This window comes from Lysinibacillus sp. GW247-5R2A (assembly GCF_059424475.1).
The window spans coordinates 57,672-173,014 of record NZ_JBWKZL010000012.1 but is presented as its reverse complement, the minus strand read 5'-3'; the positions used below and the strand labels follow the sequence as shown (position 1 = coordinate 173,014).

Here is a 115,343-nt window from a genome sequence, read left to right as displayed (position 1 = left end):
AACTTATTATGGTATAGAAGCACAAACAACGGATCAATTAAAGCTTACTTGGCAGGATCGAAATGGTAATAGCCGAAGCTTTGATAAAGAAAAAATAGAAACATTAGTGAGAAAGCTCGGGAATAGCAATGCTACCGTAGCAGACATTGAAAAAAAACCTAAAAAATCATATGCACCAAGCCTTTATGATTTAACAGAGTTGCAGCGTGATGCCAATAAAATCTTTGGCTATTCCGCGAAGGAAACATTAAATATTATGCAAAAGCTTTACGAACAACATAAAGTGTTAACTTATCCACGTACGGATTCCCGCTTTATTTCTCAGGATATCGTCGCTACTATACCTGAACGTTTAAAGGCATGTGGTATTGGTGAGTATCGCCCAATCGCTAATAAATTATTAGCTAAGCCGATAAAACCAACAAAGGCCTTTGTTGATGATAGTAAGGTTTCTGATCACCATGCAATCATTCCAACAGAGAGCTATGTGAATCTTTCTGCGTTCTCAGATAAGGAACGTAAAATTTATGACCTTGTCGTGAAACGCTTCCTAGCTGTGTTACTTCCTGCTTTCGAATATGAGCAACTAACGCTGCGTGCAAAGATTGGTGATGAAAGCTTTATTGCTCGTGGGAAAACAATTTTATCCGCTGGTTGGAAGGAAGTATACGAGCATCGCTTTGAGGATGAGGACACAGCAGATGATGTGAAGGAGCAAATTCTTCCACGCATCGATAAGGGAGATATGTTAAAAGTTAAACTACTTGCTGAAACATCCGGTCAAACAAAACCACCAGCTCGTTTTAATGAAGCAACATTGTTATCAGCTATGGAAAATCCGACAAAATATATGGCGACTAATGATAAAAAACTAGCAGATACATTAAAATCTACAGGTGGGCTTGGTACAGTGGCTACACGAGCTGACATTATTGACAAGCTTTTCAATTCATTCTTAATTGAGAAGCGCGGTGGCAAGGATATTTATATTACTTCTAAAGGCCGTCAATTATTGGATTTAGTGCCAGAGGAATTAAAATCCCCTGCCCTTACAGCAGAGTGGGAGCAAAAGCTTGAACTTATTGCAAAGGGCAAGCTCAATAAAGATGTATTTATTAATGAAATGAAAAACTATACAAAAGAAATTGTCACGGAAATTAAGGGCAGTGATAAAAAATATAAACATGACAATATTTCTACTAAGTCTTGTCCAGATTGCGGTAAACCAATGCTTGAGGTTAATGGCAAAAAAGGTAAAATGCTTGTCTGCCAGGATCGCGAATGTGGTCATCGTAAAAATGTGTCACGTACTACTAATGCACGCTGTCCTCAATGTAAGAAGAAATTAGAATTACGTGGTGAAGGGGATGGCCAAATTTTTGTGTGTAAATGTGGCTATCGTGAAAAGCTTTCTGCCTTTGAAGCAAGACGGAAAAAAGAAGGCGGTGGCAAGGTTGATAAGCGTTCCGTACAAAAATACTTAAAGCAGCAAAATAATGAGGAACCTGTAAACAATGCACTTGCGGAGGCCTTAAAAGGTTTAAAGTTAGATTAACGATAAAGAGCAAATTCACACCGAATGTGAATTTGCTCTTTTATTATGCATACTCAAATCCACTAAACATATCTTGAATTAACTGAATATTCTATATATAAAAGGAGGTTTTTAATGGAAGCAAAAAATTTTAGGCCTCGTAATGTGATTTTTATGACGATTGTTGTTGGTGTATCTGTGTTCATTGGTCAAGCTATTTATGTTTTGTTTATTGATGTACCATTCCCTTAATAGAGATTTATATCTTTAAGCGACTGAGTAGATATTTTTCATTTTCTTTGATTTCCGAATGATTCGGTTTCCATTTTTGTGCCTCTAGGTTATGTTGATAGGCATTTTCGAATAATCGTAACTCCCTATATAACAAACTTAGCTGTAAATGAGGTAGCCATGTTGAGTAAGCTCGTTTTTGAATAGTCATTGAATCGACGGAAGCTTGTTGCAAAGCTTGGGAGTACCAATAGATAGCCTCTTTATGTTTCGATTGCTCCATAAAAAATAGGCCCATTCGGCAACATGCTTCTGGCTTTGGTCGATCATACAAAAAAGATTGTAAAATAGCTTGTTGAGCGTGATGATCATCCTGTAACAATCGATAGCATTCCCCTATATGCAAACATGCTTCAATACGATCATCTGTAGCGCCTAATTCGCCATCTAGAAATTTATTGTATTGATTTATGGCTTCTAAATAACGTTTATGCAGCTTTAATTCATTTGCATAATGAAACGAATCCCTTGCTGAAAGAGCATGCCCCTTTTGAATTAAACCTTCATAGATACATAAGTTGCGATGAATATCCTTTGTTAACGGTAAATGTGTGACAGCTATATCACTGTGAAGGTGATGACCAGATACCTTTAAATATTCATGGACGGCGCCCTGCCATTGAAAGTGATTGCCTCTTTTTACTAGACGATACTTTCGCTCACTGCACTCCACTACCCCATCGTCATCGAGTACTAGGTAATGATCCATAGTGACTGTATCAACAGTTGGATACAATGATTGCTTTAATAGTAATAATTTATGTTGGTTTTCCTTTGTCATAATATCGTCTGCATCTAGCCATAAAATATAATCTTTTGTTGCCTGCTGAAAGGAAAAATTGCGTGCATTTGCAAAATGATCACACCATGGAAAATCAAAAATGCGAGAGGTATAATTTTGGACAATATCTTTTGTACGATCAGTTGACCCTGTATCAATAATATTTATCTCATCCACTATTTGCCGAACCGAATCTAAGCATCTTTCAATCGTACATTGTGCATTTTTAACAATCATACATAAACTAATCGATACCATCTGTCCCCTCCTTATCATGTAGTAATATACTATGCTAGTTCATCCATTTATCAAAACATTTTTTCGATATCACCTCACTTTTAGGGCTGACCTCGGGAAATAAAAAAACTACACCTCCATTGTTAGATGTGTCTAACAATGGGGGTGCAGTTTATCCACGCTCGTTTTTTCGTTCTATAAATATTGCTCACGCCACATCAATTGTTCTTTATCAGTAAGTTGTTGTTCTAGACGATGGTCCCATTGATTTAACAACATATTCCACACACGAACAAATAGTATATCTTGCTCCTTATCATAAAGGATAAATTCTAGGCATGGACTATCATTAATTTGTTGGGCCTCTACTTCAACAACTCTTGCGATCATTCTTTGTGAGTTGCCTGTTTCCTCTTTATCCGCTTCTTGTAAGGAAGCTATAATGAGTGATTCATCAAATTGCTCCTGTTGTTCAGCTTCCTTATCTACATAACGATAAAGCTCTGGTAACTCATCATATTCATCATTATTTACATCACTAGTCAAAAATGATTGATGACAAGGACTAAAGTAAAGAGTGGATGCTTCTACCTCAAGCTCCTCTTCAAAGATACCTTGTTCAAGCTGTTGCTGCCCTTTTTCTGTTAGCTTAAAGAAGCCTTCCTCATTTTTCATAAGACCTACGCGAATCATTAAAGACATCAGGTCTTCGATAAATAATGGATCTACAAGCAATAATTCGCTCAATTCTTCCACATTTCCAAAATCCGCCTCTTGAATGCTTAGTAGCAGCATTGTCATTAAGACATCCATTGTGGAACGGCGAACTGGCTCGTACGTTACATCCACTGTACGAATTGGAATACACCATTCAGCCGTTTTGACAATTTTAATATTGCGATTTTGTTGCAGCTCACGCATTAATCTTTGCTGTAATTTTGACACTCTACATCACCAAACCTTCATGATTACGCAAGCCTTCGTAGGATTTTACAGTATTTAATAACTGGGTATACATATCTCTTGTATCTTGATGTTTTGCACGTTTCGCAAACATGTCTGCACTTCCTACAAGTAGTAGTAACTCCCGAGCACGGGATAGAGCGACATTTAAGCGACGATAATCTCTTGCAAAGCCAATATCCCCACCCTTTGGTGTATTACGAACCATACTGACGAGAATTACGTCCATCTCCATACCTTGGAATTTATCAACTGTCCCCGTTCTAAATTGTAAATGCGGTAACTGTAGCTCCTGCTGAAGGAGACGATTTATTTTCTTCACTTGCTCACCGTAGAAGCTAATGACTCCAACGCTTTTCAAGGCATCCTGTGGCATACGCCCTGCTTCTTTTGCTGCTCTCACTGCATCATTTAGGTCTAGCAAAATACGACGAATTGTTTGTAATTCCCCTTCATTATAACGGCTTGTGCCACCCTTTACCTGTTCCTCTAAATAAGGTTTTTCGGTTGGAATATCAATCCATAATAAATGGTCATCACGTTTGACAAATTGCCCCTCTAAGCCATGATCTCTCGCCGAATCTGAGTCTGGCAAACCACATTGCAAGCCATTTTCTTCTTGCGCGTAAAATGGGGTAATACTTTGCATAATTTTTTCATGCATGCGGTATTGAAGAGCTAGCATTTGCTTATGGGTTTGAGGCAGATTATTGAATAGGCGCTCAAATAGTGATTCACGTAGTAAACTTTTCAATTCCTGTGCGCCTTCAAAATTTGGATTTTCTTCTAGCATCGCCTTCAATGTTTCCTCCAATGTATCGTCACCTAGTAGGGGTGGTAGCTGGTGATGATCCCCTACCAAAATAACCTTTTTCCCCTTCAGCATCGGTAATAATAATTCTGGCGGTGTTGCCTTTGAGACTTCATCAATAATGACAACATCAAAGGTTGGGTAATTTTCCATAAACTCTTTACTCGCCGAAGCTACACATGTGGTACCAATAACATTTGCATGTCGTACATACAATTTTCTAATTTCATCTAAATCATATTCAGTAGCATTTTGTAGTTTTTCTCGCCATTGCTCTTGCAATTTTTTTCGAAGTGGTAGTTGCTTTTCCTGACGCTGTAAATCATCAATAGCTTGCTTTGAAGTTTGAATAGCTTCCCTAACCTCTTCTGCTGTTCGCTCTGGCGTCGACTGCAATAGCTTCGTATATGTGGCCAATTGCTTTTCCTTTTTCAATCCCGCAACATTGATCTCCTTTAACCGCTCTTCCATTTGAGATAGCAGTAGGTCTACTTCCTCCAAGCTAGCTTGTACGGTTTGCAGTGAAGCTTGTTTTGGTACTAATTGAACGCTAGCCTGTTCAACTCGTTCTAGTTGCTGATTGGCTTCCTGAAGAGATTCTCGTAATTGTCCCATAAGAATTTTTAAATAATCAACGGATTCCTCTGGCACTTCTTCCAATAGGAAGTTGCTTGCTAGCTGTTGTAATCGCTCTGTATGCTGTATAAATGGCTGCAATTGACGCTGAATGCTTTGTACATCAAAGCTTGTAATGGCACACTCTTGATGCAGTAAGCTAACAAGATTTTTTCGGAATGACTCGTATTCTTCGTCTTTATGGTCTTGTTGCTGCTTAAGTGCCATTCCTTTTTGCCATACAAAATCACGACGCATATAGAGTCCCAGTAAATAGCTTTCAATTTCATGAAGGGCAGGCGTTTGATCGTCTTGAAATGCCTTGTTTAATTGAGCAAATACACCCGTAAGGTTTTGTAAAGAAAAGGATTGCACAGGCTGTAATCTACTTTTTGCTTGCGCTTGCTCCTTCACCTCATCCATCACTAACTCCTCTAGCTTTGCAATGGCCTTTTGGAGACGACTATTAATGGTAGACCATGCCTCTAAATCTTTTGCATCCTCTAGATGTTGTATTCGATTCATTTGCTGCGAAAGGACATGAGAAAGACGAATTTGGTAATGCTGTAAATATCGTTGGATACGCTCATAGGACGTCAATGTATGGACATACTTTTGCGCTTCCTTCATGATGATGAGACGATTATTTTCTGTTTCATATTTTTCTTGTATATCTTGGAATTGAACTGTTAATTGCTGTTTTTGCTCCAGCAATTCTTTATATTGAGCAGCTGCCTCTAATTGCTCCACTTTTTGTGAAGTCTCTTGAATGGTAAGCTGTAGATTTTCAATTGAAGGATGATCAGCAAGTGTCTGTTCAAGCTGCTGTATAATGGGCTTTATTTGGGCGAGCTGCTTCTCATAATGTTCTTTTTGAGCTTCATATGTCTGTTGCTCTGTTTTGGCAGCTTTTAAGTCTTTTTTTAACGCTTGAATTTCCTGCTGTATAATGGGCTCTTCAATAACAGCCTGCTCTTTAGCGGCCATTTCCTCCATCAATTCCTCAAGCCATAACTCTAATTTTTCAAGCTCAGCTTTTGCTTTGGTCAAATTGTCCTTGTACGTCTGCTCACGTTCAGGAAAGACCAAGATTGCCTCTTCAATTGCTGCCAATGTTTGCTCGCGCCACTGCAGAGCTACATTTTCTTCAATAAATTTTTTTCCCTCTTCCTCAATACTTTCCGTTCTACCATAGCGTAAAATTCGAATTTCTTGATTGGAAAGAAGCCGTCCTAAAGCATTATCTACCGCTAGATTTGACTGAGAAGCAACAAGAGTTTTTAAACCCGCTTTCACATTTTGCTGACAAATCTCTGAAATGACAGTTGTTTTCCCTGTACCTGGTGGACCTTGTATGACAAATAAATCTTCAACAGATAAAGCGCCTAAAACCGCTCGTCTCTGATATCCATTTAAATTATTATGCAATTCAATATCTTCTGGAAGCTTCGATGCTCGTACAGAAGGACGTTTTTCAAATAGGATCGTCTCTAAATTAGGATTAACAGCCTCACCCTTTTCTAGCTTGGTAAAGCCATTACGTAATCTTCTAATTTGACTTAATGTTGCAAAGTTGCTGAAGCTCGCTTGTTTCGAACGAAGATTAAGCTGATCCTTGCGAGCCAATTCTTGTGTAAAAGGTTTTAAATCAATTTCAACTGTTTGCTTTCCAGCATGAGTCTTCAACACTTGCCCTATTTCACCACGAACACCTTGAATACTAACACTCAAGCCTTCTAATTGCTTCCATTCCTTATTCTTTATGTAGGGACATACAAGCGTTAAGCGTGTAAAGTCTTCATTGAAATAGCTTTGCTTAAATTCACTATGAATATCGTCAATAGTTGCATCGCGCTCTTGTATTTTTAAATAACCTTCCCAGCTAGCAATACGTTTTTTTACATATTCTGTCCGTTCTTCCGCAATCGGTAGCTGTCTAATCTTCGTATGAAGCTCCAGTGGAACGCCTGCTCCGTTATTAGGCTTTGTAACAAATTGCAATGCTGCTGCTAAACGGCGATTTGTATTAATCGGACCACGCATATGCACAAAACGAATATTTGTCGCTAGTAACCCTTCTAGCTTTAATACACAGTCCATAATCACCGTTTTCCCGGAAATACTATCACTTAATTTTTCATTGTCTTCAGCATTAAAATAGATAGATAAAAATATTTCACCCACTGTTTTTGCTTTGCGTTTTTCAATGTAGACCGTAAAAGATCTTTGTAACGCAAAAAAGGCATGCTCGTTTGCTGAGCATTCCTCTACCGCTTCCTTTGCCTTATTAGTCAAAATAAGACAACAGCGTTGTTTTTCTAGTAAAGCGATGTCCTGCATGAGCAGCCCTCCTTCCAGTGTCACTAAAGTTTTATTTTATCACATACTAAAAGAATACTTACAAAGAAAAATCCCCTGCACAGTGATTTCTTACCACCGTGCAAGGGTACTATTACTATTAATGTTGATCGATTGTTTCCTTCGGCAAGTTCTTGCTCATCTCACAGTATTGAACAAATACACGCGCTAATTCACGTAAACGGCTATGAACATCCTCATCCACAATATGATTATCTGCATCAAAATGGGATGTATGTGTATACACATAGTTCGGTGTAACAAGAGCACGGAAGTAGTCTAAAATAGGTTTTAATTGATTTTCAACAACAAGATGGTGTTGATATGTGCCGCCATTTGCAACGATAGATACAGGTTTATAGCGCATTGTTTTAGGGTGTAGGAAGTCAAATGCATTCTTCAAAACGCCCGGAATGGATGCTTGGAAAATGGGCGTTGCAATAATATAAGCATCCGCTTCCTCAAATTGTTGGATCATTTTCTTCATATCATCATTTAATGGTGAGCCATCAACAATTTGATGTTTATATTCACTAAAATGCATCATTTCTAAATCGAAACTAGCATCTAATTCTTTAATATATTGTTCCACTTGCTCTAAAATAGCACCAGTTTTTCGACCAAACATTGTGCCATCAACGAGTAAAATTTTCATCTTCACTTTGCCTCCACATTCATCTTCTACAATAATATTGTAACAAATGAAAAGTGGCTCGGAAAGAATAGGAATGAGGAAAGCAAGAAATTCAGTCTTTAGGCGGAAAACAAGAAAAATTACTCTTTATCATTTGGTCTAAAACGAACTTCTTTATCGACAACCTTATCGTGGATAGTATATTTCTCACGGTCAATCACTACATCGCGATTAACTTTGTCCTCTTCATGAAGTGAATCTGCTTTTTTAATTTTATCCCAATTAAATAATGTCTCCCTCGAAACATCTTCTTCTGCCGTTTCTGGAAATGTCAATCTTGCTAATTCATAAGAAGGATATATCGTCACTGGTTGTTGCTTACCGTGTAGCGCAATAATCATCATTGCCTTTGCAACTTGAGTGGCTTCAATGGCTCTAGAGCGCTTTAGTGGTCCTATTAACAAAGGCTTGGCCAGTTTTAATACCTTTTCTCCTATCTTTTCCCCTAAACGAAATTCGTTTCGTTCTCCTACTAAGAGTGAAGGTCGAATAATAGAAAGCTGCTGTAATCCCAACTCCATTAAATCATGTTCTAGCTTTCCTTTAACTCGGTTATAGTAAAATGGAGAACTCTCATTAGCACCCATTGCAGTGATGACAAGAAAATGAGGAATCCCACGCTTTTTCGCCAATGAAGCAATCGCTAAAGGATATTCAAAATCTACCTTTTCGAACACCTTTCGAGAACCTGCCTTTTTTATAGTTGTGCCTAAACAGCAATATAGCTCATGTGCAAATGCTATATCTTGTTCCTCTAACCTATCAAAGTCACGAATTTTCACTTCTAGCTTGGGATGCTTAAAAGTTGGTTTTCTTCTCGCGATTACTGTCACGGATACATATTCATCATTTTCACATAATTGCTCTACTAGAGAGGAGCCCGTTAATCCTGTTGCTCCAACTACAATTGCAGCACGCATACCCATACTTCTTCCCTCCTTTCATCATCACCATCTTTGTCATGCATTTTAATAAACTCACTATATATATCGACCACTTTTTAAATGATTAAAAGTTATTTACCGTACCTATAAGATAGCTATTTGAAAGATTTATTTCAAAAGATCATTGATCAAATCCTAAATTTTACACATACTTGCTCTTTCTTCGCCATAATTTAAAGAGACAGAGAAAGGGTGGGATACATTTGCAAAAAGAAACGCAAGCAATAGTACCGAAAAAAACGATTGTTTTCATTATTGAAAGCTGTATTGATAAAGGGCTGTATCCTTTTGAACGGGTTTCAACATTAGCTAAGCTACTGACGAATGAGAAGGTTTTTATATTTGTCAAAACTCCTTCAAATGACGGGATTCAAATTTTAATGAATGAGGGTCTAACCCCCGTTTTATTTGATCATTTTAATGAACTGCCTAAGCAAATGAAGGGCATTCAGCCAGATTTAATTGTCAGAGATGGCCGCAATTCCGAGGCTTTGCAAGTACAGGATTTACGACCTTTCTGCAAAACAATTATTCACTTTGATGATTTTGGTGAAGGTGGTCAAGCCTGTGACTGTGTACTACTAGCACTCTATCACGAGGTAAAAGATTATTTACCGTCGCATTATATTGGCGGGAGCTTTGTTTTTGCACTACCCGAAGACTATCAAAACTTTAGCGATAGACCTGAAAGCAAAACACCTGAAAATCCTCCCCATATCGTTGTAGCTTTTGAAGATGGGGACGAGCATAATTTAACCTATCGTACACTTCGACACTTAACACAGCTCCAAATTCCACTACAAATTACAGTTATGATTGACGACAGCTACCGCCATGCTATAGACGACTTGCAAATGATGGTTTTAAGTCGTCGCAACACAGCCATCCTTCGTGATAAAAACGCGCTTCTCAAACTTTTACCAAAAGCAGATGTTATTATTTGCAATGCCAATTATACGCCTTACAAAATTGCCTCTTATGGTGTGCCATGCATTACGCTTGCACAATCGGAGGCAGAGCTATTACATGCTTTCCCAAGAGAACAGAACGGTTTTATTCATCTAGGGCTAGGTCGTAAAATGAAACAATCACAAATACAAAATGCTGTTATGGAGTTTCTTTTACATGAAGCACGCAGTGAACGTGCCGTAAAAAAACAACGCCAGCTCAATCTCGTTAGCAATAATGAAACACTCTTAGAACTACTTTTAGACTTTGCTTATGATCGTCATAATATCGCTTCTACTTAGTGCTACTTCAAAGACGATTATGATACAATATATAAGAAATTTTCACTTTAGCATCTCATCTTATAAAAGTTGGGACTTATGTAAGTTCAAAGTTTTTCAGTTCCCGATTGATTTTAATGACTAAGCGGTGGGGGATCAATAAAGCCCCCATCGCTTTTTACACGCATTCGCTATACAAATATTCTTAAAAAAGGAGCAACTATCATGCCAACCAAAAATGATTTAGAATATCAAATTAAAGAATTAAAAATGGACTATATCAATTTACAAGGCGATATTGAAAAACTTGAGTCTACAGGACACAACGATCAAGTAGCACAGGCAGAGCAACGTCTTGCAAATATGGAATTGAAGCTTGCAGAGCTGAATAAGCAACTTGCAGAACTATAAAATGTAAACTTGAAAGACAGTTGGAGGAACATATATGGCAATTTTAACAGTAGAAAATTTAGGTCATTCATTCGGAGATCGTACACTTTTTAAAGATGTATCGTTTCGTTTAGTAGAGGGTGATCATATTGGACTCGTTGGGGCAAATGGTGTAGGTAAATCAACTTTAATGGGCATTATCACTGGTCAAACAATTCATGATGAGGGAAAAGTGGAATGGCTCCCTGGTACACATTATGGTTATTTAGACCAACATACCGTACTCACAGCTGGTAGAACGATGCGCGATGTATTGCGTGACGCTTTTCTACCCTTGTATAAAAAAGAAGAGGAACTCAATGAAATTACAGGTAAGATGGCTGAAGCTACACCTGAAGAATTAGAAGTTCTATTAGAGCAAATGGCTGAGGTTCAAGATGCGTTAGATGCAGGTGACTTCTATTCACTCGATATGAAAATTGAAGAAGTTGCGCGCGGGCTTGGGCTCGATGCTATCGGCTTGGAGCGAGATGTGGCTGCTCTTTCTGGTGGTCAACGTACAAAGGTTTTACTAGCTAAGCTGTTATTAGAAAAACCGAAAGTTCTATTATTAGACGAGCCTACAAACTATCTTGATGAAGAACATATTACATGGCTAAAAAACTATTTGAAGAACTATCCATATGCCTTCTTATTAATTTCGCATGATACAGAATTTATGAACGAGACGGTGGATGTCATCTTCCAACTCGAATTTTCAAAGCTAACTCGTTATACAGCAACATACGAAAAATTCTTAGAGCTTGCTGAAATCAATAAGCGTCAGCATATTGACGCGTATGAAAAACAACAAGAATTCATCAAGAAGCAAGAGGATTTTATTGCCAAAAATAAAGCGCGATACTCTACTACTGGCCGTGCCAAATCTCGTGCCAAGCAGCTTGACCGTTTAGAGCGAATTGATCGCCCAGAAACTGCTGTAAAGCCTGAGTTCGGTTTTAAAGAAGCACGCTCATCAGGTCGCTATGTTGTAGAGGCTGAAAATTTGGTGATTGGTTATGATAAAGACAAGCCATTACTTCCCCCACTCACTTTTGCGATTGAACGAGGAGAGAAGATCGCTTTAGTCGGCATGAATGGTGTAGGTAAATCAACATTATTGAAAACAATGCTTGGTAAAATTAATCCTCTAAATGGCAAAGTGATCCGAGGAGATTACCTTTATCCCTCTTACTTCGAACAAGAAGTAAAAGCGGAAAAGATCACACCAATTGATGATGTTTGGAATGCCTTCCCTTCAATGGAGCAGGCACAAGTACGTGCTGCCTTAGCGAAGGCTGGCTTAAAGACTGATCACATTACACGTCCACTGAATTCATTATCAGGTGGAGAGCAAGCGAAAGTTCGTTTATGTAAATTAATGATGGAAGAGGCAAACTGGCTTCTTTTTGACGAACCAACGAACCATTTAGATGTGGATGCAAAAAATGAATTAAAACGTGCGATGAAAGAATTTAAAGGCACTATTGTACTTGTAAGTCACGAACCTGATTTCTATGATGGTCTCGCTACGAAGGTCTGGGATGTTCAAGATTGGTTTACTTCTGGACAACAAGGCTAAATATAAAAGGGTAGTCTCAAATATCATTTGGGACCACCCTTTTTTTCATTTGCGAAATTCCACAAATAATTTTAAGTTTTTATGTATACTTCTCGTCATTTAATCATACTATAATCAGTGGACTGATATTTTTTAGCTTGTCATTTCTCTCCTCTTGGACAAGCCTATGTTTCATGTAGTCCCTATTCAATTTCCCTAAACTTACATCATTGTAAGCTGTGAAAATGAAACTTTTTATGATGATCTTCGTATATGTTAATATACCTGAAAAAAATCATGGTGTTCTAGATATTTTTTTTAAATAGCTATTGATTTATATATAGCTTACTAGTAAGATATATATATAAACAAATTACCTTACTAATAAGATATTTATAAAATATAATCTAAAAAAGAAAGCGAGGAATGAAGAATGACAGTTACAATTTACTCACAAGCGAGCTGTTCTTCATCCAGAAAAGCACTTAAATGGTTAAAAGATCACAATATTGAATATAAAGAAAAACGTATCACTTCTCATCCACTTACACTTGCAGAGTTTAAAGAAATTTTAAGCATGACTGAAGATGGAACAGATGAAATTATCGCAACAAATTCGAATGATTTTAAAAACTTAAATATCGATATCGACCAACTTTCTATTCAGGAGCTATTTGCTATTATTCAAGCACATCCAAGAATGTTACGTAGCCCTATTTTAATAGATGAAAAACGTATTCAAGTTGGTTACAATGAGATGGACATCCGCCGTTTTATCCCACGCAAAGTACGTGCTTACGAATTAAATGCGATGACAAGATTGGCACAAGAAAGTTAAAACAGTTTTGGAGATGACCTTCTATGGATCAAGAAAAACAAAAAGCCATTACCTCGTTGTTTGAAGTTGTTTCATCTATTGAGCGTAAGTGGGCGAACGAGTGGAATAATCATAATGCGCTCGGCTTTTCAAAATCCCATATTTTAATTTTAGACTACTTATCGCAGGAGGGCCCGAAACGCCCTTCTGCTATTGCTGAGCGGTTAAAGGTAACGACAGGTGGCGTCACCGTTTTAACAACGAAGCTTATCAATGCTGGCTTTATTGAAAAAACACAGCACGCTACAGATCGACGAGCATCACAGCTCGTTATTACTTCTGAGGGCGAGAGCATCTTAAAAGAGTCTCGCCAACAAGTGAGTGAAATTATCAACAATATGTTTGGAATGCTCACTGCTGAAGAACTGCAAACATTGCGCACTATTTTTTCAAAATGTCTATTGGATGTTGAATCCAATCGTCCAGAATAAAGTCTTAATAATAAAAAGATGCATCGCAATTATATGCGAATGCATCTTTTTTTAGATTAGTCGACTGAATACTTCCGTCTAAGTACGTATGGTGTGCGACCAATCAGCTTTAATCATGCTGGTAGCACAGATTCCACAATGGCCGTATCAGACATAAGCATTTCTTTTAATCGAGCCTTTGCACGGAATAAACGAGATTTCACAGTACCAATGGAAACTTTCATAATTGTAGAAATTTCTGCAAGTGAATATTGGTCTATGTAGAAATACCATAAAGTCTTTCTATAAATGCCATCTAATTGCTCCATTTTATCTTGTACGAGTTTTGTGACAATATCCTTTTCAACCTTTTCTTCTGTTGAAATTTCATTATTGGGAACCAAATCTAATATCGGTACGTCTAATGTTTCAGGTTGGTTCATCATATATTTACTGCGACGAACCTTTTTACGATAGCGATCTCTGAAAGTATTCATTGTAATAGTTGTAAGCCAAGCCTTAATATGCTCTACTTCAGCTACGCTGTCTTCATAGCGCACGACCTTTACCCAAACTTCTTGCATTAAATCTTCAGCCTCTACATTATTGCGAGTTAGTTTTAAACATAAGTGATATATATAACGATTGTATTCCTCGTATACGCCTTCTAATTTTTCATTCATTGTGTATGCCTCCGCTTCTTGTTCTTGCTTCTATACACATTCTCGCAAAATAATGTATTACACTCTATCGTATTGGCTTTCAATTTCATTACAATCGTGTAAGCTTAATCGCTTTTGCTTGTAATATTCGTAAAAAATGTTTTACTACTAAATTACTCAGCCTGTAAAACACGTCTCTATAACATTAAACCCCTATTTTGATTGCTATATTTTTAATAATAATTATTATCTGAAAATTAAAAATATGCCCCTTTAACAATGACTTGTAAAGTAAGCAGATGTATTTTATAAAATAGATTACATATTTATTTCCCCTTGGCTAACTTAATAGCCCTAAACGAAAGGCGGAAGCAACGACCTGTGTTCGATTTTTAGCTTTTAGCTTTGTCATTAAACTACTTACATAATCTCTTACCGTATGCTCACTTAGAAATAGTAATCCCCCAATTTTTTTATTGTCATATCCCTCTGCAAGTAAACCTAAAATCATGGACTCCCTTTCTGTTAAGTGCAGTTCTGTATTCTTTTCAGCCTTCTCACCCTTACGTGATAAAAATAAACCCAACCGCTTCCCTACTTCTTCAAGTAACAATAACTCATCCTTTGTACAATCAAATTCTTCACCTAGCTGATCAAATGTCAGCCAACCAAATAATTGATCCTGTTGAATAATTGGGATAAATATAATCGACGATAAATTAAATAATTGTATATGTTCTTCCTTCACATAATTTTTGGGGTTTTTTAAATAAATAGGTTTTCTTGAGCCAAGAACTGTATTTTCACCGGTCAGCTCCCCTTTCATGCTCTGAACCTTTGGAAGCTCAGCACCAATAACCCCGTAAAATTGATTGGACCATGGCACATAGGCATAAAATACACATCTTTTATAACTAAAATACTCTTCACATTTCTTTAAGATATAAGCTAAATCCTGATAACCAGAGGAACTGATAAGCAATTTATCAAGTTTATCCAACAATTGCAGCCGTCCCAACTCCTTATTTTCAGGGGTAGTTCTACGACTATTTTTATGCTCTACTTCGGCATCACAGTAAAGCTGTACTAAAAATGTAAAAATCGATAATACATACATGAGTATGGCATTCATTCGACTAATTTTCTGCTGAATCATAAAAGTGATCAATGATTTCTCTAAAATCAATTGGAATAGAAGAAAGCTTCTCGTATCGATAATGGATAACTGTGATTGAAGCCATGTCTTAAAAAAGCTCCTAAAATCATCATGAAGCTCTTCGATATTCGTATGCGTCATTAAGCGTAGAAACGAATCCAGTAGCATTGCCACTCTTTCTCGATCGGCTTCAGCAATAGAAGGTTCTAGATTGAGGTAAATATTCGTATTCTCTTCAATTTGTTTATTATGAATTTTGATGAATAACACAAATTCCTGAAGTGTCATTTCTTCAAAGGATTGAAATGAGTGTGTCATAGGAAATTCCTCTCCTTCATACTAAAAATACCCCTATAAATGGAGGATACTCACTCACTATATTATACAGCATCTTATAGGATAGTATTTCAAATTGAAAGGAGTAAGATGAAGGTATCGCTAAAATAAAGCGAATACTTTTAAATCCTAAGGTAACCATATAACCAGAAATAATGGAAGGTGCGTGCTTGAAATGAGATTGGAAAATAAAGTAGCCGTTATTACAGGCGGAGGTACAGGCATCGGGAAAGAAACTGCACTATTATTTGCGAAAGAAGGAGCAAAAATAGTCATTACTGATATAAATGAACAATCTGGGAACGAAACTGTTAGCGATATCCAAGCAATTGGAGGCGAAGCATTATTTATACGTCATGATGTAAGCAATGAAGATGATTGGAAAAAAGTTGCAGATGAAGCGATTCATACATTTAATAAAGTTGATATCCTTTTCAATAATGCAGGCATTTATATAATTAAACCACTTGCGGAAATTGAACTTTCTGACTGGAATCGGTTAATGTCCATCAATGTAACTGGTGTTTTCCTTGGTATGAAACATATCATGCCGCTTATGGCTAAACAAAATAAAGGCTCTGTCATTAATGCATCTTCTATTGCAGGCTTAACAGGTGCTGCTGGACACGTTTTATATGGTGCTAGTAAAGGTGCTGTGCGCATTATGACAAAGGATGCAGCAATGGAATATGCCCCATATGGCGTACGTGTAAACTCTATTCACCCTGGCTATATCGATACAGGAATGGCCGATTATGCATCTGCAACAACTGGAAGCTCTAAAGATGAATTAGGAAAAAACTTATTCCCATTAGGACGTTTAGGTTCTGTAAAAGAAGTGGCTCAAACAGTGCTGTTCTTAGCTTCTGATGAATCCTCCTTCTCAACAGGTGCCGAATTTGTTATTGATGGTGGAGCAACAGCAAAATAAATATTAAGGTGGTCATTGACATGAAATTAACAGATAAAGTAGCAATCGTCACTGGTGGAGCTAGCGGTATCGGTGAGGCAACAGTTCGCCTCTTCGCCCAAGAAGGTGCACAAGTAGTCATTGCCGATTTTTCAGAGCGCGGACAAAACATCTCTGAACAATTAAATAACGATGGTTATGATACGCTCTTCGTAAAAACAGATGTAACAAGCGAAGAAGATATTAAAAACATGATAAAGGAAACTATTAATAAATACGGAAAACTTGATATTATGTATGCGAATGCAGGTGTAGCTGACGATGCACCCGCTCACGAGTTATCTTTTGAAAAATGGAAAAGAACCATTGATATTAATTTATCCGGAGTATTTCTTTCTGATAAATATGCTATCGAACAATTCCTTGCGCAAGGAACAGGTGGTGTCATTGTTAATGCTGGCTCTATCCATAGTTTTGTTGCCTTACCAAATCCAACAGCCTATTCATCTGCAAAAGGTGGTGTAAAACTATTAACACAAAACCTTTGCACAGCTTATGCAAAACAAGGCATTCGCGTTAATGCTGTATGTCCTGGCTATATCGACACACCTTTATTGGCTGAAGTAGACGCTCAAAAGAAAGAATATTTAGCTTCCCTTCATCCACAAGGTCGACTTGGTAAACCAGAAGAGATTGCCAAAGCTGTTTTATTCTTAGCAAGCGATGATGCAAGCTTTGTTAATGGTACAACACTCCTTGTTGATGGCGGCTATACTGCTCACTAATTAAAAGTTTACGGGTCTGAATTCGGTATTGTTCCGGATTCAGACTCTTTTTATTTGATTAAAATTCTCCCAGTGCTAATCGGTCTAGATCATAACAAGAAGCAGTAAGCTTTAAAAGCAGTCGTATTTTATGGTAAAACAATAGAAGATTATTTAATTGCAACTCCACATGCAGGTATTTTTTCTATAATATAAATATTAATATATTTTAAAGCTAAAAGAGTTGCTATTACATGAAATGCTTTGTACCTTTATTACATCAGTTATTATGAAATTGAGGGGTGTTTTACAATGAGTTTAAATGATTGGCTAAATGAAAAGGTCCCAGAAATTACAAGTTCATTAAGTGATATTAACCGACAGTATGTTGATATTGAAAATTCAATTGGCTTTGTTGGGCGCAATCAAATTTATAAAATCTTAGATAATTTTCATGAAGTACTGTTCCCAGGTATCCATACTGCTCCGCCCATCGATACTACACGCGTCAATATTGTAAGTAGTAATAAATTGCGTGAAACGGCATTGGATTTACGTGATATGATCGAAAAAGTTTTAATTTACAATTTGGAGTACAACAGCAATCTTGAAAACTGTACTTGTCAAGCGGATGCAGATCGTATTGTGATGGATTTAATTTCACAATTCCCAAAAATTCGTAAAACCTTGCAAACAGATATTCAGGCAGCGTACAACGGAGATCCTGCTGCCCTTTCTACAGAAGAAATTTTACTAAGTTATCCATCGATTGTTGCGGTATACATTCACCGTATAGCACATGAATTATATGAAGTGGGCGTACCCATTGTCCCACGTATTATGTCTGAGTATGCACATAGTTTAACAGGAATCGATATTCACCCAGGAGCGACAATTGGTGAATCCTTCTTTATCGATCACGGCACAGGTGTCGTAATCGGTGAGACATGTATAATCGGCAATAATGTTAAAATATATCAAAGTGTAACATTAGGGGCATTAAGCTTCCCTCTTGATGAAAATGGTAATCCAATTAAAGGAATTAAACGTCATCCGAATATTGAAGATAATGTTGTTATTTATGCAGGAGCAACCATTTTAGGTGGCGAAACGACCATTGGTCACGATTCGGTGCTAGGCAGTAACATTTGGCTAATGAATTCAATACCACCCTATTCCCGTGTGTACAACTCACCACCAACACCTAACATCAGTAGTAGTAAATCGAAAAATGTTTAATTCTTTCTTTAAGTAAATAAAAATTGCCCTCACTTATAGACACCTATTGAAAGACACTGTAAAGAATTTTTGCTACAGTGTCTTTCATTTTTCCCTACATCTATTCGTCCGTTACATAGCTAAAGACATTCAAAAACAACCATTGGCCTTGTTATAAAATGGTTGATGTCCCCCTATTAGAGCTTATTTATTTATGAACCCATGTTAATACTTTCTAGTTTTGATATGCTATACTATTTCTATTATCGAAATATATTAGAAAGAGGGATGCTAGATGACAAATTTACAGCAAATTGATGCTTATTTTGCTGAACATCGTGAGGCTCATTTAAGCGAATTGAAAGAATTTTTACAAATTCCAAGTATTAGTTCTTTATCTGAGCATAAGGAAGATATCCAGCATGCTGCACAATGGCTTGCTAATGCATTTGAAAAATTAAATCTTGAGAATATCTCAATTACACAAACTGCAGGTCATCCAGTTGTCTATGCCGATTGGTTACATGCAGAAGGCAAACCAACTGTATTATTTTATGGTCACTACGATGTACAACCTGTTGACCCATTAAATTTATGGGAGAGCGAACCGTTCAATCCTACCATTCGTGACAATAAATTATTCGCTCGTGGTGCTAGTGATGATAAAGGGCAAGTATTTATGCACTTAAAAATGATTGAAGCTTTATTTGCAACAACAGGAACTTTACCTGTAAACGTTAAATTTATTTATGAAGGTGAAGAAGAAATCGGTAGTCCGCATCTACCTTCCTTTGTTGAGCAATATAAGGAAAAATTAGCTTCGGATCTTATTTTAATTTCTGATACTGGACTTTATGGTCCTGGTAAACCTGCAGTATGCTATGGCTTACGTGGTTTAGCAGGCATTCAAATTGATGTGCGTGGAGCTAAAGGAGATTTACACTCAGGTCTCTATGGTGGAGGCGTGCAAAATGCTATCCACGCATTAGCTGAAATATTAGCATCCTTCCGTGACGAGCATGGCACCATTCAAGTGGAAGGTTTCTACGATAATGTATTACCTTTAACAGAGGAAGAACGTGAAGCTTATCGTGCACTTGGTTTTGATGAGGAGTCAGTAAAACAAGAGGTTGGTGTAAAAGAACTATTTGGTGAGCAAGGGTTTACCTACCTAGAACGTACTTGGGCTCGTCCAACATTAGAGGTTAATGGGGTCTTTGGTGGTTTCTCGGGAGAAGGCATCAAAACGGTATTACCTGCTGAAGCAGGCGCTAAAATTACATGCCGTCTCGTTCCAAATCAAGAGCCGGACGAAATCGTTGCGCTATTAAAAGCCCACGTTGAAAAGCATAAGCCTGCTGGAGTGGAAATTAACATTTCGGAATTCGATAAAGGCCCTGCATTCTTAACACCATTTGATCATCCGTTCATTCAGGCAGCTGGACGTTCTTATGAAAAGGTCTACCATGTACCTACTGCTTACACACGTGGTGGCGGTTCTATCCCTATCGTCGCTGCATTTGATGAAATTTTAGAAATCCCTGTAGTATTAATGGGCTTCGGTTTATCTAGTGAAAACTTCCATGCACCTAATGAGCATTTCCATTTAGAAAACTTTGATAAAGGTTTACGCGTTTTAAGTGATTATTTATATGAAGTTTCGGAATTACAAAAATAATTTTCTATTCCAAAACAAATCCCCTCACCTACTTCAGTGAGGGGACTTTCTTTGCTTTTTAGGCGATTACTCGCCAAAAACTGTCACTATTTCAGCCGATTTTTTACGATCTTTCCCTTTTGGTACTTCATCAAAATAACCGACCTGTAGCATTGCAATCACACGTTCACCAGGCTGTACCTTTAAAGCTTCTCGGAACTTTGGATGATCTAAAAAGCCTGGTGTTTTCCAGCAAGAGCCTATCCCTCTATCCCATGCTAATAGTTGCATATTTTGAATAAAGATACTCGCTGCTCCATAATCCTCTAAACGTTCTTTTTGACGCGCATCCTCCGGTACGATAACAAAGGCATAGCCACCAGGTAACGTAAATTTCAACATCTGCTTCGCCAAGTCTTCACTTAAAAGCTCTTGCCATTTTGGAATCGTCAGGTCGCGTAATAAATGATGTAGATTTTCTAATTCCTTACCACAGGCTACTACTAAACGCCAAGGCTCACGGTTACCGTGGTTGGGTGCCCAAACTGCATCGTCGATAATGGCCAATAAATCATCACGATCTACAGGCTGACCATTAAATTTTTTAATGGAACGACGTTGAATAATTGCATCTCTAACCGATAAAAATTGTTCGCTCATATATCCATTCTCCTTCTACCACAAGACAACTTTTAAGTTTATCTCTTCTACCTTCACATTATCATAAAATGATATGCTTTAAAACTACCTCATCTTAAGCAAAGCTATCCTCAATATGATAGAAAAAGTAAGTCATGCTCGGCGTAAAAGCAGTGGAGTCTTCATACAAATACGGTCGATTAATACTATCTGATGTATGAGCATTTACATAAGGAATGCCGTTTTGAATACTTGTAACAATAACAGAGTGATCGATTCTCCCATTTCCTTGAAAATCATAAAAAATAACATCACCCAGCTCTAACTCTTCGGCGGTTTGCACACGTGTACCCTTCAACCCTGTCGTTGAGCCTTCTAAATACCATCTTAAAGAATGTGCAACAGACCAGCTAAAGCTCCAATTTCCTTGCTGAATCCACCAGCCCTTATCTCTACTTGGTGCCCCTCGCATTGGTGCCCCACCAGCTAATAAACATTGCGATATATAGTTTGTACAGTCTACATCAAAGTTAGGAAAAGCTGGATTGCGTCTATTCCACCATAAATTGGCATACTGTACAGCAGCTTGCCTATTATACATCTTTGCCATACATCCCCTCCTCATGCCATCATATGTCTCTTCAAGTATTTCTATTAGTTAGGTCCATACTCATATTATTGTCGAAAATAGGTATAATTAGTATGTTCCTTTCCATTTTTAAGATCATTTTTGCTACAATAAGATTAAAAGAAATGCATGATTTTATTTTATGACCAGAAGGGATGTTAAATGTGAAGCAGCATGCTGAGAAAGAAATTTTACAGCCTACTCTTTTATGCGATAAAAAGGGGAATTTAAATCCAGCAGCCATCGGATTTGCACGTAAACCACTTATCAACAGCAATTTAAGCGGCCATCTCATGCGCAAAAAGAAATGGAACTATTGGTGTGTCTACGGTGATGAAATCTTATTTTCCGCTACGATTAGTCATCTAGATTATGCAGCAGTCTGCTTCGTCTATTTCCTTGAATATGAAACGCAGCGCTATTTCGAAAAAACGATTACCATTCCCTTAGGCGGCAAATTGAAAATGCCTACACAGGTTTTAGAGTCTGTATCGTTTAAAAATAGTGAAATGATGATTGATATACTATATGTACAAAATGAAACACATCTATCCGTTTCTATTCCAAATTTTGATGGCGATATTTTACGTGCAAAGCTCATCATTCAGCATCCCGCTACAGACGAAACCTTAAATGTTGTCATCCCTTGGAATCGTAAAACATTTCAATTTACAGGTAAGCATCATACACTCCCTACTTCAGGTGTGGTCGCAATTGGTACTCGTCGTTATAATTTCTCGGCAGAAGAAAATTTTGCTGTCTTAGATTATGGTCGAGGTGTATGGCCGCGTGAAGCCGTATGGAATTGGGGAATGGCCTCTCAGCGGGTCCGTGGAAGAAGAATTGGACTTAATTTAGGAGGAAAATGGACAGATGGCACAGGTATGACCGAAAATGCTGTTTTCGTTGACGGTAAAATGACAAAAATACATGAGGATTTATTGTTTGATTATGATTCCGAAGATTATATGCAACGCTGGAAAGTAAAATCAAAATTCTCTCATCAAGTGTCACTAACCTTCTCTCCGTTTTTTGAACGTGTAGCCTATACAAATGCAAAACTAGTAAAATCAGAAGTACATCAATTATTTGGTTATTATGATGGTTCTATTTTGCTCGACAATGGTGAAACATTAGTTATTCGACAAATGCTTGGATGTATTGAGGAGCATCAGGCAAAGTGGTAACGAATCTTAAAAAAGACGCCGCGTTCCGTGGGCATTACTTCATAATCATTCCACGGAATTCGAGCGCCACCCCCTCACATTGCTCTAAGTAAGGGCTTTTAATATTTTCTCTGGGTCATCAGTAAATATTGCTTGTATTCCAAGCTGCTGTAAATATCGAGCATCCCGCTCCTCGTTGACTGTATACACACGTACAGTTGCCCCTTCAGCGAGCGCTAGTTTTACTGATTTGCGATACGCTGTAGGCAAACTAACATGCAAGCCTTTAGCAGGAATAAGCGCAACATAAGTCGTAAAGTCTACTAAAACTTCAGCAAACAATGCAGCACTTTCAATATAAGGTGCGATTTGTGCGACTGTTTGCAAAGATTCATGATTAAAAGAAGAGATAATAACTCTCTCTGTCATTTGTTGGGCAGCTACTTCCTTTAGAACTAATGCCTCGATCCCTTCATAGGCAAACACATCTGTTTTAAGCTCAATGTTAATGCGATGGTTTGTACCTGCAAATAGTTCTAACACTTCCCCTAATGTGGGAATCACTTCTCCACTATAGTCCAATGAGTACCATGAGCCAAAATCAAATGTACGTAATTGCTGTAATGTAAAATCCTTTACATAGCCTGAACCATTGGAGGTACGGTTAATGGTTTCATCATGAAGAACAACTACCTCTTTATCTGCTGTTAAATGAACATCTAGCTCAATTCCAGCGATAGGAAGCTTAGATGCCGCTTGGAATGCAGCAATTGTATTTTCCGGGTAGCTTGCAGAAACGCCTCTGTGTGCAAAAATATCCAAAATAATATACCTCCTCTTTTAGTAACATTCATTCAAAACCTCTACGTAATAGTAACATATTCAGCTTTTAAGCTTTCACTTGATGGTAAATATTATATATAGTAGTATGATAATCTACTTTGAAATTGTAAGTACCTAGGAGGTGCTAAAAAATGACTGTAAAACATCCAGATTTTCAGACTGAAGTAGAGCGATTAGCGTATACCCAAAGTTATATGCAGCAAATTTTAAATGAGTCACAAAGAGATTTAAAATCCGCTCAAGAAAATATTCGGAAGTCGATGGCAGATCTTGATTACTTAGATTCTAGTTTGAGTTATTTAAACATCTTAACCAATGCCCGATTCTTTGAAATGGCCCGTAATCAAAAGGAAGGGCTAGAAGCCGTTCAAAAGAAGCCTTATTTTGCCAGAATCCATTTTCAAAAGACGGGTGACCCTGAAGAACTTCTTTACATTGGAAAAACCTCGTTATTTCATCGTGAAACACATGAACCCATTATTGTCGATTGGCGCTCACCAGTAGCGAATGTCTATTATGATGGCCGTCTTGGTGATATGGAGTACGATGTCCGCGGAGAAATTCATAAAGGGCATCTATTTGCTAAACGACAATATAAAATTGAAAATGGCGATTTGCTCGATATACGTGATATTGACTTAACGACGAACGATGAACTGTTACAAGAAGCATTGGCTGGTAAAGCTGATGTTCGTCTAACCGAAATTGTCTCGACAATCCAAAAAGAGCAAAATGAAATTATTCGCGCCCATCTTCGTCAACCAATAATTGTCCAAGGAGCAGCAGGCAGTGGAAAAACCACCATCGCCCTACACCGAATATCCTATTTCCTCTACACAATGGGTGAGCATTTTAATCCTGAGCAGCTCATGATTTTAGCACCGAATAAGTTATTTATTGATTATATTGGAGATGTCTTACCAGAACTAGGCGTCGATAAAATATGCCAAACTACTTTTACCGATTACGTACTATCCGCCACTAAATTAAAATTAAAGCTTCAAAATCCAAATGACCAATTAGAATCGCTTGTGGCCGGAGGAAATTCTCAGCCATCTGCTTGGATTGCTGAAATGAAAGGCTCTCTTTATTATCGTGATGTTATCGAACGCTATATTCAAAAACTGGAGCAAGATATTGCAGAGCAATTTGAAGATGTTTATATTGAAAAATACTGTATCATGCGGGCTTCTCACCTTAAGAAGCTATTTTTATATGAATTTTCTTATATGCCTATCGAAAAACGACTGGCACATATTAAAAAGGTGTTAGCTAGCCATGTTCGACAGAAGAAGCAGTCTGTTTTAGCTACACTCCATAAAAAATATGATGAAGCACTTGGAAAGGCATTAAATGGTATTCGAGATGATGAAAAACGGCGTCGTGTCGTAACAAAATTCATCGATGAACGCGATGAGCGAATTCCTGCTATTGAAAAAGAAGCCAAATCAACTGCAGCTGCTTATATGCGCCGCTTTACCAAACACAATATTAAAACCCTTTATCGTTCACTTCTCACCAATGCAGAGCTGTTAGCAGAACTGGCTCCTGAATGGCATTATCTCGAACAACAGCAATTTTTACAATCACATCGCAAGGAACAATGGGCACTTGAAGATTTAGCTGCACTTTATTATTTACAGGCGCGCTTAAAAGGCATCCCTGATGAATGGAAAATGCGCGTTGTCTTTATCGATGAGGTTCAAGACTATAGTCTATTTCAGCTTGCCGCTTTAAAAACAGGTTTGGATACGGATATGTTTACAATGGTTGGTGACTTAGCTCAAGGAATTCATAGCTATCGTTCATTAACTGCTTGGGAGCCTGTCCAAAGTTTATTCCCACGAGCAAGCTTTCGAACTTTGCAAAAAAGCTATCGTACAACCATTGAAATTATGGAAGTCGCTAATGAAATTTTAGCCCAAATGGATGAACAACTCCCGTTAGTGGAGCCAGTTGTTCGTCATGGCAACGAGCCAAGCTTTATTCAAGCGGATGAATTCGACGCCTTACAAATTAAAGAAATTTTTGAAACGATTCGTCAGCATGGACATCGTTCCATCGCTTTAATATGCAAAACAACAGCTGAGGCATTGATGATGCAAAAAAATTTAAAAGCTCACCAACTACCTGCACAGTTACTAACTGAAAATGATTCCATTAATCAGGAAATGTTGCTTGTTGTTCCAAGCCATCTAGCAAAAGGGCTTGAATTTGATGCGGTGATAGTAGCTGCATTTGATACGCCCTTTCATGACACGCCCATTGATCGAAAGCTACTCTATGTAGCACTCACACGGGCAATGCACGAACTTTACTTAATAGGTCCCTCTAAAAATACATTTTTATTAGAAAATTAAAAAGTCGCTATAAGGCGACTTTTTTATACCTTATCAATTTCTCGGTGGTAATCGATAGAACTTTCCTTTCGATAGATAGGCCTTAACCACTTTCCACCACGAACTAGGTGCTTCCTTCGGAGGAGACTTCTTTTTAGGCAATGCTGGCATGCGCATAATCACGACTCCTTTCTTAAGGCTTATTATTACTATATGAAGATAGTACGCAATTATGATAAAAAGGGCGATGAGTTAACTTCACTCCTCGCCCTTTTTGTTATTGTTTTACATAATAATCAATTTGCTGCGCCTTCATAAAACCAGCCTTTTCATAGACAGATATTGCTTTTTTATTGTCTATTTCAACATCTAACATAACGAAAGTGGCACCTGTTTTACTCGCATAATCCTTTGAAAAGGACAATAAAGCCGTCCCAATACCTTGACCTTCACAATTTGGGTGGACTGCAAGAGCTGTTACCCATTGTATTTCATTTTCCTGAGCTGTCGTCACCGTGCCAACAACTCCTCCATCTCGATAAGCAATCCATAGCTTTCTTCCATTAGTGGACGTATTAAAGGCGATGAGCTCTGTTGATTCTTCTGGTAAATCACCAAATGCTTCACTATAAATAGCGATGAGCTCAGCCTGTTCGCCATTATAGGGAAGAATAGTAATATCGCTTCGTAATGCTACAGGCTCCGCCTTTGTTTCTAAGGTTGCTTCTGAGAAGCTGTAAACATAATCTTTATTTTCAATAAATGTGTGTCCATGTGGGGAACCATCAATAACAACAGCTAACTGACCCTCAGCCCCTCGCTCTTTTAGCCCAACTTGTATGCCTTCAACTAATGCAGTCCCAATCCCCTTTTGGCGATATGCAGGTGTCACCACTAGTGACCACTCATACGTATGGAGTCCCATCATATCAATGGCACTTGCCACACCCACTAACAAATCCTGATCATCCTCATACGCCAATACCATAAAACCCTTCGATTCAAAAGAGCTAGCCATTGGTACATTCAAAATAGTTTCGTATACTCGATAATCATGAATTGTCGCTTCTTCACATAATAATTTTACTTCCTTCAATGTTTCTCCATCCAATGGGAAAGACACTGTCATCACTGAAATATTCATTGTTTACTCCGTTCCTGTATCAGACTATTGCCCTATTGTAGCAAGAATGAAAATAAGCTGGCAACTAAATATACTATTACCCTCTATTAATCAGAATTTTACTTCAAATAATCCAATAATAAAAGGATTTTTACTATAAAAGTTCACGAAAACAACTAAAATTTACTATGAATTCTAGATATATAACAACCTAACAAACTCATAAAATTGTCACTATTAACTCTTTTCATTTAGTTACTTTCAAACTATATACTATTCCCTACTTATTTATATTAATTATACTATTTATTCAAATTAATTACATTTTTAATTTGATTAAAAAAAGAGTAATTTCAAATGAAATTACTCTTTTGATAGTTGTCAATGGCTATTCTTCTAAATGATGGGAGGATGAATGAAGCATTTGAGCATACAAACCGCCCGATTCAATTAGTTTTTGCTGTGGACCAGCTTCCACTAACTCACCTTTATGCATAACTAACACCATGTCTGCATTATGCACTGTATTTAATCGGTGTGCAATAACAAAGCTAGTGCGGCCTTGCATTAATGTATCAAGTGCCTCTTGAATCGCCATTTCTGTTACTGTGTCGATACTACTTGTCGCTTCATCTAACAATAAAATTTTCGGGTCCGCAATAAGTGCACGTGCTATTGATAGTAATTGTTTTTGGCCTTGTGAAATTTCTCGGCCATCTGCAGCAAGAATGGTATCGTATCCATCCTTCAACTTCATGATAAAATCATGTGCATTAGCGCGCTTTGCTGCTTCTTCAATATCAGCATCACTTGCATCTAATTGACCATAGCGAATATTTTCACGAACCGTGGCCTCAAATAAAAATGGATCCTGCAATACAAAAGCCATTTGGGAACGCAAGGATGGACGATCAATTTCCTGAACATTCATGCCATCAAATAATACTTCGCCCTTTGTCACTTCATAGAATCTTGCAATAAGTTGAAGGATTGTCGTTTTCCCTGCTCCTGTAGCTCCTACAAGCGCTACCGTCTGACCAGGTTCCACTTTAAAATCAACATTTTTTAATGTGTAAGATTCCTGGTCTTGTTCATATTTAAAATACACTTGCTTAAAAGCTACATGTCCCAATAGCTGATGTTTTTTCGCCGAGGTAGATTCTACTTCTGGTTGTTCGTCCAGTAATGCAAATACTCTCTCAGCACCAGCAATAGCTGATAGCACTGTATTAAATTGGTTAGCTAAATCATTTAATGGGCGTGTAAATTGCCGAGCATATTCTGTAAATATAACGATAACTCCTATTGACACATGTCCATATAAAGCAAGTACGCCGCCGATACCCGCGACAATAGTAAAGCTCATATTATTTAAAAAATTCATGACCTTTGGAATATAGCCAGAATATGTCTGTGCCCAAAATCCCGTTCTTTTTAACCGCAAGCTTTTTTCCTGAAACTCTGCCTTCATTCGTTCCTCTTGGGAAAAAGCCTTCACAATGCGCTGTCCGGATATCGTTTCTTCTATCATGCCGTTCAGAGCCCCAATAGCTGCTTGTTGCTCCTTAAATAAAGGAGCAGTTCGACGTGTAATCCAACGCATTGCCCAAAACATAATGGGAATAATGGTCATAGTTAGAATGGTTAGCAATGGACTTAAGCTCAGCATAATAATAATCGTTCCTCCAAGCGTTAGTACACTTGAAAACACCTGAATAAAGGAACTATTGAGCGTTGAGCTGACAGCTTCTATATCATTCGTCATACGGCTCATTAATTCGCCATGCTGACGACGATCAAAGAAGGCAATCGGCAGGCGTTGAAAATGACCAAACACAGTTGTTCTTAGCCTATAAATAGTTTGCTGAGCAATACCAATCATCCAATAATTTTGTAGGAACAGAGAGACGGCCAGCAACAAATAAATGCCGATCAATAAGACAATCCCCTTACCTAAGCCAACTAGCTCTCCATGCATAACATAGTGATCAATCATTTGGCCAATTACATAGGGACCTATCAAAGCCAAAATTGAACTAGTCATCACTAGTAAAAGAACTACGATTAGAAGTGCTCGTTGCTCATCGACAATTTTCCATAAACGTAGCAATGTACTTTTCCAATCACTTGCTCGTGGCCCTTTCTTTTTCTTCACAGCCTGCTGAAGATCATCTTTAGTCAAAATCGGCTCATAGCCAAAAGGTTTTTGGAAAAATCCCATTATTCCTCCACCTCCTGTTGAGAGACTGCAATTTTTTTATAAAGTGCGGAACATTGTAAAAGCTCTTCATGGGTTCCATAGGCAACTACTTTTCCAGCATCAATTAGTAAAATACGGTCTGCACCTTTAGCGGTACGAATTTTTTGCGTGACCACAAGCATCGTAGCGTGTTCTTCGCTCAATGCCTCCCATAGTGCCTGTTCTGTTTTAACGTCTAATGCACTTGTACTATCATCGAGCATTAATAGATGTCCCTTTCTCAAGAGCGCTCTCGCAATGGATAGTCTTTGTTTTTGCCCTCCTGATAAGTTGACCCCTTTTTGCCCAACCTTTGTATCATAACCATTTGGAAAATCCTCCACGGATGCATGTATTTGAGCCTGCATCGTAGCCTGTAGTACAGCGTCCATTTCAGCATGCGTATCTCCCCAACGCACATTATCCGCAATACTGCCTGTAAATAACAAGGACTGCTGAGGGACATACCCAATGACTTCACGTAATTCTTGTAAATCCCACTGTTGAACATCCTGTCCTTCTACTAGTATTCTTCCTTCTGTTACTTCATAAAAACGCGGAATAAGCTGTAACAAAGTGGATTTACCAGCACCTGTTGCCCCCATAATCGCTAATTTTTCACCCGATTTAACTTGGAAATTGACGTCTGATAGGACTGGCACCTCTCCGCCTGGATACGTAAAACTAACATGCTCAAACGTTAATTCATCATAGTGTTTACCATGGCTGATTTCCTCAGAAATTGAAATATCCTCAACCTCATTTTCTGTAGAAAGAACTTCTGCCATACGCTCAGCTGAGGCCTTTGCACGTGCATAAAAAATAATAATAAAAGCGAACATTGAAAACGAGCCTGTCATACGCATCGCATAGTTAACAATCGCTACAATATCTCCAAGTGGTGTTGTCCCTGCCGCAACTTGTTTTGTACCAAACCATAGGACGGCGAGCAGACTCATATTCATAATGAATAAAAGAGCTGGCATAATGTATTCCATTACGCGTAAAGCCTTGACAGTATCGAATTTTAAACGAGATGCAACTTCATCAAAGCGAGAAGCCTCATATGTCCCCCGTAGGTATGCTTTTACTAAACGTATGGCCTGTAAATTCTCCTGCAAAACCCTATTTAAACGGTCGACTCTTTTCTGCACCCGACCAAAATAAGATACGCCCTTTGCGACCATAAAAATAAGAAAAATTAAAATGATAGGAGCACCTATGACTAAAAATAAGGCTAATTTTGCATTCACAATAAAGGCCATTACTATACTTCCTATCACGGCAAGAGGTGCCCGAAGCATAATACGTAAGCTCATAAACAGCACCGTTTGCACTTGTGTAACATCATTAGTTAATCTCGTAATGAGAGATGCCGTAGAAAATTTTTGATAGGTTGCTAGTGTAAAGGATTGGATTTTATCAAACATGGCATTTCGTAGATCATAGGAAAAGCTTTGAGCAGTATGAGATGAAAAGTAAGAATTAACGATACCCGCCATAAAGGCGACAAATGAAAGTACGAGTAAAACAGCACCCCATTGCATAATCATTTCGTGATTTTGAGCTCTTACCCCGTCATCAATGATTTTGGCCATTATAAGTGGCTGTACAAGCTCTACAAACAACTCTACCAACATTAAACATAAAGCAAAAATAGCTGTCCATTTATAAGGTCTTACATAGGAAAAAATTTCTTTCACATTCTTTCCCCCCTAATCCTAAGATGAAATTTATAGCTAGTTAAAAATTACTACCACAATAGTATATTTATGCTTTCTCACCAGCAATTGAAAGCCATGTTACACACACAAGCATAACGAATACCCCTACTAATTGCCACAATCCTAAAGAAGTACCAAAGACAATAACTGAAATAATCATAGCCGTTAATGGCTCAATGCTGGAGAGGATACTCGTCTCTACAGCTGTTATATATTTCATACTACTTAAAAACAATATGAAAGCGACCGTTCCAAAAAATATTAAAGCAACCATTAAAAGTAGTGTTTTAAAATCAGTAAAAACGACCCATTGGTTAGACAGCCATACCCGACTCACTATACCTAATGTGAGCCCACCTATTAGCATCCCCCAGCCAACTACTAACAACACATTCCACTCTCTCATTAAACGCGCAGGATATAATGTGTAAAAAGCAAAGGTTAAACCTACTGCTACACCCCATAGCAATGCTTTTGGACTAATAAGCAAACTATCAAATGATGCGTTCGTTAGTAGTAGAAATAACCCCATAAGGGTACCAATAATTCCTATTACTTGATATTTTGGTGGCCATTTCTTTAAACTAAGAGAGACATATGCCACAACAAATATTGGCGCTAGAAACTGGAGTAAGGTCGCTAGCACTGCATTACTTTCATGAATCGCTGCTACAAATGCAAATTGAACACCTAGCATACCTACAATACCAAAGACAATGAGCTGTCTACCCCATAGTTTGTGCTGCCAAATTCCAAAAATATTTTTTCCCGTTAACAATAAATATGTAATTAGTATCATACCTGCAACCGATAAACGGATTGTTAACATAAAGGAAACAGTCAATGATGTATGGTTCAGTAACCACTCCATCAAGGGGCCAGTCGCACCCCATAACATAGCACCCGAAACGATAAATATTATTCCTTTTAAACGTTGCATACCAATCCTGCTTCCTATATACGTACTAAAAAATGTTACTTTTCTTCAAATCTTTTCTTAAACATCATTAGAAAAGTCCTAATTCTTTTCATTATCAAATATTTACAAATATATTCATAATGACTAATTCCATATAATTATCTATAATATTAGTATATATTGATTACCCAAGGAGATCGAAAACTCATGAGTCATATGCATAAATCATTTACGATTGATGAACATTATTTAAATTCACTTCCTTTTCCTGCAATTATCTTAAATCAAGATGGACAAGCCACTAACTGGGGAAAGAGCGCTGAACATCTGATTGGTTTATCAACTAATGATATTACAGGAAATACTACTCCATCTATACACGAAAATCTACTACGTCAGCTTCCAGTAGAAACTTTTCAAGCTATCCTACAAAGCGAGGAAAGTACGTATATAGAAAAAATTCAAATTCACACCTCTTTAAAAACAGAAATGTCGACAGCACTGCTTGCTAAACCTTATACAGAGCAAGGAGAACGTTTGATTCTCATGATCTTTATGCTGCCAGAATTAATGACTAATGCCGTCTCTCATTGCAGTACATTTGTAGACCTTAAACAAGGATTGGATGCTACATTTATGACTGTAACACTTGACCACGATGGTTTCATCTTAGAATGTAATAATGAATTTCTAAAAACAAGCCAATGGACGCCAAAGCGTGTTATCGGCAAAACATTTTGGCAATTGTTCCCAGATAATGACCGTAGTGAAAAAGTGACAAGTATTATCTGGCGTAATTTAAACAACGGGCACACATGGCAAGGTGAAGTTGAAAAAATCACCAAAGCGGGTCAATCCTATTGGGTATTACTAACGGCTATCCCAACCTTTAATCTGGAAACAGGTGAACAACAATTTTTCTTAATTGAAAAGGATATTACTAAATCAAAAACTATCCAACACCAACTTGAGAAAATAGCTTATATCGACACGGAAACTGGGCTGATGAATGCCCACCGACTTGAAAAGGTCATTAGCAATATGATTGAGGAAGACAGACACTTTTCATTTGTTTATTTAAGTATTGATAAATTTTATACTTTAAAGGAACTACACGATCAACAAATCGATCAAAGCCTAATTATTGAATTTACAAATCGTATTAAGATGTATTTCCAAGATAGCACGATGGCGCGTATCAATGAAAATGATTTTGTAGTCATCACTCCTTTAAGTGAATGGTTTATTCAAGGCTTTTTATCATACTTACAACAGCACCCTATTTACAGTGGCAATATTGCTGTGCCAATCTCTATTAGTGGTGGTATCACTAGATATCCTGAAGATCAAACAACATTTTCTCAGCTGATGAAAGCTTCTATTGCTACTATTTCAACTGTGCGTGAAGCAGGCGGAGATAAAATTGTGTCACTATCAACAGCGACTCATAAAGCTTTAAATCGTAAAGCATTAATTGAAAAGCGATTACTACAAGCGCTTGATCAAAAGAATTTAAAGGTCCTATATCAGCCACAAATCGATGTTTATTCCGGAAAAATTACAGCTGTTGAGGCACTTGTACGTTGGGAAGATGAAGTGATTGGCGTGGTTTCACCTGATGAATTAATTCCAATTGCGGAAGAAACAGGACTAATTAATAATATCGGTTCCTTTATGCTAGAGAGAGCTTGTGAACAGGCGTTAGTTTGGAAAAAGGCTGGCCATGATTTAAAAGTATCCATCAACTCTTCTGTACGAGAGTTCCGAGATAAAAATATGGCTAAGTCCATCCTTGAAATGATTGCTAAAACAGGCTGTCCAGCAAACCTTCTACAAATTGAAATCACTGAAAAATTTGCGTTAGAGGCAGAAGCTGCAACATCTATTGCTCAGCAAATGCGCAAATTAGAAAATGAAGGCATTTCGTTTATTTTAGATGATTTCGGTACGGGCTATGGATCATTTAGATATATGCAAATTTTACCAATTGATACAGTGAAAATCGATAAAACGTTTACGAATTCTCTGTTAAAATCCGAAAAGAGCCAAAAGCTTATGAACGGTATGGTGCAGTTAGGTAAATCTATGGAACTTAAAGTTGTAGCTGAAGGTGTCGAAACGGCAGAACAGGCTGATTTGTTAATTACTTATGGTTGTGATGCTATTCAAGGCTACTATATTAGTAAGCCTGTAACATCAGATGAAATCGAAGCATTGCTTGTAAAAAGATAATACGATAAAAAGGAGGCTGCGTAGCATAGTGTACACGCAGCCTCCTATTATTTTTATTTTTTATAGACTTTTTGGAATTTCACCTTACTTGAACGGACTGAACGGAAAATGAGTTGAATAATTACTTCTGCAAAGACCAGTCCAATAACAATAGCCCCTGTTATTAGAAATGCCTTTAAACCATATTGTAAGCCTTGTAAGTAATCATCCTCTACAACATTTCTCATGGCATTATAGGCCATGCCTCCTGGCACTAACGGAATGATTCCACCAACAATAAATATAATCATCGGTATTTTAAAGCGCCGCGCATATAAATGAGCCACGATGGCAATGACAAACGAACCGAAGAATGAGGCTTTAACAACATCCATTCCTTGCTCTGTTAAAATATAATAAATAATCCAGCCGATTACCCCAACAAGACCGCAATGAAGTAGCGTCTTTCTAGGTACATTAAAAATGATGGCAATTCCAGCTGTAGCAAAAAAACTAACAACTAATTGTATGATAATGTCCATTATGTGCATGCTAGTCGCCTCCTAAAATCCTAGGGTGACGGCAATAGCTGCCCCTATGGCAAAGGCAGTTAAAAAGGCTTCTGCACCTTTTGCCATCCCTGACATAAAATGACCTGCCATTAAATCACGAACTGCATTCGTAATCAAAATTCCTGGTACGAGCGGCATAACAGAACTAATGATGATTTTATCTAGCTCTGTTCCGTAACCATATTTTACTGCAAAGAAGGCAACAAAGCCGAGAACGAGTGATGCTGTAAATTCAGAGAAAAATTTAACTTTTGTTAAATGATTTGTTATTACAAGCATCAGGAAGCCTAACCCCCCTGCTAAAACAGCGATAGGAAAATCGGACCACCCTCCCTTAAACATAATAAGGAAGCAACCACTTGCAAAAGCAGCCGCAATAACTTGTAAATAGGTTGGTAAAAAATAATTTGTTTTTTGTATCGACTTTAGCTCGTCATAAGCTTCTTCTAATGTTATCATGTGAGATGTGAGTCTCCGAGATACTGAATTTACCAAGGCTATTTTTTGTAAATCTGTAACCCTGCTGGAAATTGATGAAATTCTCGTTGGCTGTGTCTTGCCTAACGAAAAAATGATTCCAGTCGGTGTGGCATAACATTGAGCATTCGGCATATTTTGAGAATGTGCCATCCTCAGCATCGTATCCTCCACACGGTATGTTTCTGCACCACTTTCAATCATAATACGCCCTGCAAGCAACAAACAGTCAATCGTAAGTTCATTATCCGCTTCTTGTAAGACCATTGCAGCTATCTGCCTCCTTCAAAATGTTCCTTGCCAATAGTATCGAACTGCCATTAAAAACACAACTGAAAATTTCAGCAAAAGATTGGGTTTTTTTTCAATTTAATTTTACATAATTGACCTTTGGTTGTTCTATTTTTAGTAAGGATTTTTTATCCACTAATACAGTAGTATAACCACGTTCGATATACTACTTCAAGAAGGAAAAATGGCTAGCATTAATTTCTATAAATTAACAATAAAAGTTTATAGATTTGTATAACTTTTTTCATGATTGGCACGTCTGATTGTATAGAAAATAAAAATGAGGGGAGCGTATCCAACACCATGCAGGAACGCAGAAAAAAACGCGGCCCAATAGTAGATTTTTTATTACTTGGCCTCATTGTAGCTTTAACAACTATTATACTCGTTATTATCCTATCAAAGGATGAATTTAAGTTTCAAAAAATTAGTGCTTCAAAAGAAACCGATACAGAATCGGTTAATAGTAATATATCAACGGAAAGTTCTGCGTTTCCAGGGATACGAATTGTAACAGATGTTTCTAATGATAAACGTACACCTTTTGCCATTCATTACCCACAAACAGATAACGAAGTTTTTAATGATGCCGTATTACAATACATAACGGATTCAAAAGAAAACTATCTAGCCTCTATGAAAAAAGATAAAGAAGTTATGGGCGAATTAAATATTAGTCTTGAAACATTTCCGTACCGAGAACATTACTATTCATTCGTGCTAACAAAGATGCTTTACGTAGGTGGAGCCAACCATGAGGTCACAACGAAAACATTCTTTATTAATAACGAGACTGGCGAGCAAATAACTATTCAAACATTATTACAAAATGACGAGAACAATTTATCGACATTAGCAGCAAATGTGCGAAAAGATTTGCAGAAGAATCTCCAAATAAAGGATGAGCTTTTAAAGGATGAATTATTAAAAGCTACTGAACCAAAATGGTCCAACTTCACTCGCTTTGCAATTGCAGATGATTCGTTACAATTCTATTTCGATGAATATGAGATTGCTAGCGGATCAGCAGGTGCCCCAATAGTGAAACTACCACTTTCGCTCATTAACCCATTGTTAGCCTCTGATTTTCAAATTGCTATGGAAAATGTAAAACCAATTACACCACCACCTACTGGTGATCCAAATAAAAAAAGAATTGCGCTGACATTTGATGATGGTCCACACCCAAAGGTGACGGAGCAGATATTAAACATTCTCGATAAATATCACGCAAAAGCAACCTTCTTTATGCTTGGTAGTCGTGTACAATATTATCCTGATATTGCAAGAGATGTACTTGCACGTGGGCATGAAATCGGCAATCACTCATGGAATCACCCGGTTTTAACGAAACTTACGCAAGAACAAGTGATGAAAGAGTATAATACAACAGCCTCTGAAATAGAGAAGGCTATTAATCACGGTGCCACTGTTTTCAGACCACCTTACGGAGCAACTAATGACACGATTGACGCTGAGATCCCTGTTCCAGTCGTGCTTTGGACAATTGATACATTAGATTGGAAGCATCGCAATGCACAGCAACTATTGCCAAATGTAAAAAATAATCTTCACAACAATGCAATAGTACTAATGCATGATATCCATCAATCTACTGCAGATGGCCTGGATGCTGTTCTTGCTTATTTACAAGGTCAGGGCTATGAATTTGTAACAGTTTCTGAGATTTTGCCCTACCGTCAAAAGTAAGATCTACGACAAAGAAAAGTCCAATGAATTCTAATTGAATTCATCGGACTTTTTTTGTCATTTAATGATTAATGTATCTAGAGGTTTAAAGTCTTTTAACTGATAGCTCTTCACTTCATTACGCGCTACTGTATAAAGAGCGTCCTCTATATAAACAACCCTTTGTACGACCTGCTCCCAATTCTCATATGGCTCACCGTTCGTAGCATTCATAATATTCCCTTTTAGAGTAATTCCTTTATCTGCAGTAATTTCATAAATTTGAGCACCCTGACCTTTATAAATAATGTTGTCTCCTTTACCCGCTTCATATTGGACAACTGGGAAGCCAAAGTAGTTGTATTCCTTATTTCGGAATAGCGCTTTTGGATTGTATTGAACTTCAGAATAGGATCCCTTTCCGCCAATTTTGACGGTGGATTGTTCTTTTGGATTTTTGAAGTCTGATACATCAAATAATGACATCTTCATATTCGTCGTCACCGTAAAATTACGCTTCGTATACGAATCATAGCGTTGTTCTGTATCATAGCCGATACCAATTAAATGTGTGTCATCTAATGGATGTAGGTAATTACTAAAGCCCGGAATTTTCAACTCCCCTAGGACCGCTGGTTTTTTCGGATTTGCAACATCAATGACAAACAGCGGATCGACTTCTTTAAATGTCACCACATATGCCTTATCTCCCATAAAGCGAGCAGAATAAATCTTTTCCCCAGGTGCCATATCTTTCACTGTACCTAAAGCTTTTAAATGTTCATCTAAAATAAAGAGGTGGTTATAGGAGGTACTTTTCTCATCCCACGTATTACCTTCTGTTGTAAAGATTCGTAAGTTGCCCTTATATTCATCCATAGAATATTGATTTAATACAGTCCCCTTTACTTCAGTACTACCCGTGAAACTCAATGTTGTTCCATCTATATTCCATTTAAAAATTTGCGTGTCAGCTGCTCTCGGCATCCATATCATATCCATAGCGCGTTTTTCTAATGGTATAGCAGTATTACCTTCATAAATTGGCGTCGTTAAATATAGGGCATTCTCTGACATATAAAGTCCACTACTGCCGCCCAAGTACCCTTTTGTATTAGCTGTTGTTTGGGCACCATTTTTTAAATCGATAGCCGTAATTAAACTATAGGTACCATCCATTGTATTAGGCAAAATCGAAATTTTTTCTAAAGGTAGGCTTGTGAACTTTTCTCCTGTCAAACTATCATATGTTTTTGGTTTTAAATCTGCTTTTTGCTCTTGTTGTAATACCCAATAGTTCGGATACATATTACCAATTAAATAGAGTGTGTCTTTTGCAATACGGATATCCTTTAGATATCCTTCTTGCCCCACATCACGTATATGTTTTGGCTTGTTTGGATTGGAAATGTCATAAAATGAAGCTGTGACCATTCCCGTGCCTGCTTTTTCAATATATTGATCCCCAATCGCTATTAATAAATTATCATATAGCGCAAGCTTTGAAATATATTGCGACTCTTTCAGCTTAATATTTGCAGCCTGTTTTAAATGCTGCGGGTCTTTAGCGTTGACCACTGTAATGCTTTGATCTTTTGCAGTAAAAATAAAACCGTCTTTAACAACAACAATATCGCCCTCTTCTACACCATCTACTTGATTATTAGTTGTAGACTCGTTATTCGATGTTGCTTTATCTTCACTTTTTGCACTTAGAGACATCTCATCTTCTCTAATTTCATCTCTAGGCGCCTTTAACAAATTCTTAAAATATTGTTCTAATTCTTTTTCTGATTGAACGGCTGTTAACGTTTCAATAATTGTAAATGGAATAACTTGTGAAGCTACATTAAGTCCTCCCTGTGCAAAGGCTTCTTTTTTTACATGTAATTGATAATTGCCTGGTACAAGTTCCTTTACAACTAATGTTTTTTGATCTTCTAACAAGGCAATCGTTGCAGGTACTTTTTTCCCTTTTTCTGTCGTTACATACACATTGTCCTCAGTAATTTTACTTTTCTTTAAACTTACAGAGAATGATGCCTGCCAACTTTGGGTAGTCATACCCACACTAGCAGCCTTGGCAGTGACCTCTGTATTCATTGCCCATGTGAAAATACCAGGCACGATTGCTATAACAGCTATCAACATAAATGCCAGCCATTTACTTTTCATTATTTTACCTCTCCTTCATATACTTGTTTATCCATTAGACTAAGAAAAGGATGGAAAGTTACATTATTCTGAAATTTTTTTAAGGCGTGGTTCCCCTACACAAAAAAACGAAAGGGAATAATTTCCCCCTCGTTTATTCTTCAAACGGCCATTTTGGTAGCCTATTAGCTAATGGCTTATCTTGGCGTCTGCCTAATACATAGTCTGCCTGCATAATGGTATGAATTTCTCGCGTACCTTCATAAATAACAGGTGCTTTGGAATTCCGCAGATAGCGCGCAACTGGATATTCATCTGAATAGCCATATGCACCATGAATTTGTACTGCATCATCCGCAGCCTTATTGGCAAAATCACACGCCTGCCATTTCGCTAAAGAGGTTTCTCTAGTATTACGAACACCTTTATTTTTCAACTCACCAACACGATAGACCAATAGACGGCTCATCTGGTAACCAGCCTCCATATTAGCAATCATTTGTCCGACAAGCTGATGCTCTCCTATAGGCTTTCCAAAGGTTTCTCGTTCATGACAATATTTCACACTTGCCTCTAGACACGCTTGGATCAAACCGACAGCCCCCGCAGCTACGGTAAATCGTCCATTATCTAGGGCAGACATGGCTATTTTAAAACCTTCTCCCTCTGCACCGAGACGATTTTCTACTGGTACACGTAAATCTTCAAAGAAGAGCTCACCTGTATTACCTGCACGAATCCCGTATTTCCCTTTGATAGCCTTTGATGTAAAGCCTGCCATTGAACGTTCAACAATGAATGCACTAATACCATGATGTCTCTTGGACTTATCTGTATAGGCAAAAACGATAAAGTGATCGGCTATATCACATAAGGAGATCCACGTTTTCTGTCCATTGATGACATAATGATCCCCGTCACGGACAGCTGTAGTAGACATAGCTGCCACATCAGAGCCAGCACCCGGCTCAGTAAGACCAAATGCACCAATTCGTACTCCTTTTGCCTGTGGAATAAGATAGCGCTGCTTTTGATCTTCAGTACCCCATTGCATTAATGTCATGCTATTCAGACCAATGTGAACGGATACTGCTGTTCGGAATGCTGTATCTCCACGCTCCAGCTCCTCGCACACAATAGCAAGGGAGTTATAATCCATTCCACTTCCACCGTACTGCTCTGGCACACAAACGCCCATTAGCCCAAGCTCCGCAAGCCTCGACCAAATTTTAGCGTCAAAGCCCCCTTCAGCATCCCACTTTGCAATATAGGGAATAATTTCTTCATCAACAAATTGCCTTACCGTTTTTCGTAGCATTTCATGCTCCGTGGACATGTCAAAATTCATGGTCAGCACCTACCATTTCACGATCATAGCAGACTTATGAGACGTCTCTTTTATTACTACACCACGTTTGGCCATTTCTTCAATATACGTATCGCCAGGGACCACTGATTCAGGCGGAAAAACTCCGTGCTCTTTAATAACACCCGCACCTATCATCTGAGCTACAACCGAAATAGTATTAGCTGTAGCACGGGCCATCGCTGTTTCATTGATAGTCATATCCTTACGCACAACCATTTCATATTCATATGTCACTTGCTGTTGCGCTTTTTCACCAGCAACAATGACACGTAATAGCACCGCATCTGGTTTTGTTCCAAGCTCCAGTTTCTTTTTAAGCGCCTCACGGACTACAGAACGAACAGGCACCTCTTGATTATCAACCTCTACCTTATTCGCTGAATCAAGGAAGCCTAAATCTGCTAATAGCTTAAATTTCTCTGCATGCCCCTTATAACGAATTGTTTTATATTCTAATGTGCGGACATTTGGGAATGTTTTATACAATGTAGAGATGCCTCCAGATGTATAAAATGCCTCAAGCACACCGAAATCATCAAAATAAATAGGTTCAACACCTGAAAGGGAAGGAACTTCTTGTAATTTGCCCTTTTGAATCGTTTTTGAAGGCTCAGTATAATGATCAAAAACACCATCTAAAGAAAATACACGTGTATAATGAAGCGGAGGCTTTGGTTCAGTTGGAATGCCACCCACAAATAGTTTAATAGACTCAACATCATCTAATTTAGAGGCGCCATAGCCCGCTAGAATATTGATCATACCTGGAGCAACACCTAAGTCAGGGATAATTGTGACACCTTTCGCTTTTGCTTCCTCATGAAGATTTAATATATTTTCGGTAACACCACCTATATGGCCACCTAAATCTACAGAGTGAACACCCGCTTCAATAGCTGCTCTCGCAACGCGCTCGTTGAAGGAATAAAATAATGCATTGATGACAACATCACCTTTTGAGATGACCTTCATTAACGAATCATCGTGCTCTGCATGAAGCTCTACAACCTCAACCCTATCTGTATTTAAAGTATCCACAAAGTCCTGTGCCACTTTTACATCGATATCACCTAAAAATACACGATCGACTTTATCATTTTTTATTAAATCACGAGCTACCTCTTTACCCATTAAACCTGCACCTAATACAACAACTTTCATCAAGAACATCCCCTTTCGTTGATCTGTTACTCTGTATCGATTTGTGCTCTTTGTAATTTACCGCTGTAGTCTACGTAAATACTCTTCCACTCCGTATATACATCTAGTGCTGCAACACCTGAATCTCGATGTCCATTGCCAGTTCCTTTTGTACCGCCAAATGGTAAATGGATTTCAGCACCTGTTGTGCCGGCATTTATATAAACAATACCCGTGTCTAAATCACGCTGTGCGCGGAAAATAGTATTAACATTTTGTGAGAAAATTGAGCTTGATAAGCCAAATTTCACGCCATTATTTACTTCAATTGCTTCCTCTAAGCTTGCTACCTCAATTAGAGAAACGACAGGACCAAAAATCTCTTCTTGGGCAATAATCATGTCCGGCTTCACGTTCGTAAACAATGTAGGCTCGTAATAAAACCCATTTTCATATGGTGGCTCATTTAAAATTCTACCTCCAGCCAGCAACGTGGCCCCTTCCTGCTTGCCTATTTGTACATAGTGATTAATTTTTTCCAATGCAGCTTTATTAATCACTGGCCCAATTTTAACTCCTTCGTCTAGACCATTCCCAATTGTGAGTTTTTGCATTTCATCTAAGAGACGATTTTCTAATTGCTCTTTAACATCTTTATGCACAATTACTCGGCTACATGCTGTACATCTTTGACCAGCGGTACCAAAGGCACTCCAAAGTATACCCTCTGTAGCCAGTTGAAGATCTGCGTCATCCATAACAATGACAGCATTTTTTCCACCCATCTCTAAGGAAATCTTTTTCAAATGCTTACCGCCAAGCTCCGCTACTTTACTGCCTGTTGTCGTCGACCCAGTAAAGGAAATGACCTTAACATCAAGGTGTTCAATGAGCGCAGTCCCTACAGTCGGTCCTGTACCAAACACAATATTTGCTACTCCATCAGGTAAACCTACTTCTTCAAAAATTTTACCCATTTCATAAGCCATCATAGGTGTCTCATTTGATGGTTTCCAAATGAATGTATTACCCGCCACAATTGCAGGGAATGATTTCCATGTAGCGATCGCAACAGGGAAGTTCCACGGCGTAATAAGTGCTACGACTCCAATTGGTGCCCTTACACTCATTGCAAACTTATTGGCCAATTCAGACGGAGTAGTTTCCCCAAACAACCTACGACCCTCTCCTGCCATATAATAGGCCATATCAATTCCTTCTTGCACTTCTCCTCTTGCTTCTTCAATTACCTTACCCATCTCTTTTGTTAAAACGGTCGCCAAATATTCCTTTTTTTCTTTCATTTTTTGACCGATGGCATATAAAAATTCTGCACGCTTTGGCGCAGGCACAAGTGCCCAGCCCTTTTGTGCTTGTTTGGCTGCTACTACAGCCTCATCTACCTCATTAGAAGTAGATAGTGGTATGGTAGCAAGTTGCTCACCATTTGCAGGGTTCGTCACTGCTATACTTTGTAAATGTGAATGTGTGCTCCATTTACCACCAATATAGTTTTTAATCTCCACTACATACACCCCCTGAAATACTCTATGATGCCTCAGCCTTTGTAACCAGTTGTATTCCTCAGGTACAAAATCTATGAATTTTAATAGAATAAAATACTTCAATATTCCGAATTTTCAAGATGTGATATACCCTGTCATACTATGATTATCAGTGACAATTGCCAGAGGCTTTATTTTCACTTAACTGCTTCCCCTCTATTAGAGGATACTCCTAAAGGAGGAATCGCTTAAGGTTATGTATATTCATAACACCCTTAGTTATATGAAAATAAATAATACACATTCTAGTTTTTTATATTCGCCATTTTCTATTTAATTCCCTTTTTTTCTAAATTATTTAATTTCTTATTGAAACCAAAGTGTTTTATAATCGTATAGAATATCAATAAATTTACTTTTGGAGGAATCCCTTATGAATAATCATGAAATTGACTACAAGTTATTTGGTGACGACATGCAATATGTGCAAGTTGAGCTTGATCCACAAGAAACAGTTGTGGCGGAAGCAGGCGCTTTAATGATGATGGATGACTCCATCCATATGGAAACTATTTTTGGCGATGGTTCAAAAGGCGGCTCACAAAGTGGTCTAATGGGCAAATTATTAGGTGCTGGTAAACGTTTAGTAACAGGTGAAAGCTTATTCATGACGACATTCACAAATGCTGGCTCAGGTAAGAAGCATGTTTATTTCGCTTCCCCGTACCCAGGTAAGATTATTCCGATGGATTTAAGTCAATTAAACGGGAAAATTATTTGTCAAAAAGATGCCTTCTTAGCTGCAGCTAAAGGTGTTTCTGTGGGCGTAGAATTCCAGAAAAAAATCGGTGTAGGCTTCTTCGGTGGCGAAGGCTTCATTATGCAAAAGCTTGAAGGCGATGGTATGGCATTTGTACATGCAGGAGGAGCCATTCATGAAAAAACATTACAGCCTGGGGAAGTTTTACGTGTAGATACAGGATGTTTAGTTGCGATGACTTCAAATGTAGATTACGATATTGAACTTGTTGGAGGCGTAAAAACTGCATTGTTTGGCGGTGAAGGGATTTTCTTCGCTACATTACGTGGACCAGGAACTGTCTGGGTGCAATCATTACCATTCAGCCGTTTAGCAAGTCGTGTCTTTGCAGCGGCACCAATTTCACAAGGCGGTGGCGGCCAGTCAAAAGGTGAAGGCGGTATTGGTGGTATTTTCGATTTATTCAATAGATAAAATAGAAGGAGCATATCTATCAGTGATATGCTCCGTTTTTTAATCAATTCGATTTGAAATAGCCTTGCCCTGTCCATAAGCAGCCAGTGCTTTCACATTTAACATGAGCATAGCTGTTCTCGTTTCTAAGGACGCACTACCGATATGTGGCAGTGCCACTACATTCGGGAGTGTCAACAATGGATGATCCATAGCAACAGGCTCCTGTTCAAAGACATCCAGCCCTGCTGCCCATAACTTGCCACTTTTCAAGACATCGTATAGAGCTGCCTCATCAATAATTCCACCGCGTGAAGCATTTATTAGGACAGCATCCTCTTTCATTAACGCTAATTCATGTGCGCCAATGAGACCCTCAGTATCACTATTATAAGGTGTCATAATTACAACAAAATCAGATTGTTGTAAGAGGTCCTCTAATGAAACATAGCGAAAGCCATACATTTCTTCCGCCTCATGTCGACGTCTTCGGTTATTATATAAAATTTTCATATCAAAACCTTTTGCTCGTCTAGCAACAGCCTGACCAATTCGGCCCATCCCTATTATTCCAATCGTCGCCCCTGATACATCTTTACCAACCAGCTGCATCGGGTACCAGCTTTTCCATTTTCCCTCTCGTAAATATCTCTCACTTTCCGGAATTCTACGAGCCGTTGCAAGCAGTAAGCCAAATACTAAATCTGCCGTTGTATTCGTTAAGACACCAGGCGTATTTGTCGCCATAATACCTCTTTTTCGTAAAGCCTTTACATCAATATTGTTAAAACCAACTGCTAAATTTGTTACTAGCTTTAGGTTTGGTGCTTGCGAAAGTAATTCCTCATCCACTTGATCTGCAATTGTTACCCACAACACTTCACAATCAGCGACAGATGCAAGTAGTTTATCGTGAGGGATGACAATCTCCTCCTCTTCCCACTGAGAAACTTCATAAAACTCTTTTAATGGCTCAACAATATGTGCAGGAAACTTACGTGTAATAAATAATTTCTTTTTCATGTTCCAAACACCTCTCTACTCATTTCCCTAATTCGCCTATAGCGTAACACTTAAGGGAAGCATTTTCTAGAGGTTTCTAGTTTGCAACCTTCTATAATAATTGGTAATTTCCCCTTTCATCAGCCTAAATACTTTGTTTATCCGTGAAATCCATCAATTTATCCACTTTGTAAGCATAAAAAAACTATGCATAAGCTGTATGCATAGTTACATCTCATTTAAAATTCTCTGATGGTCGTATTCAAACGATTCGCAACTCTCTCTAATTCATCAGAGGATTCACCTATCGTCTCAATAATATTTGCTAAATCTGATATTTGCTTTCCTACGTTTTGGAAATTTGAAATGGAATCCTCTACGGAGCTAGATATTGCATCAAATGCCTTTAAGGACTCGGCATTCTGTTCAATACTATTATTTACGAGCTCTTGTATATCCTGTATAGCTTGAACTACTTGTGTGGTAATTCCATTAGACATCTGAATTAAATCGGCAATCTGCTCAACTGAACTTTTCGTCTGATCCGCAAGCTTACGTACTTCATTCGCAACAACCGCAAAACCTTTGCCATGCTCCCCAGCACGCGCCGCTTCAATTGCCGAATTTAATGCCAATAAGTTTGTTTGACCCGAAATACTTTTAACCATTTCAACCACTGCATTGATTTTTGAAGAGGATTCGTCCAGCTGCTCTACCATATTTGCCATTTCAAATGTCTTATGATGAATTTTCCCTGTTTGTTCATTAATAGAAACAATTTTGGCATAGCCTTCACTTGAAACCTTTTGCATCGATTCGGCCTCATGAATGCTATCCTTCAATGAATCGTTCACCTTTTGGGCACTAGTAACGAGCTCAGTTACTGTATCCGATGTATTTTGTGATTGAGCCTCTATGTGAGTAGAAATCCCACCTATTACATCCTTTACATGCTCTCGAACGTTATTGCGCTGTTCCTCCATTAATGTATTTGCATAGTTATCGTATTCCTCCAAAACAATTTGCTGTTCAAAATTACATATTTTACTAATGGCATCACAAAATTTTTCTTCCTCCCCCTTAGATAAACGAAGTTCAAAAATTATCTTACGTAAAGATTTTTCTAGAATTTGAAAGGCTGCTAAATACCACTTCGGATATAAGTTAATTTTCACATGCATTTTTGCCACACGTCTACGCTTTTCAAGGAAAGTTTCATCTATTCTCCCCTCAAACATTTCAATAATATGATGGCGCAGTGTTTGACGTAGGCGCTCACTGGAACTATGCCTTTGAATAACCTCACGTAATGCTGGCACACTTTCAATTGCATGATAAAATGCTGCAACAACTTCCACAACATTTCTTTCCACGTATGGCTTTAAACTATTAATTAATTGAAGATCATATACGCTTAATTCCACAAGATTCAATTGCAACAAACGATCAGGATCTTTAATAAATATCCCTATATTAGCTTCATTACTTATTTCAATTGTATTTTTCTTAGATCTACTTACAATTTGAAACATTTTATCCACCTCATATTATAATCATATACCGAACTAAGTCTATTATCCTATATGCTATTACAAAACAACAAATAAGTAGATTCTTTATGTATCAATTATAATCTCAAACCTACCAATTGAACAATATATGGGTAAATGTTGTCGGTATTTATTAAATTCAATAATACATTTACCCTAAAACCAATACTATGTACCTAATTTTATTCATTTTAATTGAAAGATGGATTGAAAAACCAATAAATTTAAGGCAAAAAAGCCACTGCTTCTTGTGAAAGAAGAGTGACTTTTTGTTTACATGAAAATAATTACGCAAAGAACTGCTGCTAAAACTAAACGATAAATTGCGAAAGGCATTAATTTCACTTTTGAAATAAGTGCTAAGAAAAACTTGATTGATAGTAACGCAAAGATAAATGAACTAATAAATCCGACAGCGTAGAATCCGAAATAATCCATTGATAATGTGTCCCAGTTTTTCAAAACAGATACTAAACTAGCTCCTGCCATAATAGGTACCGCCATAATGAATGTAAAATCGGCTGCCACACGGTGACTCATACCGAATAATACCCCTCCAGAAATGGTCGCACCTGATCGTGAAAATCCTGGCCATAAAGATAAACATTGCACTAGCCCAACCTTAAAGGCTAAACCATATGAAATCTTATCTAAAGAATCTACTTTTGGTTTTCTTGGTGCCAACTTATCGGCTGCAATCATTAGGATTGCCCCTGCTACTAGTGCATAAACAACGTGCTCTACTTTAAATAGATGATCGTCAATAAAATCCTTAAATGCAAACCCTAAGACAACTGCTGGTAGCATACCGACAATAACATGCAATAAGTTAAAACGTCTATTAATGGACTGAGACTGACCGTCAATTTTGTATAAGCCAACTAGGCTTAACATACGCTTCCACATCACCACGATAACAGCTAAAATGGAACCCAATTGTACGACAATTTTAAATGTATTGGCAGGGTATTTACCTAAAAACTCCTCTGTTTTTAACCACATATCGTCAACAATAATCATATGGCCAGTTGAAGATACTGGGGCAAATTCTGTCATACCTTCAACAAAGCCTAAAATCAGTGCTTTTAATAACTCTATAATTTCCACCTTGTCACCTTACCTTTATTAATCAAATACTCACTTATTATAAATTACTCCATTTTCATATACTACTGCTATTTCACCTATAAGTCACCCACAGCTGTAGCCATTAACGAAATTTCATATCCACTATCCAAAGCTCTGACCTACTACCGATTCTCATAGGCGGACCCCAGAAGCCATAGCCTGATGAAACAAGTGTATGCATTTGGTCTTTCAACTTATAACCATAATCCAGTTCAAACACTCGAGCGGTAATATACTGATTTGGCCACAGTTGACCTTTATGCGTATGACCTGACATGTGTAAGTCCACCCCTAGTTTCGAAGGAGTTAACAAATCGTCAGGCGTATGATTCATTACGAGCCATGGTAAGCTTTCGGAAGACTTTAACTCTGCTAGTGACTTTCTATCTTTATTCGTCCTGTCCTCTTGCCCTGTTAATATAAACGCATCATCTATACGAATTGTTTCATCAAGTAGTATATTTACATTGGCATTTTTCATTTCTTTTATAAATTCAGGAATCTTTTTACCATAATATTCGTGATTCCCCAATATACCATAAGTTCCATATGTAGATGTTAGTTGTTTCATGACATCTGCCATTTCCCCTTGAACAAACCATTTTGGATCATCATCGACAATATCTCCAGCTAGCAACACAATATCCGGCTGTGCTTCATTCGATAAGTCAACAAAACGTTGTAAATGTCTTTTATGCGATAAAACACCTAAATGAAAATCAGATGCCACAACAGCTCTCAGTGACTTCAGTTCACTATCCTTCTTATCAACAGTTATTTCTAAATGGCGAACGACTGGAGAATAGGCTAAATAAGAGCCGATAATACTTAGCATAAATAATACAGCAATTGCTATACTACCAATTATTTGTACATTTTTAAAGGGGGTTAGCCAAATAATCAATTGTGCTGCTAAACATAGCAATAAACCGTATTCAAAAACAAACATCCAATAATTACTAATAACTGAAAAGAATCGTAAGGACTCATGCAATCTTCCAATAATAATACTGAAAGCGACAAGGTACAATACTAACCAAAATAAGATTGGGTAACGGAACCATCCCATAGCCCCTAGCCACTGCTTTACTCCCCACCCCAAATAGAAAGTCAACGCACTATAAATACTAATTAAAAGTATACCACCGATTACTTTTGGCATATCTTCGTCCTCTACTTTCCTATATATTTAGTTGATTATATCATTTATATGTAACAGTCATATGGGATGAAGTACTTGAATAATCTTCTAAAGAAAATAGGGACTAAATGCTTTAACCACTACATTGTAAGCATAGCTCATTATTTCGTATCATTCTTTTGTTTTACATGACATTTCACTGGGCATAAATGACAATTTCGTCATTTTAGTATAAAAAGCTACTATTATTTTCACAAATATTCCAGTAACATAATAGATGATAGAGAAGATTTACGTATTTACGAGCAAAAAGGGGTGCTAGTTCAAATGACACGTTATAAATTTGAAACAACAGAGCATGAGTTATTTCGTAAAACCTTTCGTAAGTTTTTAGCAGAAGAAGCCGAGCCACATTATGCGCAATGGGAAAAAGATCATCTTATCCCGCTTACATTTTGGCGAAAACTTGGTGATATGGGCTATCTTTGCCCACAAGTAGAAGAGCAATATGGTGGACTGGGTCTTGATTTTAGTTTCGGTGTTATTATTCAAGAAGAGCTTGAGCGTATAGGTTCAAGTCTGATTGGGATCGGTCTGCATAATGATATTGTCGTACCTTATATTGAATCCTTCGGTACACATGAACAAAAATCACGGTGGCTGCCAAAATGTATTTCAGGCGACTATATTACAGCGATTGCCATGACTGAGCCTGGTACAGGTTCAGACTTAGCAAATATTCAAACAACAGCTATTCGTGATGGAGACCATTATATTGTAAACGGCCAAAAGACCTTTATTACAAACGGAATTCATACCAACTTAGCGGTTGTCGCCGTGAAAACAAATCCTTCCGCTGAAAAAAAACACCAAGGTATTAGTCTACTTGTCATTGAAGAGGGTACACCAGGCTTTACTAAAGGGCGGAAGCTGGAAAAGGTCGGTATGCATGCTCAAGATACAGCTGAGTTATTTTTTGAAGATTGCCGAGTGCCAGCACAAAATCTACTTGGTGAAGAAGGTAAGGGCTTTGTTTATATGATGGAAAAACTTCAACAAGAGCGCTTAGCTGTGGCAATTGCTGCACAAACAGCAACTGAGGATATGCTTGCCTTAACACTAGACTATGTAAAATCACGCCAAGCATTTGGCAAGCCCATTGGAGACTTTCAAAATACACAATTTAAAATAGCTGAAATGGCTACTAAAATGGAGCTCGGTAAATCATTTTTGGAATCATTGATTGAAGAGCATCTCGCAGGAAAAGATGTGGTAACGAAAGTATCCATGGCAAAATACTGGATAACTGAAAATGCCCGTGAGATAGCCACGCAATGCATGCAGCTTCATGGTGGCTATGGTTATATGGAGGAATATAAGATTGCACGAAGGTACAGAGACATTCCTGTTATGTCCATCTATGCAGGCACGAATGAAGTCATGAAAGTAATTATCGCCAAGAACTTAGGCTTATAATGAAAAAAGATGGTGGCAATCCTCTGCCACCATCTTTTCCTTATACTGCTGAAATTCGAACAGTCACTTTAAATAAATCGCCATCCACATCAATTGTCATGCGAGCTCCATGCAAATCTACTATAGATTGCGCAATGGCTAATCCCAGTCCAGATCCTTCCGTATGACGTGAAGCATCTGCACGTTTGAAACGTTCAAATAGTTCATCAGCATCTTCATTAATTTCATACTTCGCTACATTTTTTACCGTTAATTCAGCATCACCATCTGCTGTTCGTTTTAATGTCACATAGACGCGAGTACCCTCTAACGCATATTTCAATATATTAACAATTAAATTATCAATGAGTCTCCACCATTTTTGACCATCCACATAGGCATAAATAGGCTCATGAGGCATCGTCATTCGTAAATCTAAACGCGACTGTAATAAATCTTCCTTATGCTCCCCTACTGCCTGCTGAATAAGTTGTGTCAAATCTACGCGACTTCGTTGAAGCTCAATATTACCACTTGCCATTTTCGATACTTCAAAGAGATCTTCAATCAATACTTTTAAACGTTCTGATTTTTTATCAAGAATATGAATGTATTGTTGACGTTCTTCCTCTGTAAGATTAGATTTCTTCAAAAGATCCGTATACGTAATAATCGAAGTTAACGGAGTTCGTAAATCATGACTCACATTGGTAATAAGCTCTGTTTTTAAACGTTCACTTTTTGCCTGCTCATGCATAGATGTTCGAACGCCTTCTCGTAAATGATTAAGGTTTTCAGCATGACTAGCGAGCGGGGACTTCCCTTTCACTTTCACGTCACGATTCAGTCGCCCATTGGCCATATCTTTCGTATCCTTCATAATACGGTTTAAGTAACCCATTCTTGATAAGAAAACAATCAAGGTTGGAAACCCTACGAACATACACACTCCTAGAACAAGAACTGGGAAAGCTCCTCCTCTTAACATAGAAGCGACAAGGCTACCTCCTCCAAAGAAAGCTGCCCCTATCATGAATAGTGCGTGCATCGCTATAGAGCGATTAATAAATAAATCCGTAATTGAATCCCCGAGTGACCATAAATAACTGGATTTCACATTTTGCTCTAACTTTTTCAACGTATCTATTCTTGTATAAAGCCAAATTAATTGAATAAAGAAAGCAATTCCTATAATAATTAACACACCTAATTTAAAGGCGAAATCTAATATAGAGCGTACATAATTATATTGGAAATTGTAATCGTAAGTGTATTCAATTGATTCAAAAACAATTTGAGATGAAATAAGATACATAAACCCTGTGATCAACACTAGAACAACTTGAAAATCGAATTTCACCTTATTTAAAACGTCTTTTTCCTTCATTCCTCTAACAGTTTGCAGAACATCCTTGCGACCTCTCCAAGCAAAAATGGCCGTTATTATGCTAGTGAGCCATATAAAGAAATAGGTATATTGATTACGGTGAAAACGATTATAATCCTGCATAACACCTAATGATTGAACTGCTTTTTTAGAGATGGTTAAGACACCTGTATATTCAGTTGTTTCATAAAGATTATCGACATCCACATAAGTTTCTGTACGGTAAAAAATATCCCTTACATTATTACTAATATTTCCTACATACAATGGATTTCGCTCAGAATACTTTATTTTATAGGCACTACTTTCTGAAACATCACCTGCGCGGTATGTTTCTCCTGTTTCCGTATTCGTCAACTCATAAGACCAGTAATCATAAGACTTTTTAAAGGTTTTAGCTTCATCCTGTGCTGCTTTTATATATTTATCAATTAGTGCTTCTCCTCCAGCAAGAATCTTCTTTCGTACATGTTCATCATTTTCGAAATTTGTCGTAATGTCTTTAATTTTATTATCGCGTTCAGTCTCTAACTTTGTTTGTAATTCTCCCGCATTGGCATCTATTGCTTCCTGTATTCGCTGTTCGTATTGTTGTTTAATATTATCGATTTGCTGTCCTAATGTTCCATAATAATTACGATGCTCTTCTATTTGAGACTGCGTAATCTCTATTTTCCCTTTTAAATCTTCAGCCTTCGGTAGATTTATTACTAACGGCCCGAGTTCTGAAGTAAAATTATCAATTTCATGTTGGAAATTTTCTGATTCGAAATAGGACTTACCAATATACTGATAACCCACATGCCAAAAAGTAAAGATGCCGAAAATAGTCCAAATGAGACTCATTAACACCAGTAGGGATTTCCATTTTTTTATCATACCTCTATCACTCCCCTAAAAAATTCTTTCTAGTAACTGTATAACCTCTGAGGAGCGAGAATCGACGATTTGATAAGCATAAACGCCAAAATAAATAAGTCCAACAACACCTGCAATGAATCCTGCAATAGTCATATACTTCTCTATTTTATTTTTCCATTTTATAGCCAACGCCCCATACCACCTTTAGATAGCGTGGGTTTTTTGGGTCCGCTTCAATTTTTTCACGAATTTTTCGAATGTGCACAGCTACAATATTTTCAGCATTGTAGGCTTCCTCATTCCAAACTCGTTCATAAATTTCACGAATCGAAAAAACACGCCCTGCATTTTTCATTAATAATTCCGTAATTTTATATTCTATTGGAGTTAGTCGAACTGGTTCTCCTTCTAAAATGATTTCTTTAGCATCTTCATCAAGAATAAGCCCGTCAATTTCTACTTTTGTTGCACCTTCACTATATGTTCCTAGTTGTACATAGCGTCTAAGTTGTGATTTCACTCGTGCTAATAGCTCTAATGGATGGAACGGCTTTGTTACATAATCATCTGCGCCTACCGATAATCCATGAATTTTATCGCCATCTTCTGCCTTTGCACTTAGCATAATAATAGGAATATTGCGCTCTGCTCTAATTTTAAATGTCGCTGTAATCCCATCCATATTTGGCATCATTATATCTAAAATAATTAAATGTACTTCATTATTTTCTAGCTTGTCTATTGCATCTAAGCCATCTGCTGCTTTTATAACATTATAGCCTTCATTTTTTAAATAAATTTCAATACCATCACGAATATCTTGATCGTCATCTGTAACAAGGACTGTTAGTTTCGTCATGATAGACACCTCGCTCTCAAATATAAGTGTACCTTTCAAATCTTAAAATCCAGCTAGTAAAAAAATGAAGAATTTCTTAAGGTTTTAGCTTATTATGAAGCCTTCCTTGCCTCCCACCTATCGTCAATACAACAATGCTGCCTAATAGCATTGCTACACCTAGCCAGGACACGCCACTTAATTGTTCTCCAACTAGAAAAACGCCAAGTATTGCGGCTGTCAATGGCTCAGCTAAGGATAGAGTTACAGCTGTTGATGCATTTATTTTTTGCAAACCGTTTAAGAACAGTAAATATGCTACGCTTGTACACATAATTCCCATAAATAGTATCGTCCATAAATTTTGCATATTTTCTAACCAAGCAAAACCATTAGACAGTGAAAACGGTAGTAAAAATAAAGTACAGAGCGAAAACGTCATAGCAACTGCAGGTAAAGCATCTTCCTGCGCCATTAATTTCTTACTAATATTTGTATAAAAGGCAAAAGATAACCCTGCACAGAGCGCTAAACCAAAGCCACCCATTTGCACAGCTTCTTCCCCATTATTGATAAACAATAAAAGACAGCCCATGATTGCTATCAATGTAGCTATTCCCCAAATAATAGATGGTCGGTTTCTCCATATAATCCATTCAATAATACCCGAAAATACCGGTGCACTTCCTATAGTCGCAACCGTTCCAATTGCTACCCCTGTTAGACGTATTGATGAAAAGAAAAGACCTTGAAAAAGAGCAATACTAGCCGCAGCTAAAATCGTCCATTTCCACGACCAATGTAGAAAATTAATTTTTCGCCCCAAAATTGCAATAGCTAAGAGAAGTCCACCACCAATGGCAGAACGAATAGTGGCGACTGCAATCGGAGATACATTATTATCTAAAAACGTTTGGGCAGTTCCTGTCATCCCCCATAAAATAGCTGCTAACAATACAAATAACGGATTTAACATGTAGCCCCCCCGCCTTCTTCCTTCCAATACTAATCATACATATTTATCCAAAATCAAACAATTATCATTTTTACTTTTTCTTTCATCCACTCCAGTATGCATTCGGTTAAATGGGCGTTATAATGAATACAGATAAAGGAGCGAGTTGTATGTACAAAACAATTGAAGAGACAGCAATTGAACTAGGTATGCCTGAAGAACAAATAATACGCCTAGTCTATGAGGGACGCATCCGTTCCGTTTTCGATGGAAATATGATACTCATAAATAGTGGACAATTTAGTACGTATTTTAATCAATTGGAGCGTATTAAAGAGGAGATTGAAATATGGAGATCTACTCCGATACCAGAGGATATTGACGTAAAAGACGAGGATTAAAAAGCCCACCATTCAATCAATAGATCATTGTTGAATGGCGGGTTAACTTTATAAAATAATAATGATTAAATCGTTACAACAAAGCCTGCCCTTTTCCCGATGATTTCAGCATAATCTTCTACCATCACACTGGCTGTTGGGTACATTCCAGCACCAGGACCTACTAAGGTTAAAGTACCAATATAATTTGTTTCTAATGCAACTGCATTGAACACATCATCGACTGGATAAAGTGGATGTTCTTTATCCACCAGTTGTGGTCCGACCTTTGCTACAATTTTCCCATTAGTTAATTTTTCCACCTCAGCTACATGACGGTAACGTAAACCCTTTTCACATGCCTCATGGACCTGCGAAGCTGAAATACTATCTATACCGATAACTTCTACATCCGCCCAATCAGGTTGTTCTCCAAATGCTAGGGCGCTTAAAATCATTAACTTTTTAAAGGCATCCTGACCAGAAACATCATTATACGGATCTGCCTCAGCGTAGCCTAAACTTTTTGCTTCTTTTAAAGCTGTATCAAATGACCAGCCCTCTGCTCGCATTTTAGTTAAAATATAATTACAAGTACCATTTAAAACACCTTGTATACGACTAACATCATTAACAAGTAATATATTTTTCATCGTTTTAATAACAGGTACTCCTCCAGCAGTTGTCGCCTCAAAGCCTACAAAGACACCATTTGCTTTTGCAAGTTCTTGTAACTCTAATCCACGCTTTGCAAACATGACTTTGTTGGCAGTAATAACATGACATTTATGCTCTACCGCTCTCTTTAAATAGCTATATGCTGGCTCTTCATTCACTATTGCTTCAAATACTACTTGCATGCCTGGTTCAGCCAATACATCATCCATGCTTGTAGTCATCAAATGTGCTGTGCCTAGTACACGTTCGCGGCTAGCATCTGTTACTAAAATTTTCGCTACTTCCAACTCAATGCCTAATTTATTTTTAAGATCTTCTCGCTTTTCATTTAATATATGATAGATCCCTTGACCTACCGTTCCAAATCCTAAAATCGCTGCCTTTATAGTTGCCATTCTTATTATTCCCTCCAACTTACATTCCGCAGTTTCATCAAGCCAAACTCTCCGTGGGGTTGTGCCAAATCATTTGACACCAACCGCAGGCCTTAGCCAACCCTTTATTTTGGATAAATTTTGATATTCAGTACATGTTAGAACATATACAAATTCAAATAATTCGAAATTTAACTTAAAGAAAATTGTAACGCATATATATACTTTACACAAGAAAAATCTTTCTAGGAAGGACATTTGTTTTCCCTAGACGTGCAAAAGAAATCGGTTTCATTCCTTTTACTATACGTTTTTTTAGTTTATCCATAAGATTTGAACAAATATTGACTCTTTACTCTCAAATTATGATGTCTTTCTTCTATTATATATATGTATGTTCAGACACCCATAAAACAGCTAAATAATTTAACTACTATAAAAAAAGGCTCATTCCCTGTAGCAGCAGAGAATGAGCCTAAATATATGAGGGATTATTTAGCTCGCTTTTGAAAGCAATTGAAAACGATATTGTGTTAAAGCTTGTTGAACAATACTAATTTCTTCTTCTGTAAAATTTGGTATTGCATACGTACGTTCTACTAATTGAAATGTACCATATTTCAAATAAAATTCTGTTGCTGGAAGCTGGATGTGGCTCACACCATACTTCTCATATGTCTCATAAACTTCCTTAATCGTATGGCCAATATCATCTGCGCAAACCTGTTCCTGATACGCTGAATGACCGAAAACTTGCTGCCATTTACATTCCACTAATGTAAGGATGTGTTGAATGGATTGATTGTTAACAAATACATGACCTTCATTTAGTTCATAAATTAGATAAGATGCAATGTTTTGCGCACTATAGAGATTACCCATTTTAAACACTCCTTTATCATCAGTTTTTTTGAAGAGTAGCCACTGGCTATGTAACTACTCTCCTATCTATTCAAAAGTGGGGGGAGCACTTATGAAAACATTTACCTTTTCAACGAGGTTTTTCCGTACACTTAACTTAATTCCAAGTATATAACAAGGTTTTAATAAAGTCAATAATGCATATAAAATTACTCGGTATTATTTTTTTAAAAGGTTCTGATAATTACCGGATGAGGTAATTGGTTAATGTAGCACGTTTGACGTATACCAAATGGGGCTATTCGAATGAGAAAATACGTAAACGCTACCACACTCGCCTGTCATTCTATATTAAGCTTCTACTGTTTGTTCTGTTGCTGTTGCCTGAGTAATAGCCTGCTCTAAATCTGCAATGATGTCCTCCACTGCCTCTAAACCGATTGATAAGCGAATGAGCGATTCGGTTACGCCAGCTTGAATTAGTTCATCTGCTGATAATTGTTGGTGTGTAGTAGATGCTGGATGGATAATTAGCGACTTGGCATCTCCTACATTTGCCACATGTGAAAACAGCTTTACATGATCAATAAGCTTTCGCCCTGCTTCACGTCCACCTTTAATGCCAAATGTAAGCACTGAACCGAAGCCATTTTTTAAATACTTTTTCGCCAACTCATGTGTTGGAAAATCTTCCAGGCCATTATAATTTACATACTCCACAGATGGGTGGTTACGTAAATATTCAGCCACAGCTAAAGCATTTTCATTGTGTTTAGGGATACGCAAATGAAGCGTCTCTAAACCTTGTAATAGATTGAAAGCTGCATCTGCACTTAATGTTGGTCCAAAATCACGTAACAGCTGTACACGCAGCTTTGTAGCAAATGCTGCAGAAGCTGTATCGATTCCATAGCGTAAACCATGGTAAGAAGCATCCGGCTCTGTAAAACCTGGGAATCGCCCACTAGTCCAATCAAACTTACCAGCGTCTACAACAACACCGCCTAGAGTTGTCCCATGGCCACCTATCCATTTCGTCGCTGAGTGAACTACCACATCTGCGCCGTAGTCAATTGGTGTAGAACCATAAGGAGAAGCAAATGTACTATCGATAATTAAAGGTAAGCGGTTGTCATGTGCAATCTTAGCTACAGCTTCAATATCTAAAACCTTTAAGCTTGGATTACCGTAAACTTCTGCGAAGACAGCTTTTGTTTTATCAGTAATGGCAGCCTTAAAATTCTCTGGGTTTGTTTCATCTACAAAAATCGTTTTAATACCATAATTTGGTAATGTATTCGCGAATAAATTATACGTACCACCATATAAAGAACTAGCTGCTACAATTTCATCTCCTGCTCCAGCTAGATTTAAAATAGAAAATGCAATAGCTGCTGCACCAGATGAAAGTGCTACTGCTGCCGTTCCACCTTCTAATAAAGCCACACGCTTTTCAAAAACATCCACTGTCGGATTCGTAATTCGCGTGTAAATGTTTCCCGCTTCCTCTAAGGCAAAAAGACGTTGCGCATGAGCAGTGTCTTTAAAAACGAAAGCAGTTGAACGGTAAACAGGAACTGTTCTAGAACCCGTCACAGGGTCTGGTTCTTGACCGCCATGTAACAGCAGTGTTTCTGGTTTAAAATTTGTCATTGTGTACCTCCATTTGGTTATTTTTTTACGATGGTACCGGAGATGAGGAGGATTTTTCTGTAGAAAACAAAAACCCTCTTCAGCTAAGAAGAGGGTTGCGGTTGCAAGTTTTCCTCCCCTTATCTGCCAGATCCAAGTAAGAATCTGTAGGAATTAGCACCTTAGTAAGTTCATCACCTACTGGTTGCCGGGCATCATAGGGCCTATCCCTCCGCCGCTCTTGATAAGAGTATGAGATTCAATTTCCATCGTTGTTACAAAGTATAAGCATAGAGTTTTTTTCTGTCAACAGCTAAATTTTATTTTTTCCGAAACTTCTGTCTGCTCTTTTACGTAGTAAGAACGCATACACTATTTTAGAAAAAAATTTGAAAGGAGTATTTTTATGGTAAAAGCCGTGATCTGTTTTCTAGTTGTTGGCTATTTGATTGGCTGTATTCACGGCTCTAAAGTGGCACAATTTTTATCCGGGGTTGATTTAAAAAAAGCTGGCCATGGCAATGCTGGTGCCTCTAATGCTACGCTTTCACTCGGCTGGAAATATGGCGTTTTAGTAGCTCTTATCGATATTGGCAAAGGCGTTGTAGCCATCGTCGGTGCACATTTTTATTTAACAGATATAACACATTTAACAGCAGAACAAACATGGCTCCTCACCTACTTGATAGCTGCAGGGGTTATTTTGGGGCATAACTTCCCTTTTTATATGGGCTTCAATGGTGGAAAAGGGACTGCCTCTATTATTGGAATTTTACTGGCGGTTGATTGGAAGATTGGTTTATTTGCACTTATTCTATTTGTTATTTTATCTTTTGCAACGAACTATTTAATTGTTGGGGTATTAGAATTTTACCTCGTTTTTTGTACCGCTACTTATTTATGGATTCCTGGGATTGGCCCGACCATTATTGCCATTCTACTTTTTGCTATTGCTATTATTTTGCATATTGAAAATATTCAACGTTTAATCAATGGAACCGAGCCTAAAGTTACTGCTGCCTTCAAGAAAAAAAATAATATTTCTTAGGAGATATTTGTATTTTTTATGACCACAAATTATCTCTTTAATTACTATTAAAGCTGTAAAACAGACATATTTCGCTTCCTTTCATTCTAAACAATAAATGGACGAATTCTTATCTTAAAAAAACATTATACTGACCGATGTTATGGATAATAACCGTCATTTTTACGTAGAAGGGATGAGAAAATATGTCTTCACCTAAACAAACAACAACGAAGCGTAATTTAAAGCCTTTATGGATTGGGTTGGCTTTCGCTTTATTAATTATCATTATTTTTTTACCTAATAACGGTGAGCTACCTGTAGCTGGACAGCGCGCTTTAGCCATTTTAGCTTTCGCGGTTATCCTGTGGGTAACAGAGGCCGTTTCATATCCTGTTAGCTCTGCAATGATTATTGCACTCGTCACTGTTTTATTAGGACTTGCACCATCCATGGATGATCCAACAACACAACTAGGTACTGCTAGCGCCTTAAAACTATCATTAAGTGGTTTTAGTAACTCTGCCGTGGCTCTAGTAGCAGCGGCTCTTTTTCTAGCAGCAGCCATGCAAATTACCAATTTGCATAAACGACTTGCTCTTTGGATTCTTTCACTTGTAGGAACAAAAACAAAAGCCATTGTTTTCGGTGCTATATTAGTTTCAATTGCCCTTGCATTTTTTGTTCCTTCAGCTACTGCACGTGCTGGCGCAGTAGTCCCTATTCTTCTTGGAATGGTCGCAGCATTCGGTTTACCACGTGATAGTCGACTTGCTGCTTTACTCGTTATTACTTCTGTACAAGCCGTCTCCATTTGGAATATCGGTATTAAAACTGCGGCAGCGCAAAATATGGTTGCTTTGAATTTCATCCAAGAGCAATTTAATGTGAATATTTCATGGGGTGCTTGGTTACTTTATGCTGCCCCATTCTCGATTATTATGTCAGTAGCCTTATTTTTCATTATGATTACGCTTATTAAGCCTGAGACGAGCAATATTGATGGTGGTAAAGAAGTCATCAAGAAACAGTTGGCTGAGCTTGGTCCATTAAAAGCACCTGAGATTCGATTGATCGTTACATCATTAGTTTTACTATTTTTCTGGGCAACGGAAGGCAAGCTCCATCCATTTGATACAACAACGGTTACAATTATCGCCATTGCTGTACTTCTAATGCCTAAAATCGGCGTTTATTCATGGAAGGAAGTTGAACCTCATATCCCTTGGGGAACAATCATTGTATTTGCAGTAGGTATTATGCTCGGAACTATTTTGCTGAATACAAAAGGTGCATCATGGTTATCCGATAAAGTATTTGGTTCACTCGGTCTAGATACTATGCCAATTCTTGCTACAATTGCTATCGTAACATTATTTAATATTCTTATTCATTTAGGTTTCGCTAGTGCAACAAGCCTAGCCTCTGCACTTATACCAGTGTTTATCGTGTTAGCTTCCACATTAACAGCTAATGTTGATCAGGTTGGTTTTGTTATTGTACAACAATTTGTTATTAGCTTTGGTTTCCTATTACCAATTAGTGCACCACAAAATATGCTTGCCTATGGTACAGGAGCGTTTACAACAAAGGATTTCCTGAAATCAGGTATCCCACTAACGATTCTCGGCTTCCTCCTAATTTTGCTGTTCTCTGCAACTTATTGGAAATGGATTGGCCTACTTTAAACTCAAACGTCTTAGCTAAACTTATACAACAAAAGGCCTTGAGGGAACAGCTGTCCTTCAAGGCCTTTTTATTAGAATTCTATTTTGATAAAGCTGGGTCTTTCATTGTTCCACTTTTTGCGTAATTGACATGCCATGACAGCGCTTTTTCAAGATCATGCGGCGTATGATGTCCACCAGTTGCCTCATTAGCGTCGTTAAAATATTGCCATAGCTGCTCACGATAATCAGGGTGTGCACAATGATCAATCATTAGACCTACACGTTCTTTCGGAGCAAGCCCGCGTAAATCAGCCACTCCCTGCTCTGTTACGATAACATCAACATCATGCTCTGTATGATCCACATGCGATACCATTGGGACAATGCTCGAAATATTCCCACCCTTAGCATAGGATTTAGTCACAAAAATACCTAAGCGCGCATTGCGGGCAAAGTCACCCGATCCCCCGATACCATTCATCATTTTAGTGCCAGAAACATGTGTAGAATTAACATTTCCGTAAATATCCACTTCTAATGCCGTATTCACTGAAATCAAGCCGAGTCGACGAATAATTTCTGGTTGGTTAGAAATTTCTTGTGGACGCAGTACTAATTTATCCGCATACTTGTCAAAATTCCCATAAACACGGTTTCCTACTTGTTCAGAGAGCGTAATGGAAGTAGCAGAAGCGAAATGCACTTTTCCTGCATCGATTAATTCAAATACTGCATCTTGAAGTACTTCTGAGAATACTTCTAGGTTCTCAAACTCAGAATCTTTAAAACCAAGTAATACTGCGTTCGCCACTGAACCAACCCCAGATTGAATTGGACGCAAGCTTGTTGTTAAACGGCCAACTTTAATCTCTTCTCGCAGGAAGTTTAACAGATGATTAGCCATAATATCCGTTTCCTCATCAGCAGGAACGATCGTTGATGGCGCATCTAAAATATCAGAAACTACGATACCTTTTACTTTATCTAAATCTAACGGAATACCAATTGTACCGAGACGATCAGACACATTTTGCAAAGGGATTGGGTCCCGTTTTCCTTGTTGTGCAGGAACGAAAATATCATGTACGCCTTCTAATGCATCAAGTTGTGCTACGTTTAATTCAATGATGATTTGATCTGCCTCTTGCACAAAAATCGGAGAGTTACCAACTGAAGTTGTAGGAATTAATAAGCCATCTTCTGTAATAGCAGCCGCTTCAATAATTGCAAAATCAATAGGTCCTATAATGCCTTGGCGAACCAACTCTGCATTATGTGATAAATGTGCATCCACAAATGTGATATCACCACTATTAATTTTATTGCGAATACCAGCATCTGCCTGGAAAGGTCCTCGCTTGCGAATAACGCCAGCCTCCGCTAGGTATTGGTCTACCTCAGGACCAAGAGATGCTCCTGTATATATATCTACCTGGAAGCTCTCTTTTTTAGCTTTCTCTACAAGCGCAAGAGGTACAACTTTTACATCCCCAGCACGAGTGAAACCGCTCATCCCTAATACCATGCCATCCTTAATCCAAGATGCTGCTTCTTCTGCTGTTACAACCTTGCCCCGTAATTGCTCATGACGAAGCTTTTTCGCTAACTTTTCTTCCATTCCTTATTCCTCCATCCCCACTTTATTTTTGTTCAACTAGTATTTGGTTCCATTATCTCTGTCATCAAAATTACCTCTGCTTCAAACAAATAGGCAGGAGGCTTTATCCTTAATTAAAAGAGCTAACCCCACTCCTCTTCTGCATAAGAATAATCTAATTTTTGGTAGCACAACCAAATAAACAGCCGATTATATAATTTTATACTATTTAGAATATTTAATCTATATCAAATGAAATATTTAACTTTCCGAGATAATTTCTACATTTCCAAACTATTTAAATATAATTATCTCCCCCTCTTTAATCGATTTTGATTGGAAAGCGTGCTATGCTCTTGATATATAAGTGACAAAGGAGAGTAGACAAATGGTTAAAGAATTATTACGAAACCATTCTTCAGTAAGAATCTATGATGGAAATCCGATTTCAAAAGAAATTATTGAAGAATTAATCGCAACAGCCCAAATGGCTGCCACGTCACATTTTGTGCAAGCCTATAGTGTTATATGGGTAACAGATGCAGACAAAAAAGAGAAATTAGGATTACTCTCTGGGAATCCACGTCAGTATGAAACTTCTGGTGGTGCCTTTGTTTTTTGCGTTGATTTCAAACGCCTACAAGCGGCAGGTAAGTTAGAGGGAGTAGATATCGTGGCAGATTCAGCCGAAAATGTCCTTGTTGGAGTTGCTGATGTATCATTGTTTGCACAAAACTTTGTTATTGCAGCAGAATCAATGGGATATGGCATTTGCTATATTGGAGGAGTGCGCAATAACCCTTCAGAAATAAGCGATTTATTTAATTTACCTGATCACGTTTTCCCGTTGTTCGGTCTAACAATTGGCGTACCTGTTCGTCGTAATGAGGTAAAACCACGTTTGCCTGTGTCTGCCGTATTACATGAAAATGAATACAATGCCGAGAAGTATGATGACCTTTTACCAGCATATAATGAGACAATGGAAGCCTATTATAATAGTCGATCATCTAACAGAAAAATCGATAATTGGACAAAGCAAATGGCTGATTTTTTAATTGAGCAACGACGTCCTCATATAAAAGATTTTTTAGCTACGAAAGGATTTAACTGGAAATAAACAACTTTTTTCTAAAATGGGGTTACTATCGAATGATAATAACCCCATTTTTTTCATAATTTCGTTACCTATTTGTATAAACTCTAGTCATTATGTCTCGATATATCTAGTAAGTACAATAATAAATTAAACGAAAAGACTCTTCCATTTTCAAACAATTCCATTCATATTAGTAAATGATTACTTATTTACGAAGGGAGTTATACAAGCAATGTCCTATATCAATAAACATCTTGCTCGTACCTTAGAACAACAACATAAGAGAAGTGTAAGAGGTTTATTTTTAAAAATTGAAGAACTAAATGCCGCTTGCACTCAACTAAGAAAACGACTTGAGCATGAAACAGATATAGCTGTTTTTAAATATGCGATAGATTATGTCAATCAATTTGTTGCCCATACCTCTATCCTCAATCTAAAATTTATTACTAATACTCAAAATTTAGAAGTGTTAGTATTACATGCTCTTCTACTATCCTATATTTTAGAACATGAGGACAACCAGTCTTTTGCCTACGAGGAAAAATTGCTAAAAGGATACTTACAAGACACTTTCACATTAAACGATCATGCAAAAACACTCTTTATAAACCATAGAGAAAAAATGCTCAGCTTTATTGAAAACGAAGGCACATAAAAAAGACGATCTTGATATACGAACAAGATCGTCTTTTGCTTTTTTATTGTAAGCCTTTAATAATTAAAGAACGGACTGGCAGGAATTGCTCCCCTGTGTCTCCATATTTGATAATAACCTCGTCCCCTTCTTGTAAATAAATAGCTAAAGGTTCTGTTTCGGCACTTACTAAGTAATTTTCACCATTGCTTAATAAGAAAGAAATCGTCGTAAAATCACCAAGTCGTTCCTTGTAAACGCGGACAACTTTTCCGCTAGCCTGTTTCTCTTCTGCATTTGAACTACCATCTACCGTATTTCCTCCACGACTTAAAGCAGTTTTATACAGCTTCAGTGCTTCTCTTGGAGTGGTAGCGTAGACAGAAATTTCAGGATTGGCTGCTGAAACAATGAAATAGTTTTGTAAAAATCCATTTGAATCAAGCACCGCTGTCAGCCAGCTAGCTTCTCCATAAAAATTATATAATACAGGCATCTCACCAGCCCATTTTTTCTCAATAAATTTTTTCTCGATAATTTGCAAATTCCCCTGTGAGTCCATATAGCTTGAATCTAGATTACCTGTGTAATAGGTTGCTTCCCCTGTTCTTGCATTCGTTAAGGAATAGCCTAACATGGAATCTACGCCTTCTTTAGGACTTGTAAAATCGGTAAAGTAATACATATCGCCTTTTTCATCAAAAATAGGACTGACATTCGATTCTGTACCTTCGTCCGAAGGAATTTTCACATCTTTCTTACCAAACATACTGTTCCAAAAACCATGAACATAATTACCGAAATAACTGTTCTGTAAGCTTACTGTCTCTGGTGAAACTGCACCATCAATAAATTCAGGTATAGCATCAAGCTTAACTACTTCTGACTTCCCTGTAAGTGCATCGACCAAGACAATACCTTTTACATCAAAGCCATTACGCCCAGAAATAAATTCACCATATGAGCGAATGTAATAAGGCTTCCCTTCATCATCTACTTCAAGTTGTACATCTCCGTAGAATATAAGGAATGGATGTTGTAAACGAATATGACGTTCTAAATTGGTATTTAAATAGGCTGAAGGAACATATTTCATTTCCTCTTTTACAAATTTAGGATTATCTGCTGAATCTGTAGCACTCATAATAAAGTAACCAGGTGTCGTATCACCATTCATCCATTTAAAGAACCCCGAAAATTCAACTGGTGCGATATAAACATATTCACCTTTTACTTTTTGAATTTGTAAACGACCTAATTCATAATAGCTTGTATTCGGTACTTGCCCGAATGCCTTTTTCATTTTATTACGAGCAAATTTTGGTGGAACACTTGCAGGTGTCTGTGTCTCATCAAACGGCTTTAGCTCCACTTCTTCCTTCATTTCTGAAGACTTAAATTTCTCATTCGCATTCCATAATGGTGCTGATAGAACATAGACTGCAACACCTAGGCTCGCTAAAAATAAAACACCTTTTATTTTTCGTTCAACGCCACTTGCAAGCATTGCACCAATTAACGTTAATAAGATAATAGCTGGCCAGAAAACAAGCCAATTGACGTCAATTTTTGTTACATACAAAGTGATTCCTGTTGCTAAAAACCCTAGCACAAAGACACCAATAAAAAAGTATCCAATCACCTTTCTAGATTTTCCATCTTCTCGCTTCTTCGTAATAAGCGGTGTTACTAACACACTCGCGATTAATGCAATGACTGCAGAAGCTATTAGTAGCTTAGTCATTTGGTTCATCCTCTCTTAAAGCTTTCTGTCTTCTTATTTACGGTTACATACTAAAAAAGTTTCATACATAAGGTATATTAAATTACATGTCGGTGTCTTTAAAGTCTATAACATCTGATGGTGATTTTCGCCATCAAAATGTTGGACCACCGGAATATCCAAAGGACGTATTATTTTGCATATCCTTTATTCCAATATCGTTTAGATTCACTCTCCCTGTCGACTCGTTACTAAAGAGGTGAGTCACCGCTCTTCACTATCAGATAAAAAAATGCTTGCTGCTTAGTTAAATAAAGGAATTCTATCATAAAGAAAGAATTTCATAATAGAAAAGGAGCTGAAAATAGTGTTTAAAAAATTATTAATTGCTTTCATTATTTTATTTGGTTTGTATTACATTTTTCTTTTTTCGCATATTCCAGAAAGCTTACAACTAATCTTTAAGGTCATCCCGATGTTGTTGATGATTATTTTAGCGGCCATTCAGAAACCAGTACATATAAAAAAATATCAACTATTGATTATTATAGGACTAGTATTTTGTATGATTGGCGACTATACTTTGCAATGGTTTTTAATTGGGCTAACTAGTTTTCTAATCGGCCATATCTTTTATATTTTTGCCTTCTCATCTGCAAACGAGCGACCAGTGCCATTATGGGCAAAAATAGTCTTATTACTGTACGGAGCAGGAATGGCCATTTGGATTGCAGGATCCGTTTTCAAAGCTGGTGAAACGATTTTAGCTATTGCAGTGATCGCCTATATTGCAGTCATTTTAACGATGGGATGGACAGCAATTAAAACTGGCTCTAAATTCGCAACAATAGGTGCTTTGTTATTTATCGCCTCAGATTCCTATTTATCTATTAATAAATTTGTAATGCCATTAGCTTTTTCACATGAAGTCATTATGCTGACTTATTATGGCGCTCAATTACTCATAGCTTTAAGTATTCTTCAATATTCCGAAATCCGAAGTAAAGTGTTACAATAATTACACATACACATTAGGGGGCCATACTTATGAAAGAACAAGTAATTGAGCGATTAATACGTTATGCAAAAATTGATACACAATCAGATTTCACTAGCGAAACTACTCCTTCTACACCAAAACAATTTGATCTGTTACACGTTTTGAAAGAAGAACTTGCTACTGTAGGCTTAACAGACATTACATTAGATGAAAATGGCTATTTATTTGCGACATTAGAAGCAAATACAGACAAAGACATTCCAACTATCGGCTTTTTAGCACACGTGGACACAACTACGGATTTTACGGGAACAAATGTTAATCCGCAGCGCTTAGATAATTATGATGGTGGAAATATTCAGCTAAACGAAAACTTAGTGATGTCACCAACTGATTTCCCTGAGCTTCAAAATTACATTGGTCAAACACTTATAACGACAGATGGTACGACATTGTTAGGAGCAGATGATAAGGCTGGTATTGCTGAAATTATAACAGCTATGGAATACCTAATCCAAAACCCAAGTATTAAGCATGGTAAATTACGCGTGGCGTTTACACCTGATGAGGAAATCGGCCGTGGCCCACATAAATTTGATGTGGCTGCATTTGGAGCAGACTATGCCTATACAATGGATGGCGGACCATTGGGTGAGCTACAATACGAAAGCTTCAATGCTGCTGGCGTAAAGGTAGTCACAAAAGGAACAAGCGTCCATCCTGGATCTGCAAAAAATAAAATGGTCAATGCCATTACAATGGCTATTGCCTTCCAAAATGAAATGCCTACAGAGGCGGTTCCTGAAAAGACTGAAGGTTATGAAGGTTTCATTCATTTAATGGGCTTTAAAGGGGCTATCGAGCATGCAGAGCTATCGTATATCGTTCGTGACCATGATCGTCAAAAATTCGAAGAGAAAAAACAGTTAATGCAAGATGCTGCAGCCAAAATTCAAGCGCAATTTGGTGAAAATGCTTTAAGCATTACTATCGAGGATCAATACTATAATATGGGCGAAAAAATCGAACCTGTAAAAGAAATTGTGGACATCGCTCGTGAGGCTATGGAAAAATTAGATATTACACCAAATACCCTACCTATACGTGGTGGTACTGACGGCTCACAATTATCTTATATGGGCTTACCAACACCAAATATTTTTGCTGGCGGCGAAAATATGCATGGTAAATTTGAATATGTATCTGCTGAAACAATGGAAAAGGCAACACAAGTCATCATTGAAATCGTTCAGCTATTTGAACAACGTGCAGAATAGTTTATCTTGTGCCAAAGTAGTTCTTTAAGGGACTTGAAATGTAACGGAGAAAGGTTCTTTCCTTTCTTCGTCATTTTTTCTATATTAATTACTGAATATTCTAATTACATAAAGAATTTGAGTGATGAACTCAAATCGAGGTGATCATAATGAAAGAAATTGCTATAGGCATAGTAGCTTCCCTTTTTTTTGCTGTAACATTTATTTTAAATCATGCCATGGAAATGCAAGGTGGTAGCTGGCTATGGAGCGCGTCATTACGCTATTTTTTCATGCTACCTTTTTTACTTATCATTGTGTTTTATCGCAGAGGCTTTTCACAATTATCTAATGAGATAAAAGCACAGCCTACAGCTTGGCTTCTTTGGAGCTTTGTAGGATTTGTCTTATTCTATGCACCGTTAACCTATGCCGCTGCATTTGGCCCAGGCTGGTTGGTTTCTGGCACTTGGCAATTTACCATTGTTGCTGGCGTATTATTAGCTCCACTCTTTATGACAGTTATTGCTGGAAAAAAAGTGCGTCAAAAAATACCGTTTATTTCTCTTCTAATCTCATGTGTCATTTTAGTAGGTATTTTACTAATCCAAATACCTCAGGCACAATCGGTTTCATTTAAAAGTTTAATGCTAGGGATTTTGCCTGTCATCGTCGCTGCATTTGCTTACCCTCTCGGCAATCGTAAAATGATGGACGTCTGTGGAGGGCGTATCGATACCTTCCAACGTGTTCTTGGTATGACAATCGCTTCGATGCCAGCATGGATTATCATGGCTATTTATGCCCTGTTCACAGTTGGCCTACCTTCAACAGGCCAGTTATTCCAATCATTACTTGTGGGTATTAGTTCAGGCGTCATAGCAACTATTTTATTTTTCATTGCAACAGATCGTGTAAAAGATCATCAGGGCAAACTAGCAGCGGTTGAAGCGACACAGTCAACAGAAATTCTTTTTGTCATTATTGGTGAGGTAATATTATTAGGTATTCCATTCCCTAACTCGATTGCCCTGGCAGGTCTAGGCGTCATTATTGTCGGAATGCTACTGCACAGTTATTACACAATGATTCTTGGGAGAAAAAGTACTGTTCAACAAACGCCTTCCTCCTAACAGCTCATTTGATGGGCTGTTTTTTCTTGGCTGTATGAAAATTGAAACCTCTGCCCTACAGATAAATTCAAAAAAAGACGACTCCATTCTATAATAGAAAGAGTCGTCTGAGATTTTCACGTTCCCAAAAAATGAGGGGGGTTTTAGGAGCGTAATCATGAACTAGCAAACTTCTGGAGAAAAGTAGCTAAAGTTCATCCTCTCTACACTGTATTGTAGTGGAGGAATAATCTTTATACGATAATGATAATCATTATCAATTAAATTGTCAACATTAATCTAATAATTTTTTAAAAAGATTTTTTTAACGAACGGCGGTACTGCCATTGCTTCAGTTGAAAATGTAAAAAGCAACCTATACAAAAACCTGCTATAGCAATGGAAGAAGCTATTGCTACCATTGCCGTAAAGAAATGACCTATTACCTGCCAATTTAATAGATAGCCTAACAAGCCACCCGTTAAACAAAAGCTAGCTATACTCGCATTAAATTTTTGTTGCTGTGCATCCTCTGGTATATAGGTAGATGGAGCTTTTTTGAGAAACAACCTCCCAAACCGAATAATAGGGTTATAGTTAAAGAAGACACCCCATAAATTTGCAACCAATGGGATGGCTAAAATCCACATAATTCCTGTAACCCATGTCGTGATCACGCTTAATAGTATCGTCCATTGATTAAGTCGTACCAGTGGTCTTGGAATTGCATGAGGCAATGACACTTTAAAACCCACCTTTCTTATATGTTTAATAAATTTTACTATATGACATTCCATTTGTGAAGCAAAATTGATTACTTTATAATTGAATTACGAAAGCTCTTAAGAAAAGGGGATCATCATGCCAGCTTTAACGATGGATCAAGTTCAACAATTAAACTCCTATAGTATTTACACAACGGAACCAAAGCGAACGTTATTTACTTTAGCTGATATACATAAAGACTTTTACCATCCTGATTTTTTAAATCTCATGATGGGTATTACGGACGCCGCTACGGAAACTGCTGCGATTTCTCACTTCGCACGCCGCTATGGGATGTTTTTTGCTATGCAGCTCTATATGCTCGCCGCTTATGACGAGGTGTGGGATGGAAAGCCAATTGAATTACGCTTCGATGCTGCTAAGGAATTCAACAGCTTTACAGTCGCTATGTTTGTTAATCCTAATGATTGGCGCTATGTTGAGGAGAATGAACGTCAGGCGGTTATTGAAAAAATTCTATACGATGGTCATGTGATTGTTCAACAACTTCGCAAAGTAACTTCTATCTCCCCTCTTACTATATGGGAAAATTTCTTTGGCTATTTACTATGGCATTATCATATCTTACTATCGAACCCTGGCTTAGCCGATCAAGCTATGGACGATATAGAAATATTGGAGGACCCTAAAACATGGGCCCGTTTCTCTAATAAATCTTGGTGGGCACAATATACAGGGGGTCTAAGTCCAACAAATTTAGTCCATGTCCCTGTCCGTAAATCATGTTGTTTTTCGAAAGATATACCGGGATTAATGGCTTGCGGATTTTGCCCAATGAAGAAATCATAGCAAGACAAAAAAGCCTTAGCTTCCACAAATACATGTGAAGGCTAAGGCTTTGTATGTTATTTTTCGTATACTACAAACCAATCATTATTTTCCGCATACATAGACGTGCCAAGAAAGCCTTGCTTCAAAAGCTGCTGTTGAGCCGCTGTATCTTTCATGTTGATTACTTGTTTTTCTGTCAATAAAGGGAGCTCTTGACGTAAATCCTTCAAGAATATATAACGTAGTTTGTCTACATATTTAATTTTTAGTCCTTTAATAACGAGGTCTTGAGCAAACTTATCCTTTAAGCTCGGAATATTAAATGGCTTGACTGTTGAACATACATAATCGTATTTTTCCACATCGATGTTACTCATCACTATTGTCGCTAATGTTTTTTGTAAGCCATAGCCACGGTACTTTGGTGAAACATTAGAAATCTCCTGATATAAAACTCGATTAAATTCACTCTCAGGAATTCCACAATCATACCCAAGATGTTCCTCATCAATAGGAGGATTTAATAGGGCACGGAAGGCAATCAATTTCTCACCTGCATAGGCGCCTATCATCATACCTTGTCCATTTAGAATATATTCGAATTCCTCGGTGCTCAATGGCTGTAAGATGCTTTTATCAGCTAAAGCTTCATAAACCTCCACCTGCAAGTCCTCGATTTGTTGTAAATGTTGAATTGCTAACTGTGTGACAAAGTATGGAGTCTCCCCTAGCATACCTTCATATATTTTTTCCATGTTTCGCCTCCTTAGGCTGTGACAACAGTTGAAAACTTACACAATTCCTTCATAACAGCCTCGTCTACATCAATACCGAGACCCGGTTGTTCATTTAAACAGATAAATGGAACATCATAATGAAGATTACCCACATCTTTTGAGAACTTCAATGGCCCTGTCAATTCAACACTTGTCATAATTTTTTTAGAAAATGCTACATGGAAACCTGCCGCAGAGCCAACAGAAGACTCTACCATGGAACCAACTTGACATTCAATACCTGCCATTTCTGCCATAACTGCTAGCTTCATTGCAGGATAGATGCCTCCACATTTCATTAATTTTATATTTACTTTATCTGCAGCACGTTTGGCGATAATTTCACGCATTTCACGTACGCCGCGAATCCCTTCATCAATCATTAGAGGTACATCTGATTTTGACTTAATCTCCACCATTCCATCGATATCTTCACTATCAACGGGTTGCTCTAACCAATCAATATTTAAATCCTTCATCGCACGTAAGCCCTGTAATGTCGTTGCAGCATTTCCCCACCCTTGATTGACATCTACTCGGATGGCGATATCTTCGCCTACTTGCTGTCTTACTGCTTTAATACGAGCAACATCACGGATTACCTCTGTACCTACCTTCATTTTAAAGGAACGATACCCCATCTCTACACGCTTCGCAGCCTCTTCAGCCATTGCCTCGGGCGTTCCAATACTTAACACATGTGTAATAGGGAATTTCTCATGATAACGCCCACCTAAAAGCTGATATACCGGAACCCCCAATGCTTTCCCAGCAATATCAAAGCAAGCAATATCAATAGCTGCCTTTGCTGCTGGAACATCTTTTACAACCTTATTCATTTTATCGTGCAATTTTTCAAAGGCCATTGGATCTTCACCAATAACAGCAGGTGCAAGATGATGCTGAAGCAAAGCATATGTACTTTCCCATGTTTCACCCGTTACATGTTCATCAGGAACCGCTTCACCATAACCTACAATACCAGTATCAGTTGTTACTTTTAAAATAATAGAAGGCATTGTATCATATGTAGCATAACTAATGATAAATGGATCAATTAGCGGTAAATGTATAGCATAAATTTCTACTTGTTGGATTTTCATAATAATCAGTCCCCTTTGTCGTTATATACGTCGCTAATACGTCGCTAAATATTTAAAAAAATAGAGAAGGAACGATGCCCATGTCTACGAAAATAGCGATTATTTGTTCTAAAGCATTTATGAAGCGTATTATTAGTATCGCACAAAATATAGACAATATTCAATTAGAATTTTATCTATACAATCACCCCTCTGAGGCGCCAATTTTAATGAAACAAATCAAACCTTGTGATGCTCTTTTATTCGGTGGTACATTACCCTTTTTACATGCTCAATCTCTCCTACCGGAAATACCAATACCTTGGAATTATATAAAACAAGATGAAACAACTATCTCTACAACTCTGTTATCCCTAGTAGCTAAACATGCTATACCGATCAATAGAATTTCAATTGATGTAATGAATCCAGCATTTGTAGATAGTGTTTTAACAGAAATTGACTATAAGGGGCCGAAGCCACATATTCAACATATTTCTATTACAGAACCAACAGAACATATTCTAAAGCGTCACATTGCGTTGTGGAATACCAAAAGCATAGATTTCGTGATTACAAGTATCCACAGTGTTTTTGATACATTACAAGCACATCAAATTCCTGCCATGCGCATGATAGATGCCACCAATTCTATTATTCAATGTCTCGAAGAAACCAAATCAAAATCACTTTTAACAAAATCCGAATCATTTAAGGCCGTAGTTGGGTTTTTAGAATTCCCTACTGATTCCTCCATTGATTCAGCTATTGTAAATCAAATTGCGAAGGCTACCTTTTCAACATATAAACAAATTTCATCACAAACCTTTGAGCTTTATACAACTGCTGGCCATTTACAAAATGCACTTGTAAAGGAAGCTTTAAAAGAGCTTATTAAACAAATTGAAATACCATTTAAACTAGCCTTCGGGTATGGGCATTCCATGTTAGAAGCCACTCAAAATGCTCAGCATGCTTTAACATTTTCGAAACCATTTGAAATTTATATTCTAGATGAACATAAAAACCTTTTAGGTCCCTTTCCCAAATCAGAAGGTAGATTATCTTTAAAAACTGATGATCCTTATGTTTTACAAATGGCCAAACTCACAAGCTTAAGTCCATTAAATATTTCTAAAATCATCAATTTTAGTCATGAAAGGCAATCCGCACAATTTACATCGCAGAATCTTTCAGAATACCTACAGGTTACTAGACGTACAACTGAACGTATTATAAAAAAATTAGTAGATCAAGGTTATGCTAAGGTCGTTGGCGAAGAAATGACACATCAACAGGGTCGACCTCGCACCATTTATGAATTAAATTTCGCCACCTATTAATCAATTATATAAAAGGAATTCTCGTAAATGCTACGCATCTACGAGAATTCATATGATTAATCAACCATGACCATATTATCAGTGTTTTCCATTTCTTGTTCTTTTTTACGTTTCTCTGCTTCCGCCATTTCTTCTGGCGTTAATTTAACAATAGCAAAACCAATATATCCATAGATAATGGAAATAATAGGTACCATGAAATTAAGAATGGCATATGGTGCATACTCCATAGCGCCTACACCCAATGTCGCTAAAATAAACACACCACAAGTATTCCATGGGAAGAAAACAGATGTTAATGTTCCCCCATCTTCTAAAGCACGAGATAGATTTTTAGAATGTAGGCCTCGTTGCTGATAAACACCTGCAAACATCCGTGAAGGGACTACAATTGAAATGTATTGCTCTGAACATGTCGCATTCGTTGTGACACACGCTGCAATTGTTGAAGCAATAAGACTCCCCGTAGATTTAGCAAACTTCATGATTACATTCATAAGAGCTTTCAACATCCCTGAATACTCTAAAATACCACCAAAAGTCATCGCCACAATGGTCATTGAAACCGTATTCATCATAGAATCTAAACCACCACGGTTAAATAAATCATCAACCATGTGATTACCTGTCGAGATTTCAAATCCAGCTTGTAATGCTTGTACAGCACTTGCAGCCGAACCGCCTTGTACAAAAATTTGTAGTAAGAAACCTGATACAATCCCAATAATTAAAGCTGGAATTGCTGGTACTTTCTTAGCTACTAAAACAATAACACCCACTGGTACAAGTAATAGTAAAGGAGAAATAACAAAGCTTTCTTCCATCACTTTTAACGTTGTTAAAATTTCTTCCGATTTCATCGAAACATCTGCAAATTTTCTGCCCAAAAATCCGAAAACAACAAGTGAAATAATTAACGCTGGAATCGTTGTATAAAGCATATGCTTAATATGTTCAAATAAATTTGTACCTGTTAAACCAGCTGCCAGATTCGTAGTATCTGATAAAGGTGACATTTTATCTCCAAAGTAAGAACCTGAAATAACCGCACCGGCAATCATAGCCGCTGGAATACCCATACTTAAACCAATACCCATGCCTGCGACACCGATTGTCGCCATCGTCGACCACGAACTACCAATAGCTAATGACACGATCGAGCATAATATCATAATTGTCACTAAAAACCACGCTGGAGATATTAGTTTTAAGCCATAGAAAATCATCGTTGCTACGACCCCGCCGCCAATCCATGCTCCAATTGTCAAACCTACTAAAATAATAATGACAATGGCAGGTAATGCCAAGCGTATCCCCTTATACATCATTTCCTCAATTTCCGACCATTTGTATCCATGCATTTTGGCAACAATTGCTGCTACAGTTGTGCCGACAAGAAGAGGTACGTGAGGACTTTGCTCTAAAACAACTACTGTAATCAACATTGTAATAATCATAATTGCAAAAGTTAGTAGTGCCCAGCCCGCATTTATATCCTTTTTCATTTTTCCATCCCCTTTTTTTGCACCAAATCCCTTTTTGGTTTTTCAACGACGCAAATAATTTTTTACGTTTTTTAGCTTAATATTCAAAAAATTAAAAGTCAACGCAAAAAAATTATGCTTCTCTAGCAAATCCCTTTGTTTTAGGGCAATAAAACGCTTTCAAGTAGCAATAAAAAGCTCCCCAAACCCTTGAATATCCATGCATTTCAAGAAATGTTCATGCAAAAAAAGCTATATGAAAAAATTATTGCATTTTTCATATAGCTAAAAAAATATTTTTTTATTCAGGTTTTTTTTCTAATACGCAGGCAAGTACTTTGGCAGCATCGATTAATGCACTACGATCAAATGTCATTTTAGGGTGGTGTAATCCTGGTGTTAAGTTCGCCCCAATTCCAATCATGGCCGCTTTTAATTCTGGCTTCTTCACGGTATAAAAATGAAAATCATCACTGCCTGGAGTTGTTATTTCATCTGCTAAATATTCCTCGCCCAATGCTTGAACAATTGCTTCTTTCGCCATTTTTGCAGCAATTGTTGAAACCTCCGCGCCTGGTGTGAAATCAAACCACTTCCAATCCATTTCAATTTCAAATTGTTGCTGAATTGATTTTAAGCCAGACTCAATTTTGTTACGAAGTAATTCAAGTTGTTGATTATGCTGTGCTCGAATGTCCATCGAGAAACTAGCATTCCCTGGAATAATATTTGTACTACCGCCATCCGCTATAATTTTTGTTAACTTTGCAGAATGTGGCTCAAAAGGTGATAGATGAATACTGTTTAACATTTGTTGAACAGCCATAATGACATCAATAGCATTTTTCCCTTGGTGTGGTCTCGCCCCATGAGCGTCAATTCCCTGAATAGTCCCATCTAGGAAATAGGCCGCACCATGATGAATAGCTGGTGAAACTTTCCCAAGCGGTAGCTCTTCAATAGGTCTTAAATGTACACCAAATAAATGTGATACCCCATCAACAGCTCCTCGATCAAAAGCAGCAACTGCACCATTCCCTAATTCCTCGGCAGGCTGGAAAATAAAACGGACGCGATGTTGCAATGGTTGATCTTTAAGTAGTAATAATGCCCCAAGCACCATAGTCATATTCGCATCATGACCACAAGAATGATTCGCCTGCCATTTCCCATCCACTTCTTGCCATAAAGCATCGATATCAGCACGGACCGCAACAACCTCTTCACCTGCTCCAATTTCTGCAATTAATCCAGGTACATCCCCAAGCAAGTGATAAGAAACATTCAATTCATCTAAGATTGACGCTAATTTTTTTGTCGTCTCGAACTCCTTCCAGCTCACTTCAGGGTATTTGTGAAAATGTTCAAACCATTGATACATTGTTTCTTCTAATGTTATAGCTTTTGACATAATGACACCTCTATACGCATTTTTGTTTCTCATTATACATGAATCTATTTTATAAAAGTATATACGCAGTAAGACCTATTAATATGAAATGGCTTAATAAATTTATATGCCACTTCCTATTGCAAGGACACAAAAAAATGGACTATGTTAAAAGTCATTATCTCTTCAACATAGCCCATCAAGTATTTATTATAAACTTGTAAAAAATCCTTCTGGATATTCCTCATATTGCACGATTGCTAATGACTCCTCATTTCTTTCTTCCTCTTCCTTACGGTCAAATTCTTGATCCATTAAGTATGTCTCAAATTTTGAATTTAACAATTTACCCATTGTATCACCTCTCTTTTATTTAATTGAATTTTCTGATAAAAGAATTATACAATAGTACTTCGATAAAATGCAATAAATTATACTCATTATGCATTATAAATATAAAATCGATCTCAATTTTAGAACAATTAAGATGCAAACACTTCCTTTTAATTACAAATAATAAAAAGTCTGCCTATTAACACCTGACCGAAACAGTGGGCCAGCTATTAATAGAGCAGACTACTATTGTATTACATCAAAAATTTACGATATAGTCACACCCGTTTTGTCATTTGTAGGATCATTGTGACTGCCCTTTTTATGAGATAATACTTGAATCACAAACATGACAATGAAGATGCCTAAACCTACCCAATCCGAGAACTTCTCAGGATAAATAAGTAATAAACCAGCAACTAAAACAATTATTCTTTCAAACCAGTACAGTTTACGGTACCAATACCCAATAACACCCGAACCGATGGCAACCATTCCTGTAATCGCAGTAAATACAACCCATATTATTTGTGGTACTGTCGTATCAATCATTAGTAAAGAAGGTGAAAAGACAATCATATACGGTATAATAAATGCCGCAATAGCAAGCTTTGCTGAATTCACACCTGTTTTAATAGGATCGCCACCTGAAATACCTGATGCTGCAAAAGCGGCTAATGCTACAGGTGGTGTAATGTCTGCAATAATACCAAAATAGAACACAAAGAAGTGAGCCGATAGTAATACAACTAATGGTACTAACTCTTGCGGTGTATTCGGCGATAATAATGCTACAATCGCTGGAGCTGCGATTGTCGAAGTAATCACATAATTTGCGGTAGTTGGTGCACCCATACCAAGTATAAGGGAAGCAATCATCACAAAAATTAATGTCAAAATAATACTACCACCAGCCAAAGCTACTAAACTATTGGCTAGACTTAAACCAAGTCCTGTTTTTACAACAACCCCTACAATAATCCCTGCACAAGCTGTTGCTGCCACTACCCCTAACGCAGTACGAGCACCTTCCACCAATGCCCCTATCACGTCCATCGGTTTAAGCCGTGTATCCTTATTAAACATAGCAACCCCTATGGAAATAATGATTCCATATAATGCAGCATGCATAACAGGTGTCCCCGTTAACATTAGTACGATAATCGCAATAATTGGTAATAAAAGATAGATTCTCTTAAATACTTCCTTTCGATTAGGCATTTGATCGTCTCTAAGACCTTTTAAACCAACTCGTTTTGCTTCAAAGTGCGTCATAATCCAAATACCTGTAAAGTATAGAAGAGCTGGGATAGCTGCCGCCTTTGCTATATCCCAATACGTAATGCCACGACCAATAAACTCTACCATTAGGAAAGCCGCTGCCCCCATAATTGGCGGCATTAGCTGACCACCAGTTGATGCTGCCGCTTCAACTGCACCTGCAAATTCTTTACGATAGCCTAGTTTTTTCATCATCGGAATCGTATAGGAGCCTGATGTTACGACATTGGCTACAGAGCTACCCGAAATGGTACCTTGTAGAGCACTAGAAAAGACTGCTACTTTTGCTGGGCCGCCTATTAATTTACCTGCCAATGAAACGGCTAGATCATTAAAATACTGACCTACTCCTGTTTTCACTAGAAAGGCTCCAAAGAGTAAAAATACAAATATAAAAGTGGCTGACACACTAATTGGTGTGCCGAATATTCCATCTGTTGTAAAATACATAAGGTTTACAATACTCTCTAAATCCTGCCCTCTATGTGCCATAAATGCAGGAAAATATGGACCATAATAAGCATAGATTAAAAAACATGCTGCAATAATCGTAATTGGGAGCCCGACAGCGCGACGAGCGGCCTCAAGCACTAATACAACAGCAATAAGACCTACAATAAAATCCATTTGTGTTATGGAGCCATTGCGATTCACAAGCTCAGTATAGTTCATAGACCAGTACGACCCTACCCCTATTGAAAGCAAAGCCAATAAATAATCAAACCACGCAATTTTGTGCTTTGGTGCTTTTTTACGAGCAGGAAATAGTAGAAAAATAAGTGTTAAACCAAAGCCTAAATGGATGGTACGTTGTATTTGTGCTGGGAATTGCCCGAAAATAGCTGTATAAAGTTGAAACAAAGAGAATGCTAAAAGACCATAGAAAATGACGTGCCTCATAATACCTGTTACAGTTCTTACGTTGGATTCAATATCATATTTTTCAAGTATAGCTTGTTGCTCTTCAGCAGAAATTTGCTCGAATTCTTCTACTCTTTCTTTCTTTGCTTTTTCCTGTGTTGTCATCTCATCCTTACTCCTTTCCACTGTTCATAAAGCGATAATTGCCTTATTTCAAATAAATAGGATTTTCCCCTTTGTAAGTCTTTTTTTAAATCATATTCCACGCCTTCATAGTTGAATACCAAATCTAAATCCAAATCGCCAATTAAAATAGTAAAATTGTCAACGACTCGATGATCAGCAAATTGAAGAACATATTTGCCGTCTCTTTCTATAAATGTTTGGCCCTCCTCGGCATACCCTGGCATACCTATTGCTAAATCTTCATATTCCATCTCTAACATCTGAATACGATTTCCCTTTACATGTTGATAGGATTCGAATACATCCGAATTATGTATGGAATGGGTATATCGAATTTGAAATTTTTCATTTTCAGTAATTGGTATGTAGTACACTCTCGGATTTACCGTGCGCGTTTCTGTAAAGGTGAATACCTTTTGAAATGGAAGAATAGCTACACTAATTAAGCAGAAGATTACTAAAACGACTGCAATACTAAGTTTCCTCTGTTGCATGTTATCCTTCTCCCTACTTTAAAAGCTACTCGCCTATACTCACACCTTATAGTAGGAAAAGGCTCGAAGCTTTACGCAATCCGAGCCCTTCATATTTAGTGATAGTTTAGACTATTTTTTCTCATCAAAGTATTTTTGAGCACCTGGATGAATGTCAATACTAATACCATCTAAACCTGTTTCAGCTTTTATAAATTTACCTTTATCATGAGAAATCTTATCAGTATTATCATAAATAGCTTTTGTCATAGTATAGACAACATCCTCTGGTAGTTCCTTTTTCACTGCTAGCATAGCAAGAACTGAAACCGTTTCTGTATCTTCTGCAATTCCATAAGTCCCAGCTTTTACTGTATCCTTTGCATAATAAGGATATTTAGCAATTAATTCATCCGCTTTACCTGCATCTACACCAACAATATTTACTTTCGTTGTAGCATTTAACGCCTCAACCGCACCTGTTGGTGTACCTGCTGTAATAAATGCCGCATCAATTTGACCTGATTGAAGTCCATCTGTCGACTCCCCAAAATCTAAATTTTGAGCTTTAATATCATCCATCGTTAAGCCATGAATCTCTAGTAATTGCTCGGCATTCGCATAAGTACCAGAACCAGGTGCCCCTACAGACACTTTTTTCCCTTTTAAATCCGCATAAGTCTTAATGCCTGTTGCTTCTGTAGTAACTAATTGTACTGTTTCAGGATAAAGGGCACCTAAAGCTGAAATTGTATCAATTTTCTTTCCATCGAACATAAGCTTTCCTTCCGTAGCATAGTAAGCAATATCCGTTTGAACAAATGCAATTTCGCCTTTACCCTCTTGCAAAGCAGTCATATTGGCAGCAGATGCCTGAGACACCTCAGCCGTTGTTTTAATATCTGTTTCTTTCGTAATGAGGTCAGCAAATGTACCGCCAAGTGCATAATAAGTACCTTGTGTTCCACCTGTTAATAGACTTAAAAACTTGGGCTTTTCGGATGACTCCGAAGCGTTCTCGTCCGTATCCTTTGAGTCACTTCCGCCATCTGTCCCACATGCTGCTAAAATCATAAGTGCAAACGCACTTAATAATAACAACCATTTAAATTGTTTTTTCTTCATTGTACTTTCCCCCTCTTTAGAATAATAAAGACAATCTACTTAAAATTATCAAATTTAGTATTATTATGTCAATAAATTTATAGTAAATTCTGAATTTTTACTATATAATTATTGATAAATACTATTATTTTTCAAAAATAGTTTATTATTTAATTAACCTTTTTTATCTATAAAAACATATAATTTCTAAATTCAAAACCGTATAAAAGGAGCCTATAAATAACGAAAACTAAAAAAACTGCATCCAATGATGATTGGATACAGTTTCTCTTCTATCGAATAACGCCACAAGCAATTCTTGCACCAGAGTTACCTGCTGGGTCTGTTTTATAGTCATCTGCTGATTCATGAATAACAATTGAACTTCCGTCACTGTCTAACAACGAATTGGGTTGATCTTTTTGTAATGTTAGCCCTTCTGCTAAGAAATTCAAATCGACATTGCCATCGTCACCAACCTCTAGATTAGGTAAATCCCCTAAATGATAACCATTTGGATTTAACTTACCATGCTCTTTTTTGGTCGGATTAAAGTGCGCACCAGCCGATTCAAATTTAGGGGGCTCACATTTCCCTACTTCATGAATATGAATTCCATGTGTACCTGGTGGTAGGCCTGATAATGCCAGTGTCATCATAACACCATTATCTTCTTCCTGAAAATACGCGTTCCCATAACTTTCGTTATTTGCACCAATGACTTTTGCAGTAGCTGTTAAGGGAGATGATGCATTGACTTGTACTTTTTCTTCTTTCTTATCAAAGAAACTACAACCACCAACTAACACTAATAAAGAAAGGCTAATTAAGCTAATTTTTTTCATAAAAATACCTCCTCTATTTCTGATGGTTTCCAAGTTAATCAATACTTATGCATTTTTTATTAATTTTACCGAGGTCGTTACATGCACAAAAGGGATCTCTCCTATGAGAAATCCCTTCATGTTTTAGTCTAAAATTTTGACGGTCACTGTTTTGACGCCCCATTGAAGAGCTTGTCCCTCGGTAGGAATAAAGACATCGATTTTATTTCCTTTAATAGCTCCGCCCGTGTCAGCTGCAATCGCCTCACCATATCCTTCTACCCATACCTTTGAGCCAAGCGGGATGATACGAGGATCAACCGCAATTACCTTTAAATTTGGATTGGATCGAATATCCGTTCCATTCGCTGTAATTCCCGAGCATCCTTCACAATAGGCAGTATAGGCTGTAGCACGCATTGTTAACGTTCTACCAGATCCACTTGATGGAGCGCTCGCAGGTTTCGTTTTTGCTGTTGAAGCAACCCTTGTTGAAACTGCTTCGGATGCTTTAGGTTTTGGTTTAGCTGCCGAAGCTTTTATAGCTAAAGATTCACCAGCAAAAATCAAATCTGTACCAAGGTTATTCCATGCTTTTAGTTCATCTACTGTTATATCGTTTTTACGTGCGATTGAAAATAATGTGTCACCGCCTTTAATGACATATTCATCTTCCAATGTTTTTTCTGTATTTGATGTGTCCTTCACTAAATCTTGCTCTGGATAAAACCAAAATGAATCCATTTCTGACAATTGTTGAAATTCCCCAACGGTTAAATTATAAATTTGAGGGAGTGCCCATAGAATATTGCCGGAATTGTCTTTCGCAGAGGAAGGACTGGCATATAGGCTCAAACCAACGGTCAATGTTACTGCTAAAGCTAAAGCTTTCTTCTTCATGTTTAGTAATACCTCCAATATTTTATTATTTTTTGCAAGTCTGCTGTTAGCACGCTAGAGTCAAATAATCTAGTATGCAAGCAACAATAAGCTTACAAATTAATAACTCAGGACTGTCTGCCTGATATTAGGAATTATTACTATAAAAACGGAAAATTATACAATTTCGATTATTTTTTTAGCAAATTGTCCAATTAGATGGAAAAAAATCATCGTTTAGACTAGTATTTTTTATATTAGATATTTACTATTTACGGGCCATAAAAAGAAGAAATAGATGACATAAAAAATTGAGAATTCATCCAAAAATATTTTCAAATCGTGAAGTAAACGCGGCTACAACATGCATGGAAGCTATATATGTCTGCTACATACAATTACTGAACAATTACCTCAGTAGCAAATGCCAACATATCCATACAAAGGATAGATATCTCTATCTAATAACCTCTAGACTGAAATGAAAGGTCGTGTTTTTTATTTTGATTCGGGCGATATTGATGGACGACGAGCCTTTAGCACTTATTAGTATGGAGAAACACTTGCTAAAATTTGATAGGATTGAGGTTATTAAAACTTTTACATCTGTAAAAGATCTCCTTACAGAGGGGCCGAGCTTGGACTTTCATGTAGCATTTCTAGATGTTGAAATGCCAAGTATGAATGGATTAGACATTGCCGAACTATTAAAATCGTGGAATGAGAGCATCTATATTGTTTTTGTTACAGCCTACCGAGACTATGCTGTTCAAGCCTTTGAACTACATTCCATTGATTACCTGTTAAAGCCTATTTCAACATCTCGCTTAGCGACGACTATTCAAAGGATTGAGGACCTTCTTCAGCCCAAAATAACGTCATCGCCAACATTATTTCATTCAGAGCCATTGCTAAAAATAAAATGCTTCGGAGAATTTGTTGTTTCCTATGAAGGAAAACCTCTCCATTGGCGGACTATTAAAACGAAAGAATTGTTTGCACTACTTTTTTTACATCTCAATACCCCTGTGCCCCGTGACACTATTATTGATAATCTGTGGAGTTATACTGATTTTAATAAAGCAAGGGTTCAACTGCATACTACCGTCTCATACCTTCGCTCCTCCCTTTCAGCATATGGCCTTTTAAAGGTCATCGATTATACGAACGGGTGTTATATTTTAACATTAGACCATATTCAATGTGACGCTAATGATTTAGAGATGATTTTGAATAAAAAAGAACAAACCGGAAAATTGGATATTGAAGGGGCTGAAGCACTTCTTCAAGACTATCGTGGAGAATTTATGACTACGATGGCCTACCCGTGGATTGCTAGTAAAGCAAATTTGATGAATAAACTATTTACTCAATTACTGAAAGAACTAGCCCATTATTATGAACTAGTTCAGGATGTCAAAAACCTAGAGCATTCGTTACTTATAGCTTTAGAGTTAAATCCATATTCCGATCAAGCTGTCCAGCAATTAGTCAAGCACTATGCTAATATTGGGAACCGAGCAGAGGCTATAAAAATTTACCTTTCTTTTAAACGTACTCTATTGTCTGAGTTAAATGTTTTGCCAATGCAGGAAACAACAACTCTTTTTCAAACCATCTCTGAACAAGAGTGACGACAAAAAAGCATGCTAGTGTGGAATGCCAGCATGCTTTTACTCATGATTTAATAATCATTTGTCTCATATTCCGTACTACACATAAACAATTTCTCCCTGACTGTTTTGCTTTATACAGAGCATGATCTGCAATTTCTATCAATTGATTTGGGCTCTGTACATTTGGTGTAAAAGCAGTAATTCCGGCGGACATTGTAACAGGTCTACCACACGCAGTTTCCTGTAAGGCCTGTTTAACCCGCAAGCTTTCTGCAAGTTCTACCGCTTCATCAATACTCCTTGAAGGCAAAATAATCATAAACTCTTCTCCACCATATCTAAAGCACATGCCTTGTTCCTCCATATTGAGCTGCATATGATGAGCGAAAGCTTTTAACACTTCATCCCCTACGGTATGACCATACGTATCGTTTATACTTTTAAAATCATCTAGATCAATTAAGATAATGGCATGCGGAACTTTATTAATAATTAATTCATGAAGAGTTTGATCCATTATTCTGCGATTCGGAATACCTGTTAATGAGTCTACATTTAATTGATCCGTTAAATCAGTAATTTTACTTTCTGCGCAAATCATCATATTTTGTACGTTTTTTTTCAGCAACTTTGCTTCAACATACCAATCAGCAATATTTTCGTTCCTCTGCCCGTTTTCGCCAACCTCTATCATGGCCGAAAGCTCATTTAGGGGGCGTACTATTTTTAATGCAAGACATATAGCGAGCACCACTATTATAGCAATGACTAAAATAATAGGGACAATAACCTTTTTTAGAAACAGGCTAAAAGGAATAATCATTTCATTTGAAGCTACCTGTTCAAAAAATGGTTCTAATGTAATATCTTCCTTCAACGAGTCCTCTAGATATCCGTCTTTAATTGCGGAAGATCCCTTTACGTATGTATCTTGCATAACATGATTATTTTCCATCAAAATTTCATTAAAACTTTGATAGCTACTCCAAATACTAACACCAGATGTCGCCAGTACAACCATTATTGTCATACAAACAATAAGAAATGATAACTTTAACTTTAATTTACCCACAATAGATCATTTCTCCCATTGAGATGATTTTTTCGTTAAATCTTATCTATGTTTTAACTTAAACTTTAATATATCTATTCAATCATCATACGTCATACTTCTTAAAGAAAACTTAACAGCTGGGTATTTTTTACTTTATCCAGAAAAGCGCTTGAATTCAAAGAAAGCATATACCACAATTAGTTCTTTCTATTCACACTTAAAGTATTCTTTATAATTCTAAAGGTCTAACAGGAGATTTATCTAAAAATAGAATCAAATAAGTTTGTGGTAGCTCTTTTTTAATGTTCCAAGGTACAATTCTTCTATAGATTTATGGAAAAAGGGTACATTATAAAGTAAAGAACGAAGGAAGGGTCGATAGAAATGTACAAGATATACATAGTAGAGAACGATAAAAATATAGCTTCACTGATTGTCGAACATTTATCGAAATATCAGTTTGAATGCCATACAGTACAACAGTTTCAGCACATCATAGAAGAGTTCAATGACATCCAACCCCATTTAGTCATTATGGATATCAATCTCCCAACCTTTGATGGATATTTTTGGTCACGTAAAATTCGTCAGCTTTCCATTTGTCCCATCATCATTGTCTCAGCTAGAGTCAATGATATCGATCAAGTATACGGTATTGAAAATGGTGCTGATGACTTTATTACTAAACCATTTTCACTAGATGTCTTTATGGCAAAAGTAAATGGGTTACTTCGGCGTACATATGGTGAGTATGCTTCCTTTGATACATCTACCATTACAATAGCCAATACTACATTAAACCCAGACACAGTTCGTCTCCAAACAGATAGCAAAGAGAGCCTGTTAACATTAAAGGAAATGCAGCTCAGTAAACTATTATTCGAGGCCTATCCAAATGTTGTAGCTCGCCAAAAACTATTAAGTGCTATTTGGGATGATGAAACCTTTGTGGAGGAAAACACATTATCTGTGAACATTGGTCGACTACGAAGAAAATTCGAAGCTATCCACTCTCAGCTTGAAATTAAAACCATTCGAGGCCTAGGTTATCAACTTGTGGAGGAAGAAAAATGAAGCTGTTTTTTAAAGATCATATCAGTATTATTATTCTTTATGGTATCAGCTTTCTATTCTTACCCTGGATGATTCAAGCATTGGATGATTTAACAGCGCATTATTTTTATTTTATTTTTCTCGTTAGCTTTCTATTTATCCTTTGGCTTGTTGGCCGTTATTACAGAAGGAGACGACTATATACACACTTAGAAAAAGATGATCTATCGAGGGACGACCTTCATCTGTATGAACCCCAAGCTTCAATCGAACAAGCCTATAGTGAAAAGCTACGACAAATGCAATATTTACATGTAACGCAACAGCAACAATTAGAGGAGCAAGCGGAGGAAAAGCATCTCGTATTATCACATTTTGCACATCAAATGAAAACACCGCTATCTGTTATTCAATTACTTACACAATCAGCATCCACCAAGACTTCTAATGAATTACAGCACTGGCAAACAATTAGTAAAGAATGTGATAAGCTGACATTTACACTCAATCAACTATTAACGTATGAGCGTAGTTCAAACTTAGTAGCTGATTTAAAAATTGAGCCTATTCTTTTAAAAGAGCTTGTAAAAGAAGTCGTGAATGATTTGAAAGATTATTTTATTACAAAAGAGGTTTTCCCAAAATTAACGCTGGCGGAAGATCAAATGATATACTCCGATCGTAAATGGTTAAAGGTTGTTCTTTATCAAGTATTAAATAATGCTGTCAAATATAGTGAAGTTGCAAGCACTGTCCATATTGATTATGACAACGACATTTTGCATATCGATAACCGTGGTGAAACAATCCCTACTAGCGAAATTTCTCGTGTCTTTGATTTGTTTTATACGGGCAAAAAAGGAAGAACAAATGGAGAAGCAACAGGCATAGGATTATTTTTAGTGAAAAAGGTTTTAACGATACTAGACCATCCCTTCACCTTGCAATCCTCACATGATCACACTACGTTTTCCATCAATTTCTCAAGCAGTCTTAAAAAATGAATATGACAACTTTGTCATATTCCCGTCATCCAGTGAAATGGGTTTTTGATCGCTCCTTTTTTATACTAAGGCTATCAAATCAATTTAAAGGAGTTGTTCCAAGTTGGGAAACATCATTCTTCAAGTGACCAATTTGCAAAAAGAATATATCGGGGAGATTACCTACAAGGCATTAAACGGCATTGATTTCCAGTTACAGCAACAGGAGTTTGTAGCGGTCATGGGGCCCTCTGGAAGTGGCAAAACAACATTTTTAAATAGTGTATCCACCATCGATCGCCCCACTGCTGGAGATATTGTTATTAATAATAGAAATCCCTATGTTTTAAATGATGAGGAACTTGCAAAATTTAGACGTTCTGAATTAGGCTTTGTTTTTCAGGATTTTAATCTTGTTCATACGTTGACGGTAAAGGAAAATATTTTATTGCCACTAACATTAGACAGCATACCTAGCGCCAAAATGCGTCAACGTTTAAAACATGTAGCGCAATTTCTTGGAATTGAGGAGCTATTACCGAAACGGATTTATGAAATTTCAGGTGGGCAAAAGCAACGAGTAGCTATTGCTCGTGCTGTTATCCATGAACCGAGCTTATTGTTAGCGGATGAGCCTACAGGAAATCTGGACTCAAAAGCCGTCAATGATGTGATGGACTTATTTACCTCCATTAACCAAGAACTACAAACTGCCATTCTCATGGTGACACATGATCCTTACGTAGCAAGCTTTGCCAATCGTATTATATTTATCAAGGATGGAAAATTATACAATGAAATACATCGGGGCAACAATCGTAAGCAATTTTATCAAGAAATTATGGACACTCTTGCTTTTCTAGGTGGTGGGCAACATGACCTTTAACCACATTGTTATCCAAAATATTTTACGAGATAAATGGACATATGTGTCTTATTTTCTAAGCAGTATGTTTTCCATCATTATATTCTTTTTATTTTCTGTAATCGTCTTTCATCCCAGCTTAAAAAGCCTAGATCCTGACTCAACTCTTGGCATTTCATTAATGCTAGCTAGTATGCTTGTTTATTTATTTTCATTTATTTATATCATCTATTCGATCATGGCGTTTTTACGCAAAAAGACGAAGACTCTTGGCATTTTTATGATTACAGGGGCTTCCATGAAACAAGTACAAAAGTTAATATTCCGCGAAAACCTATTCATTGGAATTATGGCGATTATTGCAGCAATCGTTCTTGGTCTTGTTATGACTCCCCTGTTCTTAATGGCTGCTAAAGTAGTGTTAAAGGCAGAAACATTTAGTATGTATATACCTCTACAGGCAATTGGTTTAACAATAGGTTTATTTTTAATCTTATTTATGGTAATTTCCAAAATCGTCACTAAATTTATTAATAAGGAAGCCTCCATACAGCTTTTAAAAGGTGATACTGTTATCGAAAAGTCGATTCGACCACATTATATTTTATTAGCTGTTAGTATAGTAATGACCGCCATTTTAGCTTATTTACTAAAGGTTGAGCATGGCATTGTAGAGTCTTTAAGTGTTTTCTTTTATTTATTATTTTTCGCTAGCATTCTTAGCATGATTTATTTAGTCATTGCTCAAGGCTTACGTCTATTTCTGAAAATCTTTGAGAAGTCTCCCGCTTACCTTCGCAAAACAAATATGCTTTTAGCGTCAAATTTAAATGCAAAAATGAAATCCCATGCAAATATGCTATTTCTAATTACCCTATTGTTAAGTGGCGTATTTCTATGTACAAGCATTTTGTTTAGCTCTTATTACAATGTTCAGAAAGATAGCGAAGGAAATTATCCGTATAGCTTTCAATATATCGCGGATCCAAAAGCTGATGACAGTTTAATAAAGGAGGATTTAAACCATCTTGAAACAAGGCTAGCAACAGTAAAAGCTAACAAGTATTTTATTGAATTTAAATCAGATGAAAATCAACGCCTTGGCTATATGTCATTATCTGATTACAACCTGCTACAGCAAAAGGAATTCAGCCTTAATGAAAATGAATTTATCGCGGTTGCTGGGAATCATGGTATGGCACCGATAACCAACAATGCTAGTGACCGTTATATAAAATCTTTCAAACTCGCTGAAATTAACGAAAAGAACCTACTATCTACAGGGTTTCAGGAAACTTACTTCATTGTGCCAGATTCGCTTTATCAGTCGATTGACTACCCTGTTTATAAAACCTATATTTATGAATTAGACAATTGGACAGCTCATACAGAATTAGCAAAGACCATTACCGAAGATATACCGTCCTTACCTGGTGAACGTTACGTTACATCCAAAATCAACTTATATGATACGGAAATGTTTGTTAAAAGCGTTATGTTCTTCATTGGCTCTATGTTAAGTTTAATTTTCTTAAGTGCAGCCATGAGTATACTTTACTTCTATTTACAAACAACATTGTTACAGGAAAAAGAAAAATATATGGGCATTCGTAAGCTAGGACTGTCTAAAAAAGAATTAGCCTCCGTTATTGCAAAGGAATTGGCCATTCTTATATTTGTACCGTTCACAATAGCAATTTTGCTATTACTCACTATTTTATTAGCTATGCGTACAATGGTCTCTACAGCTTTTTTACAAGTTTCCATTGCCAGTTCTTGTTGTTTCTTTGTGCTGTTCCTCATCAGTTATTTATGGATACGAAAAAGCTATTTCAAACGTTTAGTAAACTAAAAAAATCGCACTCCACGGGGTGCGATTTTTCAATAATAAAAGACTCGTTACCAAACAATTGGCTTTGCCACCATTAGCCATAGCATAATGAGCAATAGCAAAATGTACATCCACGTCTTGCGCTGTAATAGAGCAACAAATCGTTGGTGATTATAAGCGGGTGTATTAAAAGTCCGTAATGTTGGTTTAAACGCTCTGGCTAAAAATACTATCGATGCAAGCATCACAAGGAAAGTGAGAACAATCCACGACGTACTCCAATGGTAACCGGCATGCCACATTAGTAAAATACCTGACCCTACAAGTACATGTCCTGAATGTTTGACAATGGCAATAGCCCCTTTAAAAGATTCTATATATGGTGGCATTTCACCATTCGAAGCTGTACGCATTTTTTTTACAATCGTTAACACAACGAACAATGGCCCAATCGAAAGAACCGCACTTAAAATATGTATATAAAGAAGAAGCGTATAAATGGAAAACATGATGTGTACTCCCCTTTTCATCAGTCCCCTACATTATAGCATTCAACCTTCGTCTGCTTATTCGGTAATTGTGAATCCTTTGTAAACACAAATTGAATCATTGTTAAATTGTTTGAAAATCTCACAAAGAGGGTATTGTTTATAGTAACATGCACTTATAGAACAAAAGGAGTGATTTTTATAGGAATTCATCAATTTTTTACAAGCCTCAATGATTTAGAACGAATTATTCGTTGCCCTGGGCGATTCAAATTTGAAGAACATAATGTGGCAGCCCATTCTTGGAAAGTGTCACAATATGCGATGTTCTTTGCGACATTAGAAGAAATGAATGGCGTACAGATTGATTGGAAATCTTTATATGAAAAAACAATTAATCATGACTTTGCTGAAGTTTTTATTGGTGACATTAAAACCCCAGTAAAACATGCTAGCCCCGAGCTCAAACAAATGCTGGCGCATGTGGAAGAAAAGATGATGGAAAAGTTTATTAGCAATGAAATCCCAGAAGAATTTCAAGCCATTTTCTTTGAGCGTATGAAAGAAGGCAAGGATAGTACGATAGAAGGGCGTCTACTTGAATTTGCGGATAAGCTGGACCAATTTTATGAAGCTTTTGCAGAATTAAAGCGAGGTAATACTGACAAAGAATTCGTCTATATGTATCAAAATGCCTTATCGAAGCTTTTAGCCATTCCACTTGAAGCAACTGTCCAATATTTCCGCACTGAAATATTAAAAGACGCCGTACAGGAAAAAACCCATATTGATATTCAAGCATTAACAAATGAAGTACTAACAGCCAAATAGTCAGGTGCATGTACAAGTTTTCCGAATGAAAAGTTCAGGAAGGCTTTTTTTATTTCCTCTAAAAAAAATCGTATAATGAAAGGTGATTGAATGGAGGGAAAGTTTTGTCAGAAGATTGCCCAATTGTAGAAGATTTATTACCGTTATATAGGAAACAAATGCTCCAAGCACCAACATTACTTTATGTAGAACAGCATTTAGCAAGTTGTTCCCACTGCAAGCAGCTCTTAAGCTCAAAACCAATTCAAAAAGAATACATACCGATGAAAAAAACATTATCTTTTTTTCATCTTATATTTATTGTCCTTTCTTTCATGTTTGCCATTAATTCATCGTTACTTGGCAATCAAATGGGCTTTGTCATTTCGTATGCCATTTTCGGTTGTCTGTCTTACCTTTTTTATAAAAACATTTGGATTGTTTTTATCATTAGCTCTGTTCCTGTATTTGTTTGGGCGATTATCGACAACCTTACGAATGAGCTCTATATTACCACCTACTCCTTAACAGAATTTGGGGCACTTTTGATGGGAGCAGGCTATATCGCTCTCTTACATACGATTTTTGCCTTAGTTGGTGCGGCCTTTGCCATTTTATTACGCAAAATTTTTAAAATAAATACTAATAAAAAAAGCGTCTAAACATTCGTGTGAGTTTAGACGCTTTTTCAATTCACTATGCTTTTTTCACAAATTCTGACTTTAATTTCATAGCGCCAAAGCCATCAATTTTACAGTCAATATTATGATCCCCTTCTACAAGGCGAATGCTTTTTACCTTCGTTCCTATTTTTAAAGTGGAAGAACTCCCCTTTACCTTTAGGTCCTTAATAACCGTAACTGAATCACCATCAGCTAACAGATTACCATTTGCATCTTTGACAATAAGTGCATCTGTTTCTGATTCCGTTGCGTCCATGCTCCACTCATGCGCACATTCAGGACATACATAATTCGTTCCATCCTCATATGTGTATTCAGAATTACATTTTGGACAATTTGGATAAGCTGCCATTTCTGCTTCCTCCCTTTACTTTTTGCTAGATAAATCCTCTATATGCTCCTATCTTTACATAGTCGTCCATAATAAGCAAAGGTTGTTCGTATTTTTTGTTCGTATTTGTGAAAATAATATGAAGCTCTAGTTCCTTTCTAAAGGCATTTGTCGTTACGTATTGCATAATTTGGGACACCTACCCATTGACTTATTTCAAGCAATCATCTTACTTGCATGTTTGTCGATCATGCTTTAATATATCCATAAAGGCTGCATTGTTCGTATAATATTAAGTTTTAACCTTTAAGCTGTAAAAGGGAGTTTTATTATTGGAGTTGGAATGACGGGCCTCACACTACGGTGCATGAGGATAAGCAGGAAAACTTCTGCGAACACCCACTTTGAGGAGTGGTGGTTTAAAACTTTCTATAATAACTACGGCATACGCGGCTTTTTATATTACATTTACTTTTACAGCACCTTAGCCAATATGGTTAAGGTGCTTTTTTATGTTTGAAAAGTGTATCTAAATCCAACATACGCATTTGTCCTTGCACCTACTATATCTTCAATTTTACATATTCTTTTTCTAAACCCCTTAAAAAGGACCTGTTCATCTAACGTTTTAAATTCTAGTTTTAAAAAGTACATACAACCTTCTCATATTTTGTATAATTCCCTTCCATTTTGCGCATATATGGAGTAACAAGGGAGGTAATGTTATTGAAAAAGTTAATGTATGTAATGGTATTTGCTTCACTGCTACTAACAGCTTGCGGAAAGAGTGACGATCCAAAAGAGGTCGCAGTAGATCAAAATACTTCCGTTGAAGATATTGTCGGAGCAATTGTTAAAAATGAGTTCACGGTTGAAGAATCCAAAGGTGTTGTCACAATATCAATACAAGATACGGATGTGACAGAAGGTTCGAAAAGTCAGATGCTGAAGGACTCCACTAAAATTTTTGCTGATTTGTCGAAGCTGAAAGATGTAAAGACACCTGCTGTTACTTGGTATGCTCCACTTACTGAACCAGATGGAGATAAAACCATGACCGAAGTATTGAATATTTATTTTAGTGAAGAGGATTATCATAAAGTAGATTGGGCCAATTATTTACAGGTTGATATCGAGTCAACCGCAACGAATTATCATGAAAGTGAAGCTTTAGAGGATTAATTTTATAAAACAACAAATACCCCTCCATGTATGAAGGGGTATCTTTTTTATTCATTTTACATACAGTCTAAGTCCCTCTACTAAAAGAGGCTGTTTTATTTTGTAGTGGGTTGCCTGCCAAATTCCTTTACCCCCCTGCAAAATTATAAACTGTGGTGATTCGTGCTTTACCTGCAGATTAAGTTCTATGGCGTTGGAAACATCACGTTCCTTTTGGACAATGATCATATTTAGGTAATTCTGTCGCTAATGCTTTGAACTCCTTTAAAGCTGAAACACTACTTATACATGTCAGACTAAATTTTAAGACAAGACATGGTATTTCGTGTGATTGTTCTAACACTTCTCTCCAACTATCCAAAGTTTTAATTCGTTGCATATATAAATACCCCCCTTAATAATTATATACTATACAGGGTATTTATTTTGACAAAAAAAACACGAGACTACGATTATAGCTCGTGCATTCCTTCTTCTGTTTAAATGCCCTCTGTATTCATTAATACAAGGCGCCAGCCATCAGGGTCCTCAATTGTAGTACCCTTCTGCATCCAATATGGATTTTCAGGCTCTACTTCAGGGTACCCCATTCGTGATAAGCGTTGAGCAATGCTATGAATCGTCTCTTTATTTGGAATATAGAGCACTAACAGATTGTCCTTACTTGGAGCAGGACAAGGGCTCCCTTCAACATGTTCTGTAAATTCCAAATGATAGTGTGCATTTGGAAGACCAATCATTATTCCTGTATAGCCACGATGCCCAGAAAAAGACCCAATTTTCTTTAAACCTATGCCCTCACAATAAAATCGTTCAATTTCTTTTAATTGATCTGTTGGCCTTGCTACTCTGACCTGCGCAACTGCTAGTTCATTTGTCCATTGTTGGTCCATCCGAAACTCTCCCTTTTTAAACGAGTATAGGATGATACAACCACGTTGAAAACAGTCCTAAGTCTGAAATTATTGTGCTAAAGCTACATGAAATGAAGCCGCAGTCTTTGCTTTTACTTCCTCTACAGTAACGCCTTCTGCTAATTCAATAAGCTGCATCCCATCTTTAGTAAAATCAAATACAGCTAAGTCTGTAATTAACCGGTGGACAACTCCTTTACCTGTTAATGGGAGTTCACATTGTTTTTTAATTTTGGATTCACCGTTTTTATTAACATGCTCCATAACGACGATGACTCTTTTTGCTCCTACTACAAGGTCCATGGCGCCCCCCATTCCTTTGACCATTTTCCCTGGAATCATCCAATTTGCCAGATCTCCGTTCTCTGAAACTTCCATACCGCCTAAAATAGCAAGGTCAATATGGCCACCACGAATCATAGCAAATGATTCTGCACTATCAAAAAAGGAGGCACCTGGCCTAGCTGTTACGGTTTCTTTCCCAGCATTAATTAGATCGGGATCTACGTCGTCTTCAACTGGATAGGGACCGATGCCAAGTAATCCGTTCTCTGATTGTAAAAGTACTTCATAATCGGCTGGAATAGCATTGGCAACTAAAGTTGGAATACCAATACCTAAATTTACATTCATGCCATTTTGAATTTCTTTTACTGCTCTATTTACGATTCTTTGTCTTGTATCAGCCATCACGCTTCCCCCTTTTTCACTGTCAAACGCTCAATACGTTTCTTATAATTTTCACCCAATAAAACACGTTGAACGAAAACTCCTGGTGTATGGATATGATCTGGGTCTAACTCGCCAACTTCTACAATTTCTTCAACCTCAGCAATAGTAATTTTACCTGCCATCGCAGCTAGCGGATTAAAGTTACGTGATGTTTTTCTATACACTAAATTACCTAGTTTATCTGCTTTCCATGCTTTAACTAGAGCAAAATCAGCAGTAATTCCTTTTTCTAATATATAGTCTTTCCCATCAAAAACCTTTACTTCTTTGCCTTCAGCAATGGGCGTACCAACTCCAGTAGCTGTATAAAACCCTGGAATCCCTGCTCCTCCTGCACGTAGGCGCTCAGCAAGTGTTCCTTGAGGTGTTAACTCTACCTCTAACTCGCCACTTAAAAATTGTTGCTCAAAAATTTTATTCTCACCTACATAAGAGGCAACCATTTTTTTTATTTGCTTATTCGCTAATAGTAAGCCTAAGCCCCAATCATCTACACCGCAGTTATTACTGACAACTGTTAAATCCTTCGTGCCCTTTTGCACCAAAGCTGCAATAGCCTTTTCTGGTATACCGCATAGACCAAAGCCTCCTACTGTTAACATATCTCCGTCCTTAATATCAGCAACCGCTTCTTCAAATGAACCCCACACTTTCCCATCCTTCATCTCGAAACCCCCTAAAATTGCTCGTTTATTAATAAAAATTCTACCTTATTAACATTTTACAAGTAAAGGAATTAATTAGAATACCACTTATTCCAAAATAGAATAAATCGCTATATGTCTTACTTACGTATCGTATTAAGTAACTGTTTTAAGGCATACGATTGATATGTATTTTTCTTGGTGATAATCCCCAAACGCCAAGGCATGTCAAAATTAGCTAAGGGAATCATTTTGACATTATTATTTGTTAGCTTGGCAGCAATAGAATATGGCAGTAATGTTATTCCTAAATTTGACGAGACCAGTTCAACTATCAAATCCCACTGTGAACTTTTATAGCCTATATTTGGTGAAAATCCAACACTTCCACATGATTTAATCACATAATCATGTAAAGCGAACTCCTCAGCAAAAATAATAAAGGTTTCATTTTTTAAATCCTGCAATTGTATTTCGTTAAATTGAGCTAATGGATGTAGTTCATTTATAAATACATAAAATTGATCTTCTACAAATGGCTGAACCGAAAACTTCCTTTCATCCGTCGGTAGTACGACAATCCCCATATCAACATCACCGTTTTCTACTAACGTACCCACCGTTTTTGCACCTCGTTCAACAAGCTCCAAATGCACGTCAGGATATTGTTGATGAAATTCTCTAGCCATTTTAGGAAAAAATAATGTTCCAATTAAAGGTGGAATCCCTAGCTTGATGGAGCCTGTCTTTATATTTAATAAATCATCTAGTAAAATGTGCAGGTCTTGAACGGAACGCATGATTTTTTGCCCCTCTTTAAAAACAATAATGCCTGCATCTGTTAGCTCGACATTTCGTGTAGATCTATTCAATAGTTCTACATGCAATGTATCTTCTAATTTTTTTATGCTTTTACTTAATGAAGGCTGAGATACAAATGTTTCATTCGCAGCCTTCGTAAAGCTACCATGCTCGACAACAGACATAAATGCTTTTAAATCTCGTAATTCCATAAATATCTTCCCCATTTATTCTTTTTGATGAAAGTCTCAGCAAAATTCTCTTATAGTAATTAATTCTTCTTCATCTATGGTAATCCTTCTAGAAAAAATAAGTGCACGGAAACTATAACTATCATTCAGAAGATGTTCCTTTATTTCCCGTACACCTCTACAACAAAAAATACACCAGCTATCATTAGATTTTTACATCTAATATATAGTGGTGTATTGACTATTAGTGGGCCTTTTCCAATGCTAATTTAATGCCGAAACCTATTAACACCGCACCCGTCAATCCTTCGATTACTGCCTTAGTAGTTGGCCTTTTCATAAATGCACTAATGCGATCTAATAGATAAACATAAAATACAAACCATAACATCGTTAAAGCTGTATATATTAGTCCCATGATTAAAAACGGTAGAAATGTTCCACTCGTTCCATCCACAAATTGAGGAAGAAATGTTAGGAAAAATACAGCGACCTTCGGATTCGTCACATTAGTGAGGAACCCTTGCTTAAAGCATGATTGATGGGAGTACTTATGATCCATATTAGCTTCATCCTGTACTTCGGGAGATTGTGCGCGAATTTTCCGTAAGGTCCACAATGTTTTAATACCTAAATAACATAAGTAAACTGCACCAATATACTTTAATGCAGCAAACACATAAGCTGATTTCACAATGATAGCGGAAAGCCCAATGACAGCTGCGCACGTATGAATCAATAAACCACCGCAAGACCCTAAAATTGTCTGCAAGCCACCTTTTCTACTTACAGTCAAGGTATTCTTTGTCGCAATAGCTGTATCTGGACCAGGTAAAATTATGAGTAAAATGCACATAACTAAGAAAACAGAGATGTTCACCATTTTGCTCCCCTACTTTCTGTCAGAAAATTATAAAAATAATTGTAACATATGTACTTCCTTACAGAAAGATACTAAATTTTTTCTTTTGACATTGACATACAACCATTAGGTGTTATATATTCATAACACCTAATGGTTACATTTTATCTATAAAGGAGATTAACACATGAACGGAAAATTACCCGATATTATTAAAACAATTACACTTAATGCACCTATAGAAAAGGTGTGGGATACTGTAGCAACTGCAGAAAAAATTGCTTCTTGGTTTATGCCCAATGATTTTCAACCTATTGAGGGACATGAATTTACGATTCAATCGCCATTTGGTCCGTCACCCTGTAAAGTTGAACGTGTAGATGCGCCACATTTTCTACGATTTGCTTGGGACGAGGATGGTTGGTTCGTTACTTTTGAGCTAAAAGAAGTCGGAGAACAAACAGAATTCACCTTAACACATGGTGGCTGGAAGGAAGCTTCACATATTATTCCTAAAGCTAACGGTGCTACTGAAGCCATTCGCACAAAAATGGATGGTGGCTGGACAATGATCATCCATCATAAATTAAAAGAAATTGCAGAAGCCTAATGGTCCAAGAAGCAATTAAATATGACGTTTTTCAGGCAATTGCAGATCCTACAAGAAGAAATGTATTAAAGCTACTTGCATCTAGTGATAGACCTATCTCTAATATTTCAGAGCATTTTGCAATTAGTCGAACAGCTGTCGTGAAGCATTTAAATATTTTAGAACAGGCAGAGCTTGTGTCTGCTCAAAAAAAGGGTCGCGAAAAGATATACACTTTGCATAGTGAGCGTCTAAAGGAAATTGAGGATTGGCTCCAATACTTTCATTTATTTTGGGACAATAAATTGGCGCAGCTACAAAGCTTGGTGGAAGACAATTAAAAAATGGAGCTGTCCCTAATAAGACAGCTCCTCATTTAAAAGAGATAAAATAATCCTCCATTAATAATGTCAATTTTAATTTTAGATTCGTATTGCTCCTCTAATGCTTTTCTTTCAATTTCATAACATTCCGGTTTATCCTCTACATCCTCATAAAAATAATCCAATACACGTTGATCACGTTGCCATCTCTTTTGCGCTTCAATGGCCCACGAATGATCATCCTTTTCAATAATGGATTCCACTGCTGCATTTAATCTTTCAAGAGCACGTACTGGTTTAATTATATATTGCACATGAAAAACATTCTCTGCTGGCTCGGTGTCAAAATCTGAGGCAAAAATCGATTCATGAAAATTCTCCTTGATAACACCCGTTAATAAATTAATACCAAATGAATACATCATTTCTTTTGTCCGATCACAGCAATAGGAAACTTTAAAATTAACGCCTAGCCATGGAGTAAGGATAACCTGACCCATTGCATGATCCACTTTTTCAAATAATTGGACATAGGCACCTAGTTCTCCTGTAGCATGAAAAAGCTGATTTAACCGTGGTGAGCCATAATGAATAACTTCACCAAACAAGTTACCGGCCATAGCTGTCTGATCTGTAATAAAGGTCACTTGAGCTGGGTTTGGTTCACTATTAGTTGCCTCTATATATTGCCAATAAAATGGTCTATTCATAATTCTTTTATCTATATCTACCGTCAACTGCACGGTCAAAGAATGATCCTCTTCCCCTAAAATAGGGCAGTCATTTTCGGCGAAAAATCCCTTTAAATACTCATGAACTTGCTGCGGATACATAGTTTCCCTCCTTACCTCATACTGATTTTTTTAAGTTTGTTAAAATGGCATCTAAATCACCAACCACTTTTTCAAACACATCGATTTTAGTATGAAGTAATTCCAAGATTTTTTCTTCAATGGTATTTTTAATAGCAAGATTATATATGTGAACATCATGCTCCTGCCCCAAACGATGGACACGACCAATTCGTTGCTCTAGCTTCATAGGATTCCATGGTAAATCATAATTGATGACATGATGACAAAATTGAAGATTTATCCCCTCTCCACCAGCCTCTGTGGCAATGAGTACTTGTGCTCTTTCTTTGAATAAATGCTTCATATAATCTCGTTTACTTTTATTAAATTTACCGTTAAACAATACACTCGTAATACCTTTGGAATGTAAATACCATTGTAAGTAGATTTGAGTGGCACGGTATTCTGTAAAAATAATAACCTTATCCTTCGCCTGTTCAATAATCTCTATCGTCTTTTCTGCTTTAGAATTCACTTCTAACGCCATCAGTTTGGCTAAAATATCTTCCATTTCCTGTGATTGTCCATGCTCCTTCAGCATATTTGTTAATGTTAATGCTGTTGCTTCCTTGCTACTGCACATTTCCTTCTGCAAAGTAATTAATGCAAAAGATCCTTTGTTTTCAAGTGAGCCAAGGAGATCGTAAACTTCTCTTTCTTCTTCCGTAAAGGTAATCGGCACAATTTGAACGCAACGATTGGTCCATTCAATACCTGTATCTTCTCTTCGATTTCTCACCATCACCTGATTGACCAATTCTTTCAAATAATCATCATGTTCTAGATGATGCTTACTAGCTGAAAAGGCGGATTGGAAAGTATCATAGTTCCCCAGATGTCCTGGTTTTAATAAGGAAATTAAATAATATAATTCGAAAACATCATTTTGTATAGGAGTGGCAGTTAATAATAAGCAAAACTTTTTCTTTAATCCTTGCACAAACTCATAAATTTGTGTTTTATTATTTTTTAATTTATGGGCCTCATCAATAATAACCATATCATAATCCTGCTCATAAATACGCTCCCTATGAGGGCTCTTTTTCGCCGTATCCATACTCATGATAATGACATCATAGCGCTCTATTGGACAATTTTTTTTATAAGCGATAGCAGGTATATGAAATTTTAAATTTAACTCTTCAATCCATTGATTAATAAGAGAAGCTGGCGCTAATATTAACGCCTTCTTCACAAGGCCCCTTAACAGATATTCCTTTAAAATCAAACCCGCTTCAATTGTTTTACCAAGACCTACTTCATCTGCTAAAATGGCTTTTCCATTCATGCGTTCAATGACTGTTTCAGCAGCTTCTAGCTGATGTGCAAGAGGTTTTAAATTTGGTAAATACTTTGTAGCTTGTAAACCTTTGAAATCAGGGATTAATTTCATTTTTACAATATCATAGTTCATCTTATATAATGTCCAGCTATGCCATTGTTCTAGGTCATTGACGCGATTGATAAAGCCTTCTTCCCATTCTGACGACCTCTCTATTTTCATGATCATCACCCCACCATGTCAGTATTTCTCCTTAGGTTGTCCAAAAAAGAGAAAGCTATGTTCGATCTATACAAAAAACACCCAATGAATGTAATTTTTTCATCGAGTGTTTGTTAATTCATCTGTTTGCGGAAAATACTAGGTGATAAACCTGTCACCTTTTTAAAGACACGACTAAAATAAAAATAATCCGTATAACCTACTCGATCAGCTATTTCCTTTATAGAAAAATCAGATGACCTTAATAGCATTTTGGATTTTTGAATACGTAAATCAGTTAAATAAACATGGGGACTGACACCCATTCTTTTTTCAAATACATAGCTCAATTTTCTACGGTCCCAATTACATTCATTAGCTATTTCGTTCACAGTAATATTCTTTGTAAAATTTTCTTGTATATACGTCAAAATGGATGCTATGTTTTGATAGTCTTTCACCTTCATCAACAAAGTTATTTCCTCTAAAATATGTAAAAAAAGTGCTTTGGATTGAAGAAATGATAAATGGCTACCCTTTTGATTTGTTTCGACTAATTGCTGCACTAGACTCATTAATTTCATGTGCTCTACAACCCGTAAAGGAAAATGACTATTATAAAGAGAAAGTTTCGCCTGTTCTTCATTAGATAGGTGAAAGTAAATGACTACATACTCTAAATTGGCCTCATGTGCAGCTAAAAATTGAATGGGAAAATTCGGACCAACATGGAGGATCCGTCCTTTTTTTATGCGATAATTAGTGCCTTCAATTTTAACATCACCTATTCCATTGATTGGGAAGATAAGTCTAGCTACATTTTCCTTTGTTTCGTTAGTCTCAGCAACTATTTCAGAAGAAATCTGGTCAGTAGTGGCAGACGTAAATGTTAAAGGTGCCATTGTATAGAATTCTATAATTTCTTGCGTATTGATACTGAATAGCTCCCTTCCTATAGCATGTTTTAAAACAACAAGAAAGGAACACCTAAAATGCATGAGTGCTCCTAAGATTGATTATTTTAAGCTTTCCTGTAATAGCTTGCGATTACGTTGTTTGAAAATATCATTATGGGAAGATACAATACCGCCATCAGAAGCATCTGGCTGAATATACTTCTTCGCACTATTCACTGCGTGCAATGCATCATGAAAAGCTGCTGCAATTAAATGGATTTTGCCATCATGGTGCAAAATATCTCCTGCCGCATAAAGACCCGGAATAGATGACTCACTATTTATAGTACCTGCTATGAAATAATCGTTTTTACGATCAATTGCTAATGGACTATTATCTAATAGTTCCTTATCACGTACATAGCCATGACTGATGACAACTTCATCGATAGGAATTTCCGTTACAGTACCCATCTCATGGTTTGTTAAAGCAATTGCTGTAATCATTCCTTCTTGATCATCTGCCATTAATTTTGTAATTTCAGAGTTATAATGGCATTCAACGGTACTATTCGTAAGCTCCGTAATTTGAGCCTCATGTGCAGACAATTGATCTTTTCGATACGTTAAATAGACCTTTGACGCTACTTCCATTAACTCTAGTGCCCAATCTACCGCTGTATTGCCGCCACCAGAAATAATGACCGCTTTATTTTTAAATTTTTCATAGGATTTGATAGTATAGTTTAAATTAGATACCTCAAATCGTTCAGCTCCCTCAATCTCTATTTTTTGAGGATTAAGGATGCCCCCACCAATAGCAACTATGACCGTTCTTGAATAATGAATATTCCCAGACTCAGCTGTAATAACGAAAATGCCCTCTTCGTTTTTAGCAATTGATACTACCTTTTCATCTGTATAAATAGATGGATTAAATGTTAAGGCTTGCTCTACTAACTGCTTAATGAGTTGGCCACCTGAAATTGGCGTAACGCCCCCTATGTCCCAAATCATTTTCTCTGGGTAAACGTGGATTTTTCCCCCAAGCTGCGGCTGTGATTCAATAAGCTTCGTCTTCATTTCACGTAAGCCACAATAAAAGCTAGAATATAATCCTGCTGGTCCTCCACCAATGATCGTTACATCATACAATTCTTGTTCAAACAATACTTAACACACCTTTCGTTTATGTTTATTTCCTATCTCAACAATTGGGCTGCGGCATCAGCTGAACTACAACCCCAACTGTATACTTTTCAACTTATAAAAATGCTTATTATTTCCTTACTCCCCTATTATACGATAATGATAATCATTATCAAGTAAAACTTCCCCTTTTCAAAGCTATTTTGTCAATCCTTACTATTCTATAAATCATTTTTATATCGTAATTCCATCGACCATGCACTCTCAAACTAACATTAATTAGGATTTTTGATATGTATGAAGTATAAAAAATAGCTGTCCTGGCAGCAGACTGCTCCTTAGCTATACGAGCGCTTTGCTCCAATAAGAGATAGAGATTCAAACAATTGGGCCATTTAGTTGAATAACTGCCTCTAAAGAGATTTGTACATTTATGTTAAAATTTAGGGGTAGTTCTTGAAAACAACTTGGTTATTTAATAAGAGTTTTCCGTTATTGCCATAGATACTTTATTTATAGTAGAAGAAGTGAGGGATTAACATGTTTTTTGTTCAAATGTCTGGCTTTCCTGGGTCTGGAAAGTCTACACTTTCTCGTCAAATTGCTGAGCGTACAGGAGCAGTCATAATAGACCACGACATTGTAAAATCTGCTTTATTACAGTCAACAGAAGAAATTCAAATCGATTCAAAATTAACTGGTAAGATTTCATATAATATTGATTGGTCTTTAATTGAATCTTACTTATCACAAGGACAAAATGTAGTATTTGATAGCCCTTGCCTTTATCAAGAAATGGTAGATCGAGGAATTGCTATGTCTAAAAAATATAATGTGAAGTACAAATATGTTGAGTGCTACCTTGATGATTTTCAAGAGATTAATTTTAGATTGAAAAATCGAGAAAGAATGATAAGTCAAATAAGTGAGGTAACTTCCGAAGAGAATTTTAAATATACATTAGTCAATAGTAAAAGACCCACTGATTATCAGTGCATAGTTGTAAATACTGGCGAACCTATCGATAGTTATATTAATGACGTTGTAAATTACATAAAGAAATGAGTTGTAAATATTTTTATTCAATTAAAGGGCGCTATCCTTGTATAAAGGAAAGTGCTTTTTCATTAATAGGTCACATAAAAAGGTTTCTAATAAATAGAGGAAGAATACTTAAGTAAGATTTTAATAAAGTTAATTGAGGGGGAAATAGATGTGAACATAGCAGATTTCAAGGAGAATCTCTTTGCTTTAAATGATATTATTTTCTTTGATCAAAATGACTATCTTCGTGAAAAAACCTCTAATCCATTAAAAATACTCCAAGTTATTAGTGATGCAGAAGCCTTACTAAAGGACAGCAATGAAGATGATAAGTATTTTCTTTATGGTACATTGGGTAATTTATATAGAATAATTGAACAACCAAAAAAAGCGATTCATAGTTTATCTTATTGTCTTAATCATTCAGTAGAAGAAAGAAATCTTTCAAGAGAGATTGTCACTTTAATTCGTCTTGGTGAGGCTCTTAAATATGATAGTAATCATATAGAGGCATTGGATAAATTTAATGTAGCCTTGAATCTGTGTAAAGCCAACAAGATTGTTGATTACCTAGACTTTGTATTGCAACATAAAGGTAAATGTCTAATGGAATTAGCAATCTTGAATGAAGCCAAAGAATGCTTTTTAGAAGCATTGGCATTAAGAAAAACAAAAGGGAATTTCTCTTTGATTGACTCAACTCAACAAGCATTAAATCTGTTAAAAGAATTGAAACAGCCCAGAGCCTCTATTGACAATAGTGATATATAAATATAAGAGCATAGGTTTATTAAACAATCGGGCGCAATACCTACTTTAAAAAGATTTGAATGAATGAGAGGTTACGATTAATGCGAAATAGAGGTTCGGTAGTTATAGTAGAAAATGATAAGGTAGGATTAATTCGTAGAATTAGAGATGGTATTGTCTATTATGTTTTTCCTGGTGGTGGAATAAAAAAAGGGGAAACGCCAGAAGACGCAGCAAAAAGAGAAGCATTTGAAGAATTGGGAGTAGAAGTAAAGGTCAATGAGTGTATAGCAAAAATTGAATATAACGGAACCCAATACTTTTTCTTATCCGAAATCATTAATGGAACATTCGGAACTGCACAAGGTGAGGAATACACAGACAAAGAGAGAGATAGAGGAATATATTTGCCTTTGTGGATAGATATAAAAAGGTTATCGTCTATTGATGTTAAACCGAGAGAAGTTGCTTTGATAGTTCAAACCTTATCAAGTAACGAGGAATTTAGGTGAATAAAGTTCTTCAACAATCGGGCGCGTTTATTTAGGAACTCATCTTTTTATTCTAAAAGGCCATATTGCTGAATAAAGGAAATTAATCCATGGTTGTTGAATATAGGACAAGTTTCCCAAACACTTTAAAAGTTAATACGTAAATGCGTTAATAATTTTGAGGAGCTGAAAAATTTAAAAATAGAAATTGAAGTTAGAGCATTTGGAGGAATTGAAGTTCATGGAACAGAAGATGCTTATAAAGGTATTGAATTAATGCGTGTACATAAACTTTTTAAAGATACAACATTAGGTGAAGTAGAAAATCTATTATCTACCCTATTTCAAGAAGTAGAAAATGGTTATAACAATCCAGAACAATGCGTGGGCAAAATTACAATTCGAGCAAAAAAGGAAAATGGTGAAATTGTATTTTTAGGTTAGAAATTTTGTTGACAGAAAGACACAATTGAATAAAAAATAAGATTTTCAACAATCGGATGCATTCGTTGAATAAGAAACTAAATAAAGGGACGACACATAATTAGATATATCTAAATTGTGTGGTCCTTTTATTTTCAACACTTTCCCCCTCAAACCTAAATATAAAATATTCTAGTAACACAAAAACAAATCCATAAATTACTAAAATATACGTAAACGTTAGTTTTTGTTACACTATTGGAAAAAGTGAAAAGAGGTCGTCATGAATAGAAAAATATTTATTTTACATGAAATATACGGCATCAATCAATTTATTAAAGAACAAGCCCAATCCTACATTGACGAGTATACCTCCGTTTGCTGTGTTTCGCTTTATCCAGAAGGAAAATCCTTTTCATATAAACAGGAACAACAAGCTTATGATTATTTCTTACATACAGTCGGCTTTGACGCACCTCTTGAGATATTATCCCCAAAAATACTAGAGGTATGTGAAAAATATGATGAAGTAGTGCTAATTGGATATAGTGTTGGTGCCACATTAGCCTGGAGATTATCAACTCTTCCCTTACATCGAGTTATTTGTGTTTATGGCTCACGAATACGACAATTCTTAGATGTCCAACCATCATGTCCAACTTTGGTCATTTTACCTAGCTATGAAAATAGCTTTGATGTGAATGCATTAAAACAGGAACTCAGACATAAATCCAATGTTCAAACAGAGCAATATCAAGGACATCACGGTTTTATGGATACTTATAATTCCAATTTTTATCCAGCTAGCTACTTGCAAGCACACGCAAAGATCTTAAACTTTTTACGAGTAGAACATCATTAGGAGGAACAAACAATGGAACAACATATAGATATTTTGGTTGACCCTTATATTGAGGGAGGTAATGTGATATATCCGAGCTTTCCTATATCCTTACAACCCGGCATGATTATCGGCATCTACACGGATGTTTCTAAAATACATACTTTAATGCAATGGTTTATGAAACGAGATCATACATTTACATATTTTCGCGAAAGTGCACTCTATGAACGCCTTACTGTTCGTGAGCATATACGTTTTTATTTAAAATTATTCAAAAGTCCAACTAATGAGCTTGAGGATTTATTAAAGCTATTTAGCTTAACTGATCAAAGAAACAGTAGAATTAGTAAGATTTCTACTAGTGAAAAACAGCGATTAAAGCTATTGGGTACATATCTTCAGGAAGTGTCCCTTCTTGTATTAGAAGAACCCTTTCAAAATATCGATGAGTTTTCTAAGCAAAATGTCCAACAAATACTAAAAAAACTCACAGAAAGGCAAAAAAGCATCATTTTACTTTCTAATAATCTAGAAGACTTAATGATTGCAAGTACTGCTATACATAGATTAGATGGGGCCGGCTTACATACCTTGGATGTTAAAGAGGACGAATTAGAGCAAACACCTCCCCAACTTGAAAATTCACCAATTCGCATTGATAAAATTCCAACAAAGAAAAATGACAAGATCATTTTATTCAATCCGCCAGAAATTGATTATATTGAAAGTGTGGAAGGCATCGTTTCTGTTAATGTTGCAGGTGAAGCCTACCCATGTACACTATCACTGAATGAGCTAGAGCAAAAGCTGACACCATTCGGCTTTTTCAGAAGCCATCGTTCATACATTGTTAACCTACAAAAGGTTCGAGAAATCATTACATGGACACGCAATAGCTATAGCCTTGCACTCAACAGTACAGATAAAACCGTTGTGCCTTTGTCGAAAAATAAACTAGCAGATTTAAAGGAAATACTCGGAATTTAGTAGATTTCCCAGGAAATAAACGACTCCTGTCACCTTCCATATGGTTTCATTGATGGTCTTTTTTCCGCCTCTCATCTAATTTTTGCTGTGAACCTCTCACTTGTTGTTTATAGTTTAGACATCAACAACAAACAGGAGGCTTATACATGAACGCAGTAATTGATGTACAGCATTTGAAAAAAACCTTTAATAAAGAAACCGCACTACAAGATGTTTCCTTTACTATACAAAAAGGAGAAATATTTGGTTTCCTTGGTCCGAGCGGCTCTGGAAAAACAACTACTATTAAAATATTGACTGCGCAAACTGAAAAAACTGCTGGAAATGTTCTATTATTTGGACAGCCAGCAGCTGACATGAAACAAAGTCAAAATCGTAAACGTTTTGGCATATTAACAGATAATAGCGGTTTGTATACTAGGTTATCTATTGAGGAGAATTTATTACTCTATAGTAAGCTATATGAGCTGTCAGTCACTACCGTTAAAGAAGCTCTTGATTTTGTGAACTTATATGCTGATCGCAAAAAGAAAATTAGTCAGCTATCAAAGGGAATGATTCAGCGGGTTACACTGGCTAGAGCTATTATGCATAAGCCCGAATTATTATTTTTAGATGAGCCTACTTCTGCCCTTGATCCTGTAAATACAGAACATATCTATAATGGTTTACGAAAACTGAATGCCATGGGGACAACGATATTTTTAACAACACATGACATGAGCGAAGCCGAAATACTTTGTGACCGAGTTGCTTTTCTGCATAAAGGGAAAATCCGAGCAATTGGTGCTCCAAGCGACTTGAAGCAGGAATTTGGCTCCGATTCTATAACTGTTGAGCTTACAGATGGTACACAAGAAGTGATTCAAAACGGCGCTCAAGATGCCGAGAAGCTGTATGAATGGATGAAAGCCAACGTCGTTACTCGAATCCATACAAATGAACCAACATTAGGCGATATTTTTATGCAAATAACAGGGAGTGATTTAGTATGAATATTTCAATGACAAGAATTCAAGCTATATTAATGAAAGATTATAAGGAATTTTCACGTAACTATGCTGTATCTTCGATGGTACTCTTGCCAATAATTTTGGCATTTTTATATAACCAATCCGGTACATCCTCTATCAACGCTTATCTCTTACCTATTAATATGACATTTTCAATGGTAACGGCTTATATACAATGCTGTTTAATTGCGGAGGAGAAGGAGAAAAATACATTGCGTAGCCTGATGCTCTCCCCTGCCTCACTAGGAGATATATTAATTGGTAAAAGCTTATTTGTTCTTATCATAACGATGATCGTGGTAGCTATGTCTATTTTTATTGTCGGATATAAACCATCTAACCTACTCATTTTAGCGATTTCATTAATACTTTCTACTGTATTTTATCTTGCACTTGGAACGATTTGTGGATTATTTTCTAAGTCTATTATGGAAGGTTCCATCATTGTTTTACCGGTTATCATCATTTTCTCTTTTGGCCCAATCGCCCTAAATTTTGCTTCTACTTATCCAATCCTAAAGATTGCAGAATGGTTACCAAGCTCACAATTATTACTATTAGCAGAAGCATTAGAAGGTAAATATTCAATGACAGATGTTTTCATTCCTATGATTACGATAGTTGTATGGTCTCTACTTTCTTGGTTTCTCGCTGCATTTATTTATAAAAAAAGAATGGTCGATTAATGACCATTCTTTTTTTACTATAATAGTTCCTGCTCAAGTTTTTCAATCTCGCTAAGTTGATCGGCATACCATATTCCAACGAATCTAGAGGGAACAGATTCATCAAAATAATTCCCGTCATAAAATGATAACGGAAATAAAATTTTCTGTTCAACAAACTTCTTAATGGTTTGAAAGAAAACATCATTTTCCTGTGGACTTTTTGCAACATAGGAGGCGAATTTATTGATAGGCTTACCTAAAGTATCATGAAACATTAGCATAGAGGTGGAGCCATTTTGGCGGAAATTCAAATCAATAGCCTGAACATCACCAGCCTCTGTGACAATTAAATCAAACCCTGCCACACCAACGAATCCTTCTGCCACACCTTGTTCCATAATATGCCTTCCTACTTCGATGACCTTTTCAGGAACTTCATCTACTATGATATTACCGTGATAAATACCGTTTTCATCGGTAATTTGTTGAGAGGCCCCTAAATATTGAATACCTAGCTCCTCGGAATAGACAAATTGACAGCTATAATTGTCCTTTGTCTGTAATAATTCCTCAATAATTATGCTCTCCGTTCCAGTCATTCGAAATTGCCGCAGACCTTCCGTCAGTTCCTCTTTATTATGGCAAATGATGACTCCATATCCTCCAGAGGTTGGGGAATCATCGCCGGGCTTAAGTACCACGGGAGGTTGCCAATTTTTGATGGCATCTGAGAGCCTATAGGTTTCCACATTTAAACGACTCGGAACAAATTTGCTATCGATTAAATGATCAATATATGCTTTTGAATTCAATTCATTAAATTTCTCAGCATCCATCCAATAGCATTGACGGTCCATATGTTCCAAGTCATGTATATATTGACAAACAATCGTTTTGTCGTCTTCACACCAAGAACGAATATGGGCTAAATACTCCTCCTGTGTGTCATAACTAAAAGGCTGTTCGACCCATGGTAAACCTGTTAATCGATGTAGCTCCTGAGCTTTTTCAGTTTGGGTAGCTCTGTGCACTAATACAGGAATATCAGCAATAGCTACTTCTCTAGAGGTTAGGGCATCCAGCTTATGAGGATCGTCCATCATCCATGGATTATCACTAAACGGCGTTCTTGGTGTATAAACTGCATTCTCACCATAGATTTGTCTTAGCGTGTATTTTGGTTTCAAGTAGATTACCCTCTTTCAATTTTTAAGTACTCTACCCTTCCCCTTATTTTTTGACACTTTTTAATAGAAAAAACAGTCTTAGCGGCCAATAAAAACCCATTAAAATCCAAATATTAAATAGATTTGCCTAATAATTGATTTAAGTGAATTTTCACCTGCGGCCACTCCTCTAACGTAATACTATACATGGCTGTATGGCGAGTGGTTCCATCTTTACGAATCATATGATTCCGTAATACCCCTTCCTTTGTCGCTCCTATACGCTCAATAGCTTTCTGAGATTGAATATTTTCATGATCAGTTTTGATTTGAACTCGCTGTAAATGAAGGATTTCGAAACAGTATTGTAATAGTAGGTATTTACAATTGGTATTAATAGCAGTACGCCAGTAGGTTGGTGTCAGCCATGTTGTTCCTATTTCAACCCGCTGATGTGTATCATCTATATCCATAAAACGTGTAGACCCTATGATCTCTCCCGTCTTTTTATCCACAATAACAAAAGGAAATTCTGTTTTATTACGCCTCATTAATAAAGCATTTTCCACAAAGTTATGCACATCCACCATTTTTTCGATTGTTGTGGACATATGTGACCAAATTTCTGGATAACTCGCCGCCTCAAATATCCCCGATAAATCATTTAACTCTAAAGGCTTCAGTCTAACTATTTCATTTTCTAATGCAATAAACTCCATGATGTATCACTCCTTTTTTAATTATTTAACGGTAAAATTGATATGATAGAAAGTACCAATTATTAAAAACCAAACCATACCAGAGGAGGTTATCTTGTGGAGCTATCCATTTCATTGACAGGAGATTCAGCCAAATACATTCAGATTTACGAAGAAATTAGGCAGGCAATTTTAGCAAGAAGGCTTTTAGGTCATGAGCAATTACCCTCTAAGCGAGCCCTAGCGCAAACTCTCGATGTAAGTGTACATACTGTGAAGGAGGCTTATGAACAATTACTGGCAGAAGGTTATGTTTATAGTAAAGTACGGTCGGGTTATTTTATTGCTCCCTTTGAATTTGATTGGGTCCAAGATGAACAGCATCATGAGGTACCTCTAAAGACAATCATGTCCAATGACATTCAGTATGATTTTCATAACGGTCATGTGGATAACGAGGCTTTTCCCTATTCACTTTGGCATAAGCTCCTGAAAAAATATGTAAACAAGAATAATTTATCCACAAGTCCTTGGGAAGGAGAAGACGTTTTACGATCTGAGATTGCGCGCTATGTACAACGTTCACGTGGCGTTGTTTGTGATGCCTCTCAAGTGTTTGTTTATGGTGGAACACAAAGTCAACTTCAAGCCCTTAGTCTCTTTTTTGGTCCCCAAAGTAAAGTCGGAGTAGAAGAACCGGGCTTTAAACGGGCACATACTACTTTTCGGCAATGCGGTTTGTCTACAGAGGCCATCCCTGTGGATAAAGCCGGTATAACTCTTCCTTCAAAAACCATTCACATGTTATACACAACACCAGCTCATCAATTTCCTTTGGGCATGATTATGACCGTCGAGAGAAGAGCCGCCTTGTTGCAATGGGCCAATTTGAATGATGCATACATTATTGAAGATGACTATGACTCAGAATTTCGTTATAAAGGGCTGCCAATCCCCTCTTTAGCAAAAATGGATCAGCTTCAGCGAGTTATTTATTTTGGAACATTTTCTAAAACATTGCTGCCTTCTTTGCGAATCAGTTATATCATTTTACCAAAGTCATTAATTGCATCGTTTAATGCCTTTAACCATGATCAAAAATCAGTTGTCTCCAGAGTAGAGCAACTTGTTTTAGCTGATTTCATTGCAGAAGGTCAATTTGATAAGCATTTAGCAAAAATGCGAACAGTTTATCGTAAAAAACAACAAGCTCTTCTAACTGCTATCTCCACTTATTTTTCGGAGGAATTTCAAATCATCGGAGAAAAATCTGGGCTACATATCGTGATGAAGTTACCTAATAGACTCTCTGAGAAAAATGCGATTCAACTTGCTCAAAAGATTGGGATTCTTGTCTATCCATGTTCTACTTCCTATCAGCATGGTACAGAAGATACTTTAATCATTTTAGGCTACGGGGGACTGACACTTCAGCAAATAGATGAAGGTATTGCACTCCTTGCTTCCATCTGGCAATAACATGTCATTTTATTGAATGATCGGAGTTAGTTTATACATGAAACTTTATTTTCGACACAAAAAATATACAGATGAATCAAGACAAGGCGAAACCTTATACTATTTTTTTTCGTATCTAAAGTAAATGAACACATAAGGGGATAGACAATAATGGAGAACCGTCAGCTATTAGAGCAGCACTTGCAGGAAATTCAGGTTTGGGAAAAGGATCAAAAGGATTTATGGTTTTGGGAAAAACTAGGTAGAATACCGTTTAAATTGTTAGATAAAATGACGCCTACTTTTATTCAAAATAAAATTGCATTATTAGTCGATGAATTAGGGAACTACATACAATCCGGTGGAAAATATTTAATCAATGAACAAGCCATGATTCAAAAAATCCGTAACCATTCTTCCACAGAGCATATTTTGGGCATTTCAGATATTGGTCAAATCCCATTAGAGGATATGATTACTCTTAGTGATAAATTGCAAAATGAGCGTGTAAAGTTTGCGACTGTTCAAGGGGCTTCTACTGGGTTTGGCGGAATATTTACATTGGCTATCGATATACCAGTTATTTTAGGAACGGCACTGAAGACATTGCAAGAAATTGCTATTATACATGGCTATGACCCTAACGATAAAATGGAGCGAATTTTTATTGTGAAATGCCTGCAATTCACATCTGCAGATATCGTCGGTAAGGAAGCCATCCTACAGGAGCTTTCCACTATGAATAGTACTAATAAAGCTACTGATAATATGATTTCCCAGCTACAAGGCTGGCAGGAGGTATTTTATACGTACCGGGACCAGATGGGCTGGAAAAAACTGTTTCAAATGATACCTATTGCTGGTATGATCTTCGGCGCATACGCAAATAAAGGCATGATCCAAGATGTTGCTGAAACAGGTATTATGCTATATCGAAAAAGACGAATTTTCGAAAAATTGGATGAACTAGAAAATTGATGAAGAGAGATGGCGCTCTCCCTATGAGCGTCACTCTCCCCTTGTTTCTATAGTTTAATTACTATTTTTCCCTGATGCTGACGACTTTCCATCAGTTCATGAGCCTTCTGCATATCCTCTAATGAAAATGCTTTAGCAATGGGCACTTGAAAACTATCCTCTTTTAATAAAGTAAAAATATGTTGAGCGGCCTGTTGTAACATTTCCGGTCTTAAGTCCCTAGTCGTACCAAGACTAAATCCTTTTACATTACGACAGCTACTATGTAAATCCGATGTTTTAATAATTCCTGCCTTGCCTCCACTATTGCCGAATTGTACAAGTGTGCCATATGGTGCTAGGCAAGTTAAGCTTTCCTCCGTTATAGCTCCCGCAATGGAATCAAAGATAATATCGGCACCAAGACCTCCAGTAAAGCCTCGTACATGCTCACTAAATTGATCGTATTTAAGGACATGATCTGCCCCAAGCTGATAAGCTATCGATGCCTTCTCCAAAGTACCTACAGTTCCAATAATTTGTTTAGCGCCTAGCTTTTTGGCCATTTGAATAAGCATTGTTCCTACCCCACCAGATGCAGCATGAATTAATACCGAATCCTTCTGGCTAATAGGTGCTATCTGATGTGTTAAGATGTATGATAAAAACGATACAGTTGGCACAGCTGCTACCTTCTCTAGTGGTACATCATAGGGGACTTTAAAAACCAATTGTTCCTTTGCTACGACATACTCTGCATAAGCACCATTTGTCGGAAATGCAATGACCTGGTCCCCCTTCTGAAAATTGCTGTTCTCATTAAAAACCTCTTCTATAATACCAGCAACATCTAACCCAAGAATCATTGGAAAATTTCCTTTAGCCTTATTACCTGT

General features: G+C 37.0%; 108 protein-coding genes, 1 other RNA gene and 1 riboswitch (2 of these 110 cut by a window edge). Of the genes, 47 read left to right on the top strand and 62 right to left on the bottom strand.

Annotation, left to right across the window (positions count from 1 at the left end; translation table 11 throughout):
• Positions 1-1,555 carry the 3' portion of a DNA topoisomerase III gene (locus tag AC07YC_RS18555; protein WP_336636165.1) on the top strand. The gene continues 635 nt to the left of window position 1, outside the view, so only the last 1,555 of its 2,190 coding nucleotides appear in the window; its start codon lies off the left edge, out of view; it ends in the stop codon at positions 1,553-1,555.
• A 238-nt stretch (positions 1,556-1,793) separates the two neighbouring features.
• Here the strand turns inward: AC07YC_RS18555 and AC07YC_RS18550 are convergent, their stop codons facing one another.
• The 5 genes from AC07YC_RS18550 to AC07YC_RS18530 form a co-directional block, all read right to left on the bottom strand.
• The gene (locus AC07YC_RS18550) at positions 1,794-2,864 is read right to left on the bottom strand and encodes a glycosyltransferase family 2 protein (RefSeq protein WP_494920106.1); all 1,071 of its coding nucleotides are present in this window, start codon (positions 2,862-2,864) and stop codon (positions 1,794-1,796) included.
• Positions 2,865-3,038: 174 nt separating this feature from the next.
• Complete coding sequence (locus AC07YC_RS18545; RefSeq protein ID WP_494920105.1) at positions 3,039-3,788, bottom strand: hypothetical protein; 750 nt, start codon at positions 3,786-3,788, stop codon at positions 3,039-3,041.
• A 1-nt stretch (position 3,789) separates the two neighbouring features.
• Positions 3,790-7,572, bottom strand: coding sequence for a DEAD/DEAH box helicase (locus AC07YC_RS18540; RefSeq protein WP_494920104.1), 3,783 nt, complete (start codon positions 7,570-7,572; stop codon positions 3,790-3,792).
• Between the two features lie 118 nt (positions 7,573-7,690).
• Positions 7,691-8,245: an NADPH-dependent FMN reductase gene (locus AC07YC_RS18535; RefSeq protein ID WP_069479900.1), complete on the bottom strand. Its 555-nt coding sequence runs from the start codon at positions 8,243-8,245 to the stop codon at positions 7,691-7,693.
• Positions 8,246-8,364: 119 nt separating this feature from the next.
• Entirely contained in the window at positions 8,365-9,210 is an 846-nt protein-coding gene (locus AC07YC_RS18530; protein ID WP_494920103.1) for an oxidoreductase, read from the bottom strand.
• Between the two features lie 221 nt (positions 9,211-9,431).
• Between AC07YC_RS18530 and AC07YC_RS18525 the strand changes: the two genes are divergently transcribed.
• The 5 genes from AC07YC_RS18525 to AC07YC_RS18505 all read left to right on the top strand — a co-directional run bounded on the left by AC07YC_RS18525 (position 9,432) and on the right by AC07YC_RS18505 (position 13,755).
• Entirely contained in the window at positions 9,432-10,478 is a 1,047-nt protein-coding gene (locus AC07YC_RS18525) for a PseG/SpsG family protein (RefSeq protein ID WP_494920102.1), read from the top strand.
• Between the two features lie 204 nt (positions 10,479-10,682).
• Positions 10,683-10,868: an SE1832 family protein gene (locus AC07YC_RS18520; protein ID WP_336636160.1), complete on the top strand. Its 186-nt coding sequence runs from the start codon at positions 10,683-10,685 to the stop codon at positions 10,866-10,868.
• 34 nt (positions 10,869-10,902) lie between these two features.
• Positions 10,903-12,468: an ABC-F family ATP-binding cassette domain-containing protein gene (locus AC07YC_RS18515; protein ID WP_036122779.1), complete on the top strand. Its 1,566-nt coding sequence runs from the start codon at positions 10,903-10,905 to the stop codon at positions 12,466-12,468.
• A gap of 412 nt (positions 12,469-12,880) precedes the next feature.
• A complete protein-coding gene (gene spx / locus AC07YC_RS18510; RefSeq protein WP_008176149.1) occupies positions 12,881-13,285 on the top strand; it encodes a transcriptional regulator Spx in 405 nt (134 codons plus the stop codon).
• Between the two features lie 23 nt (positions 13,286-13,308).
• Positions 13,309-13,755, top strand: coding sequence for a MarR family winged helix-turn-helix transcriptional regulator (locus AC07YC_RS18505; RefSeq protein ID WP_008176151.1), 447 nt, complete (start codon positions 13,309-13,311; stop codon positions 13,753-13,755).
• A gap of 113 nt (positions 13,756-13,868) precedes the next feature.
• On the opposite strand, the gene AC07YC_RS18500 is transcribed toward AC07YC_RS18505, so the two are convergent.
• Together AC07YC_RS18500 and AC07YC_RS18495 are read right to left on the bottom strand one after the other, a co-directional pair.
• A complete protein-coding gene (locus AC07YC_RS18500; protein ID WP_008176154.1) occupies positions 13,869-14,417 on the bottom strand; it encodes an RNA polymerase sigma factor in 549 nt (182 codons plus the stop codon).
• Positions 14,418-14,736: 319 nt separating this feature from the next.
• Positions 14,737-15,870 carry a LuxR C-terminal-related transcriptional regulator gene (locus AC07YC_RS18495; RefSeq protein WP_494920101.1) on the bottom strand — a complete coding sequence of 378 codons (1,134 nt, stop codon included), beginning with the start codon at positions 15,868-15,870 and terminating at the stop codon, positions 14,737-14,739.
• 193 nt (positions 15,871-16,063) lie between these two features.
• Here AC07YC_RS18495 and AC07YC_RS18490 point away from each other — a divergent pair, with 193 nt between their 5' ends.
• The 4 genes from AC07YC_RS18490 to AC07YC_RS18475 all read left to right on the top strand — a co-directional run bounded on the left by AC07YC_RS18490 (position 16,064) and on the right by AC07YC_RS18475 (position 20,458).
• A complete protein-coding gene (locus tag AC07YC_RS18490) occupies positions 16,064-16,819 on the top strand; it encodes an SDR family NAD(P)-dependent oxidoreductase (protein WP_336636157.1) in 756 nt (251 codons plus the stop codon).
• A gap of 20 nt (positions 16,820-16,839) precedes the next feature.
• Positions 16,840-17,583, top strand: a complete 744-nt coding sequence (locus tag AC07YC_RS18485; RefSeq protein ID WP_036222705.1) for an SDR family NAD(P)-dependent oxidoreductase — start codon at positions 16,840-16,842, stop codon at positions 17,581-17,583.
• A gap of 291 nt (positions 17,584-17,874) precedes the next feature.
• Positions 17,875-18,801 (top strand): serine O-acetyltransferase EpsC, encoded by a 927-nt coding sequence (gene epsC / locus AC07YC_RS18480; protein ID WP_336636156.1) that lies wholly within the window; start codon positions 17,875-17,877, stop codon positions 18,799-18,801.
• A 274-nt stretch (positions 18,802-19,075) separates the two neighbouring features.
• Positions 19,076-20,458: a dipeptidase gene (locus AC07YC_RS18475; protein ID WP_494920100.1), complete on the top strand. Its 1,383-nt coding sequence runs from the start codon at positions 19,076-19,078 to the stop codon at positions 20,456-20,458.
• A 66-nt stretch (positions 20,459-20,524) separates the two neighbouring features.
• Here AC07YC_RS18475 and AC07YC_RS18470 read toward each other — a convergent pair whose 3' ends face one another.
• Both AC07YC_RS18470 and AC07YC_RS18465 read right to left on the bottom strand, forming a co-directional pair.
• The gene (locus AC07YC_RS18470) at positions 20,525-21,097 is read right to left on the bottom strand and encodes a nitroreductase family protein (RefSeq protein WP_336636154.1); all 573 of its coding nucleotides are present in this window, start codon (positions 21,095-21,097) and stop codon (positions 20,525-20,527) included.
• A 94-nt stretch (positions 21,098-21,191) separates the two neighbouring features.
• Positions 21,192-21,686, bottom strand: coding sequence for an amidase domain-containing protein (locus tag AC07YC_RS18465; protein WP_008176165.1), 495 nt, complete (start codon positions 21,684-21,686; stop codon positions 21,192-21,194).
• Positions 21,687-21,868: 182 nt separating this feature from the next.
• Here AC07YC_RS18465 and AC07YC_RS18460 point away from each other — a divergent pair, with 182 nt between their 5' ends.
• The gene (locus AC07YC_RS18460; RefSeq protein WP_494920113.1) at positions 21,869-22,891 is read left to right on the top strand and encodes a DUF2804 domain-containing protein; all 1,023 of its coding nucleotides are present in this window, start codon (positions 21,869-21,871) and stop codon (positions 22,889-22,891) included.
• Positions 22,892-22,975: 84 nt separating this feature from the next.
• Here AC07YC_RS18460 and AC07YC_RS18455 read toward each other — a convergent pair whose 3' ends face one another.
• Positions 22,976-23,692: a glycerophosphodiester phosphodiesterase gene (locus tag AC07YC_RS18455; protein ID WP_336636153.1), complete on the bottom strand. Its 717-nt coding sequence runs from the start codon at positions 23,690-23,692 to the stop codon at positions 22,976-22,978.
• Positions 23,693-23,844: 152 nt separating this feature from the next.
• Here AC07YC_RS18455 and helD point away from each other — a divergent pair, with 152 nt between their 5' ends.
• Complete coding sequence (gene helD, locus AC07YC_RS18450; protein ID WP_494920099.1) at positions 23,845-26,073, top strand: RNA polymerase recycling motor HelD; 2,229 nt, start codon at positions 23,845-23,847, stop codon at positions 26,071-26,073.
• Positions 26,074-26,329: 256 nt separating this feature from the next.
• On the opposite strand, the gene AC07YC_RS18445 is transcribed toward helD, so the two are convergent.
• From AC07YC_RS18445 to AC07YC_RS18430, 4 genes are all read right to left on the bottom strand, one after another.
• Positions 26,330-27,196 (bottom strand): GNAT family N-acetyltransferase, encoded by an 867-nt coding sequence (locus AC07YC_RS18445; protein WP_336636151.1) that lies wholly within the window; start codon positions 27,194-27,196, stop codon positions 26,330-26,332.
• A gap of 367 nt (positions 27,197-27,563) precedes the next feature.
• Positions 27,564-29,396, bottom strand: a complete 1,833-nt coding sequence (locus AC07YC_RS18440; protein ID WP_494920098.1) for an ABC transporter ATP-binding protein — start codon at positions 29,394-29,396, stop codon at positions 27,564-27,566.
• Positions 29,396-31,117 (bottom strand): ABC transporter ATP-binding protein, encoded by a 1,722-nt coding sequence (locus tag AC07YC_RS18435; RefSeq protein ID WP_494920097.1) that lies wholly within the window; start codon positions 31,115-31,117, stop codon positions 29,396-29,398. Before AC07YC_RS18435 ends, AC07YC_RS18440 begins: the two co-directional genes overlap by 1 nt.
• A gap of 67 nt (positions 31,118-31,184) precedes the next feature.
• Positions 31,185-32,078: a DMT family transporter gene (locus tag AC07YC_RS18430; RefSeq protein ID WP_336636148.1), complete on the bottom strand. Its 894-nt coding sequence runs from the start codon at positions 32,076-32,078 to the stop codon at positions 31,185-31,187.
• A gap of 186 nt (positions 32,079-32,264) precedes the next feature.
• On the opposite strand from AC07YC_RS18430, the gene AC07YC_RS18425 reads away from it, so the two are divergent.
• Positions 32,265-34,289, top strand: a complete 2,025-nt coding sequence (locus AC07YC_RS18425; protein WP_494920096.1) for an EAL domain-containing protein — start codon at positions 32,265-32,267, stop codon at positions 34,287-34,289.
• Between the two features lie 53 nt (positions 34,290-34,342).
• Here AC07YC_RS18425 and AC07YC_RS18420 read toward each other — a convergent pair whose 3' ends face one another.
• Together AC07YC_RS18420 and AC07YC_RS18415 are read right to left on the bottom strand one after the other, a co-directional pair.
• Positions 34,343-34,819: a threonine/serine exporter family protein gene (locus AC07YC_RS18420; RefSeq protein ID WP_036122739.1), complete on the bottom strand. Its 477-nt coding sequence runs from the start codon at positions 34,817-34,819 to the stop codon at positions 34,343-34,345.
• Positions 34,820-34,831: 12 nt separating this feature from the next.
• Positions 34,832-35,584 (bottom strand): threonine/serine exporter family protein, encoded by a 753-nt coding sequence (locus tag AC07YC_RS18415; protein ID WP_025115515.1) that lies wholly within the window; start codon positions 35,582-35,584, stop codon positions 34,832-34,834.
• Positions 35,585-35,911: 327 nt separating this feature from the next.
• Here AC07YC_RS18415 and AC07YC_RS18410 point away from each other — a divergent pair, with 327 nt between their 5' ends.
• Entirely contained in the window at positions 35,912-37,318 is a 1,407-nt protein-coding gene (locus AC07YC_RS18410; RefSeq protein WP_494920095.1) for a polysaccharide deacetylase family protein, read from the top strand.
• A gap of 57 nt (positions 37,319-37,375) precedes the next feature.
• Here the strand turns inward: AC07YC_RS18410 and AC07YC_RS18405 are convergent, their stop codons facing one another.
• From AC07YC_RS18405 to AC07YC_RS18390, 4 genes are all read right to left on the bottom strand, one after another.
• Positions 37,376-39,472, bottom strand: a complete 2,097-nt coding sequence (locus tag AC07YC_RS18405; protein ID WP_494920094.1) for a beta-propeller domain-containing protein — start codon at positions 39,470-39,472, stop codon at positions 37,376-37,378.
• A 133-nt stretch (positions 39,473-39,605) separates the two neighbouring features.
• Positions 39,606-40,799, bottom strand: coding sequence for an acyl-CoA dehydrogenase family protein (locus AC07YC_RS18400; RefSeq protein ID WP_494920093.1), 1,194 nt, complete (start codon positions 40,797-40,799; stop codon positions 39,606-39,608).
• Positions 40,800-40,808: 9 nt separating this feature from the next.
• Positions 40,809-41,981 (bottom strand): saccharopine dehydrogenase family protein, encoded by a 1,173-nt coding sequence (locus AC07YC_RS18395; RefSeq protein WP_336636143.1) that lies wholly within the window; start codon positions 41,979-41,981, stop codon positions 40,809-40,811.
• Positions 41,982-42,007: 26 nt separating this feature from the next.
• Entirely contained in the window at positions 42,008-43,486 is a 1,479-nt protein-coding gene (locus AC07YC_RS18390; RefSeq protein ID WP_494920092.1) for an aldehyde dehydrogenase family protein, read from the bottom strand.
• A gap of 412 nt (positions 43,487-43,898) precedes the next feature.
• On the opposite strand from AC07YC_RS18390, the gene AC07YC_RS18385 reads away from it, so the two are divergent.
• Entirely contained in the window at positions 43,899-44,699 is an 801-nt protein-coding gene (locus AC07YC_RS18385) for a TIGR00266 family protein (RefSeq protein WP_336636141.1), read from the top strand.
• Between the two features lie 39 nt (positions 44,700-44,738).
• Here the strand turns inward: AC07YC_RS18385 and AC07YC_RS18380 are convergent, their stop codons facing one another.
• The 4 genes from AC07YC_RS18380 to AC07YC_RS18365 all read right to left on the bottom strand — a co-directional run bounded on the left by AC07YC_RS18380 (position 44,739) and on the right by AC07YC_RS18365 (position 49,520).
• Positions 44,739-45,701, bottom strand: coding sequence for a 2-hydroxyacid dehydrogenase (locus AC07YC_RS18380; RefSeq protein WP_494920091.1), 963 nt, complete (start codon positions 45,699-45,701; stop codon positions 44,739-44,741).
• A gap of 218 nt (positions 45,702-45,919) precedes the next feature.
• Positions 45,920-47,212, bottom strand: coding sequence for a protoglobin domain-containing protein (locus AC07YC_RS18375; protein WP_494920090.1), 1,293 nt, complete (start codon positions 47,210-47,212; stop codon positions 45,920-45,922).
• A gap of 291 nt (positions 47,213-47,503) precedes the next feature.
• Positions 47,504-48,337 carry an undecaprenyl-diphosphate phosphatase gene (locus tag AC07YC_RS18370; RefSeq protein ID WP_012292617.1) on the bottom strand — a complete coding sequence of 278 codons (834 nt, stop codon included), beginning with the start codon at positions 48,335-48,337 and terminating at the stop codon, positions 47,504-47,506.
• A gap of 103 nt (positions 48,338-48,440) precedes the next feature.
• Positions 48,441-49,520, bottom strand: a complete 1,080-nt coding sequence (locus AC07YC_RS18365) for a metallophosphoesterase (RefSeq protein WP_494920089.1) — start codon at positions 49,518-49,520, stop codon at positions 48,441-48,443.
• A 306-nt stretch (positions 49,521-49,826) separates the two neighbouring features.
• Here AC07YC_RS18365 and AC07YC_RS18360 point away from each other — a divergent pair, with 306 nt between their 5' ends.
• A complete protein-coding gene (locus AC07YC_RS18360) occupies positions 49,827-50,975 on the top strand; it encodes an acyl-CoA dehydrogenase family protein (RefSeq protein WP_494920088.1) in 1,149 nt (382 codons plus the stop codon).
• A 40-nt stretch (positions 50,976-51,015) separates the two neighbouring features.
• On the opposite strand, the gene AC07YC_RS18355 is transcribed toward AC07YC_RS18360, so the two are convergent.
• The 4 genes from AC07YC_RS18355 to AC07YC_RS18340 all read right to left on the bottom strand — a co-directional run bounded on the left by AC07YC_RS18355 (position 51,016) and on the right by AC07YC_RS18340 (position 55,016).
• A complete protein-coding gene (locus tag AC07YC_RS18355; RefSeq protein WP_494920087.1) occupies positions 51,016-53,220 on the bottom strand; it encodes a histidine kinase dimerization/phospho-acceptor domain-containing protein in 2,205 nt (734 codons plus the stop codon).
• Between the two features lie 15 nt (positions 53,221-53,235).
• Positions 53,236-53,391 carry a hypothetical protein gene (locus AC07YC_RS18350; RefSeq protein WP_336636136.1) on the bottom strand — a complete coding sequence of 52 codons (156 nt, stop codon included), beginning with the start codon at positions 53,389-53,391 and terminating at the stop codon, positions 53,236-53,238.
• Complete coding sequence (locus tag AC07YC_RS18345) at positions 53,369-54,061, bottom strand: response regulator transcription factor (protein WP_036122705.1); 693 nt, start codon at positions 54,059-54,061, stop codon at positions 53,369-53,371. Before AC07YC_RS18345 ends, AC07YC_RS18350 begins: the two co-directional genes overlap by 23 nt.
• Before the next feature lie 76 nt (positions 54,062-54,137).
• On the bottom strand, positions 54,138-55,016 hold the full coding sequence (locus tag AC07YC_RS18340) for a DMT family transporter (RefSeq protein ID WP_336636135.1): 879 nt from the start codon (positions 55,014-55,016) through the stop codon (positions 54,138-54,140).
• 149 nt (positions 55,017-55,165) lie between these two features.
• On the opposite strand from AC07YC_RS18340, the gene AC07YC_RS18335 reads away from it, so the two are divergent.
• The gene (locus AC07YC_RS18335) at positions 55,166-55,396 is read left to right on the top strand and encodes a MerR family transcriptional regulator (RefSeq protein WP_036122699.1); all 231 of its coding nucleotides are present in this window, start codon (positions 55,166-55,168) and stop codon (positions 55,394-55,396) included.
• A 65-nt stretch (positions 55,397-55,461) separates the two neighbouring features.
• On the opposite strand, the gene AC07YC_RS18330 is transcribed toward AC07YC_RS18335, so the two are convergent.
• From AC07YC_RS18330 to AC07YC_RS18320, 3 genes are all read right to left on the bottom strand, one after another.
• Positions 55,462-56,448, bottom strand: a complete 987-nt coding sequence (locus AC07YC_RS18330; protein WP_494920086.1) for a homoserine dehydrogenase — start codon at positions 56,446-56,448, stop codon at positions 55,462-55,464.
• 474 nt (positions 56,449-56,922) lie between these two features.
• On the bottom strand, positions 56,923-57,309 hold the full coding sequence (locus tag AC07YC_RS18325) for a hypothetical protein (protein ID WP_336636133.1): 387 nt from the start codon (positions 57,307-57,309) through the stop codon (positions 56,923-56,925).
• 330 nt (positions 57,310-57,639) lie between these two features.
• Positions 57,640-58,941 carry an O-acetylhomoserine aminocarboxypropyltransferase/cysteine synthase family protein gene (locus tag AC07YC_RS18320; RefSeq protein ID WP_336636132.1) on the bottom strand — a complete coding sequence of 434 codons (1,302 nt, stop codon included), beginning with the start codon at positions 58,939-58,941 and terminating at the stop codon, positions 57,640-57,642.
• Between the two features lie 116 nt (positions 58,942-59,057).
• A riboswitch (SAM riboswitch) is annotated at positions 59,058-59,171 on the bottom strand.
• 155 nt (positions 59,172-59,326) lie between these two features.
• Here AC07YC_RS18320 and AC07YC_RS18315 point away from each other — a divergent pair.
• Together AC07YC_RS18315 and AC07YC_RS18310 are read left to right on the top strand one after the other, a co-directional pair.
• Positions 59,327-59,968, top strand: coding sequence for a glycerol-3-phosphate acyltransferase (locus AC07YC_RS18315; RefSeq protein ID WP_336636131.1), 642 nt, complete (start codon positions 59,327-59,329; stop codon positions 59,966-59,968).
• 185 nt (positions 59,969-60,153) lie between these two features.
• Complete coding sequence (locus tag AC07YC_RS18310; RefSeq protein WP_008176219.1) at positions 60,154-61,635, top strand: DASS family sodium-coupled anion symporter; 1,482 nt, start codon at positions 60,154-60,156, stop codon at positions 61,633-61,635.
• Between the two features lie 79 nt (positions 61,636-61,714).
• On the opposite strand, the gene scpC is transcribed toward AC07YC_RS18310, so the two are convergent.
• Positions 61,715-63,235 (bottom strand): succinyl-CoA:acetate CoA-transferase ScpC, encoded by a 1,521-nt coding sequence (gene scpC / locus AC07YC_RS18305; RefSeq protein ID WP_336636130.1) that lies wholly within the window; start codon positions 63,233-63,235, stop codon positions 61,715-61,717.
• Positions 63,236-63,602: 367 nt separating this feature from the next.
• Here scpC and chrR point away from each other — a divergent pair, with 367 nt between their 5' ends.
• A complete protein-coding gene (chrR, locus tag AC07YC_RS18300; protein ID WP_336636129.1) occupies positions 63,603-64,334 on the top strand; it encodes a class II chromate reductase ChrR in 732 nt (243 codons plus the stop codon).
• 211 nt (positions 64,335-64,545) lie between these two features.
• Complete coding sequence (locus AC07YC_RS18295; protein ID WP_494920085.1) at positions 64,546-64,971, top strand: hypothetical protein; 426 nt, start codon at positions 64,546-64,548, stop codon at positions 64,969-64,971.
• 43 nt (positions 64,972-65,014) lie between these two features.
• Here AC07YC_RS18295 and AC07YC_RS18290 read toward each other — a convergent pair whose 3' ends face one another.
• Positions 65,015-66,694 carry a hypothetical protein gene (locus AC07YC_RS18290; RefSeq protein ID WP_336636127.1) on the bottom strand — a complete coding sequence of 560 codons (1,680 nt, stop codon included), beginning with the start codon at positions 66,692-66,694 and terminating at the stop codon, positions 65,015-65,017.
• 346 nt (positions 66,695-67,040) lie between these two features.
• On the opposite strand from AC07YC_RS18290, the gene AC07YC_RS18285 reads away from it, so the two are divergent.
• The 3 genes from AC07YC_RS18285 to AC07YC_RS18275 all read left to right on the top strand — a co-directional run bounded on the left by AC07YC_RS18285 (position 67,041) and on the right by AC07YC_RS18275 (position 70,062).
• Positions 67,041-67,691: a lysoplasmalogenase gene (locus tag AC07YC_RS18285; protein ID WP_494920084.1), complete on the top strand. Its 651-nt coding sequence runs from the start codon at positions 67,041-67,043 to the stop codon at positions 67,689-67,691.
• A gap of 29 nt (positions 67,692-67,720) precedes the next feature.
• The gene (gene pepT / locus AC07YC_RS18280; RefSeq protein WP_336636125.1) at positions 67,721-68,950 is read left to right on the top strand and encodes a peptidase T; all 1,230 of its coding nucleotides are present in this window, start codon (positions 67,721-67,723) and stop codon (positions 68,948-68,950) included.
• Between the two features lie 149 nt (positions 68,951-69,099).
• Positions 69,100-70,062, top strand: coding sequence for a DMT family transporter (locus AC07YC_RS18275; protein ID WP_336636124.1), 963 nt, complete (start codon positions 69,100-69,102; stop codon positions 70,060-70,062).
• Positions 70,063-70,352: 290 nt separating this feature from the next.
• On the opposite strand, the gene AC07YC_RS18270 is transcribed toward AC07YC_RS18275, so the two are convergent.
• A complete protein-coding gene (locus AC07YC_RS18270) occupies positions 70,353-70,784 on the bottom strand; it encodes a DUF4395 domain-containing protein (RefSeq protein WP_494920083.1) in 432 nt (143 codons plus the stop codon).
• Between the two features lie 118 nt (positions 70,785-70,902).
• Between AC07YC_RS18270 and AC07YC_RS18265 the strand changes: the two genes are divergently transcribed.
• Complete coding sequence (locus tag AC07YC_RS18265) at positions 70,903-71,616, top strand: Fe-S oxidoreductase (protein ID WP_336636122.1); 714 nt, start codon at positions 70,903-70,905, stop codon at positions 71,614-71,616.
• A gap of 56 nt (positions 71,617-71,672) precedes the next feature.
• Here the strand turns inward: AC07YC_RS18265 and AC07YC_RS18260 are convergent, their stop codons facing one another.
• Together AC07YC_RS18260 and AC07YC_RS18255 are read right to left on the bottom strand one after the other, a co-directional pair.
• Positions 71,673-72,353, bottom strand: coding sequence for a GNAT family N-acetyltransferase (locus tag AC07YC_RS18260; protein WP_494920082.1), 681 nt, complete (start codon positions 72,351-72,353; stop codon positions 71,673-71,675).
• Positions 72,354-72,364: 11 nt separating this feature from the next.
• Positions 72,365-73,477, bottom strand: a complete 1,113-nt coding sequence (locus AC07YC_RS18255) for a mandelate racemase/muconate lactonizing enzyme family protein (RefSeq protein WP_494920081.1) — start codon at positions 73,475-73,477, stop codon at positions 72,365-72,367.
• 80 nt (positions 73,478-73,557) lie between these two features.
• Here AC07YC_RS18255 and AC07YC_RS18250 point away from each other — a divergent pair, with 80 nt between their 5' ends.
• A complete protein-coding gene (locus AC07YC_RS18250) occupies positions 73,558-74,799 on the top strand; it encodes a hypothetical protein (RefSeq protein WP_336636119.1) in 1,242 nt (413 codons plus the stop codon).
• 56 nt (positions 74,800-74,855) lie between these two features.
• Here AC07YC_RS18250 and nhaC read toward each other — a convergent pair whose 3' ends face one another.
• The 8 genes from nhaC to AC07YC_RS18210 all read right to left on the bottom strand — a co-directional run bounded on the left by nhaC (position 74,856) and on the right by AC07YC_RS18210 (position 83,635).
• Complete coding sequence (nhaC, locus tag AC07YC_RS18245) at positions 74,856-76,304, bottom strand: Na+/H+ antiporter NhaC (RefSeq protein WP_336636118.1); 1,449 nt, start codon at positions 76,302-76,304, stop codon at positions 74,856-74,858.
• Positions 76,305-76,584: 280 nt separating this feature from the next.
• Positions 76,585-77,694, bottom strand: coding sequence for an amidohydrolase (locus tag AC07YC_RS18240; protein WP_494920080.1), 1,110 nt, complete (start codon positions 77,692-77,694; stop codon positions 76,585-76,587).
• 189 nt (positions 77,695-77,883) lie between these two features.
• Positions 77,884-78,027 carry a hypothetical protein gene (locus AC07YC_RS18235; RefSeq protein WP_008176247.1) on the bottom strand — a complete coding sequence of 48 codons (144 nt, stop codon included), beginning with the start codon at positions 78,025-78,027 and terminating at the stop codon, positions 77,884-77,886.
• Positions 78,028-78,273: 246 nt separating this feature from the next.
• Positions 78,274-80,313 carry a TRAP transporter permease gene (locus AC07YC_RS18230; RefSeq protein WP_336636115.1) on the bottom strand — a complete coding sequence of 680 codons (2,040 nt, stop codon included), beginning with the start codon at positions 80,311-80,313 and terminating at the stop codon, positions 78,274-78,276.
• On the bottom strand, positions 80,310-80,828 hold the full coding sequence (locus AC07YC_RS18225; RefSeq protein ID WP_494920079.1) for a DUF1850 domain-containing protein: 519 nt from the start codon (positions 80,826-80,828) through the stop codon (positions 80,310-80,312). The genes AC07YC_RS18230 and AC07YC_RS18225 overlap by 4 nt, the downstream gene beginning before the upstream one ends.
• 111 nt (positions 80,829-80,939) lie before the next feature.
• Positions 80,940-81,932 carry a TAXI family TRAP transporter solute-binding subunit gene (locus tag AC07YC_RS18220; RefSeq protein WP_494920078.1) on the bottom strand — a complete coding sequence of 331 codons (993 nt, stop codon included), beginning with the start codon at positions 81,930-81,932 and terminating at the stop codon, positions 80,940-80,942.
• 272 nt (positions 81,933-82,204) lie between these two features.
• Entirely contained in the window at positions 82,205-82,756 is a 552-nt protein-coding gene (locus AC07YC_RS18215; protein WP_336636112.1) for a superoxide dismutase family protein, read from the bottom strand.
• Positions 82,757-82,879: 123 nt separating this feature from the next.
• The gene (locus AC07YC_RS18210) at positions 82,880-83,635 is read right to left on the bottom strand and encodes a 3D domain-containing protein (protein WP_494920077.1); all 756 of its coding nucleotides are present in this window, start codon (positions 83,633-83,635) and stop codon (positions 82,880-82,882) included.
• Positions 83,636-84,135: 500 nt separating this feature from the next.
• Between AC07YC_RS18210 and AC07YC_RS18205 the strand changes: the two genes are divergently transcribed.
• A complete protein-coding gene (locus AC07YC_RS18205; RefSeq protein ID WP_494920076.1) occupies positions 84,136-85,248 on the top strand; it encodes a response regulator in 1,113 nt (370 codons plus the stop codon).
• 43 nt (positions 85,249-85,291) lie between these two features.
• Here the strand turns inward: AC07YC_RS18205 and AC07YC_RS18200 are convergent, their stop codons facing one another.
• Positions 85,292-86,302, bottom strand: a complete 1,011-nt coding sequence (locus AC07YC_RS18200; RefSeq protein WP_494920075.1) for a GGDEF domain-containing protein — start codon at positions 86,300-86,302, stop codon at positions 85,292-85,294.
• Positions 86,303-86,668: 366 nt separating this feature from the next.
• Here AC07YC_RS18200 and AC07YC_RS18195 point away from each other — a divergent pair, with 366 nt between their 5' ends.
• The 4 genes from AC07YC_RS18195 to AC07YC_RS18180 all read left to right on the top strand — a co-directional run bounded on the left by AC07YC_RS18195 (position 86,669) and on the right by AC07YC_RS18180 (position 91,037).
• Positions 86,669-87,358, top strand: coding sequence for a response regulator transcription factor (locus tag AC07YC_RS18195; RefSeq protein WP_494920074.1), 690 nt, complete (start codon positions 86,669-86,671; stop codon positions 87,356-87,358).
• Positions 87,355-88,341 carry a sensor histidine kinase gene (locus AC07YC_RS18190; protein ID WP_494920073.1) on the top strand — a complete coding sequence of 329 codons (987 nt, stop codon included), beginning with the start codon at positions 87,355-87,357 and terminating at the stop codon, positions 88,339-88,341. The genes AC07YC_RS18195 and AC07YC_RS18190 overlap by 4 nt, the downstream gene beginning before the upstream one ends.
• A gap of 103 nt (positions 88,342-88,444) precedes the next feature.
• Complete coding sequence (locus AC07YC_RS18185) at positions 88,445-89,206, top strand: ABC transporter ATP-binding protein (protein ID WP_336636106.1); 762 nt, start codon at positions 88,445-88,447, stop codon at positions 89,204-89,206.
• The gene (locus AC07YC_RS18180; protein WP_494920072.1) at positions 89,196-91,037 is read left to right on the top strand and encodes an ABC transporter permease; all 1,842 of its coding nucleotides are present in this window, start codon (positions 89,196-89,198) and stop codon (positions 91,035-91,037) included. The genes AC07YC_RS18185 and AC07YC_RS18180 overlap by 11 nt, the downstream gene beginning before the upstream one ends.
• A gap of 47 nt (positions 91,038-91,084) precedes the next feature.
• Here AC07YC_RS18180 and AC07YC_RS18175 read toward each other — a convergent pair whose 3' ends face one another.
• Positions 91,085-91,525, bottom strand: a complete 441-nt coding sequence (locus tag AC07YC_RS18175; protein WP_036222821.1) for a hypothetical protein — start codon at positions 91,523-91,525, stop codon at positions 91,085-91,087.
• Between the two features lie 171 nt (positions 91,526-91,696).
• Between AC07YC_RS18175 and AC07YC_RS18170 the strand changes: the two genes are divergently transcribed.
• Both AC07YC_RS18170 and AC07YC_RS18165 read left to right on the top strand, forming a co-directional pair.
• Positions 91,697-92,335, top strand: coding sequence for a YfbR-like 5'-deoxynucleotidase (locus AC07YC_RS18170; protein ID WP_008176273.1), 639 nt, complete (start codon positions 91,697-91,699; stop codon positions 92,333-92,335).
• Between the two features lie 104 nt (positions 92,336-92,439).
• Positions 92,440-92,976, top strand: coding sequence for a zf-HC2 domain-containing protein (locus tag AC07YC_RS18165; protein WP_336636103.1), 537 nt, complete (start codon positions 92,440-92,442; stop codon positions 92,974-92,976).
• A 34-nt stretch (positions 92,977-93,010) separates the two neighbouring features.
• Here the strand turns inward: AC07YC_RS18165 and AC07YC_RS18160 are convergent, their stop codons facing one another.
• Both AC07YC_RS18160 and AC07YC_RS18155 read right to left on the bottom strand, forming a co-directional pair.
• Entirely contained in the window at positions 93,011-93,349 is a 339-nt protein-coding gene (locus tag AC07YC_RS18160) for a zinc ribbon domain-containing protein YjdM (protein ID WP_036122619.1), read from the bottom strand.
• Between the two features lie 25 nt (positions 93,350-93,374).
• On the bottom strand, positions 93,375-93,515 hold the full coding sequence (locus AC07YC_RS18155; protein ID WP_336636102.1) for a hypothetical protein: 141 nt from the start codon (positions 93,513-93,515) through the stop codon (positions 93,375-93,377).
• Between the two features lie 80 nt (positions 93,516-93,595).
• Here AC07YC_RS18155 and ssrS point away from each other — a divergent pair.
• Together ssrS and AC07YC_RS18145 are read left to right on the top strand one after the other, a co-directional pair.
• A non-coding RNA gene (ssrS, locus tag AC07YC_RS18150) (6S RNA) lies at positions 93,596-93,788 on the top strand.
• A gap of 260 nt (positions 93,789-94,048) precedes the next feature.
• Positions 94,049-94,510, top strand: coding sequence for a hypothetical protein (locus AC07YC_RS18145; RefSeq protein ID WP_260982733.1), 462 nt, complete (start codon positions 94,049-94,051; stop codon positions 94,508-94,510).
• Between the two features lie 51 nt (positions 94,511-94,561).
• Here the strand turns inward: AC07YC_RS18145 and AC07YC_RS18140 are convergent, their stop codons facing one another.
• The 7 genes from AC07YC_RS18140 to AC07YC_RS18110 all read right to left on the bottom strand — a co-directional run bounded on the left by AC07YC_RS18140 (position 94,562) and on the right by AC07YC_RS18110 (position 98,675).
• Complete coding sequence (locus tag AC07YC_RS18140; protein ID WP_494920071.1) at positions 94,562-94,738, bottom strand: monothiol bacilliredoxin BrxC family protein; 177 nt, start codon at positions 94,736-94,738, stop codon at positions 94,562-94,564.
• Positions 94,713-94,889 carry a monothiol bacilliredoxin BrxC family protein gene (locus AC07YC_RS18135; protein WP_494920070.1) on the bottom strand — a complete coding sequence of 59 codons (177 nt, stop codon included), beginning with the start codon at positions 94,887-94,889 and terminating at the stop codon, positions 94,713-94,715. Before AC07YC_RS18135 ends, AC07YC_RS18140 begins: the two co-directional genes overlap by 26 nt.
• Positions 94,890-94,989: 100 nt before the next feature.
• Positions 94,990-95,403: a VOC family protein gene (locus tag AC07YC_RS18130; protein ID WP_494920069.1), complete on the bottom strand. Its 414-nt coding sequence runs from the start codon at positions 95,401-95,403 to the stop codon at positions 94,990-94,992.
• Between the two features lie 69 nt (positions 95,404-95,472).
• Positions 95,473-96,114 (bottom strand): 3-oxoacid CoA-transferase subunit B, encoded by a 642-nt coding sequence (locus AC07YC_RS18125; protein WP_494920068.1) that lies wholly within the window; start codon positions 96,112-96,114, stop codon positions 95,473-95,475.
• A complete protein-coding gene (locus AC07YC_RS18120) occupies positions 96,114-96,821 on the bottom strand; it encodes a CoA transferase subunit A (protein WP_494920067.1) in 708 nt (235 codons plus the stop codon). Before AC07YC_RS18120 ends, AC07YC_RS18125 begins: the two co-directional genes overlap by 1 nt.
• A gap of 119 nt (positions 96,822-96,940) precedes the next feature.
• Entirely contained in the window at positions 96,941-97,813 is an 873-nt protein-coding gene (locus AC07YC_RS18115) for a LysR family transcriptional regulator (protein WP_494920066.1), read from the bottom strand.
• Between the two features lie 223 nt (positions 97,814-98,036).
• Positions 98,037-98,675 (bottom strand): LysE family translocator, encoded by a 639-nt coding sequence (locus AC07YC_RS18110; RefSeq protein ID WP_494920065.1) that lies wholly within the window; start codon positions 98,673-98,675, stop codon positions 98,037-98,039.
• 166 nt (positions 98,676-98,841) lie between these two features.
• On the opposite strand from AC07YC_RS18110, the gene AC07YC_RS18105 reads away from it, so the two are divergent.
• Together AC07YC_RS18105 and AC07YC_RS18100 are read left to right on the top strand one after the other, a co-directional pair.
• Positions 98,842-99,264 (top strand): SRPBCC family protein, encoded by a 423-nt coding sequence (locus AC07YC_RS18105; protein ID WP_336636094.1) that lies wholly within the window; start codon positions 98,842-98,844, stop codon positions 99,262-99,264.
• Positions 99,264-99,584: an ArsR/SmtB family transcription factor gene (locus AC07YC_RS18100; RefSeq protein ID WP_336636093.1), complete on the top strand. Its 321-nt coding sequence runs from the start codon at positions 99,264-99,266 to the stop codon at positions 99,582-99,584. Before AC07YC_RS18105 ends, AC07YC_RS18100 begins: the two co-directional genes overlap by 1 nt.
• Before the next feature lie 35 nt (positions 99,585-99,619).
• Here AC07YC_RS18100 and AC07YC_RS18095 read toward each other — a convergent pair whose 3' ends face one another.
• From AC07YC_RS18095 to AC07YC_RS18080, 4 genes are all read right to left on the bottom strand, one after another.
• Positions 99,620-100,399, bottom strand: a complete 780-nt coding sequence (locus AC07YC_RS18095; RefSeq protein WP_494920064.1) for a YqhG family protein — start codon at positions 100,397-100,399, stop codon at positions 99,620-99,622.
• Positions 100,400-100,415: 16 nt separating this feature from the next.
• On the bottom strand, positions 100,416-101,930 hold the full coding sequence (locus tag AC07YC_RS18090) for a DEAD/DEAH box helicase (RefSeq protein WP_494920063.1): 1,515 nt from the start codon (positions 101,928-101,930) through the stop codon (positions 100,416-100,418).
• A gap of 107 nt (positions 101,931-102,037) precedes the next feature.
• Entirely contained in the window at positions 102,038-102,805 is a 768-nt protein-coding gene (locus AC07YC_RS18085; RefSeq protein ID WP_494920062.1) for a helix-turn-helix domain-containing protein, read from the bottom strand.
• A 114-nt stretch (positions 102,806-102,919) separates the two neighbouring features.
• On the bottom strand, positions 102,920-103,969 hold the full coding sequence (locus AC07YC_RS18080; protein WP_336636089.1) for an NAD(P)/FAD-dependent oxidoreductase: 1,050 nt from the start codon (positions 103,967-103,969) through the stop codon (positions 102,920-102,922).
• Between the two features lie 519 nt (positions 103,970-104,488).
• Between AC07YC_RS18080 and AC07YC_RS18075 the strand changes: the two genes are divergently transcribed.
• The 8 genes from AC07YC_RS18075 to AC07YC_RS18040 all read left to right on the top strand — a co-directional run bounded on the left by AC07YC_RS18075 (position 104,489) and on the right by AC07YC_RS18040 (position 110,186).
• Positions 104,489-105,013, top strand: coding sequence for a P-loop nucleotide/nucleoside kinase family protein (locus AC07YC_RS18075; protein WP_494920061.1), 525 nt, complete (start codon positions 104,489-104,491; stop codon positions 105,011-105,013).
• A 150-nt stretch (positions 105,014-105,163) separates the two neighbouring features.
• A complete protein-coding gene (locus AC07YC_RS18070; protein ID WP_418300890.1) occupies positions 105,164-105,763 on the top strand; it encodes a hypothetical protein in 600 nt (199 codons plus the stop codon).
• Between the two features lie 80 nt (positions 105,764-105,843).
• Positions 105,844-106,254, top strand: coding sequence for an NUDIX hydrolase (locus AC07YC_RS18065; RefSeq protein WP_494920060.1), 411 nt, complete (start codon positions 105,844-105,846; stop codon positions 106,252-106,254).
• A gap of 255 nt (positions 106,255-106,509) precedes the next feature.
• Positions 106,510-106,677, top strand: a complete 168-nt coding sequence (locus AC07YC_RS18060; protein WP_336636087.1) for a hypothetical protein — start codon at positions 106,510-106,512, stop codon at positions 106,675-106,677.
• Between the two features lie 262 nt (positions 106,678-106,939).
• Positions 106,940-107,518 carry a dienelactone hydrolase family protein gene (locus AC07YC_RS18055; protein WP_494920059.1) on the top strand — a complete coding sequence of 193 codons (579 nt, stop codon included), beginning with the start codon at positions 106,940-106,942 and terminating at the stop codon, positions 107,516-107,518.
• Between the two features lie 12 nt (positions 107,519-107,530).
• Positions 107,531-108,487 (top strand): LytTR family transcriptional regulator DNA-binding domain-containing protein, encoded by a 957-nt coding sequence (locus tag AC07YC_RS18050; RefSeq protein ID WP_494920058.1) that lies wholly within the window; start codon positions 107,531-107,533, stop codon positions 108,485-108,487.
• A gap of 146 nt (positions 108,488-108,633) precedes the next feature.
• On the top strand, positions 108,634-109,482 hold the full coding sequence (locus AC07YC_RS18045) for an ABC transporter ATP-binding protein (RefSeq protein ID WP_494920057.1): 849 nt from the start codon (positions 108,634-108,636) through the stop codon (positions 109,480-109,482).
• The gene (locus AC07YC_RS18040; protein WP_494920056.1) at positions 109,479-110,186 is read left to right on the top strand and encodes an ABC transporter permease; all 708 of its coding nucleotides are present in this window, start codon (positions 109,479-109,481) and stop codon (positions 110,184-110,186) included. Before AC07YC_RS18045 ends, AC07YC_RS18040 begins: the two co-directional genes overlap by 4 nt.
• A 17-nt stretch (positions 110,187-110,203) precedes the next feature.
• Here AC07YC_RS18040 and ldmS read toward each other — a convergent pair whose 3' ends face one another.
• The gene (gene ldmS, locus AC07YC_RS18035) at positions 110,204-111,355 is read right to left on the bottom strand and encodes an L-aspartate--L-methionine ligase LdmS (protein ID WP_494920055.1); all 1,152 of its coding nucleotides are present in this window, start codon (positions 111,353-111,355) and stop codon (positions 110,204-110,206) included.
• A 113-nt stretch (positions 111,356-111,468) separates the two neighbouring features.
• A complete protein-coding gene (locus AC07YC_RS18030) occupies positions 111,469-112,053 on the bottom strand; it encodes a GNAT family N-acetyltransferase (RefSeq protein ID WP_402797059.1) in 585 nt (194 codons plus the stop codon).
• 96 nt (positions 112,054-112,149) lie between these two features.
• Between AC07YC_RS18030 and pdxR the strand changes: the two genes are divergently transcribed.
• Together pdxR and AC07YC_RS18020 are read left to right on the top strand one after the other, a co-directional pair.
• Positions 112,150-113,511: a MocR-like pyridoxine biosynthesis transcription factor PdxR gene (gene pdxR / locus AC07YC_RS18025; protein WP_494920054.1), complete on the top strand. Its 1,362-nt coding sequence runs from the start codon at positions 112,150-112,152 to the stop codon at positions 113,509-113,511.
• Positions 113,512-113,661: 150 nt separating this feature from the next.
• Positions 113,662-114,468, top strand: coding sequence for an EcsC family protein (locus AC07YC_RS18020; RefSeq protein WP_494920053.1), 807 nt, complete (start codon positions 113,662-113,664; stop codon positions 114,466-114,468).
• A gap of 47 nt (positions 114,469-114,515) precedes the next feature.
• Here AC07YC_RS18020 and AC07YC_RS18015 read toward each other — a convergent pair whose 3' ends face one another.
• Positions 114,516-115,343, bottom strand: the 3' portion of a protein-coding gene (locus AC07YC_RS18015) for a quinone oxidoreductase family protein (protein ID WP_494920052.1). Its footprint extends 141 nt past the window's final position; the window shows 828 of its 969 coding nt (coding positions 142-969); its start codon lies off the right edge, out of view — the gene reads right to left on this strand; it ends in the stop codon at positions 114,516-114,518.

Bases quoted from the DNA above. Each gene is read 5' to 3' on its own strand.
- AC07YC_RS18090 (WP_494920063.1), bottom strand. From the start codon at position 101,930: ATGATCATGAAAATAGAGAGGTCGTCAGAATGGGAAGAAGGCTTTATC.
- AC07YC_RS18485 (WP_036222705.1), top strand. From the start codon at position 16,840: ATGAAATTAACAGATAAAGTAGCAATCGTCACTGGTGGAGCTAGCGGT.
- AC07YC_RS18355 (WP_494920087.1), bottom strand. From the start codon at position 53,220: ATGATAAAAAAATGGAAATCCCTACTGGTGTTAATGAGTCTCATTTGG.
- AC07YC_RS18075 (WP_494920061.1), top strand. From the start codon at position 104,489: ATGTTTTTTGTTCAAATGTCTGGCTTTCCTGGGTCTGGAAAGTCTACA.
- AC07YC_RS18445 (WP_336636151.1), bottom strand. From the start codon at position 27,196: ATGAATATTTCAGTGATGACAGTGTCTTTCCCATTGGATGGAGAAACA.
- AC07YC_RS18125 (WP_494920068.1), bottom strand. From the start codon at position 96,114: ATGGCTGATACAAGACAAAGAATCGTAAATAGAGCAGTAAAAGAAATT.
- chrR (WP_336636129.1), top strand. From the start codon at position 63,603: ATGGTTAAAGAATTATTACGAAACCATTCTTCAGTAAGAATCTATGAT.
- AC07YC_RS18290 (WP_336636127.1), bottom strand. From the start codon at position 66,694: ATGACTAAGCTACTAATAGCTTCTGCAGTCATTGCATTAATCGCGAGT.
- AC07YC_RS18135 (WP_494920070.1), bottom strand. From the start codon at position 94,889: ATGCAACGAATTAAAACTTTGGATAGTTGGAGAGAAGTGTTAGAACAA.
- AC07YC_RS18295 (WP_494920085.1), top strand. From the start codon at position 64,546: ATGTCCTATATCAATAAACATCTTGCTCGTACCTTAGAACAACAACAT.
- AC07YC_RS18310 (WP_008176219.1), top strand. From the start codon at position 60,154: ATGTCTTCACCTAAACAAACAACAACGAAGCGTAATTTAAAGCCTTTA.
- AC07YC_RS18030 (WP_402797059.1), bottom strand. From the start codon at position 112,053: ATGGAGTTTATTGCATTAGAAAATGAAATAGTTAGACTGAAGCCTTTA.
- AC07YC_RS18060 (WP_336636087.1), top strand. From the start codon at position 106,510: ATGCGTGTACATAAACTTTTTAAAGATACAACATTAGGTGAAGTAGAA.
- AC07YC_RS18500 (WP_008176154.1), bottom strand. From the start codon at position 14,417: ATGAATGAAAAATTAGAAGGCGTATACGAGGAATACAATCGTTATATA.
- AC07YC_RS18215 (WP_336636112.1), bottom strand. From the start codon at position 82,756: ATGAAAAAAATTAGCTTAATTAGCCTTTCTTTATTAGTGTTAGTTGGT.
- AC07YC_RS18275 (WP_336636124.1), top strand. From the start codon at position 69,100: ATGAAAGAAATTGCTATAGGCATAGTAGCTTCCCTTTTTTTTGCTGTA.
- AC07YC_RS18530 (WP_494920103.1), bottom strand. From the start codon at position 9,210: ATGGGTATGCGTGCTGCAATTGTAGTTGGAGCAACAGGATTAACGGGC.
- nhaC (WP_336636118.1), bottom strand. From the start codon at position 76,304: ATGAAAAAGGATATAAATGCGGGCTGGGCACTACTAACTTTTGCAATT.
- AC07YC_RS18375 (WP_494920090.1), bottom strand. From the start codon at position 47,212: ATGTTTCAAATTGTAAGTAGATCTAAGAAAAATACAATTGAAATAAGT.
- AC07YC_RS18345 (WP_036122705.1), bottom strand. From the start codon at position 54,061: ATGACGAAACTAACAGTCCTTGTTACAGATGACGATCAAGATATTCGT.
- AC07YC_RS18195 (WP_494920074.1), top strand. From the start codon at position 86,669: ATGTACAAGATATACATAGTAGAGAACGATAAAAATATAGCTTCACTG.
- AC07YC_RS18040 (WP_494920056.1), top strand. From the start codon at position 109,479: ATGAATATTTCAATGACAAGAATTCAAGCTATATTAATGAAAGATTAT.
- AC07YC_RS18050 (WP_494920058.1), top strand. From the start codon at position 107,531: ATGGAACAACATATAGATATTTTGGTTGACCCTTATATTGAGGGAGGT.
- AC07YC_RS18315 (WP_336636131.1), top strand. From the start codon at position 59,327: ATGGTAAAAGCCGTGATCTGTTTTCTAGTTGTTGGCTATTTGATTGGC.
- AC07YC_RS18020 (WP_494920053.1), top strand. From the start codon at position 113,662: ATGGAGAACCGTCAGCTATTAGAGCAGCACTTGCAGGAAATTCAGGTT.
- scpC (WP_336636130.1), bottom strand. From the start codon at position 63,235: ATGGAAGAAAAGTTAGCGAAAAAGCTTCGTCATGAGCAATTACGGGGC.
- AC07YC_RS18515 (WP_036122779.1), top strand. From the start codon at position 10,903: ATGGCAATTTTAACAGTAGAAAATTTAGGTCATTCATTCGGAGATCGT.
- AC07YC_RS18105 (WP_336636094.1), top strand. From the start codon at position 98,842: ATGAACGGAAAATTACCCGATATTATTAAAACAATTACACTTAATGCA.
- AC07YC_RS18210 (WP_494920077.1), bottom strand. From the start codon at position 83,635: ATGAAGAAGAAAGCTTTAGCTTTAGCAGTAACATTGACCGTTGGTTTG.
- AC07YC_RS18440 (WP_494920098.1), bottom strand. From the start codon at position 29,396: ATGGGATTTTTCCAAAAACCTTTTGGCTATGAGCCGATTTTGACTAAA.
- AC07YC_RS18155 (WP_336636102.1), bottom strand. From the start codon at position 93,515: ATGCAATACGTAACGACAAATGCCTTTAGAAAGGAACTAGAGCTTCAT.
- AC07YC_RS18230 (WP_336636115.1), bottom strand. From the start codon at position 80,313: ATGACAACACAGGAAAAAGCAAAGAAAGAAAGAGTAGAAGAATTCGAG.
- AC07YC_RS18335 (WP_036122699.1), top strand. From the start codon at position 55,166: ATGTACAAAACAATTGAAGAGACAGCAATTGAACTAGGTATGCCTGAA.
- AC07YC_RS18100 (WP_336636093.1), top strand. From the start codon at position 99,264: ATGGTCCAAGAAGCAATTAAATATGACGTTTTTCAGGCAATTGCAGAT.
- AC07YC_RS18415 (WP_025115515.1), bottom strand. From the start codon at position 35,584: ATGGTCTTACAAGAAGCGGATAATGAACTTACGATTGACTGTTTGTTG.
- AC07YC_RS18160 (WP_036122619.1), bottom strand. From the start codon at position 93,349: ATGGCAGCTTATCCAAATTGTCCAAAATGTAATTCTGAATACACATAT.
- AC07YC_RS18240 (WP_494920080.1), bottom strand. From the start codon at position 77,694: ATGTCAAAAGCTATAACATTAGAAGAAACAATGTATCAATGGTTTGAA.
- AC07YC_RS18115 (WP_494920066.1), bottom strand. From the start codon at position 97,813: ATGGAATTACGAGATTTAAAAGCATTTATGTCTGTTGTCGAGCATGGT.
- AC07YC_RS18470 (WP_336636154.1), bottom strand. From the start codon at position 21,097: ATGAGCGAACAATTTTTATCGGTTAGAGATGCAATTATTCAACGTCGT.
- AC07YC_RS18395 (WP_336636143.1), bottom strand. From the start codon at position 41,981: ATGAAAGTTGTTGTATTAGGTGCAGGTTTAATGGGTAAAGAGGTAGCT.
- spx (WP_008176149.1), top strand. From the start codon at position 12,881: ATGACAGTTACAATTTACTCACAAGCGAGCTGTTCTTCATCCAGAAAA.
- AC07YC_RS18495 (WP_494920101.1), bottom strand. From the start codon at position 15,870: ATGACACACTCATTTCAATCCTTTGAAGAAATGACACTTCAGGAATTT.
- AC07YC_RS18420 (WP_036122739.1), bottom strand. From the start codon at position 34,819: ATGCACATAATGGACATTATCATACAATTAGTTGTTAGTTTTTTTGCT.
- AC07YC_RS18110 (WP_494920065.1), bottom strand. From the start codon at position 98,675: ATGGTGAACATCTCTGTTTTCTTAGTTATGTGCATTTTACTCATAATT.
- AC07YC_RS18045 (WP_494920057.1), top strand. From the start codon at position 108,634: ATGAACGCAGTAATTGATGTACAGCATTTGAAAAAAACCTTTAATAAA.
- AC07YC_RS18540 (WP_494920104.1), bottom strand. From the start codon at position 7,572: ATGCAGGACATCGCTTTACTAGAAAAACAACGCTGTTGTCTTATTTTG.
- AC07YC_RS18385 (WP_336636141.1), top strand. From the start codon at position 43,899: ATGAATAATCATGAAATTGACTACAAGTTATTTGGTGACGACATGCAA.
- AC07YC_RS18260 (WP_494920082.1), bottom strand. From the start codon at position 72,353: ATGGAAAAAATATATGAAGGTATGCTAGGGGAGACTCCATACTTTGTC.
- AC07YC_RS18255 (WP_494920081.1), bottom strand. From the start codon at position 73,477: ATGAAAATCCAACAAGTAGAAATTTATGCTATACATTTACCGCTAATT.
- AC07YC_RS18145 (WP_260982733.1), top strand. From the start codon at position 94,049: ATGTTATTGAAAAAGTTAATGTATGTAATGGTATTTGCTTCACTGCTA.
- helD (WP_494920099.1), top strand. From the start codon at position 23,845: ATGACTGTAAAACATCCAGATTTTCAGACTGAAGTAGAGCGATTAGCG.
- epsC (WP_336636156.1), top strand. From the start codon at position 17,875: ATGAGTTTAAATGATTGGCTAAATGAAAAGGTCCCAGAAATTACAAGT.
- AC07YC_RS18520 (WP_336636160.1), top strand. From the start codon at position 10,683: ATGCCAACCAAAAATGATTTAGAATATCAAATTAAAGAATTAAAAATG.
- AC07YC_RS18220 (WP_494920078.1), bottom strand. From the start codon at position 81,932: ATGAAGAAAAAACAATTTAAATGGTTGTTATTATTAAGTGCGTTTGCA.
- AC07YC_RS18205 (WP_494920076.1), top strand. From the start codon at position 84,136: ATGGACGACGAGCCTTTAGCACTTATTAGTATGGAGAAACACTTGCTA.
- AC07YC_RS18330 (WP_494920086.1), bottom strand. From the start codon at position 56,448: ATGGCAACTATAAAGGCAGCGATTTTAGGATTTGGAACGGTAGGTCAA.
- AC07YC_RS18265 (WP_336636122.1), top strand. From the start codon at position 70,903: ATGCCAGCTTTAACGATGGATCAAGTTCAACAATTAAACTCCTATAGT.
- AC07YC_RS18180 (WP_494920072.1), top strand. From the start codon at position 89,196: ATGACCTTTAACCACATTGTTATCCAAAATATTTTACGAGATAAATGG.
- AC07YC_RS18490 (WP_336636157.1), top strand. From the start codon at position 16,064: ATGAGATTGGAAAATAAAGTAGCCGTTATTACAGGCGGAGGTACAGGC.
- AC07YC_RS18400 (WP_494920093.1), bottom strand. From the start codon at position 40,799: ATGAATTTTGACATGTCCACGGAGCATGAAATGCTACGAAAAACGGTA.
- AC07YC_RS18120 (WP_494920067.1), bottom strand. From the start codon at position 96,821: ATGAAGGATGGGAAAGTGTGGGGTTCATTTGAAGAAGCGGTTGCTGAT.
- pepT (WP_336636125.1), top strand. From the start codon at position 67,721: ATGAAAGAACAAGTAATTGAGCGATTAATACGTTATGCAAAAATTGAT.
- AC07YC_RS18175 (WP_036222821.1), bottom strand. From the start codon at position 91,525: ATGTTTTCCATTTATACGCTTCTTCTTTATATACATATTTTAAGTGCG.
- AC07YC_RS18235 (WP_008176247.1), bottom strand. From the start codon at position 78,027: ATGGGTAAATTGTTAAATTCAAAATTTGAGACATACTTAATGGATCAA.
- AC07YC_RS18325 (WP_336636133.1), bottom strand. From the start codon at position 57,309: ATGGGTAATCTCTATAGTGCGCAAAACATTGCATCTTATCTAATTTAT.
- AC07YC_RS18465 (WP_008176165.1), bottom strand. From the start codon at position 21,686: ATGGCAAAGATGTATAATAGGCAAGCTGCTGTACAGTATGCCAATTTA.
- AC07YC_RS18365 (WP_494920089.1), bottom strand. From the start codon at position 49,520: ATGCCAAAAGTAATCGGTGGTATACTTTTAATTAGTATTTATAGTGCG.
- AC07YC_RS18505 (WP_008176151.1), top strand. From the start codon at position 13,309: ATGGATCAAGAAAAACAAAAAGCCATTACCTCGTTGTTTGAAGTTGTT.
- AC07YC_RS18140 (WP_494920071.1), bottom strand. From the start codon at position 94,738: ATGATCATTGTCCAAAAGGAACGTGATGTTTCCAACGCCATAGAACTT.
- AC07YC_RS18190 (WP_494920073.1), top strand. From the start codon at position 87,355: ATGAAGCTGTTTTTTAAAGATCATATCAGTATTATTATTCTTTATGGT.
- AC07YC_RS18360 (WP_494920088.1), top strand. From the start codon at position 49,827: ATGACACGTTATAAATTTGAAACAACAGAGCATGAGTTATTTCGTAAA.
- AC07YC_RS18250 (WP_336636119.1), top strand. From the start codon at position 73,558: ATGTCTACGAAAATAGCGATTATTTGTTCTAAAGCATTTATGAAGCGT.
- AC07YC_RS18380 (WP_494920091.1), bottom strand. From the start codon at position 45,701: ATGAAAAAGAAATTATTTATTACACGTAAGTTTCCTGCACATATTGTT.
- AC07YC_RS18340 (WP_336636135.1), bottom strand. From the start codon at position 55,016: ATGTTAAATCCGTTATTTGTATTGTTAGCAGCTATTTTATGGGGGATG.
- AC07YC_RS18410 (WP_494920095.1), top strand. From the start codon at position 35,912: ATGCAGGAACGCAGAAAAAAACGCGGCCCAATAGTAGATTTTTTATTA.
- AC07YC_RS18550 (WP_494920106.1), bottom strand. From the start codon at position 2,864: ATGGTATCGATTAGTTTATGTATGATTGTTAAAAATGCACAATGTACG.
- AC07YC_RS18405 (WP_494920094.1), bottom strand. From the start codon at position 39,472: ATGAAAAGTAAATGGCTGGCATTTATGTTGATAGCTGTTATAGCAATC.
- AC07YC_RS18320 (WP_336636132.1), bottom strand. From the start codon at position 58,941: ATGACAAATTTTAAACCAGAAACACTGCTGTTACATGGCGGTCAAGAA.
- AC07YC_RS18065 (WP_494920060.1), top strand. From the start codon at position 105,844: ATGCGAAATAGAGGTTCGGTAGTTATAGTAGAAAATGATAAGGTAGGA.
- AC07YC_RS18225 (WP_494920079.1), bottom strand. From the start codon at position 80,828: ATGCAACAGAGGAAACTTAGTATTGCAGTCGTTTTAGTAATCTTCTGC.
- AC07YC_RS18430 (WP_336636148.1), bottom strand. From the start codon at position 32,078: ATGCAACGTTTAAAAGGAATAATATTTATCGTTTCGGGTGCTATGTTA.
- AC07YC_RS18130 (WP_494920069.1), bottom strand. From the start codon at position 95,403: ATGGACCAACAATGGACAAATGAACTAGCAGTTGCGCAGGTCAGAGTA.
- AC07YC_RS18535 (WP_069479900.1), bottom strand. From the start codon at position 8,245: ATGAAAATTTTACTCGTTGATGGCACAATGTTTGGTCGAAAAACTGGT.
- AC07YC_RS18085 (WP_494920062.1), bottom strand. From the start codon at position 102,805: ATGGCACCTTTAACATTTACGTCTGCCACTACTGACCAGATTTCTTCT.
- AC07YC_RS18425 (WP_494920096.1), top strand. From the start codon at position 32,265: ATGAGTCATATGCATAAATCATTTACGATTGATGAACATTATTTAAAT.
- AC07YC_RS18475 (WP_494920100.1), top strand. From the start codon at position 19,076: ATGACAAATTTACAGCAAATTGATGCTTATTTTGCTGAACATCGTGAG.
- AC07YC_RS18095 (WP_494920064.1), bottom strand. From the start codon at position 100,399: ATGTATCCGCAGCAAGTTCATGAGTATTTAAAGGGATTTTTCGCCGAA.
- AC07YC_RS18055 (WP_494920059.1), top strand. From the start codon at position 106,940: ATGAATAGAAAAATATTTATTTTACATGAAATATACGGCATCAATCAA.